Source organism: Pseudohalioglobus sediminis (assembly GCF_008370495.1).
Classification (GTDB): domain Bacteria; phylum Pseudomonadota; class Gammaproteobacteria; order Pseudomonadales; family Halieaceae; genus Halioglobus.
This window is the reverse complement of sequence record NZ_VTUX01000010.1, coordinates 173,015-260,618: the sequence shown is the minus strand read 5'-3', so window position 1 is coordinate 260,618 and position 87,604 is coordinate 173,015. Positions and strand designations below refer to the sequence as shown.

Here is an 87,604-nt window from a genome sequence, read left to right as displayed (position 1 = left end):
TGAGGTGGGTGTGCCGAGGTTGCTGGCGGCGATGAGGTAATACACCCCCTGAGAATCAGGTACCGAAAAGAGAAAAGCCCAGCTGAAATCAGCTGGGCTTTTTAGTTCAAGGCCGCTAGAGCGTGTTTTTACACAGTCTCTGTATAGCGGGCCTTTTGCCAGGTGAAGCCGGTTAGACGCGCTCCACCACCGTGGTGATGCCCTGTCCCAGGCCGATGCACATGGTGGAAACGCCAAGTGTCAGATCACGTTCCTCCATGACATTGAGCAGTGAGCCGGTGATGCGGGTTCCGGAACAGCCAAATGGGTGGCCCAGGGCGATCGCGCCGCCGTGTACGTTGACCTTTTCATCCATTTTGTCGAGCAGGTCCAGGTCCTTCAGCACCGGCAATGCCTGCGCCGCAAAGGCCTCGTTCAGTTCCACCATGTCGATGTCATCGATGCTGAGACCAAGCTGCTTAAGCGCCTTCTTGGTTGAGGGAACCGGCCCATACCCCATAATGGAGGGATCAACACCCGCGAGTGTCATCGCCCTGACCCTGGCGATAGGCTTGAGGCCCAGTGCCTGGGCTTTTTCAGCAGACATCATCAGCATCGCCGAGGCGCCATCAGATATCTGTGAGGACTGGCCCGGGGTGACGGTGCCGCCCTGGGGGTTGAATGACGGCCGCAGTTTGGCCAGGTCTTCCAGGTTGGTTTCCGGCCGAATAGTCTCGTCCACGTCTACTGACACCAGGGCGCCGTTCTCGTCGTGACCATCGATGGGGATGATCTCACGCTTGAACTTGCCTTCGATGGTGGCCTTGTGCGCCAGTTGGTGGGAACGCATGCCGAACTCATCCTGGGCCTCGCGGGTGATGCCGTGCATCATCGCCAGGTACTCCGCCGTCATGCCCATCATGCCCGCGGCCTTGGCCACGGAGCGGCCCATACGCGGATTGGGATCCACGTTGCTGGGATCCATCATCGGCAGGTGACCCAGGTGTTCCACGCCGCCCACGAGGTAGACATCACCCACGCCAGCCATGATGTTCGCCGCCGCGGTTTGCAGGGCGCTCATGGATGAACCACACAGGCGATTCACCGTCTGCGCGGGAATGGAGTGCGGCAGTTCGGCGTTCAGTACGATCATGCGCGCCAGATTCATACCCTGCTCACCGCGCTGGATAACGGCACCCCAGATCATGTCATCGATTTCGGCCGGATCCAGCGCCGTATTGCGTGCCAGCATGCCCTTGATTACGGCGGCGGACAGGTCGTCTGCGCGCACGTTGCGGAAGCAACCGTTCTTGGAGCGCCCCATTGCTGAGCGGGCGTAGTCGACGATCACTGCATCTCTCGGATTCAAACTCACAGTATTTCTCCTTTATTCCTGCCCTGACTCAGTAATAGGTCTCGCCATTGGCGAGCATTTCGTTCATGCGATCGGTCAGCTCATAGGCTTTGCCGAGATGGGCGAACTTCTCTGACGCCGCTTTGATCGCGTCCAGTCCCACGGTGTCCATCCAGCGGAAGATACCGCCGCGGAAGGGTGGGAAGCCCACGCCGTAGAGCAGGGCCAGATCGGCTTCAGCAGGCGTGCCGACGATGTCTTCTTCAACACAGCGGGCCATCTCGATGGCCATGGGCAGCATCATGCGCATGATGATGTCTTCCTTGTCGAACTCAGTGCGCTCGCCGACCACATCCGCAATCATGTTGTAGACGTCTTCGTTAACGGTTTTCTTCGGTTTGCCGCGCTTGTCTTCCACGTACTCGTAGAAGCCCTTGCCGTTCTTCTGGCCGTAGCGGTCCAGCTCGAACATCACTTCGGTGGCGCTCTTGAAATCGGGCTGCATGCGGTCGGGGAAGCCCTCTGCCATCACGTTGGCCGCGTGTACGCCGGTATCAATCCCGACCACATCCATCAGGTACGCCGGACCCATGGGCCAGCCCCAGCGTTCCATTACCTTGTCGATGGCCTGGAAGTCTGCGCCATCGCGGAGCAGCATGTTGAAGCCGCCGAAGTAGGGGAACAGCACCCGGTTGACCAGGAAGCCGGGGCAGTCGTTTACCACCACGGCCTTCTTGCCCATCTTGTTGGCGTAGGCCACGGTGCGCGCGATTGCCGCATCAGAGGTCTTTTCGCCACGGATGACTTCCACCAGAGGCATGGCGTGTACCGGGTTGAAAAAGTGCATGCCGCAGAAGTTTTCCGGACGTTCCAGCGCTTCCGCCAGGTAGGTGATGGAAATCGTGGACGTGTTGGAGGCCAGTACGGCGTCCTTGTCGATGTGTTTCTCGGTTTCCGCCAGCACAGCGTGTTTCACCTTGGGGTTTTCCACCACCGCCTCGACGACGATATCCACGTCCTCGAAGCCGGCGTAGGTGAGGGTCGGGTCGATACTGTTGAGGATGTCGCCCATCTGGTCCGGTGTCATGCGGCCGCGGGCCACACGCTTGGCCAGCAGTTTGTTGGCTTCGGACAGTCCCAGGTCGAGGCCGTCCTGGTTGATATCCTTCATCTTGATTGGCGTGCCTTTCAATGCACTCTGGTAGGCGATGCCGCCGCCCATGATACCGGCGCCAAGTACCGCCGCCTGTTCGATCTTCTTGTCCGCCTGCTTTTCCCAGCCCTTGGCCTTCTTGCCCAGTAACTGGTCGTTCAGGAATACACCGACCAGCGCAGAGGCGACCGGTGTGGTGGCGAGTTCAGCGAAACCGTCCGCTTCTACATCCAGCGCGTCTTCAAGGCTCATGGAGCGGGCCTGTTCGATCACGTCGACCACCTTGATGGGTGCCGGGTAGTTTTTGCCGGCCTGCTGCGCGACCATGGACTTGATGGTAAAGAAGCTCATCATGGCTTCCGTGTCATTCAGGGGCAGTGGGCCATGCTTGCGCGCGCGGCGCTCGGCATAGTCCAGGTTGCCGTCGATGGCATTCTGCAGGGTGGCCAGGGTCACATCGCGGAGCTGGTCCGGCGCTGCCACGGCATCGACCGCGCCCGCTTTCAGGGCGTCATCAGGGCGTTTGTCGGCGCCTGTCGCCATCCACATGACGGCCTCGTCAACGCCGATGATGCGCGGCAGTCGGACTGTGCCGCCCCAGCCGGGGAGAATGCCCAGCTTGGTTTCTGGCAGGCCGATCTTGGCGGCGGTGCTCATTACGCGGAAATCGCAGGCCAGGCACACCTCGAGGCCGCCGCCCATGGCGAAACCATTGATGGCTACAGCGCTGGGGTAGGGCAGGCCCGCTATGCGATTGAAGTTCTTGTTGTTGGTGCCGGTGAAGGGCTTGATGTCATCTTTGGACGCGCCGAACAAACTGGTGAATTCAGTAATATCAGCACCGACGATGAACACCGGCTTACCGGAGGTGACCAGCAGGCCCTTGATACCGTTTTCGGCTTCCAGCGCATCCAGGCCGGCAGTCAGGCTGGTTACGGTGGCGTTATCGAATTTGTTGACGGATTCGCCCTGAAGGTCGAAGTTCAGCTCTGCGATATCGCCTTCCAGGCGTGTGATCGTTAGCTGGGCACTCTCATAGATCATGTCAGTGTCCTGTCTCGGGTTGGTGTGGTGTTTATGGGGCCATGAAGTGTAGTCCAGGCGCATCCTGCTGGCCATAGGTCGGCGCCACGGTCCACGTGCAGGCGCGGTTCGCTCTCGCTCAGCAGGGCAGGAAGTTTACAGCGAATACATTATGTGGTCCAGTGGGGCAGACAGCTGGCAATAGTGCACGGAAATCCGCTTCGGCATTCTGGTATGGTGCGCGCATCCTATCCATCAATCGTTGCGCAGGTCATTCATGCATCCCAAGCCCTATCCCGGTCAAAGCGTTACTGTCGCCATATTCCTGGTTCTGTTGCTTGGCATGGTGGCGTCGGCCACCTGGCTGCTTGGCGTGGACGACCAGGTATACCTAAAGCAACTGATTGAGGATGAGGGTCCGGTGCAGCTGGTGGGGCAGACCGCCATATTTATCGCCTTCGGCCTTGCCTGCCTGTTCGTCTTGGTCGATGGCCAGCGCCGTGTGGCTTATACACAGCTGAGCTACCTGTTGATGTTCTACGCATTGCGCGAGGCGGACTACCATTACAAGGTGTCGGAACACGCCAAGGCCACACAGTTCAAACGCTTCTTCAGCCACGAGCTGATACCGCTCTCGAGCAAGTTGTTTCTTGCCGCGATCGTTATCCTGTTCCTGGTAGTGCTGTACCGCTATCTCAAGACCCAGGCGCCCACGTTCAAGGCCGCCCTGCGCGGTCGCCTGCCCTGGGCTTTGTTTGCACTGGCCTGGGCCGGTGTGTTTTTCCTCTCCCAGGCAGTGGACCAGATACCGGTCTTCCATAACGTCACCGGCCAGGTGTTTGAGGAGATCTTTGAGTCCAGTGCGGAGGTACTGGTGTTGACGGCAATGATCCTGTTTCGCGTGCAGTTGCGCGCACCGGGGGCTAGTCCGGCCCGATCACCAGGGTAGGTAGCCCCAGGCAGTGACTCTTGATCGTGGTGACGCGGGTTCCCGGTTTGCGCCCGGTGCGTATGGGTGAATGCGCAACCCCGCTTGCGTCAAGCACCGCAACCGTCTCGTCAATGTCCCGGCAGAGATAGGTGATGCCCCAGAAAAAGTCCTGCTCGGGTGGTTGCCTGGTACTCTGGATGACTTCCAGGGTCATCTTTCCGTGGCGGAAGAACAGCATGCGACCGCCCCATTCAGGGACCTCCTGGTCCAGTGCCAGGCGCAGGCCGAGGTCCCGGTTGAACAGGCGGATGCAGTCGTCCGCGTCGTTTGACTGCAATACCACGTGGTCGACTGCATAGATGCCAGTTCGAGTGTGGCAGTCGCTGTAACCGGCATCCCTGAAGTGTGTGCGCGCCAGCGCGAGTTTCCTGGTATCCGTGTTCAGTGGCTCGATGCTGCCGGGGGGCAGCGCGTCGTCCCGCAGGTCCAGGCCGCGAATACCGGCCGGCCCCGGATGCCCAGCTGCTTGCAGCTGGATATCAACGTTGGCGAGACGAATTTGGTCAGCATCTGCCAGCGGACCAAGCAACACTTCGTAGTCGCGCCGCGCTGCATGCAGGTCGGGTACGTCCAGTATGATTCTGTCGAATCCGCTAATCATTCGCTGCTCAGTTGGTTCGCCAATTGTCCGGGGTGCTGGCGTCGGCGCACACGGCGTTGCTGCGCGCACAAACTGCCTGAACGCGCTTTAGGGGCAATTCGGTGTGCGCGGCAATGTCGGTAGCGCTGCTGCCAGCCGCGCCATTTTCCGCAGCGTCACGCAGGAACTGGATAATGACGCCTTCATGGATTTTGAATCGGACCCAGCGATACAGGGCAACATGTGCAAGCACTGCAACGATCACGACAGCAGCGACGATAACGGTTTCCATGGCGTCTGCTCAGTAGCGGGCGATTGGGGCGCAAGGGCATGCGGCAGCGTGCCCGTCGCACCGTTGATTCAGTGCAGTACGCGGTCCGTCTGGACCTCTGTCGCATGTTCCTGTGAGCTTTCGGTGGCGGCGACTTCCTGTTGCTGCACATAATTTCGTAACCGATTGACCACACTGGTCATAACGTCGATGGTCTGGCTGATCTGGTCCAGTGCCATGAGGATGGTTTCGGTTTCGCTGGGCTTTTTGTCAGACATTCAATGATCCTCGGCCGTCACCGTTGTTATTGTCGTCGCGTCAATATAGCGTTTGTTCGCGTTAAGCCAGGCGCGATGAGGGGACATCAGTCCCAGCTCAATGCGCCGCCAGTCTGATATTCGATGACCCTGGTTTCGAAGAAATTTTTCTCCTTGCGCAGGTCCATAATCTCGCTCATCCAGGGAAAAGGGTTCTGCGCCCCGGGAAACTGTTCCGGCAGCCCCAGTTGAGACAGCCGCCTGTTGGCGATGAAGTGGAGGTACTCCTCCATAATCGCGGCATTCATACCCAGCACGCCGCGCGGCATGGTGTCTCGCGCGTACTGCACTTCCAGTTCAGTGCCCTCGAGAATCATTTGTACCACCTCCTGCTGGAAGGTGTCTGTCCACAGCTGTGGATTCTCGAGCTTGATCTGGTTGATCACATCGATGCCGAAATTGAGGTGCATGGACTCGTCGCGCAGGATGTACTGGAATTGCTCCGCGACACCGGTCATCTTGTTGCGTCGACCCATGGAGAGTATCTGGGTAAAGCCGCAGTAGAAGAAGATGCCCTCGGTAACTGCGTAAAAGCCGATCAGGTTGCGCAGCAGCTCCTGGTCGGTTTCCGGCGTACCCGTGTTGAACGTGGGATCCGACAGACTATGGGTGTGGCTCAGGCTCCAGGCGGCTTTGGCGGCCACCGAGGGTACCTCGCGGTACATATTGAATACCTCGCCCTCATCCATGCCCAGAGACTCGATACAGTACTGGTAGGCATGGGTGTGGATGGCCTCTTCAAACGCCTGGCGCAGGAGATACTGGCGGCATTCCGGGTTGGTTATCAGTCGGTAAATGGCCAGCACCAGATTATTGGCGACCAGTGAATCTGCCGTGGAAAAATAACCCAGTGAACGCATTATGATGCGACGTTCGTCTTCGCTGAGACCGTCTGCGCTTTTCCAGGTGGCCACGTCTGCGGTCATGTTGATTTCCTGTGGCATCCAGTGATTGGCGCAGCCGTCCAGGTATTTTTGCCACGCCCAGTCGTACTTGAATGGCACCAGCTGGTTCAGGTCGGCGCGGCAGTTGATCATGGCTTTTTCGTCTACAGAGACTCTGGCTGCGCCCATTTCCAGCTCTTCCAGTCCGCGGGCTACATCAATCTCTGCCACTGCAGCGGCTGCGCGCGCCAGTGGGTCAATGGCTGCCTGCGCGTTTGCTGTGGTCGCCTGTGCCACGCTCGCAGCGGGGCTCGGGGCCGCCTCCGGTGATTCGGCATGCATGGGCGCAGCCTGGGTAACCGGCGGTTCTGTGGGTTGCACGGGGCGCCCGGGCTGGGCTTCAACGTGGGCTGGTTTTTGCACCGGCGGCTGCGCGGTAGCTGGCTGCGGCGCAGCCGCTGCCGGGGTGGTGTCTTCCTTGTGGTAATCGTCCCAACTTAACATCTGTTGCTATTCCCTGGTCGTTCGTTTCAGAATCCTGCTGCCTGGCCCGCTCTGCGCCTGCGCTTACTGGCAGGCCTCGCAGTCCGGGTCGTCCAGCGAGCAGGCCGCCGGCACCGGCGCGGGCGTCGCGGTATCGCTGGATACCGCATTGAGTGCGCCGGTCTCGATGGTCGATTTCTCCGTGCCCGTTGCGGCGAGTGAGCGCAGGTAGTAGGTGGTTTTCAGGCCGCTGTACCATGCCATCCGGTAGGTGATATCGAGTTTCTTGCCGTTGGCGTTGTTGATGTAGAGATTCAGCGACTGGGCCTGGTCGATCCACTTCTGCCGTCGGCTTGCGGAGTCGACGAGCCACCGGGGCTCCACTTCGAAGGCAGTCGCGTAGATGGCTTTCAGGTCCGCTGGCACGCGATCTATAGCCTGCACTGAACCGTCGAAGTATTTGAGGTCGTTGACCATCACCCCATCCCACAGTCCGCGGTCTTTCAGGTCTTTGACCAGGTACGGGTTGACCACAGTGAATTCGCCTGACAGGTTCGATTTCACATACAGGTTCTGGTACGTGGGCTCAATCGACTGGGATACTCCTGTGATATTGGCGATGGTGGCGGTGGGTGCGATCGCCATGACATTGGAGTTGCGCATGCCCTGGCGCAGTACTTGTGCGCGCAGGTTTGCCCAGTCCAGTGTCTGCTCCTGGTTGACCTGAATGTAATCGGCCCCGCGCTCTTCAATAAGCTTCTGGATTGAGTCGATGGGGAAAATTCCCTGGCTCCACAACGACCCCTGGTAGCTCGAGTAGGTACCGCGTTCCGCCGCCAGTTCACTGGAAGCCTCGATCGCGTAGTAGCTGATGGCCTCCATCGAGCGATCCGCGAAGGTGACCGCCTGATCGGAGCCGTAGGCAATGTGCTGCCTGTACAGGGCATCCTGGAAGCCCATCAGGCCGAGGCCTACCGGGCGATGTTTGAAGTTGGAATTGCGCGCGCTGTCCACCGAGTAGTAGTTGATGTCGATGACGTTATCGAGCATGCGCACTGCGGTGCGCACGGTGTTGCGCAGTTTTTCCAGGTTGAGGCCATTGTCGTCAATATGTTGCGGCAGGTTCACCGAGCCCAGGTTGCAGACGGCGATTTCGTCGGCATTGGTATTCAGGGTGATCTCCGTGCACAGGTTGGAGGAGTGCACCACGCCTACATGCTGCTGCGGTGACCGCAGGTTGCAGGGATCCTTGAAGGTCATCCACGGATGCCCGGTTTCGAATAACATGCCCAGCATCTTCCGCCACAGGTTCTCCGCCTTGACGGTTTTGAACAGCGTGATTTCACCGCTGCGGGTCATCGCTTCATATTGCTGGTAGCGCTGCTCGAAGGCTCGACCGTAGAGATCATGCAGGTCCGGTACGTCGCTGGGTGAGAACAGCGTCCAGTCCTCGCCATTGAAAACGCGCTTCATGAACAGGTCAGGAATCCAGTTGGCCGTGTTCATATCGTGGGTGCGACGGCGATCGTCGCCCGTGTTTTTACGTAACTCTACGAATTCCTCGATATCGAGGTGCCAGGTTTCCAGGTAGGCGCAGACCGCGCCTTTGCGCTTGCCGCCCTGGTTGACCGCAACCGCCGTGTCGTTCACCACCTTGAGGAAGGGTACGATGCCCTGGCTTTTGCCATTGGTGCCCTTGATATAGGCGCCCAGGGCACGCACTGGCGTCCAGTCATTGCCCAGCCCGCCGGCAAACTTGGATAGCATGGCGTTGTCCTGGATTGCGCCATAGATGCCATGCAGGTCATCCGGTACCGTGGTCAGGTAGCATGAGGACAGCTGCGGTCGCAATGTGCCCGCGTTGAACAGCGTCGGGGTAGAGCTCATATAGTCGAAGGATGACAGGAGCTTGTAGAACTCGATCGCCCGGTCATCGCGCGCGGTTTCTTCCACTGCCAGTCCCATGGCAACGCGCATGAAAAAGATTTGCGGCAATTCAAAGCGTGTCTCTGCGCTGTGAATGAAGTAGCGGTCGTAGAGGGTTTGCAGGCCCAGGTAAGTGAACTGCAGATCCCGCTCTGGCAGCAGTGCGCGGCCGAGTTTTTCCAGGTCAAAGCTGGCCAGCTCTGGCGCCAGTAGTTCCAGCTCAATACCCCGGGCAATGTAGGCGGGCAGGGCGCGGGCGTACAAGTGCTCCATGTCCCCCTGCGTGGCTGTCTCGGCAACGCCGAGGAAGGAGAGCGCTTCGGCGCGCAGGCTGTCCGAAAGCAACCGGGCCGCGACGAAGGAGTAGTTGGGCTCCTGTTCGATCATGGTGCGCGCGGTAATGACGAGAGAAGTGGATAGCTCGTCCGCCGTGACCCCGTCGTACAGGTTTTTTAGCGCCTCATCGAGAATGTCGGCTTCGCTGACATCATCGAGCCCGACGCAGGCCTCGCTGACAATCGTGTGCAGACGGTCCAGGTCAAGGGGAGCGCGGCTGCCATCAGCCTGCACCACATTGATGGCACTGGCAGCGGCTTGTGTTTCCTGGGAGAGACTGGCCTTGGCGGCGCGTTTGCGAGCCTGCTCTTCCCGATAGATCACGTAGTCCCGGGCAATCTTGTGCTCGCCAGCACGCATCAATGACAGTTCCACCTGATCCTGGATGTCCTCGATGTGAATGGTGCCGCCTGAGGGCATACGTCGTCTGAACGTGGCGGCGACCTGGTCGGTCAGTTTCGCCACGGTCTCATGAATGCGGCTGGATGCCGCCGCCGTGCCGCCCTCTACCGCAAGAAATGCCTTGGTTATGGCAACTGAGATCTTGCTTTCCTCGAAGGCGACCACCGTGCCGTTACGTTTGATGACGCGCAGCTGTCCGGGCGCCGTGGCGGCTATACCACCGCTGACCGCGCCGGTTGCCTGGCCGTGGGTGTTGTCCACTGCGCCGGAAATGGCCTGGTTAGTATCTGTCTGCATTGCTACTCCGAACTGATTTGGCCTGCGGCCTTATTGTTGTGCATGGCTCTGCTGTTGCCACGGGACTGGCTTTGGGAGGCCTGGTGGGACATCGCCGCCGGTGCGGCGGGCTGCCCCAGTGCCTGGCCGCATGCCTTGCCCGCTATACCGCCTGCTGCCCGCGTTGCCAGCTCGCATCGGGCTGGCTGTTCCCCTGGCCGCCAGACGTGTGCAAAAGCGTAACAGTGAGGTGACAAAATGAGGCCTATTGGTCATTGTTTGATCACGCCTCACCCCATATATTGGGGTTTATGGGTCAGCGATATACAAGATAGTGCGGCCGGGGCGGATTTGCAAGGCACCAGTCTGGGTTTATTTTGTGGATAACTTGTTGATAGTTCCGAACGTGTCTTATGGCCGGGGAGGGTGGCCGTTCTCGGGCAAGGAATGAGCGTTTCGGTGGCCGGGGTACTGCAGGCAATGCCCCCCCGGCGCAAAGTCGACCCGGGGTTGCCGCCACCCGAGGCGATGTTCGTGCGTGGGCTCTTGGCTCAGCGATTTGCCAATAGCAGGGCTTCCATTACCGCTTTTTGCGCATGCAGGCGATTCTCGGCCTCGTCCCAGATGACCGTGTCGCTCGCGTCCATCAGCTCAGCGCTGATTTCTTCACCGCGATGCGCGGGCAGGCAGTGCATGTACAGCGCATCCGGGGCCGCCCGGCTCATCAGCTCGGCGTTGACCTGGTAGCCCGCAAACGCGGCGGCGCGGGCCTTTTGCTCGGCCTCCTGGCCCATGGAGGCCCAGACATCGGTCACCACCAGGTGGGCGCCCTCCGCTGCAGTCTTCGGGTCGCGCACAATGCTGACGCGATCGCGATTTGCCGCGAGCAGTTCGCTGGAAGGTTCAAAACCCGGGGGACAGGCGATGCGCAATTCAAAATCGAACTGCCGGGCCGCGTTGATGTAGCTCTGGGCCATGTTGTTGCCGTCACCCACCCAGGTCACCACTTTCCCATTGATGCTGCCGCGGTGCTCATGGAAGGTCTGCATATCCGCGAGTAACTGGCAGGGGTGGTAGTCGTCGGTTAGCCCGTTGATGACCGGGACGGAGGAGTGTGCCGCGAAAGTTTCGACAATGTCATGGCCGAAGGTGCGAATCATGACGATATCGACCATCGAGGATATGACCCGTGCGCTGTCCTCGATAGGTTCGCCGCGGCCAAGCTGGGTGTCGTCCGGGGACAGGAACATGGCATGCCCGCCCAGTTGGGTCATCCCGGCTTCAAATGATACCCGGGTACGGGTGGACGATTTGGCAAAGATCATCCCCAGCACGTGGCCGGTGAAACGGCGCTCGTCGGTGCGCGCGTGGTGGTCCTGCTTCATTTTGCTCGCCCGTTGGATGAGCTGCTGCAGTTCGCCCGGGGTGAAGTCCAGTAGTGTCAGGAAATGCCGCGTGTCAGCCATAGTCAGTCTGTCCTGCTTCTTGCTTTGGGGCTAAAGGCCCAGTATGAGTTTGGCCACGCCCTCGGCCAGCTCATTGGCCTCGGTCTCATTGATGATCAGCGGCGGCAGCAGGCGTACGGTGTTGCCGTTGGTCACGTTGATCAACAGGCCCTGTTCCAGTGCCTTCGCCACCAGTTCCGGGCACTCACGGTTGACCTCGAAACCGAGCATCAGGCCCTTTCCGCGGACGCTCCTGAGCTTGCCAGAGGAGGCCGTTGCCGACTCGATGTGTTCTCTTATCAGTGCTCCCATGCGCACCGCATTGTCGAGCAGGCCGGAGCCCAGTATGGTATCTACCACCGTCAGGGCCACCGCGCAGACCAGTGGATTGCCGCCGTAGGTAGAGCCATGCTGGCCCGGTCCGAACACGCTCGCCGCCTTGCCGCGTGCCAGGCAGGCACCGATAGGGACACCGTTGCCCAGCCCCTTTGCTGTGGTGACGACGTCGGGCGTAAAGCCCATGTCCTGGTAGGCGAACCAGGTGCCGGTGCGGCCGTTACCCGTCTGAACTTCATCGAGCATCATCAGCCAGTCGTGTTCATCACAGAGTTCGCGCACGGCCAGCAGGTATTCGGGATCCAGTTCGTAAATGCCGCCCTCACCCTGGATCGGCTCGGCCATAAAGGCCACCACGTCAGGATTGTTGGCGGCTATCTGCCGAATGGCCTCGATGTCATTGCGGGGCGCGCGCACAAAGCCACTGACCAGCGGCTCGAAACCAGCCTGGATTTTACGATTGCCAGTGGCACTCAGGGTCGCCAGGGTGCGGCCGTGAAATGCGCCTTCCAGTACCACGATAGCCGGCTTTTCCACGGCCCGGTCATGCCCGAACAGGCGTGCGAGCTTGATCGCTGCCTCATTGGCCTCGGCGCCGGAGTTGCTGAAAAAGCAGCGCTCCATATCGGTGACTTCACACAGTCGCTCGGCCAGCGCTTCCTGTAGCTCAACGCCGTAAAGGTTGGAGGTGTGCAGCAGTTTGTCTGCCTGTTCTGTCAGTGCTGCGGCAACGCCGGGATGGGCGTGCCCAAGGCCATTGACGGCGATGCCAGCGATACCATCCAGGTAGCGTCGTCCCTCTTTGTCGAAGAGGTACACGCCTTCCCCGTAATCAAAGCTGACCGGTAATCTGGAATACGTTGGCATCAGCGCCGACATTTTTCGTCCTCCATATAAACGCAAAAAGGCAGCTGCGGCTGCCTCGAAGCAGAGCACTATAGACGCCGATGGCCCGCTTGTAAATCACCTGCGAACGCCGTGGGTATTTTGCAGTCAGAATAGGGTAGAATGCGCGGCTTTCAGATGCGTGGCTCCGGGCCGCGGTAAGTAACAAGACGCAGGTTTATCATGGATATTATTAACACCATCAAAGAACAGATTGAGAACAACACTATCCTTCTTTATATGAAGGGGTCTCCCAACCAACCGCAGTGTGGCTTTTCTGCTCGCACGGTGCAGGCACTGATGCAGTGCGGGGAGCGCTTTGCCTACGTGGACATACTTTCCAACCCCGAGATCCGGGCGAACCTGCCCAAGTATGCGAACTGGCCCACGTTCCCGCAGCTCTGGGTGGATGGTGAATTGATTGGCGGCTGCGATATCGTGACCGAGATGTTTGAATCCGGAGAGTTGCAGACCCTTATCAAGGAGGCGGCCGCCAGCAATGCGGCGGATTAGGGCCTGTTCACACTAACTGAGTTAGCCCTGCTGCCACTGGTTTCGTGGCCTGCAAGGCAGGAATTGCGCGGTGTGGTGGCGCCACATAAGCAATTTCTAACGCCGCAGGTTGCGAAACCAGCGGCAGCCCTATGGGTTGTGGCAGAAAAAGCGCCATTCTTCGTTATTCGTCGTTCATTTGGAGCAACCAAACTTCTCTCCTCACGCCTCGACTGGCGCTTTTTCTGTCACAACAGGGCCAACTCAGTTAGTGTGAACAGGCCCTAGTCCTCCGGCTTGACGGTATGCATAGCGGTCTGCAGGTAGTTCTGCAGACCCACTTTTTCTATCAGTCCGAGCTGTGTTTCCAGCCAGTCTATGTGCTCTTCTTCCGCGGCCATAATCTCCTTGAAAATGTCCCGCGAGACATAGTCACCTGCCTTTTCGCAGTACTCAATTGCCTCTCTCAGGTCCGCATGGGCCTTGTGCTCCAGTTTCAGGTCGCATTCGAGCATTTCACGCGTGTTCTCGCCGATCAGCAATTTGCCCAGGTCCTGCAGGTTGGGTAAGCCCTCCAGGAAAAGGATACGCTCAATCAGCGTGTCCGCGTGCTTCATTTCATCGATGGATTCGTGATATTCGTGCTCGCCAAGCTCGCGCAGGCCCCAGTCCTTGTACATACGGGCATGCAGGAAATACTGGTTGATGGCGACCAGTTCGTTGCCCAATACGATATTCAGGTGCTCGATAACTTTAGGGTCGCCCTTCATGTGTACTCTCCTTGGCAGCAGTCGACCGTAGCATGGACCGCACCGGGGCGGCTGTCAAAGATTTGCCCCGCGCTGCGGATCAACAGGTGATGCAGGCGCAGGTGATGGCCCGGGAATTCGCTCAGGTGGCGGCGTAGAACAGCTGCTGCTCCGCTTCTGCATTGCATGACAGGGACTCGCGCACAATGTCTCTCGCGGTGATTCCGCACTTGCCGCACTGGCTGGCGACCCCGAGTGAGGCATGCACGTCGCGCATCGAGCGCGCTCCCTCCTGCACGGCGTCGCGAATCTGGGTGTCGGTAATTCCTTTACAGAGGCAAACGTACATGGTTCGAACTGTGTTGGTTGCTGAAGTGCTTAAAGTAATCGTAATGATAATGATTGTCAATAACATATTGCCCGGGACGGGTTTCCGCCCACGCGCCGACCCGGTCCCGCTGATAGATCAAAACTATCCCCCCAATTCGCACAGACAAATTGGAGCGCTCACGCTGCCTGTGTATCATGTCCGACTGGCGTCGTTAAGGACGCCGCAACAACTGAAACTTAATGTATTCAATAAGGAGTAACAGCACATGGGCGTATTAGTTGGTAAGCCTGCCCCGGATTTTGACGTGGCGGCCGTACTGGGCAATGGTGAAATCGTTGATTCCTACAAGCGTTCAGAGGCGATGGCCGGCAAGTACGGCTTGGTGTTTTTCTACCCGCTGGACTTCACGTTTGTCTGCCCATCAGAGCTTATTGCACTGGATCACCGCATGGACAAGTTCCGTGAGCTGGGTGTGGAAGTCGTGGCGGTATCGATAGACTCTCAGTTCACGCACAACGCGTGGCGGAACACCGATGTGAAGGACGGTGGTATTGGCGCTGTGAGCTATACCATGGCCGCTGACGTGAATCACGACATCTGTCGCTCCTACGATGTGGAAGAGCAGGGTGGCGTCGCCTTCCGGGGTGCGTTCCTGATCGACAAGGAAGGCATGGTGCGTTCACAACTCGTAAACGACCTGCCGCTGGGCCGTAACATTGACGAACTGATTCGCCTTGTTGAAGCGCTGCAATTCCACGAAGAGCACGGTGAAGTATGCCCGGCGGGTTGGAACAAGGGCGACAAGGGCATGGACGCATCACCTGACGGTGTAGCTGCCTACCTGTCCGAAAACGCTGAAGGTCTGTAATTAGACACTCAAGCAACACGACGAAAGCGGGCTTCGGCCCGCTTTTTTCTGCTTCACAGCTCAGGATGGCCCCGTCGCCAGTCAACTGCGGGTAGTCTGCTGGTGGCGTCAATTGGCTCTTGCTAACGCCGGGTAACGCACATCCCCCAGGGTGGTGGGCCCAGCGCGAGCATTGCCCCTCGCTTGATGTATAATTCCCGGCCGTTTATTTGCCAGACAGAACCGTACCAATGGATTTAGATCAGTACATGACGGATGTGGGTCGCGCCGCACGTGCGGCCTCGCGCCATGTGGCGGCCTCCGCAACCAACGCGCGTAATACGGCACTGCTGGCAGCCCGGGATGCACTGGATGCTGCAAGGCCTGCGCTGGCCGCTGCCAACGCCGCGGACATGGAGCGCGGTGCCGCCAATGGTCTTGATCCGGCGCTGATGGATCGGCTGGAGCTGACACCGGCGCGGGTGGATTCCATGCTGGAGGGGCTCACCCAGGTCGCGACCCTGCCCGATCCGGTGGGCAGTATCAGTGACATGAACGCTATGCCCAGCGGTATCAAGGTGGGGAAAATGCGCGTACCCCTGGGGGTCATCGGTATCATCTACGAATCGCGACCGAATGTAACGGTCGAGGCGGCAAGCCTGTGTCTGAAGTCCGGCAATGCCACCATTTTGCGCGGAGGTAGTGAGGCACTGGAGTCCAATATGGCCATAGCCCGCTGTCTCACCCTGGGCCTGCAGCAGGCGGGACTGCCGGAAGCCGCGGTGCAGGTCATAGAGACCCGCGACCGGGCTGCGGTAGGACGGCTGATCAGCATGCCCGAGTATGTGGACGTCATCGTGCCCCGCGGTGGCAAGGGGCTTATAGAACGGATCAGTGCTGAAGCCAGGGTGCCTGTCATCAAGCACCTCGACGGCAACTGCCATGTGTTCATTGACGAGGATGCTGATGAGGACATGGCCGTGGCCATCGCTGTCAACGCCAAGACCCAGCGATATGGCACCTGCAACACCATGGAAACGCTGCTGGTCCATGCATCGATAGCTGGCAGTGTGTTGCCGCGACTGGCTGACGAATACCTCAGCGCAGGAGTTGAACTGCGCGGCTGTGAGCGGACCTGCGCCCTGCTGCCGGCGGCGATAGCGGCTACCGAGGCAGATTGGGAGGAGGAGTATCTCGGCCCTGTGTTGGCGGTGCGGGTCGTCGACAGCCTGCAGGCGGCAATGGATCACATCGAGGCCCATAGTTCCCGGCACACCGAGACCATCGTGACGCGGGATCACGCCCGCGCGATGCGTTTCCTGCGGGAGGTGGATTCCAGCTCGGTAATGGTAAATGCCTCGACGCGCTTCGCCGATGGCTTCGAGTACGGATTGGGCGCCGAAATAGGTATCTCCACGGATAAGCTGCACGCACGCGGCCCGGTGGGTCTTGAGGGGCTGACCTCACAGAAGTATGTGGTCCTGGGCGAGGGGCAGGTGCGCAGTTGAGTGACCAGTTCGCCCCTGTAGGTGTGCTCGGCGGCACCTTCAACCCTGTGCATTACGGGCACTTGCGTTCGGCGCTGGAACTGGTGGAGTGCCTGCAGCTGGATCACCTGAGGCTGATGCCCTGCGCCATACCGCCGCATCGGGCGGCGCCTGATTGCCCTGCCCATGATCGAGCGGCGATGGTTGAACTTGCCGTTGCCGATGAGCCTGGCCTGCATTGCGATGACCGCGAACTGCACCGCAGCGGTCCTTCCTACACCATCGACAGCCTCGAGGCACTGCGCGCAGAGCTGGGCGACCGACACAGCCTGTGCCTGGTAATGGGCTGCGATGCCGTAAGGAAAATCGACACCTGGCATCGATGGGAAGAGTTGCTGTCGGTGGCGCATATCGTATTGCTCGCGCGCCCCGGATGGCAGTTGCCGGACGCTGGCCTGGTCGCGGACTGGCTCGCCGAGAATCGCAGGTCTGATCGCTCCTGGATCCGCAGGCAGCGCCACGGAACTATCCTGGTTGAGGAGTTAAGGCCGCTGGCCATCTCCGCTACTGAGATTCGCCACCTGTTACAGGCAGGCAGGTCTGCTCGCTACCTGCTGCCGGACCGGGTATTGGACTATATTGAACAACAGCAACTTTATCGTTAGAGAGGAATGGCTGGATGATGCTTTGCCAACACAGTAATGCAGGCTGAACAACTCAAGGAACTGGTGGTCGAGGCCCTGGACGACCTGAAAGCGGTCAACACGGTCACGCTGGATGTGACCGGGCTGACGGATGTCATGGACTACCTGGTGATTGCCAGTGGCACCTCCAATCGACATGTTAAATCACTGGCCGACAACGTATGCCTGGAGGCAAAAAAGCAGGGCCAGCGCGCGCTGGGCGTTGAAGGTGAGGACGCCGGCGAGTGGGTCCTGGTGGACTTCGGTGACGTGGTGGTGCACGTGATGCTTCCGGCCACGCGCGATTTTTATGATCTTGAGCGTCTCTGGTCAGAGCCACCCGGATCGCGCGGCGACTGATGCGAATCAGTATTGTCACGGTGGGCACGAAGATGCCTGCCTGGGTCGATGAGGGCGTGCAGGAGTACCACCGGCGCATGCCGCGAGAGCTCAAGGTAGACTGGAAGACACTGCCACTGGCAGCGCGCGGCAAGAACACGCGACCCGCGCAATACCGCGAGCAGGAGGGAGAGCAGATCCTCAAGACCATCCCCGATGGTGACAGGGTTATCGCACTGGATGTGCGCGGCAAGTCACTGTCAACTGAGCAACTGGCGGAGTCGCTCAGGCAGTGGCAGATGTCCGGAGACAACTACAGCCTGCTTATCGGTGGCCCGGACGGGTTGTCAGACGCCTGTCTGCAGCGCGCCGAGCGACGCTGGTCACTGTCCGCACTGACCCTGCCGCACCCGCTGGTGCGAATTTTATTGTCGGAGCAGCTCTACAGGGCTTGGACAATTACCGTCAATCACCCGTATCATCGCGAATAGACGATTCCCTAGAAAGCTATCAGGCCAAGCGGTTCCATGCCCAAGTACATCGCACTGAAGGATCCCCACCGGGAGGCCCGGATATACAGTGCTCGAACCGTCACCGCGATACTGCTTGTTCTCGCCCTGCTTGGCGTCATCCTGGGGCGGTATTACAGCCTGCAAATCACCGAATACGAGATCTATCGCACCCAGTCGGAAAGCAATCGTGTCAAACTGCAGCCACTGCCTCCCAAGCGCGGCCTTATCTTCGACCGCAATGGCGTGCTGCTGGCTGACAATCGCCCCAGCTTTACCCTGTCAGTGATCAAGGAGCGGGTGCCTGATCTCGAGGCCACGCTGGAAGAGTTGCGCCGTCTGGTGCCGATTACAGATAGCGATGTCGAGAAATTCCACGAGCGATTGCCCCGGCGGCGGCCCTATGAACCGGTGCCGCTGCATTTCCGCCTCAATGAAGAGGAGCGGGCGCTGCTGGCCGTGAATCGCTACCGGCTGCCGGGTGTCGTTGTAGAAGCGCAACTGCTGCGCCATTACCCCCACGGCGAGTTGTTTTCCCATGCCCTCGGCTACGTCGGCCGCATCAATGAACGCGAAGCCTTTGAGCTCGATGAGACCGACTACCGGGGGACCTTCCACGTAGGCAAGGTGGGCGTAGAGAAGTACTACGAGGATGTGCTGCATGGTGATGTGGGTTACCAGAACGTTGAAACCAATGCCCACGGACGTGTCTTGCGCGTGCTTGAGAAGTACGCGCCCAGGCCGGGATCCGACCTGACGCTGCACCTGGATATCAATATCCAACGCGCGGCATACGAGGCCCTGGGCGACCGACGGGGTGCGGTGGTAGCCATTGATCCTGCCACCGGTGGCGTGTTGGCCCTGGTGTCAACGCCGGGTTTTGATACCAACCTGTTTGTGAATGGCATCAGTACCGCCGACTACAGTGCGCTGCGCGATTCGCCGGATGTGCCACTGTTCAACCGGGCAATACAGGGCCAGTATCCGCCCGGCTCGACGATCAAGCCCTTCATGGGCATGGCTGGGCTGGAATCAGGGCTGGTGACGCCGGAAAGTACGGTGCCGGACCCCGGCTATTACCGCTTGCCCGGTGATTCGCATCGCTATCGAGACTGGATTCTGCGCATACGTGGCACCGGACATGCTCCGGAAGTCGACCTGAATATGGCGATTGCCGAATCCTGCGATACCTATTTTTACGACCTCGGTCGGCGCCTGACTATCGACCGCATGCATGACTACCTGTCCCCCTACGGACTCGGTGCGCGCACCGGAGTGGATACCACCAACGAGCGCCGGGGTGTGTTGCCTTCCACGCAGTGGAAGCGCGATGCCCTGGGGCAGACCTGGTATCCCGGCGAGACGATCAGTGCCAGCATTGGCCAGGGTTACATGCTCACCACGCCCATGCAGCTCGCGATGGCGACCAGTGTCATGGCGAGCAAGGGGCTGCGGCGCGTTCCACGGCTGTTGATGGCCATGGATGGTGAACCCGTGTCGGCCCCGGAGCTGGAACCGATAGCTGCCAGCGCCGCGAACTGGCAGGCAGTCTATGACGGTATGCTCGAGGTGGTGCACGGCAAACGGGGCACTGCCAAGTACCTTGCCAAGGGAATTCGCTACCAGATGGCGGGCAAGACGGGTACTGCCCAGGTGATCGGTATTGCCCAGAACGCGGTCTACAAGGAAGACGAAGTGGACGAGCGCCATCGTCACCACGGCTTGTTTATCGCCTTTGCGCCGGCTGATGCGCCGACAATCGCCGTGGCCATCATCGTGGAGAACGGCGGCGGCAGCTCTGCCGCCTCGCCAATAGCCAGGCACGTGATCGACACCTGGATATTCGGTAGCAGCGAATTCGAGGACCCGGCCTGATGGGCGATTACGTTCGCCAGATGCCTCACCAGAGCAGCGCGGACCTGGCAAAACCACCTAGCACCGCCGCGCGTATGCACATCGACGTGCCACTGCTGTTACTGCTGCTGGCGCTCACAGTGTATGGTCTGTTCGTGTTGTACAGTGCATCGGGCCAGAGTATGGCAGCGGTGGTGCGCCAGGGACGGTATTTTGCCGTGGCCTATGTGATCATGATCCTGGGCGCGCAGATCAGCTTGCAGCGTTATACGCGCTGGTCGCCGTGGCTGTATCTCGGGGGAGTGGGAACGCTGCTGGCGGTGATGTTTTTCGGGGTCGGCGCCAAGGGCGCGCAACGTTGGCTGGAGATCGGCGGGTTTCGTTTCCAACCATCAGAGATTATGAAACTGGTGGTGCCAATGGCGGTGGCCTGGTACCTGTCGGACCGGATTCTGCCGCCGTCGTTCAGGCATGTCATGGCCGGTCTCGCGCTGGTGGCGGTGCCGGCGGGCTTGATCCTGCAGCAGCCGGACCTGGGCACCTCCTTGCTGATCGCGGCCAGTGGCCTGTTTGTGCTGTTTATGGCGGGCATCGGCTGGCGTTACATCATCGGTGCACTGGTGCTGGCAATCGCGTCGGCCTGGCCTGCCTGGATGTTCGTTCTCAAGGAGTACCAGAAGCAGCGCATTCTCACCATGCTTAATCCGGAGAGCGACAAGCTTGGAGCCGGGTGGAATATCATCCAGTCCAAGACGGCAATTGGCTCCGGGGGCTGGGAGGGTAAAGGCTGGCTCAGTGGCACCCAGTCGCAGCTGGATTTCCTGCCCGAGAGTCACACCGATTTTATAATCGCCGTGTTGGCCGAAGAGTTTGGCCTGCGTGGCGTACTGTTGCTGATGACGCTGTATGCCCTCATTCTATTGCGCGGTTTCTGGATAGGCGTCCAGGCGCAGACCAGTTTCGGGAGAATGATGGCGGGTAGCCTGACACTGACATTTTTCGTCTATATCTTTGTTAACATGGGCATGGTGGCCGGGCTTCTGCCCGTCGTTGGCGTGCCGCTGCCGCTGGTGAGCGCCGGTGGTACCTCTGTGGTGACGCTGATGGCCGGGTTCGGCTTGCTGATGGCTGTCAGCACGGAGAAGCGCATGGTAGGCCAGTAATGGCTGTGCCTATCGCTCTGTTGATGGCTCTACCGATGGCCTCCGGTAATTGAATGAGAGATACCTCATATGACCCGATTTCTTAGAACTGGCCTGCTGGCCTGCTGCCTCTGGCCCACACTGTCCTGTGCCGGGGAGAACAACTACGCTGACAACCCGGCGGCTGGTGTCGTTATCGACCAGCTGGTCGCAGAAGAGGGCTTTGACCCACAGGCCCTGCGGGCGATCTTCGAGTCCGCCAGTCGACAGGATTCCATTATCGAGGCCATGGACCGTCCGGCTGAAAAAACCAAGCCCTGGTACGAGTACCGGGAAATTTTTGTCAACGACAAGCGTGCGCAACAGGGCGTTGAGTTTTACCAGCAGCACCGGGCGGCGCTGTCGCGTGCAGAGAGTAAGTGGGGCGTGCCAGCGGAAATGATTGTCGCCATTATTGGTGTGGAAACCTATTACGGGCGCATCGCCGGCAGCTACCGTGTCATTGACGCGCTGTCGACTCTCGCCTTTGACTATCCGCGGCGTTCGGAGTTCTTTACCAGCGAACTAAAGCACTACCTGATCCTGACGCGAGACCAGAAAGTGGACCCGCTCGAACTCAAAGGCTCCTATGCGGGAGCGATGGGTTACGGGCAATTCATGCCCAGCAGCTATCGCAGCTACGCTGTTGATTTCGACGGCGATGACTTGGCCGATATCTGGAACAACCCGACCGACGCGATAGGCAGTGTTGCCAACTATTTTGCAGCACATGGATGGCGCCCGGGTGAACAGGTGGTGCTGCCGGCGCGGGTCGAGGGTGATGTGCCTGAGGAGATGTTCAGCAGAGGGCGTAAGTTGCAGCCGCGATTCACTGTGGGTGAATTCGCAGCCGCAGGCCTGGTGCCGGCAGGCGACGCGGATGCGAACGCAGAGGCTATCGGCATTGAATTCGAACTCGCGGATGGGTTGGAGTACTGGCTTGGCCTGCACAACTTCTACGTCATCACGCGCTACAACCACAGCGCTATGTACGCAATGAGCGTATACCAGCTCAGCAAGCGCATTGCTGAGGGGGTGCCTGAGGCGTGATCAGGCTGGCATTACTTGCGGCCGGCCTGGCCCTGGTGCTGCTGGGCTGCGGAGCGCCGGCGCCGAAGTCCGGAGACGAATATCAGGCAACGCGCTATTCCCAGCAGCAGGACGCGGCACCGTTGCAATCCATCAGCGCTGCCGACGTGGCGGATGCGGTGCCCCGGGCGGACCCGATCCTGCTCGCTGGTAACAAGAGCCCCTACACCGTCAATGGTGTCACGTATGAGATCCTTGAGGACTATCGCAACTACAAGGAGCAGGGGTTGGCTTCCTGGTATGGCAGCAAGTTTCATGGCCACGAGACGTCAAACGGCGAGATATTCGATTTATACGCCGCATCGGCAGCTCACAAGACTCTGCCCATCCCCTGTTACGCCCGGGTTACTAACCTCGACAACGGCCGCAGCGTGGTAGTGCGCGTCAATGATCGCGGCCCGTTCCACTCTGATCGCCTGATTGACCTGTCCTATGCGGCCGCCGTCAAACTCGGGTTTATGGAAAACGGGACTGCGCCTGTGGAGGTCGCAGTGCTGAATATTGCCGGAGTGGATGACCGCCGCAGTGCCCCCGGAACGCATTACCGGTATCTGCAACTGGGGGCATTTTCCAGGGCCAGCGCCGCAGAGAGCCTGCAGGCTGACCTTCAGGGCTTCCTGCAGGTGCCTGTCTTCGTGAATGAGGTCGATGCACAGGGGCGCTTGCTCTATCGGGTGAGGGTGGGGCCAATGGCCGACACCGAGGAGCTGGAACTGGTTAAACAGCAATTGCACGACGGTGGCTACCCACCCGGGCAGCCGCTACCCTGACGCCCTTTCTATTTCCTGTTTAAGCGCCGGCAAACTTCCGGTTGGTGTGCGCATGCGTTACCATTTCCGTCTTCTCCGGCAATTAGCTTATGGTCTGTATCCTATGATTCGAATTACCCTGGTCCTGCTTCTGGCACTCGCCGCTTCCGGCGTCCGGGCGGCTTCGATCGTGCCATCTCCGCCACAGATTGCTGCCAAGGCCTATCTCCTGGTAGACGCCGACAGCGGTGCCGTCCTGGCAGAGCACAATGCCGATATGCCTTTGCCGCCCGCCAGTCTTACCAAGATGATGACCAGTTACATTCTTGCGACCGAAATACATGAAGGCAGGGTCCAGGAAACGGATATGGTCACCGTTAGTGAAAATGCCTGGTCACAGAATCCCATTTTTGTCGGCTCCTCGCTGATGTGGATTGAGCCGGGTAAGGAAGTTTCCATTGCCGACCTGCAACGGGGGATCATCATTTCCTCTGGCAACGATGCCACGGTAGCGGTCGCGGAACACCTGGCCGGAAGCGAGGCGGTGTTCGCCGAGATGATGAATACCCAGGCAGAGAGGCTGGGCATGGTGGACACCTACTACGTCAATTCGCATGGGCTGCCCGATCCCGACCACATTACCACCGCCCGTGACCTGGCAACCCTTGCCAAAGCCATGATCAATGACCACCCGGAGCAGTATGCGATATACAAGGAGCGGGAATTCACATTCAACGATATCCGCCAGTACAACCGTAATACCCTGCTTGCTGAGGACCCGACCGTCGATGGTCTCAAGACCGGGCATACCGAGGAGGCGGGGTACTGCCTGGTGGCCTCAGCGGAGCGTCGCGGGATGCGCCTGATTTCTGTTGTGATGGGGTCCAGTTCCAAGAGCGCTCGCAAGAACCAGACCCGGAGCCTGCTCAACTACGGTTTCCGCTTCTTCGAGACCAGCACGCTGTTCGATGCGGCCCAGGAACTGGATAAGCCGCGTATCTGGAAAGGGCAGGTGGACTATGTGCCGGTTGGCATCCTCGAGGAGACGGTGTTGACCTTGCCGCGCGGCAAGAAAAAGCATCTGGCCACCAATGTCGAGGTCAACAGCAATATCGAAGCCCCCGTTGCCGTCGGTGATCAATTGGGCACGGTTACCATGACCCTGGATGGAGAGACTGTTTATCGTGGCCCTGTCGTGGCCCTCGAGGCGGTGGAGCCCGGCGGATTCTTTGCCCGGCTGTGGGATATGGTGCTGATGTGGATCGCCAGCCTCTTTGCCGTGTGACCGAGTGCGCATGTCATGACTGATCAGGACCCGCCGAAGATCGAATTTCCCTGTGAGTACCCTATCAAGGTGCTGGGCCGTAGTAGCGAGCAATTCCGGGTGATTGTGCTGGAGGTGTTTGAGCGCCATGCCCCGGGTTTTGATGAGCAGGGCATTACCGTGCGCGACAGCGCCAAGGGCACGTTTACCGCCATGACCGTCACCATAACCGCAACCGGCAAGGACCAATTGCAGGCCCTGCACCAGGATTTGATGGCGACCGGCCACGTACAGATGGTGATCTAGTGACACTGCGCTCACGTTCGCTCGGCCTGGCTGAGTACGAGCCTGTGCTTGCGGACATGCGGTTGTTCACCGACACCCGGGACGCCGATACGCCGGACGAACTGTGGTTGCTGCAACACCCGCGGGTGTTCACCCAGGGTCAGGCCGGCAAGGCCGAGCACGTGCTGGCTCCCGGTGACATTCCTGTCATCCAGGTCGACCGTGGTGGCCAGGTGACCTATCACGGCCCCGGGCAATGGGTGGTGTATTTGCTGATTGACCTGAAGCGGCGCGGCCTTGGCGTGCGTGCGCTGGTCACATTGATTGAACAGTGCCTGGTGAGGCTGCTGGGAGAATACGGCATTGAAGCTGCGGCGGATCCCGAGGCGCCGGGCGTGTACGTTAGTGGCGACAAGATCGCGTCACTGGGGTTGCGCGTCAGGAAGGGATGTTCCTACCATGGTCTGGCGCTCAACGTGGATATGGATCTGGAGCCCTTTGGTCGGATCAATCCCTGTGGTTACAGTGGACTCCGGGTAACATCGATGGCCCGCGTGCTCTCGCAACCGGGCCTGGATATGGATCAGGTGGGATCGCGGCTGCTTGCGGTCCTTGCCGAGGCGCTCGAACAGGCTCCGCGTTAACGGTCAAGAAGCCGTTTAGCGCCGTACCGGCCGCTTCTGCAGCTTTCGCTGTAAAGTGCGCCTGTGCATGCCAAGCGCTCTGGCTGTGGCGGAAATATTGCCCTCATTGTCGTTCAGTACGCGCTGTATATACTCCCACTCGAGGCGCTCAACCGAGATAGGCTCGGCCGGGATCTCAACCTCCTCAGTGCCGGGATCATCGCCAAATGCTGCGAGTACCTCGTCAATGGTCGCGGGTTTGCACAGGTAGTTGGTGGCCCCGGCCTTGGTGGCTTCTACCGCTGTCGCGATGCTGGAATATCCCGTAAGAATGACCAGTCTTGCCGTCGGTGCCACGCGCAGTAGTTCCGGCAACACCACCAGGCCAGAGACTTCAGGCATATTCAGGTCCAGCAATATGTGACTGGGCTGCAGGCGGGCGCAAAGTTCGATGGCATCCGCCCCGTTATCGCAGCAGTGGGCCTCGAATCCACGGCGCTCCAGCCCGCGTTGCATCACGGCGGTAAAGGTGCGGTCGTCGTCCACTAGCACAATGGTTAGGTGGGGGCTGTTCATGTTGTTTCTCTCAGCGGCAGATAGAGCGTCGCGATAGCACCCTGGTCCGGTGCGTTGCGTAACTCAACACGCCCACCATAGCGCTCCACTGTGGCGTGACTCAGCAACAGGCCGATACCCAGGCCGGAGCGACTTGCGCGGATTATGGGCTTGCCGATATCTTCGAGCAACTCGGGGGAGATACCGCTACCCCAGTCGCGAACCTGTATCACGGCCTCGTTGCCGACGCGGTCGCTGGTGATTTCCACCGCTGCCGAGCCGGCATCCACGGCATTGTTCAACAGGTTTTCAAATGCCTGCCCCAGCGTGGAGTCATACTCGATCATGGCACCGGATGCCGCGTCTGCCTGCTCAATCCTGTAGCTTATCCCGGGGCGGCGAACGGCCCATCGCGCTACCGTAGTGGTAACGAAATAACCCAGTTCACCAACCTCACTCTCTCCCGCGGTGTTGAGTTCGGCTGTGTGGGCGAGGTCCTGCAGCGTGCTCTTGCACTGCTGTAACTGCTGTTTCAGGAGCTCGCAATCCTGCCTGGTCTGTGTGTCCAACTCTTCGCTGGCCAGCATTTCATCCAGCAGCACGGTCATGGTCGCCAGTGGCGTTCCCAGTTCGTGGGCTGTGCCTGCTGCCAGGCTCGCTACCGCCATGATCTGATCCGTGCGCAGTCGCTGTTCTCGCTGCGCTACCGAGCGGGCCTCCTGCAGGCGCAACTGGCTGGCCATGCGCACAACGAAGTAGGTTATCAGCCCTGCACTGAAGAGAAAATTGAACCACATCCCGAGTACGTGGACGTTGCTGTTGCCATGCCCCACATGCGCATGTGGCGTGAACAGGGGAAATGGACGAAAGAAATACAGCAGAAGGCTGTATGCCAGCAGCGAGGAGACCGCTACCAGCCAGGTGTGGCGCCAGGGCAGCACTGCTGCGGCGATCACCAGTGGCACGATGTAGTAGGAGATGAAGGGGTTGTTGGCGCCGCCGGTGAAGTACATGAGTACCGTCCAGATCAGCACGTCCATCAGTAATTGCGCCAGGAACTCAGCGTCCGACACCGGCCACGGCTTGCTGCAGCGCCAGAAGCTGGCAACTGTCAGCAGGGCCAGCAGGGAAAGGCCTGCTGTCATCCCCAGCAGGTCCTCGGTGGTCCTGCTCACCATTAACACGTAGCAGAGGACGCACAGTTGGCCCAGCAGGGCGATGCTGCGAATAATAAGCAGGCTGCGCAGGTTTTCCAGTGTGGGAGAGTGCGCAGGGGCTTGCAGGCTTGAGTCGGTCACCCGCGTAGTATAAGTGCAAGCCTGCAGCAGTGGCAGGGACAAGTTGTCGCAGTGCCGTTTCGGGATATCCGTGATGTGCGTATAATCCGCGCTTTTCCAGCGGAAACACCCATGTCTGACCTCGGCAACGCCATCGCTTCCCGTCGTACGTTCGCGATTATATCGCACCCTGACGCGGGCAAGACCACAATTACCGAAAAGCTGCTGCTACTGGGCAGTGCTATCCAGGTGGCGGGCAGCGTAAAGGGGAAGAAGGGGCCGCATGCCACTTCCGACTGGATGAGCATGGAGCAGGAGCGCGGTATCTCGGTGACCTCTTCGGTGATGCAGTTTCCCTATCGGGAACGCACGGTAAACCTGTTGGATACCCCCGGCCACGAGGACTTCTCCGAGGACACCTATCGCACCCTGACGGCGGTTGATTCGGCTCTGATGGTGATTGATGGCGCCAAGGGTGTCGAGGATCGCACCATCAAGCTGATGAATGTCTGCCGTTTGCGTGACACACCTATCTTCAGCTTCGTGAACAAGATGGACCGGGATATTCGCGATCCCATTGAATTGCTTGATGAAATTGAGTCAGTGTTGGATATACAGGGCGCCCCGATCAATTGGCCTATTGGTATGGGGTCATTTTTCAAGGGCGTGTACAACCTGTACTCCGATACGATTCACTGCTACCAGCCAGGAAAGGGCTCTGTCCTGCCTGACGATATTCGCATTGAAGGTCTGGATTCACCCGAGGCACGAGCGTTGCTGGGCGAGGAATATGATGCATTTGTCGAGGAAGTAGAACTGGTGCGCGGTGCCAGCCATGAGTTTGACCTCGAGCAATTCCTGGCGGGCAAGCTGAGCCCGGTGTTTTTCGGTACGGCCCTGGGCAACTTCGGTGTCAGGGAGATGCTGGACGACTTTGTAAAGTGGGCGCCAGCGCCTTTGGACCGGGAAACCACCACGCGCGTGGTGGCGGCGAATGAGGCTGTAATGTCCGGTTTTGTCTTCAAGATCCAGGCGAATATGGATCCCCGTCATCGGGATCGCATTGCTTTCATGCGCATCTGCTCGGGCCGCTACAGTAAAGGCATGAAAATGCAGCATGTGCGTCTTGGCAAGGACGTCAAGATAGCCGATGCGGTGACTTTCAAGGCGGGAGAGCGAGTGCTGGTGGATGCGGCGGTCTCTGGCGATATCATCGGCCTGCACAACCATGGCACGATCCAGATTGGTGATACCTTCACCGAGGGGGAAAGCCTGCAGTTCACCGGCATCCCGCACTTCGCGCCAGAACTGTTCCGGCGTATCCGCCTGGCCGATCCCATGAAATCAAAGCAATTGCAGAAGGGCTTGCAGCAGCTTTCAGAGGAGGGCTCGACACAGGTTTTTGCCCCCATTACCTCCTCGGAACTCATTGTGGGCGCTGTAGGTCAATTGCAGTTCGATGTGGTCGCCTACCGCCTGAAGGATGAATACAAGGTAGAGGCGCTGTACGAACCGGTAAACGTATACACCGCGCGCTGGATCGATTGCGAGGACCCGCGCAAACTGGAGGAGTTTCGTAAAAAAGCAGCGGAGCACCTGTCGGTTGACGGCGGCGGGCATCTGACTTATCTGGCGCCGACCAGGGTGAATCTGGCGCTGATGGAAGAGCGCTGGCCGGAGCTGAATTTCCGGGCCACCAGGGAGCACTGACCGGGAACAGTCCGGTCAGCGCAGGCAGGATCTAGTAGTCCGCATTCACATCGGATAACTGTTCATTCAGGGTCAGAAAGTCCCAGAGAATGCCCAGGCCCAGTAGCCCGGCGCTGAGCATGTAAATGATACCTGTCACCCACTTCCCCATATATAGCCGGTGGATTCCCAGCCAGCCCAGGAACGTGAGCAGAATCCAGGTCAGGTCATAATCCTTGGGTCCCGGGATAAAGCGGCGGTCCGCCTGTCTGGACATTCCCGGAATCAACAGCAGGTCGATAATCCAGCCGATAAAGAACAGGCCGAGGGTGAAAAACCAGATGACGCCGGATATCTGCCTGCCATAGTAAAAGCGGTGTGCACCGATGAAGCCGAATATCCACAACAGGTAACCCATCAGTACAGAGTGCGTGCTCTCTGTCCGTGCCATTTCGTCTCTCCGCGCATTACGTCCTGCTATAGTCAGGTCGCCGGAGACGGATTACAAGTCTGGTTTCCGCCCGGCGGAACTCGCTATACTGATCTGGATCAAGGCCCGGCAGCGACAAGCGGTTAGGCTTTGCACATAAGATTGTTAACCCTATAAGGAAGGATAATGTCCGTAGAACATCACGATTTGCACCACGATTTCCCCGAGCTCAATGACCAGATTCATGAGATGAAGATGAACAACGCGCACTTTCGCCGCCTGTTCGATGAGTACCACGAGCTCACTCGCACCATAGAAAAGATGGAAGATGAAGTGACGCCCGTGTCAACGCGTACGGAAGAAGAAGCCAAATTGCGGCGTGTACACTTGAAAGATGAACTTTATCGCATGCTGACAGCGGCCTGATCATGGCGTTTGAAGAACTGAAAAAGGAACTGGAGGAGCGGCGCTCTCTGATGCACAGCCGCCTGGCCAGTATCAAGCGGGATGTAACCCAGGGGCACTCTGGTGATTCTGCTGAGCAGGCCCAGGAGCGGGAAAACGATGAGGTGGTAGATGCCATCGGCAATGAGACCCGCCAATCCCTGCATGACATTCAGGTTGCGCTCGACAAGATCGCCGAAGGTACCTACGGCGAGTGCGAAAAATGCGGTGGCGAGATAGGTGAAGGTCGGCTCAAGGCCATCCCCGAGGCGGCACTTTGCGTGAATTGCGCTGACGCTTAGCCCGGCTGGGCCTTTTGGGCGGGTGTTTCCTCCCGCCCGGATTTTATTTCTCCCCCCCGATTCCGGGTTGTATTCGGCCATAGATGCGCCAGCGCCTGACCCGCCCCACTGATTTATTGTGAATTTGCCTTGTCGGTCGAATTTTCGCTGGCGAAGGCCGGTCGGTGTGCGTATAGTCGCGCCCCATTCGCGGCAGGGTGTGGGCAACGTTAGGCGTAGCTCAAAAAGCCTCCTCAAGAGCCTTGACAGGCAGTAGGCAGATCACTAGAATTCGCGTTCCTTTTTTCGGGGGGTTCCTGTGCGGATCCCTGGTTTTTTATTTGATTGGAGTTAGGTCAGGTGCAGAATCAACGTATTCGTATACGCCTCAAGGCTTTTGACCACAAGCTGATCGACACGTCGACTCAGGAGATTGTGGAAACTGCGCGCCGTACTGGCGCCCAGGTCAAGGGCCCGATCCCCCTTCCGACCCGGAAGGAAAAGTACACCGTGCTGGTATCCCCGCACGTTAATAAGGACGCACGTGACCAGTACGAAATTCGTACGCACAAGCGTCTGTTGGACATCGTGGAGCCTACAGAGAAGACTGTAGACGCACTGATGAAACTGGACCTGGCAGCAGGTGTAGAAGTACAGATTAGTCTTGGTTAACGACAATTCGTAGCAAGACCTGCTCGGGGTGAGTGCCCCGGGTGTGTAATGCCGGAACACTGGGGTGTTTCGGCGGCCATAGAGGGTATAGAGCCCCGTACACTGAGAGGTTAGCAAAATGGCTATTGGCTTAGTCGGCCGTAAGTCCGGTATGACTCGTGTTTTTACCGAAGACGGCGCATCCATTCCAGTAACCGTAGTGGAGGTTTCTCCAAACCGCGTTACTCAAATCAAAGAGCTCGAGACCGATGGTTATCGAGCAATTCAGGTCACCGCGGGTAACCGCAAGGCCTCAAAAGTGAGTAAATCTGAAGCGGGACACTTCGCCAAGGCGGGTGTCGAAGCGGGTAGCGGTCTGTTGGAATTCCGGCTTGATGAGGCGGAAGAAGCCCCCGAAGTCGGCGCTGAGCTGACTGTCGAGCGTTTCGAGGCAGGGCAGGTTGTTGATGTCACTGGCAAGTCCAAGGGTAAAGGTTTCCAGGGTGGTGTTAAACGCTGGAACTTCTCCATGCAGGATGCCACGCACGGCAACTCCATCTCGCACCGAGCCCCGGGCTCTATCGGCCAGTGTCAAACACCTGGTCGTGTGTTCAAGGGCAAGAAGATGGCGGGTCATATGGGTGCCGAGCAGGTGACTACCCAGGGTCTGGAAATCGTTCGTGTTGATGCTGAGCGCAATTTGCTGCTCATCAAGGGTGCCGTTCCCGGTGCTCCCGGTGGTGACGTTGTCGTACGTCCTACCATCAAGGCATAAGGTTAGGGGGTCTCTAACGTGGAACTGAATGTTGTTAAGCCTGGCAATGCGGACGGCGGAAAAGTTTCCGTCTCTGATGTTGCGTTTGCAAAAGAGTACAACGAAGACCTGGTACACCAGGTCGTTACTGCTTATCTCGCAGGAGCCCGCCAGGGTACCCGGGGCCAGAAGAACCGCGCAGCGGTATCTGGTGGTGGCAAGAAGCCCTGGCGCCAAAAAGGCACTGGCCGTGCCCGTGCGGGCACTATCCGTTCGCCTATCTGGCGCTCCGGTGGTGTGACCTTTGCGGCGCAGCCGCAGGACCACTCGCAGAAAGTGAATCGCAAGATGTATCGCGCGGCCCTGCGCACGATCATGTCGGAGCTCGCTCGTCAGGACCGCCTGATGATCGTGGAAAGCCTTGACTTGGAAGAGCCCAAAACCAAGTTGTTGGTCAAGCAGCTCAGCGAGTACGGCGTGGACAACGCGTTGATCGTTGCTTCGGAAGTGGGTGAAAACCTCTACCTGGCGGCGCGGAATCTGCACAAGGTTGACGTGCGCGACGTAGACGGCGTTGACCCGGTGAGCCTTATCGCTCACGACAAGGTGGTAGTGACTGTCGATGCGGTCAAGAAGATTGAGGAGATGCTGGCATGAACCAGGAGCGCGTATTTCAAGTGCTGGTAGGCCCGCACGTTTCTGAGAAGGCGGCGGTTGTTGCTGATGAGAACAACCAGTTCGTGTTCAAGGTTGCTGTAGACGCAACCAAGGCAGAGATCAAGAAGTCGGTTGAACAGCTGTTCAAGGTGAAGGTTGATAACGTTCGCACCCTCAAGGTCAAGGGTAAGGTGAAGCGCAATCGTTTTGGTTACAGCACCAAGCCGACCTGGAAAAAAGCGTATGTGCGGCTGGAGCAGGGTCAGGATATCGACTTTGCGTCGGTTGACTAAGGAGTTACGTAGCAATGGCAATTTTGAAGAGCAAGCCTACTTCGCCCGGTCGTCGTCACGTCGTCCGTGTTGTTGGCGAGGACCTGCACAAGGGTGCACCGTACAAGCCTTTGCTGGAGAAGCAGAGCCGCAACGGTGGTCGTAACAACAATGGCCGTATCACGACCCGTCACGTGGGTGGTGGGCATAAGCAGCACTACCGCGTCATAGATTTTAAGCGGATTAAAGACAGCATCCCGGCGAAGGTCGAGCGTTTGGAGTACGACCCCAACCGTACAGCCCACATCGCGCTGTTGCTTTTTTCCGATGGTGAGCGCCGCTACATTATCGCTCCCAAGGGTGTGAAGGCCGGGGATGTCCTGCAATCCGGCGCCTCGGCACCGATCAAGACCGGTAATTGCCTGCCGCTGCGCAATATTCCGGTGGGATCTATCGTGCATGCGGTTGAGTTGAAGCCGGGTAAGGGCGCTCAGCTGGCTCGTTCAGCCGGGGCATCAGTTCAGCTGGTGGCACGTGAAGGCCAATACGCCACATTGCGCCTGCGTTCAGGCGAAATGCGCAAGGTGCTGGCTGACTGCCGCGCTACCCTGGGTGAAGTGTCCAACTCGGAGCATAGCCTGCGTAAGCTGGGTAAAGCCGGTGCCGCGCGTTGGCGGGGTGTTCGTCCCACCGTCCGTGGTGTGGCCATGAACCCGGTCGATCACCCCCATGGTGGTGGTGAAGGTCGTACTTCGGGTGGTCGTCACCCGGTCAGCCCATGGGGCACGCCCACGAAGGGTTACAAGACACGCAAGAACAAGCGTACCGATAAGCTGATCGTGCGCCGTCGTGGTAAGAAATAACGGTCGTTTGACTAGAGACTAGAGGAATAGATTGTGCCGCGTTCACTGAAGAAAGGTCCTTTTATCGACCTTCACCTGATGAAGAAAGTCGAAGCCGCGCTTGAAAGCAACGACCGTCGTCCGATCAAGACCTGGTCACGCCGCTCAATGATAGCGCCTGACATGGTTGGTCTGACCATTGCCGTACACAACGGTCGTCAGCACGTGCCAGTACTGATCAACGAAGATATGGTTGGCCACAAGCTGGGCGAGTTCGCTGTAACTCGTACTTTTAAGGGTCATATTGTAGACAAGAAGGCGAAGCGCTAGGCGCTGCGTAAAGAGGTTTAGGAAATGGAAGTTGCAGCAAGACTGAAAGGCGCGCGTATATCTGCGCAGAAAGCCCGTCTGGTCGCAGACCAGGTCCGCGGCAAGCCTGTCGAAGAGGCGCTGAGCCTGCTGGAATTCAGCAACAAGAAGGCCGCTCACATTGTCAAGAAGGTACTCGACTCTGCGATCGCCAACGCTGAAAACAATGAAGGCGCAGATGTGGATGAGCTGAAAGTATCCACCGTTTTCGTTGATGAAGGAATGACCATGAAGCGCCTGCGCCCCCGTGCCAAGGGTCGGGCAGACCGAATTTTCAAGCGCTCCTGCCACATCACTGTGAAAGTGGCAGACGGCGAAGGCTAAGGAATCAGGAGACGACCACATGGGTCAGAAAGTACACCCTATCGGTATCCGCCTCGGTATTGTTAAAGACCATAACTCTATCTGGTATGCGGACAGCAAAAACTATTCCAGGCAGTTGATAACTGATCTGGAAGTGCGCGGGTACATCGAGAAAGCTCTCGAGCATGCGTCGGTAAGTCGCGTTGTGATTGAGCGGCCAGCGCAAACTGCCCGCATTACCATTCACACAGCCCGCCCGGGCATCGTGATCGGTAAGAAAGGTGAAGACGTGGATGCCCTGCGCAAGACCTTGACTGAAAAGATGGGTGTGCCGGTACACATCAATATCGAAGAAATCCGCAAGCCGGACCTGGATGCAAAGCTGGTAGCCCAGAACGTTGCCCAGCAGCTCGAGCGTCGAGTGATGTTCCGTCGCGCCATGAAGCGTGTTGTACAGAACGCCATGCGCCAGGGCGCCGAGGGCATCAAGATTCAGGTAAGTGGTCGTCTGGGCGGAGCCGAGATCGCGCGTACCGAGTGGTATCGCGAAGGCCGTGTGCCGCTGCATACGCTGCGTGCCGATATCGATTACGCCACCTACGAGGCGGCTACGACTTACGGCATCATCGGCGTCAAAGTGTGGATTTTCAAAGGCGAAGTGATTGGCGGAGAAGAATCTGCTGACGGCGCCAAGAAGACAGCAACTAATTAAGGGTTACGCAGATGCTTCAACCAAAGCGTACAAAATTTCGCAAGACCCAGAAGGGTCGTAATCGTGGCCTGGCCCATCGCGGTAGCAAAGTAAGCTTCGGCGAATACGGCTTGAAAGCGACCGGTCGTGGCCGCATTACAGCGCGCCAGATCGAGGCGGCTCGTCGCGCCATGACTCGCCACATCAAGCGTGGCGGCAAGATCTGGATCCGTGTGTTCCCGGACAAGCCTATTACAGGCAAGCCCCTGGAAGTTCGTCAGGGTAAAGGTAAAGGTAACGTTGAATACTGGGTAGCCCAGGTTCAGCCGGGTAAAGTGCTCTATGAAGTTCAGGGCGTATCCGAGGAGCTGGCACGTGAGGCATTTGAACTCGCGGCGGCCAAGATTCCAGTTGCTACAACATTTGTTAAACGGTCGGTGATGTGATGAAAGCTAGCGAATTGCGTGAGAAGTCCGCGGAGGACCTGAACAAGCAGTTGCTCACTCTGCGCGAGGAGCAATTCAAGCTGCGCATGCAAAAGTCTACTGGTCAGCTCGGGCAAACGCATCTGCTCAAGCAGAACCAGCGTGATATCGCACGCGTTAAGACTGTACTTACTGAAAAGGCAGGTAACTAAGCATGTCAGGTGCAGAGAAGCGTACACGTGTGGCAACCGGCAGGGTTGTCAGCAACAAGATGGACAAGACCATTACTGTTCTGGTTGAGCGCAGGGTGAAACATCCCGTCTATGGGAAGTACATAACACGTTCTTCCAAGATACATGCGCACGACGAAAGCAATGAGTGCGGTATCGGTGACACGGTAACAGTTGCTGAGACTCGTCCGATTTCCAAGAGCAAGACCTGGAAGCTGGTTGAAGTCGTAGAGAGCGCCACCCAGGTTTAAGTAGCGAGAGTTATGCGGCTCCTGTCGCAGTTTGGAGTAAGAAATGATTCAGACACAGTCCTATTTGGAAGTCGCAGACAACAGCGGCGCCCGTCGTGTGATGTGCATCAAGGTGCTGGGTGGTTCCAAGCGTCGTTACGCTCGTGTAGGCGACCTCATCAAGGTGACCGTCAAGGAAGCGATTCCTCGTGGCAAGGTCAAGAAAGGCCAGGTCATGACTGCTGTAGTAGTGCGCACCAAGAAAGGCGTTCGCCGTGCTGACGGTTCATTGATCAAGTTCGATGATAACGCAGCGGTATTGCTGAACAACCAGGAAGCGCCTATCGGTACCCGGATTTTCGGCCCGGTAACACGCGAGCTGCGTGGCGAAAAGTTTATGAAGATTATTTCTCTGGCCCCTGAAGTTATCTAAGCGGTCAAGGAGAGGAAAGGAAATGTTGAAGATCAAACGCGACGACGAAGTGATTATCCTTGCCGGCAAGGACAAGGGTAAGCGCGGTAAGGTCCGCAAGGTGCTGGACAACGGGAAGATCATTGTTTCCGGTATTAACATGATTAAGAAGCACACTCGCCCCAACCCGCAAGCTGGCGTGGCCGGTGGTATTGTGGAGAAAGAGGCACCGATACAGGCGTCCAACGTGGCGATCTTCAACCCGGCCACTGGCAAGGGTGATCGTGTGGGCTTCAAGGTAGACGGCGATACCAAGGTTCGTATCTTTAAATCCAGTGGCGAGGCTATCGGCTAGTCCAGTCGGGGTTAACAGGTAATAGAAATGGCAACTTTGAAAGAAAAGTACAAGAGCGAAATCGCTCTCCAGCTGAAAGAAGAGCTGGGTTTGGACAATGTGATGGAAGTTCCTCGCATCACCAAGATCACCCTGAACATGGGTGTGGGTGAAGCGCTCGGCGACAAGAAAGTCCTTGAGGCTGCTGTTGCTGATATGGAGAAGATCGCTGGTCAAAAACCCGTCGTCACCAAAGCGCGCAAGTCCATCGCTGGATTCAAGGTGCGTGAAGGATGGCCGATTGGCTGTAAGGTAACTCTGCGTTCGGACCGTATGTATGAGTTCCTGGAGCGCCTGATCAGTATCGCAATCCCGCGTATTCGCGACTTCCGCGGCATAAGCCCCAAGTCGTTCGATGGCCGTGGCAATTTCGCGATGGGTGTTACCGAGCAGATCATTTTCCCTGAAATCGAGTACGACAAGGTCGACGCACTGCGCGGTATGGATATCACTATTACTACGACTGCCCGTACGGATGATGAAGGACGCGCACTGTTGCGTGCTTTCAACTTCCCCCTGAAAGGTTAAGAGGCTTTATTACATGGCAAAGAAATCTATGATTGCCCGCGAGAAGAAGCGCGCACGTATGGTAGCTAAGTACGCAGAGAAGCGCTCTGCACTGAAGGCTATCCTGGCTGACGTCAATGCTTCGGATGAAGAGAAGTGGGATGCGCAAATCGCACTGCAGAAGCTGCCGCGCGACGCCAGCCCCGTACGCCAGCAGCGCCGCTGCCAGGTGACCGGGCGTCCCCATGCGGTCTATCGTAAATTTGGCCTGTGCCGCAACAAATTGCGCGAAGCCGCCATGCGCGGTGATGTGCCCGGGCTGGTCAAGGCCAGCTGGTAACGGAGAGAAACTGAAATGAGCATGCAAGATCCGCTGTCAGATATGCTGACCCGTATTCGCAACGCCCAGATGGCTGGTAAGACCGAGGTAGAGATGCCCGGTTCCAAGCTCAAGGCGGCTGTTGCCAATGTGTTGAAGGAAGAAGGCTATATCGCCGATTTCAACGCTTCCACCGAAACAGGGAAGCCGCGTTTGGCCATCCAGCTTAAGTACTTCAACGGCAAGCCCGTTATCGCTGAAATAGATCGCATCAGCCGCCCTGGCCTGCGTAACTACTCCGGTAAGGATGAGTTGCCTTCTGTGCGTGGTGGCCTCGGTGTTGCGATTGTCTCAACCTCCAAGGGTGTGATGACAGATCGCGCAGCTCGCGCTGCCGGCGTTGGCGGCGAAGTGCTTTGCACCGTTTTCTAATTATTGTTTTTTAAGAGCATTCACAATGTCTAGAGTCGCAAATAATCCGGTACAGCTGCCAAGTGGCGTAGAGGTCAAGGTCGATGGCCGTGATTTCTCTGTCAAGGGCAGCAAAGGTACCCTGGCGCTTTCTCTGGCGGAAGGCATACAGGTCAACCAGGATGACAACGCGTTGATCATTGCATTTGATGAGCAGTCCAAGGCAATCGCCGGAACGACTCGCGCGTTACTTGCCAACATGGTCAAAGGCGTCAGCGAAGGCTGGGAGAAGAAACTGGTTCTCAACGGCGTTGGCTATCGTGCCAATGTCTCCGGGAAGAAAGTTAATCTGACTGTCGGCCTGTCTCACCCCGTCGAGTATGAACTGCCCGAAGGTGTGTCGGCCGAGACGCCTTCGCAGACCGAGATCGTGGTAAAGGGTATAGATAAGCAGGTTGTTGGGCAGGTTGCTGCCAACATCCGTAGCTTCCGTCCGCCGGAGCCCTACAAAGGTAAAGGTATTCGCTACGCCGACGAGTATGTCCGTCGTAAAGAAGCCAAGAAGAAGTAAGCAGGTATAAGAGATGAGTGCAAAGAATGATTCAAGGCTGCGCCGCGCACGTCGCGCGCGTGCCCGCATGCGGACATTGGGCGTAAACCGCCTTAGCGTGCACCGTACACCTCGGCACATCTATGCCCAGATCATCGCGCCGGAAGGCGACAAGGTGTTGGCGTCTGCTTCCACCCTGGATGCGGATTTGCGCAAGAGTGCGACTGGCAATATCGATGCCGCGGCAGAGGTAGGCAAGCTGGTTGCCAAGCGTGCCAAGGATGCAGGTATCGAGAAAGTGTCTTTCGATCGTGGCGGTTACAAGTATCACGGACGTGTGAAGGCGCTGGCTGAAGCTGCGCGCGAAAGCGGACTGGAATTCTAAAGGTACGAGATATGGCTTTTAACGAGCAGAAAAAACAGCAGCAATCGGAAGGCGATCTCCAGGAGAAGCTGGTCCAGGTCAACCGTGTTGCCAAGGTGGTCAAGGGTGGCCGCATTTTCGGTTTCACCGCGCTGACTGTAGTAGGCGATGGTAACGGCAAGGTCGGTTTTGGCCGCGGCAAGGCCCGCGAAGTGCCAGTCGCCATCCAGAAGGCAATGGAAGCGGCCAGGCGCAACATGATCCAGGTCGAGCTGAATAACGGCACTATCCAGTATCCGGTCAAGGCCAGCCATGGCGCCTCCAAGGTGTACATGCAGCCTGCATCTGAAGGTACCGGTGTCATTGCCGGTGGCGCGATGCGCGCCGTGCTCGAAATTGCTGGTGTGCACAACGTACTGGCCAAGTGCTATGGATCCACCAATCCGGTGAACGTGGTTCGTGCCACCTTCAACGGCCTGCGTGACATGGCTGCACCCGACGACGTCGCCGCCAAGCGTGGCAAGACCGTCGAAGAAATTTTGAACTAAGTATTGGGTTGATTCGTCATGGCAAAAGCAATGATCAAAGTTACCCAGATCAAGAGCACCAACGGTCGCCTCAGGAATCACAAGGCGTGCGTTGCCGGCCTCGGTCTGCGTCGTATTGGTCACACCGTGGAAGTGGAAGATACGCCTTCCGTTCGCGGCATGATCAACAAAGTTAATTTCCTGGTACGGGTTGAGGACTAAACAATGTCTGATGTAATGCGATTGAACAGCCTGAGCCCTGCACCGGGCGCGAGGAAAGATAGCAAGCGCGTTGGCCGTGGAATCGGCTCCGGTCACGGCAAGACAGCCGGGCGTGGCCATAAAGGCCAGAAGTCTCGTTCCGGTGGCAAAGTCCGGCCGGGTTTTGAGGGCGGTCAGATGCCCCTGCAAAAGCGCCTGCCAAAGTATGGCTTTACCTCCCGTATTGCGCGTACTACTGCGCAGATTCGTCTGGCGGAGCTGAACGCGGTAGAGGGTGATGTGATTGACCTGGATGCGCTGAAGAATGCTGACCTGGTGAAGCAGGATGTCACGCGTGCCCGCGTTTTCCTTTCCGGGGAAGTGACCAAGCCAGTTACCTTGAAAGGCTTGAAGGTCACCAAAGGCGCTCGTGAAGCAATCGAGCAGGCCGGCGGGAAAGTCGAGGACTAAATGGCTCAAGGACAGCTTCCTTCGGTAAACAAAGCAGGCCTGGGCGAGCTCTTTGCTCGCCTTCGTTTTGTTTTGCTGGCGATTATTGTTTATCGGATCGGTACACATATACCGGTACCGGGAATAGATCCCAACCAGCTGCAGGCATTGTTTAACCAGAACCAGGGCACGATTCTTGGTCTGGCGAATATGTTTTCGGGCGGTGCGCTGGAGCGTATGAGTATCCTGGCGCTGGGCATCATGCCTTACATCTCTGCATCGATCATCATGCAGTTGATGTCGGCCGTGACGCCGCAGTTGGAGCAGTTGAAGAAGGAGGGCGAATCCGGCCGACGCAAGATCAGTCAGTATACGCGCTACCTGACAGTTGTATTGGCTATCATACAGGCTACGGGCATGACCGTGGGCATGGCGAACCAGGGAATGAGTTACGACACGTCGATACTGTTCTACGTGATCGCCATTACTTCCCTGGTCACCGGCGCCGTATTCATGATGTGGCTGGGTGAGCAGATTACCGAGAAGGGCGTCGGCAACGGTATCTCCCTGCTGATATTTGCAGGTATTGTTGCCGGGCTGCCGGCCGCGGTTGGGCAGTCGCTTGAGCAGGCCAGGCAGGGTGAACTCAACATCCTGTTCCTGTTGGCGATACTTGCCTTTGCGATTGTGATGATTTTTGCCATCGTCTTTATCGAGCGAGGCCAGCGGCGCATTACGGTCAACTATGCCAAGCGACAGCAGGGCAGGAAGATGTATCAGGCGCAGAGCTCGCATCTGCCCTTGAAAGTAAACATGGCGGGTGTAATACCGGCGATTTTCGCCAGCAGCATCCTGCTTTTCCCGGCCTCGATAGCACAGTGGTTCGGAAGCAGTGGCGGCGCTGACTGGTTACAGGATCTTGCGGTGGCGATTGGCCCCGGGCAACCCCTGAACATTTTACTGTTTACCGTGTTTATTGTGTTTTTCTGCTTCTTTTACACGGCGTTGATGTTTAACCCGCAGGAAGTCGCTGACAACCTGAAGCGCTCAGGCGCGTTCGTACCAGGTATTCGCCCTGGCCAGCAAACTGCCAACTATATAGATGGCGTGTTGACCAGGCTTACGGTATTTGGATCGGCATACATCGCCATTGTCTGCCTGATCCCGCAGTTCCTCGTGGTGACTGCGAACGTGCCGTTCTATCTCGGCGGCACATCACTGTTGATCGTGGTTGTTGTGGTGATGGATTTTATGGCCCAGGTGCAAAGCCACCTGATGTCGCACCAGTACGATTCGGTGATGAAGAAGGCCAATTTGAAAAACTATGGTGGTAGCGGCCGCGTTCGATAAGCGGTTTGCAGTAACGGAGAAGTAACGATGAAAGTACGTGCATCAGTAAAGAAGATCTGCCGCAACTGTAAAGTTGTACGCCGTAAGGGCGTTGTGCGGGTGATCTGCAATACAGATCCGCGCCACAAGCAGCGCCAGGGTTAATAGCCAGGGCACGGTTGATTTTTAGTAACGATATCGCTAAAATGCCGCGCCTTTCGCGCCGCCCCTCAGGATTGAATGTGAAATCCTCAGAAAATCAGGGGCTTGCGGAAAGTGGTGCAGAGCGAAGAGATTAATTGGAGAAAGTTGAATGGCTCGTATTGCCGGGGTCAACATACCTGATAACAAGCATGCTGTTATCTCACTGACATACATTTTCGGAGTAGGTCGCACCACAGCCAAACAGCTGTGTGCTGCAACCGGCGTCGCTGAAAACGCCAAGATTGGCGAGTTGTCAGAAGAGCAGATGGACGCTCTGCGTGGAAAAGTGGCTGAGATGGCTGTGGAAGGCGATCTGCGCCGCGAAGTCTCGATGAATATCAAGCGTCTGATGGACCTGGGCTGCAACCGCGGCCTGCGCCACCGTCGTGGCTTGCCTCTGCGCGGCCAGCGGACCAAGACCAATGCGCGTACCCGAAAGGGACCGCGCAAGCCGATTCGCAAGTAAGTACCGGGTCCGGCGGCGACGATTGCCGCCTCGACTGGTTACAGCGAATCCGATTTAGTGTAGCTGCACCGGAGTGCAGTGTTGATATTAAAGTAGGAAGCAAACTATGGCTAAGCCAGGTGCCAAGAGCACTCGTAAGAAAATCTCCAAGACTGTTGTTGATGGCATTGCTCACGTGCATGCGTCTTTTAACAACACCATCATCACGATCACTGACCGTCAGGGCAACACCCTGAGCTGGGCAACAGCTGGTGGATCCGGTTTCCGGGGCTCGCGCAAGAGCACCCCGTTTGCTGCACAGGTTGCGGCTGAGCGTGCCGGTGAAGCGGCCAAGGAATATGGCCTTAAGAATCTTGACGTGCAGGTGAAAGGACCCGGACCGGGTCGTGAATCTGCCGTGCGTGCGCTGAACGCTTGTGGCTACAAGATCAGTAACATTACTGACGTGACGCCGATTCCCCATAACGGTTGTCGCCCGCCCAAGAAACGTCGCGTATAAGGCTGAGAGGAAGAACTAGACATGGCTCGATATATAGGACCCAAGTGCAAACTCTCCCGTCGCGAAGGAACCGACCTCTTTCTCAAGAGCGGTGTACGTGCGCTGGAAAGTAAGTGTAAACCCGAAGCGGCCCCCGGCCAGCATGGCGCCCGCCGCGGTCGTCTCTCCGACTATGGAGTGCAGCTGCGTGAGAAGCAGAAAGTGCGTCGGATTTACGGTGTATTGGAAAAGCAATTCCGCAACTACTACAAGGAAGCTGCTCGCCTGAAGGGCGCTACCGGCGAAAACCTGCTGCAATTGCTGGAATCCCGCCTGGATAACGTGGTTTACCGTATGGGCTTCGGCGCCACACGCTCAGAATCACGCCAGCTGGTATCACACAAGGCAATTCTGGTGAACGGACAGGTTGTAAACATCCCGTCATACCAGGTGAAGGCAGGGGATGTAGTGTCTCTGCGCGAAAAGGCCAAGAAGCAACTGCGTGTGCAGTCTGCCCTTGCACTGGCCGCCCAGCGTGGCGAACCCGAGTGGATTGAAGTGAACGCTGAGAAGATGGAAGGAACGTTCAAGGCTGTTCCCGAGCGTCAGGATCTCTCGTCAGAGATCAACGAGAACCTGATCGTTGAGCTTTACTCCAAGTAATCCACTTTAGGACTAACCTACATAAAGGTGCCCCGAATGCAGAGTGCAGTGAACGAATTTTTGACCCCGCGCGTCATCAATGTTGATGAGAAGAACGCAACGCGCGCCCAGGTTACCCTGGAACCCCTTGAGCGTGGATTTGGCCACACTCTGGGCAACGCCCTGCGTCGTATCCTGCTGTCTTCAATGCCCGGCTGTGCCATCACTGAAGTAGAGATTGATGGCGTGCTGCACGAGTACAGTGCAATAGAGGGTGTGCAGGAAGACGTCATTGAAATATTGTTGAACCTGAAGGGCGTCGCCCTGGTGATGAACGGCAAGGATGAAGCCGAACTGACTCTCACCAAGAAGGGCCCAGGAGCGGTTACGGCTGCGGACATCCAGGTTGACCACGATATCGAGATTCGTAATCCCGAACATGTGATTTGTCATCTGAACGGTGATAGCGAAATCAACATGAAGCTGACGATTGCTCGCGGTCGTGGCTATTCTCCCGCCGATTCACGGGAAAACCCTGAAGAAGAGACCCGTTCCATCGGCCGTTTGCAGCTCGATGCGACCTTCTCTCCGGTACATCGCGTGTCCTATGTGGTTGAAGCAGCCCGTGTTGAGCAGCGCACAGACCTCGACAAGCTGGTTCTGGATCTTGAAACGAACGGCACCATCGACCCGGAAGAGGCGATCCGTCGCGCCGCTACTATTCTGCAGCAGCAGTTGGCAGTATTTGTGGACCTGGAGTCTGAATCCGAATCCGAGTCGGTCGAGGAAGAGGATGAAGTAGATCCGATTCTGCTGCGCCCGGTGGACGATCTGGAACTGACTGTTCGTTCAGCCAACTGCCTGAAGGCGGAGAACATTTACTACATAGGCGACCTTGTGCAACGCACAGAGGTGGAGCTGCTGAAGACTCCAAACCTGGGCAAAAAGTCGCTGACAGAAATCAAGGATGTCCTGGCATCGCGTGGGTTGTCCCTGGGTATGCGCCTGGACAACTGGCCGCCGGCCAGCCTGAAAAACGATGACCGGGTATTGAGCGCTTAAGCACCCCGGGTCGACCAGATAGCAGTGCTGAGATAGCACCCTTAGAATAGGATTGGAAAAATGCGTCATCGTCATAGTGGACGTCAACTGAACCGCAACAGTTCTCACCGTAAGGCCATGTTCCGTAACATGACCATCTCACTGGTTGAGCACGAACTGATCAAGACAACCCTGCCCAAGGCGAAGGAACTGCGCAGCTACGCTGAGCCGCTCATCACCCTGGCGAAGAAAGACAGTGTGGCGAACCGCCGCCTGGCTTTCGATCGTGTGCGCAACAAGGAAGCTGTTGGTAAGCTATTCAATGAGCTGGGCCCTCGCTACCAGGCGCGTCCCGGTGGTTATATCCGCATTCTCAAGTGTGGCTACCGTGCTGGCGACAAAGCGCCCATGGCTTATGTGGAGCTGGTTGATCGTCCGCAGGTAGAGGCCTATGACGACGAGGATTAAGATTCCTCGTATTCAGGTAAGAAAAAGCCGGGCATGCCCCGGCTTTTTTGTGTGTGGCTGAAAATCCGGCGCCTGGTTAGCAGGCTGCCAGCGGCTTCTACTCCTCGAGGGTGGTCAACCAGAAAGCGAAACCACTATCGGAAAAGTTCTCACCCTTTGCGCGTTCAATACACTGAACGACCGACACGGCTTTCTCTGCTCGATTCCTGTTGGTAATGGCCTGCAGGCCGACTACATTTTTCTGCGCGAGCTGTCTTGAGTGGGTTTGTATCGCTACGTGGCCGGCTGCGCCACTTGCGGTCACAACCTGGCATTCAAACTTGTGTTCGGGCCACTCACGCTCGGCCATAGCGCCGCTGGCGCATGCACAGCAGAGTAATGCCAGCACAGGATATCGTAATTTCAACATAAGCGCATCCTCTTGTTGATTCTTCTACCAGCAATTGTCGCTGTCGGATCCAGTCGCGTTTTTGGCGCCGGTGGAATCCAGGGTAAACGTGGTGCAACGTGAATCTTTCGATTGAGCCGAGTTGGACCTTGGTGTGGCCGTTAGAATATAACAGCGATCAAGCCCATCTCCGCAATCCGCTGCAGTGATCGTATAGTGCCCCTCTTCGGATATGAAGGGGACGGGCAGGCCAAGCTCGGCCAGGTTGGCGGTGTAGGTTCCTCGGTCGAGCATGCGCTGCTCCTGCCGGTTGGCGGCATCCAGCAATGCAGCTTTGGCCTCGGCCCTGCGGCCCTTTTGCAGGCTGTTCTGGTAGCCCGGCAAGGCAACCGCCAGCAGGATGCCGACAATCACAACCACGATCATGACTTCCATCAGGGTGAAGCCACGGGCCGAGTAGGCCGTCCCGTAATTACCCCGGTTATTGATTGGTGGTTTCACTTAGTACTCCTCCTGGAACCAGTAGTTGCCGTAGGGGGCTCGCAGGAACTCGTTGACGTCACAGACACCGCCGCTGCAGTCCACCTCGCCGGGTTGGTCAACACTGGTCGCCGGGGTGCCCGGGGGCAACAGCACGCGAATCTGCCCGTCGTCACCGAAGTGCACCGAGGGGGTGTCGGGGATGATGCCGCCCAGGTTAATGGTGCTGCGATCACCCTCGTACAGGTCAATGACGTAGAGTTGCCCCGTGCCAGCCTGTGGCTCGCAGACATTGATGTCGTTGAGCAGGTTTGAGGGGGTAAAGGTCGCTGCGAACACCCGCCCGTTAATGGTCAGGGTCTTGGCCAGGCTCTTCTCACCGGCGCTGACCAGATCGAGACGCCAGCCATTGGCTGCTTTCAGCGCTTCGAGGGCAGTCGCCTTCTCCGTGTCCGTACCGTTGGTCAACACGTTGTCGGTGATGTCATACAGATCGGTCTCCGAGAAAGGTTGGCCACAGCGGAAATCCTCAAAGTCGGGATCTGAACAATCCGTGCTGCTTGGCGCGGCAGTGGAGTAGGGCACCGTTCCCTGGTCGCGAATCATATACAGGCTGTTGTCGACATCAGTGGCATTGGGGTTGGTGCGATCACCGGTACCAATGACCACGGCATCGACGGCCTCGCCTTCAAAGCGGATGCGCACGACATCAGGTGCATTGAAGAAGCGGCGATCCGTTTGCGTGGTGCTGCCATTGAAGTCGCCCAGCTTGCTGATAAACCAGGTGTCCTGGCTTGATGTGGGCAGGGTGTTGCCCGGCATATCAACACGCCAGAGGTTGCCGCCGGTATCGCCGAAGTAGATCCTGTCGACCAGGTCATCCCCATTACTGTCGAGCACCGTTACGTCTCCCGGGACGGAATGCACCAGGTCCGACTCGGACATGTTGGTGGCGCTGTCCGCGGCGGGGGTGATGCTCCACACCAGTGCGCCGGTCTCGGCGTCGACAATAAATACCCCGCGGCCTTCACTGTCGGCAGTGCCGACGCCCGAGGCATCCTTGTTGGTATCGTAACCGGCGCCGAAGATCAGCACAGGTTTGGCAACACCATCGCTGTCCACGTAGCCAGGTATGCGCGTCACCACGGGTTCAGACCAGGTCTGTCCCATCTCCTCGAAACCGCTGACGTCCTTCCCGATGCGCCACATGAAAGAAGGGCTGTCGGGGTTGGAGACATTCAGGGCGTAATAGGAGTGGCCGCCGCGGCGCATGCCGAAGTAGGCCCAGGCCTTGTCGCCCGCAGTGTAGTCAAGTGTGCCATCCGCGTTGGCGTCAAAGGTGTAGGACACCGGAGTCAGGTCCATTCCATAGACGTGGTCGCTGGAGACGGCGTTCCTGCGTCGCTGTGGCAGAATGGTCACCAGCTCTTTCGGGAAGAAGCCCCAGCTTTCCTGTCCGTCGCTGTTGTTGAACATGTGCACCCAGCCCGAATTGCTGCCCACCAGAATGCGGAGGTCCGGATCGTCATAGGTATAGGAACCACGTGCACCGTAGTTCAGCACCAGTGGCTGGCTGTGCAGGATGTCGCCCAGTATCCAGTTGCGCGGTTCGTTGGTGATGCTGTCCCCGTCACGGTCGTAGGCGTCGTAACCCTGTGCCCAGGCAATCTGCTGGTTGAATGCGCCGGCAGTGGACGCGCCGAAGAGGTTGTACAGGGCCGCGTCGCTGATTGCGCCCAGTGCAGCGGCATCGATATTGGTGTTATTGAACGCTTCCAGCGCTCCGTTGGTGCCGGTATCGATATAAAGCGACCGGGTGCTCGGATTGCGGGCGGCCAGCAGTGCGCCAACACCACCTTTTTCAACGGTGCCGCCATCCTCTACGGTATTCCAGAAGGTCACCGCCGTGGACTTGATATCACCGGTATCGGTGTCTACCGCGGCCGCGCCGTTGGCATCTACCAAGGTGGCGTTGCCGTTCTCGACATTCAGGCGCAGTTTCTTGATGTTGCCCACCCAGTCAACACTTTCGCCGGGCTTGAACATGGCGTAGAAGACTTCATCGCGGCTCTGGGTCCGGGTGAAGGTATCCACCGCCACCGCAGGTGAGGTAAATGTGGTGTCTCTGGAGAGAATGCTGACCAGGGCACCCTGGAACGCCTCGGTGAGTTCCGCTGCGTTGTCTGCGGTATAGTATTCGCCCTTGCCCTTGTCTGCGGTATCCTGCAGCAATTGCTGGTCGGTCGCGAAACCAATGGTATAGGTGATGCCGAACTGGTCGCCGTTGGTAGTATCGCCGTCAAGGTCATTGGTGGCCATGTACTCGGCGAGTTCCGGCATGCAGTTTTCGCCGCCATTGGTGCCGCTTCTGGTCACACCCGATGAGTCCACATAAGACCACGAGAGATTGGTGTTGCCGTCATCGTCTGGGTAGATGGAGCATCGCCCTCCGCTACCGGTGGGGGTGACACCGGACAGGTTCTTGATGTCCGTATTGGCGTCTTCGTCTCGGTTGGGCTGGCCATCCGTCATTACGATGATATAGGTATAGGCACAGTCGGTGTTGGGCGATACATAGCTGCCACCACTGATGGCTGTCGTGTCCACTGCCGCTTCATCGTGGTACCAACCGTTGCTGGTAGTGTTCCATGACGCCTGGCTGGAGTACTTGGGCGCCTGGCCGGAAAGGTAAAGATAGGCCTCATAGGTCGACTCACACAACGGTGTCACGCCAGCCGGTTCCAGGTCGTTCACCAGGTCAATGAGGTTGCTGCGGTCGGCCGCGGTCATGTCCTGGATAATGCGCTGGGTGACACGGCCGCCCTGGCTGCGGTTAAACTCCAGCAGGCCGAAATCGATACTGGTATTGGTATCAATGATGGTGCCGATGACGTCGGCCGCGATGTCAATCTTCGATCGCGGCGCCACCAGGGAATCATCGTGCCACCAGTCCATATAGTGTGAGGTATAGAAGGTATAGGCGGTATTACCCCAGTCCAGGCTGCCGTCTATAGATGATCCATATTCGTTGCCGTCGGTTGCATTGGCCTGCGGGAAGCCCGCACCCTGGCCGCTGCCGTTTCCGGTGTTGGAATTGTTTACATCATCCAGGCACTCCACGTGAGGTGGATCCTGCACGGAACTTGTGAGTGACTGCCAGCTGCCGGGTATGGTGGTATCCGGCTCGCAGGTTTCCACGCGCGGCCCGGAATACTGCCACTCGGTAGACTCGGTAAAAACCGGTTCGCTAACCTCTTCAAAACAGGCGTCATAGCGGTTGTTGCCACCGGGGGGGTCTACAACCAGCCTGGTCAGCCCACTGGGGCAGTTGTTGCTGTTATCGTTCTGGCGATACACCCAGCCAGTGACCGGGTCGGAACTGGTTACCCATTCGTAGCATGCATCATTATTGCCCCCGGGCGGGTCGACATACGTGAGACCGTCATAGCAGTTGTTGCCACTCCAGTCGTCGCGGCTGTATACCAGCTTTGCTGCCGGCGCCTGAACAGTGACCTCCTGATAGCACCCTGCATTGTTCGGCCCGGCGGGATTACGATAGGTTGTGCCTGCGGGGCAGGCACTGGTGCACTGCCCTTGTTGAATGGAGGAGTTCACCCAGCGCCGCGCCCTTTCCGGCGTAAAGCGCCCGGCATCGTCAAGGCTGTCATAGGAAGACGCGCAGCGGTTCTGGCTGGCGGTGAAATAATTGTTGCTGTCCGTATCGGGAACCGTGCCGTCCGTGGACCAGTAGATCCGACCGGCGCTCACGCTATTCTGGTAGGTCGCAGAGGGATCGTAGGTCGGACGCTGCTGGTCGATGGTGCCGCGCATACTGCCCGAATCATCGAATACAATCAGCACCTTCGGCCGCGAGCCGGTCGCGGCATTATATTCAGACTGATAGATCTCGGTATCGTCCGCCGAAAGAGGTACAGATGTTGTTGCCAGCAGGCAGAATGCCGCCAGTCCGACACCCGCTACTGATCGAGAAATCCGGTAGAACATGGAACTATCCTCCACAACTTCTTGCCCTGATTGGGCGCTGCGTTGAGTTGTTACTGTTTGTTTAGCCATTGTTGCCAATCACCGTCTTGACCACACCCAGTTCCACCCGGGTGCGGGCCTTACCTGGCAGGTCGTGTTCTGATTCGATGCGATAGTAATCGCAGTCCAGCAGGCCGATGCTGGTGCCACCGCTCGCTGAGGGTGGCCGTGGACAGGCGCGCTCAATTGAAATCAGGAAGACATCCACGTTGATAGGCACGTCGTTCGGATCCGCTGCCATCCTGCGCAGGGGGTGCTGGGTGACACTGGCGAAGGGGTCATCGATCACCGGCTGGCGCAGGAAGGGGTCGTTGGTTGTCCCCGCCAGGCCCAGAGTGGCGTAGATGCCGGCTTCTGCCGCCTGAAACGACTGGTAGGAGTCCTGCATGTTGGCAGACATCTTCAGCCCCAGTGAGCTGTTGTTGGCGGCGGTGATGCTGATAATGGTCACGACCAGCAAAAACAGCAGGCTGGTTACCAGTGCAACCCCGCTTTGCCCCTCTGTTGATGTGCTGATGGTTTGCACTATGCACCTCCTCGCAATACCAGCCGCGGATTGCGCAGCGTGATCTCAGTGTGTAGCAGTACTCTGCGAACGTCGTCCCCCGGGGTGACCGTGACATCGCCCAGGCTGTAGGTTTTTTCATTGGTGTAGGCGGGGTCCGCATTGTCACTGCGCAGCAGGACAAAGGCCTGCATGGATGTGACGCTGTCCCAGCGACCGGCAGTCGTTACCGCCTCGAGATCGTCGATGGTGTCCACATCACCATCCGCATTGCTGTCGAAACCAAACAGGAAGCGCATGTTCTCCACACCCTGTACCAGGTCCTCGTTCTGTACCGTCATTGACGCGGTACCGGTATCCCATGCCAGCACCTTGCGGCTCAGGGTAGGGCCGGTGGGGTTGTTGCGCACGTAAAAAATCTGCATCCGGTAAGGCCAGGCAACACCCAGGGCGAACTCATTGCCCTCGCGCACGTCCGGCGCGGTGTCGGCTCCATCGAGGATGATGCCGCGCTCACTATTGGAGATCACGTAGGCAGTTTCGCTGTCGAGCCCCGTGGGGAAGGAAATGGTGCCGTCGCGGGGTGCGTTGGGATCGTCCGGGTTGGCATCGTACAGAGGGCTGGGGACCACGCCCTTGATCACCAGCACATCTGTATTCGGCATGGCGTCGGTGATGCACCCGAGGACAGTTGGCCCGGTGGCGCGCACTGCGAAAAAGGAGTTATCCGTGTCGTAGGCGTCGGCATTGCCCGTACAGTTCAGGCCAACTGCGCCCAGAGAGCCGTCCAGGCGTATGTCGGCGGGCAGGGCGCTGCCGTAGAAACCAATATGCTTGGCGGCGTAATTCAGCACCTGCAATGCGAAGCGCCCGTTCTCGGAGACGGCCGCGACCTGCTCGACCTCGGTCAGTGAACGTTTGGATGCGAGATATACCGACACGGCGCCGCCAATAATAATCAGGCCCAGCACCATGGCCACCATGAACTCAACCAGGGAAAAGCCGCGACTGGCAGTGGACTGTCGTTGCATGCTCGTCATAGCTCCGTCTCATCGATAAGGTAGGTGTCAATAACCACCTGTCGGCGGGTGGGATCGGTGCCGGCAGCGTCGCCGCCACAGACGTTTCCGGTGGGCACGGCATCCGCCGTATCGCGTAATCCCTGCCACTGCAACACCACGCTGACCACGCCGGTATTGGTTTTGCCGGCATCGGCAGCAAATGCAATGCATCCGCGCAGACCGCGTATGCGAGTGGTGCTGGTGGTGGTCCCGCCATCGGTCACGGTGACCGAGGCACCGTCCAGAAGCCTTTCCCAGGCCCAGCGATCATGGGCCGCCAGCTGTGCCGGGGTGCAGGTGGCTGTGCTGCAGTCCGGGTCCGGTTCATCGGTAATGCTGCCATTGCCTAATGGATTTTCGAAGCCTGTGGTGCCGGTCTGGTAAGCGGTTATGCCGGCCGGGTTGCGTCGAATGCGTTCCAGGATGTCGTCAGCCAGGGAAATCGCCCGCGTACGCTGGATGGTTTCATGCTGGGATACCTTGGACAGTGCCAGCAGGCTGACGACCCCAAGTATACCGATGGCCAGGACAATGCCGGCTATAAGGGCCTCGATTAGCGTGACGCCGCGCTGCCGGGTCATAGGCACCGGTGCGCGTGAGTTAACAGCCGACATTGGTACCTCCAGCATCGTTGACTATGCCATCTTCGGGCGAATCCGTGTCTTCGGCACCGCGCACGGAACCAACCGGATTCAGGATCAGGGCGCGAGCCTCGGTGGCACCCCGGTCATCGCAGAAAGTGAAGGTGCCCTGGGAGCCAAGGGCGGTGCCACGCGGCGTGAACCGGACCAGGTTGGCGGCGTTGTCAAAGAGAATGTCCGACTGCACCTGGCGCGGTTCGAACTGGAATACTTCCTCATCGGGGTCATTGGGGTCGGGTGCGGTGTCGCCATTGGTATCGACAAAGCTCATATACCCGGGCAGCCAGTTGTTGGTGTCCTCGCAGGTTTCCCCGTTCAGGGTTGGGCAAACCACCACGGGGGCGCGCCTGGCCATGGCCTCGGAGCGGGCGTTGCTCAGGGTCGCCCGCAGCGCGTAGACCTCAGTGAGCATACGATTATTGAGGATCAGTGTCTGGTAGGCGGGAACGGCTAGCACCATTATCGCACCCAGCACGGCTATGACCACCATCAACTCCACCATGGTGAAGCCACGGCCGAAAGTCTTTGCGGAGTGTGCTCGCCCCTGCTGGCGTATTTTCATTGTTGATTCCAAGTTTTCGCTCTTTATCTTTTTTCCCCATGCTTAGTGTATGTATGACCGGGCGACGAGCAATGCTCTGGCCGATAAGCGGATCGCAGGTGGGATAAACGGTTGCATGGGGCTACCAAGTGAGAACTATGTCACAGTGTTCCCGCAGGTTAGCTGCGCCGATACCCCCGGCGATCGCGAATTCCCTGTCGCAGTGTGTTGCGGGGTTATTTCTCTGGTCCTGCAACCGGGCAGGGTCGGGGCAAGGATAAAACGTGACGCGGTCCACGTTTCTGGGATAGCGGCGTGCCCACTTGTGTAAAAGGCACTAGAATCCGCCCATGAACTTGTGGCAATGGGCCACCAGTGTAAGTTCGGCGCATGTGTACAGAAGGAAACAGCGAGGCGATGAACGGAAAGCGTTACAGTGACCCAAATCAGCGTACCTGGTTTCGCGCGGATCGTTTTTTCCAGCACGAGGGCAAGTGGTATTTCCATACCCGTGAAGGCACTATGGAAGGCCCTTTCGACGACCGTTTACAGGCTGCGCAACGGGCTGAGTCTTACGTCAAGGCGATGCATTCCGGCCTGCTCGGTGTGATCGAAGAGGGCGAAGCCGATTGGAGCCTGATGCCCAAGGATTGACCCTGTCTGCGTCGCCCGTCCCTGGGCAGCGCTTCATACTTCAGGCAGCGCGTCGGCGCTTTTTGCCGAGCATAGGGCCCAGGAACTTACCGGTAAACGAGCCTTTCTGCCTGGCCACGTCCTCGGGCGTGCCATGGGCGATAATGCGCCCGCCCCCCGAACCCCCTTCCGGGCCAAGGTCCACGATCCAGTCTGCTGTCTTGATCACATCGAGGTTGTGTTCGATGATGACCACGGTATTGCCGTGGTCGCGCAAGCGATGCAATACCTCAAGCAGCTGCTTGATGTCCTCAAAATGCAGACCGGTGGTGGGTTCGTCAAGAATATACAGCGTCTTGCCCGTATCACGCTTGGACAATTCCCGTGACAGTTTCACGCGTTGCGCCTCCCCACCCGACAGGGTGGTGGCGGCCTGACCGAGCCTGATATAGGACAGTCCTACATCCATGAGCGTCTGCAACTTGCGGGCGATGGCCGGCACCGGCTCAAAGAACGCCAGCGCATCCTCTACAGTCATCTCCAGCACTTCATTGATGTTTTTGCCCTTGTAACGTATCTCCAGGGTCTCGCGGTTATAACGCTTGCCCTTGCACACATCACAGGGCACATAGATATCCGGGAGGAAATGCATCTCCACCTTGGTCACGCCATCACCCTGGCAGGCTTCGCACCTGCCACCCTTGACGTTGAAGCTGAAGCGCCCGGGCTTATAGCCGCGCGAGCGCGCCTCCTGGGTCCCGGCAAACAGTTCGCGCACCGGTGTGAAGATGCCGGTATAGGTAGCCGGGTTGGAGCGGGGCGTGCGACCGATGGGGCTCTGGTCGATATCGATGCACTTGTCGATGTGTTCCATGCCGCTTACCCCGTCGTGGGCAGCCGGGGTCAGGGTGGTCGCGCCATTCAGTTCTGTCGCGGCAATAGGGTACAGCGTGCTGTTGATCAGCGTGGACTTACCGGAACCGGAGACCCCGGTTATGCAGGTCAACAGGCCTACCGGAATTTCCAGTGAGACCTTCTGGAGGTTGTTGCCGCGTGCACCGCTGAGCACAATCAGTTTGTCCGGGTTAACGGGCGTGCGCTTGGCCGGTACTTCAATCTTGCGGCGCCCAGAGAGGTAGTCGCCGGTCAGGGATTGTTTGTTCTCCACGATGGCTTGCATCGTGCCCTCGGCGACCACGCGGCCACCGTGTACGCCTGCGCCGGGGCCGATATCGATAATGTGATCGGCGGTGCGGATGGCGTCTTCGTCGTGCTCCACGACGAGTACCGTATTGCCCAGGTCCCGGAGGTGGGTGAGCGTGTTCAGCAGGCGCTCGTTGTCCCGCTGGTGCAGGCCGATAGATGGCTCATCGAGGATATACATCACGCCCACGAGGCCGGCGCCAATCTGCGAGGCCAGGCGGATACGCTGTGCTTCACCGCCGGAAAGTGTCTCCGCGCTGCGATTCAGGGTCAGGTAATTCAGCCCCACATCCACCAGGAAGCGGTAGCGTGCGCGCAATTCCTTGAGAATTTTGTCCGCGATTTCGCCCTTGCGGCCGTCCAGTTTCAGCTTGTTGAAGTAGGACTCAGCATCCCCAACCGACATGTCGGTGACCTGTGGCAGGGTGAGTTCGTCGACGTATACGTGGCGTGCGTCGCGGCGCAGGCGCGTGCCATGGCAATCCGGGCAGGGCTGCGTGGCCAGGAATTTTGCCAGGTCTTCGCGCACGGATTGTGAATCGGTATCGCGATAGCGCCGCTCCATGTTGGGAATGATGCCCTCGAAAGGATGCGTGCGTTTGAATACATCGCCGCGGTCGTTAATGTAGGCGAAAGCTATTTCCTGCTTGCCGCTGCCGTGCAGGATGATCTTCTGGTGCTTCTTGCTCAGTTCCGCGAAGGGGGTATCGATATCAAAGCCGTAGTGGTCGGCGAGCGAGGTCAGCATATGGAAGTAGTAGACGTTGCGACGGTCCCAGCCGCGGATGGCTCCCTCTGCCAGGCTGGCATCGGCGTCGAGCACGATGCGTTCGGCGTCAAAATACTGCTTCACGCCTAGTCCGTCGCAGCTGCCACAGGCGCCGGCGGGATTGTTGAAAGAGAACAGCCGGGGTTCCAGCTCATCGATGCTGTGGCCGCATTCCGGGCAGGCGAAGCGAGCGGAAAAAGCCATGTCTTCACCGTCGCCGTCCATGTAACTGATCGAGGCCAGACCCTCGGTCAAACCCAGTGCCGTCTCAAAGGACTCGGCCAGTCGCAAGCCAAGGTCGTCGCGAACCTTGAACCGATCCACGACCACTTCGATGCGGTGCTTTTTGTTTTTCTCCAACTGGGGGGTGTCGTCGAGGTCAGTCACGATGCCGTTGATGCGCGCCCGCACGAAGCCGGCGGCTCGCAGTTCTTCGAAGACATGCAGGTGCTCGCCCTTGCGGCCCCGGACCACGGGCGCAAGCAGCATCAATTTGCTGCCCTGCGGCAGCGCCAGCACGGTGTCGACCATCTGGCTAACGGTCTGCGCTTGCAGGTTGAGGCCGTGATCCGGGCAGCGTGGTTCGCCCACGCGCGCGAACAGCAGGCGCAGGTAATCGTAGATTTCGGTGATGGTGCCTACCGTGGAGCGCGGGTTGTGTGATGTCGACTTCTGTTCGATGGAAATAGCCGGTGACAGGCCCTCGATGTGGTCCATGTCCGGCTTTTCCATCATCGACAGGAACTGGCGGGCATAGGTGGACAGGGATTCCACATAGCGCCGTTGCCCTTCCGCGTAGAGCGTATCGAAGGCGAGGGAGGACTTGCCTGACCCGGATAGACCGGTAATAACCACCAGCTTGTCGCGGGGAATATCAAGATCGATGTCTTTCAGGTTGTGGGTGCGTGCACCGCGAACTTGGATGGTGTCCATTAACAGTAATTACCGCAAATTTGCCGAAACAGGAAAGTATATGCCTTCACTATTACGCCATGCAAAGAGAAACGGACCTCACCCGTGCACGCGGGACGTCAAAAGCCGTTCCCCGCGGACAGGCTGCGTATCTCAAATGCGGTGAAACTGCTATCATTGCGCCCGAATTCCAGGATCAGAACCCCGTGATAACTGAACACCCCATGACGCCTCTGGAGCGGCGCACTGTCAGCTCCCTTGCACTGCTTTACAGTTTCCGCATGCTCGGCCTGTTCATGGTGCTGCCGCTACTGGCGCTGTATGCCGTCGATTTGCCTGGCGCCGACCCGATGACCATTGGCCTTACCCTGGGTATTTACGGCCTCGGCCAGGCCGTATTGCAAATCCCCCTGGGCTGGCTGTCAGATCGCGTGGGTCGTAAACCGGTGATTATCGGCGGCTTGCTGGTGTTCATACTGGGTAGTGTGCTGGCCGCTACCGCCGAGAGCATTTATGGGGTTTTAGCCGGCAGGGCGCTGCAGGGCATGGGCGCTATCGCCAGCACCATTATGGCGCTGGTGGCGGATCTGACCCGGGAAACGCAGCGCACCAAAGCGATGGCCATGGTGGGAATGAGTATTGGCCTGTCCTTTGCGGTGGCATTGGTTCTTGGCCCCGTGGTTGCCGCGGCGGGTGGGCTGGCGGCGGTATTCTGGTTCACCGCCCTGTTGGCAATCGTGGGCATAGTTATCGTCGCCGCACTCGTGCCAACCCCACCTTCCGGGCAGGTGCATGCAGACGTCGGCGCGCGACAGGGGCTGTTCAAGCGCACACTGCAGGAGCCGGCGCTACTGCGCCTGAACTTTGCGGTTTTCAGCCTTCATTTTATCCTGATGGCCCTGTTCCTGCTGGTGCCCGGCCTGCTGCTCGAGGTGGCCGGCCTTGAGCGCGACCGTCACTGGCTGGCCTATCTGCCGGCGCTGTTGTTGTCGATCGCCGGTATGGTGCCCATGATGATCATGGCGGAACGTAAAGGGCGTCTCCGGGAGATGTTTCTGCTGGCGATCGCTCTACTTATTGTGGCCATGCTGTTGCTGGTCGCTGTTGAGGTGCCGGTCGTGGTGTACCTGGGGCTATTGCTTTTCTTTGTGGGTTTCAATTACCTCGAGGCTACCTTGCCGTCGCTGGTTTCGAAGATGGTGTTTCCCGGTGGCAAAGGCACAGCCCTGGGGGTGTATGCGAGCTGCCAGTTCCTGGGTGCGTTCGCTGGCGGTGCCATCGGCGGTTGGGTGGTGAAAATTGCCGGCGCCCCGGCGATGGTTGCCTGTTGCATGGCGCTGGCGCTGGTATGGCTGCTGATATTCCTGCCGGGGGATGCGGTATCTGCCAGGGCCGGCGCTGCCGCTGAATAAGGGGCTTGCTCAGGCAACGCCCGGGCGGTTTTTGTCAGCGACGCGTTGGACTGCCGGAGTGGGCTTTGTTTGATGGATTTTAGCGCGGTGGCGTTGTCGCAATTGCATGGCGGGATTGCTATAGTCGGCAGTCCAAAAGATTGTGCCTTTGAACCCAGAATGAGGAAGTTTTATGGCTACGCGTGGCGTCAACAAGGTCATCCTGATTGGCAACCTTGGCAATGACCCGGAAACCCGTTTCTTTCCCGATGGTGGCGCAATAACGAATGCCAGTATCGCGACGTCGGAAACCTGGCGTGACAAGCAGAGCGGAGAGCAGAGAGAACGCACCGAGTGGCACCGGGTGGTGTTCAAGGACCGGGGTAATTACCGTTTGGGCCAGATCGCGGGTGAATACCTCAAGAAGGGCTCCAAAGTGTACGTGGAGGGCTCATTGCAAACCCGCAAGTGGCAGGACCAGTCCGGCCAGGACCGGTACACCACCGAAATCGTGGTGAACGAGATGCAAATGCTCGACAGCCGCGGCAGTGGGCAGGGTGGTGGTGCCGGCTATGGCGGTGACAGTGGCTTCAGCCAGTCCGCGCCGGCGGCAGCGCCGGCGGCAGCGCAAAAGGCTCCCGCCAGCAGCGCCCCCGCTGCTGATTTCAACGATTTTGACGACGACATTCCCTTCTAGCCGCGATGACCGGGCGCACTGCCGGATAGGCCTTGGCCCGGTCCGGCGCGCCGGAACCAGAAACTCGGTGTCGAGCGGTCGCCCGGCAGAACAAATATGCTACCTTTCTCCTTTTGACTATCACGTCGGGTGATATTGCGTGCGGGTACTGATTATCGGGTCAGACAGCCCTCTGGGGCGTGCACTGACCGAACACATGGAACATCTGGGACGCCATGAACTGGTATGTCTGACCCGTGCCGCATCACGTTGGAAAAGTGAGCGACAGGCGAAGAAGACGGTGCGTCGGGCCGATGCCGATGCAGTAGTGGACGTGCGCATGGAAGCCGCAGCGGACAGCGGTCGTGAGATGAACGAGCTTGATCTCAAACGCTGCCAGTGGGTGGCCAAGGCCGCGCAGCGTGGCGGGGCCTGTTATCTGTTTGTTTCCAGTGCGCGCGTCTTCTCCGGCGAACTGGATCGCATGTACAACGAGGATGATGTTCCCGATAACACGTCTCCCTCGGGGATGATGCTGGCAGCGTCAGAAGCGGTCGTGCAGCAGTATTGTGACCGTCACCTGATACTGCGCCTGGGGCGGGTTTTCGCCAGTGATGGCGCCAACCTGGTCACGCGTATGCTGGGTGAAATGATTCGCGGTGAACGCCTGGTACTGGACAACAATCTTCGCGGTGGCCCGGTAGCGTCTGTGGATGGGGCACGAGTGGTCGCGGCGCTGCTGGACCAGATAAGTGCCGGGGCAGAGCTCTGGGGCATTTATCACTATTGCAGTTCGGAGACTGCGACCTATTACGAGTTTGCGGAGGCGATTCTTGCGTCCGCCTCGCAGTTTTCCGAGTTCAGCGCCGCGCCCATGGCGTTGCAGCCACTGGAGCCCGGTGCGGCTCGCCTCAATCGCTCCCTGGAGTGCAGCAAGATTCGCAATACCTTCGCGATCAAGCAGCAACCCTGGCGCGGTGCGATAGCTGACCAGGTGAAGCAGTATTTCCAACAACAAGACTGAGGTTTAAGAGATGGCCAAGGCCACAGATGATGTGTCCCGTTCGCTGTCAGTAGCCGTACTCACGGTTTCGGATACGCGCACGGAACAGGATGACAGTTCCGGACATTACCTGGTGGAGTCCCTGCAGGCAGCGGGTCACCGGCTGGCTGAAAAAGTTATTGTGATGGATGATATCTACGCGATCAGGGCCGTCGTGTCGCGCTGGATAGCCGATGCCGGTGTACAAGCAGTGCTGGTGACGGGTGGCACCGGTTTTTCTGGCCGCGACTCGACACCCGAAGCCGTGAGCCCCCTGTTTGACAAGGTAGTTGAGGGTTTTGGCGAGATGTTTCGGACAATTTCCTTCCAGGAAATTGGCTCGTCAACCATTCAGTCACGGGCGCTGGCGGGTTTTGCCAACAACACGGTGATCTTTTGCATGCCAGGTTCAACCGGCGCCTGTCGCACAGCCTGGTCCGGATTGATCCGGGAGCAGCTGGATAGCACCCACAGGCCCTGCAACTTTGTCGGCGTTATCGATGTTCGGGAGCAGTATACTTGAGCGGCCTGGCTTCACTGGAAGACGCTCTCGCACACATCCTTGGCAGTGTTCGCTCAACCCCTGACGCAGACCACGTGCCCGTCTTGCAGGCCCTCGGCTCGGTGCTGGCGGAAGACGTCATTTCCCGTGTCGATGTGCCAGCCGCTGACAACAGCGCAATGGATGGCTATGCCGTTCGGTACAACGACTTGCCCGGTCCGCTCCCGGTGACCCAGCGCATCCCCGCGGGCACAGTTGGCGAGGCACTGACGGGCGGCACGGCAGCGAGAATCTTTACTGGCGCGAGCATTCCCCCGGGTGCCGACACGGTGATCATGCAGGAGAATTGCGAGCTGCGCGACGGCTTGCTCAGCGTAACCACTCCAGTGCAGGCAGGGCAGAATATTCGCCCGCTTGGGCAGGATATCGCCGCGGGCGACGTGGTGCTGTCGGCCGGCCGTCAGCTGCGTCCCCAGGACCTGGGTCTGTTGGCGTCTATTGGCATGGAGACGGCGCCTGTTTATCGGCCACTCCGGGTCGCGGTGTTGTCCACAGGGGACGAACTGGTGGAACCGGGGCAAGGGCCGTTGACAGCGGGCCAGATCTATAATTCCAACCGCTTTACGCTCGCCGGTTTTATTGCCGCGCTGGGTATGGAAATGATCGATTGCGGGATCGTTGCCGATAGCGCGAAAGCAACGGCTGCGGCACTGGAACAGGCAGCCGAGGAGGGCGACTGCGTGCTCACCACGGGCGGTGTTTCCGTTGGTGATGAAGATCATGTCAAGCGGCAGGTTGAGCGCCTCGGCAAGCTCGAACTCTGGAAGCTTGCCATCAAGCCGGGTAAACCCCTGGCCTTCGGCCATGTTGCCGGTACGCCTTTTATTGGCTTGCCCGGGAATCCCGCATCGGTTTTCGTTACTTTCGCCCTGGTTGCGAGACCTTTCCTGAAGCGTTTACAGGGTTGCACGGATACTGATCTGCCCGCCCTGACCGCACGCGCTGACTTCAGTACGCGTCGCGCCGGCCTGCGTCAAGACTATGTCAGGGTGTCGCTGCAGCGACGTGACGATGGCTTGTGGGCCCGGCGTTTCGCCAACCAGAGCTCGGGGGTTTTACGCTCGGTCAGTGACAGCCAGGCATTGGCAGTGGTGCCCGCAGGCAAGGTAGTGCAGGAGGGTGATGAACTGGAAGTGCTCTTGCTCGACCTGTTGACCGCGTAAGTGCAACAGTAAAACCAGGCTGTCACCTGCAAAGCGGGGCGGGATGAAAACCTCGTTTTCAGCCGACCGCCGCCGTGCTACTCAATCGGTATATTTCTGGAATACCAGCGACGCATTGGTGCCGCCAAAGCCGAAGCTGTTGGACATGACACGTTGCAGGTCCACGTCGTCCCGGCGCTCTATGGCTATGGGCAGCCCTTCTGCCTCCGGGTCCAGGTTGTCGATATTTGCCGAGGCCGCGATGAACCCTTGCTGCTGCATGAGCAGTGAATAGATGGCTTCCTGTACGCCTGCTGCGCCCAGTGAGTGCCCGGAGAGTGACTTGGTCGAACCGATCACGGGAATCGCATCGCGATCAGCATAGGCCTCTCTTACCGCCTTGAGTTCCTGTATGTCACCTGCCGGTGTGGATGTGCCATGTGCATTGATATAGTCAACCGGGCCGTCCACAGTTGCCAGTGCCTGCTGCATGCAACGCACCGCGCCCTCACCCGAGGGAGCGACCATGTCATAGCCATCTGAGGTGGCGCCATAGCCGACCAGCTCGGCGTATATCCTGGCACCGCGTGCGTGCGCGTGCTCCAGTTCTTCCAGCACCAGCATACCGCCGCCGCCGGCGATGACAAAGCCATCGCGGTCGGCGTCGTACGCGCGGGATGCGCGCTCCGGGGAGTCGTTGTACTTGGTCGAAAGGGCACCCATTGCGTCGAAAAGGCTGGACAGGGTCCAGTGGAGTTCCTCACCGCCACCGGCAAAAACAATATCCTGTTTGCCCAGCTGTATCTGTTCCATGGCGTTGCCGATGCAGTGCGCACTGGTGGAACAGGCTGAAGAGATCGAGTAGTTGACGCCTTTTATCTTGAAGGGCGTGGCCAGGCAGGCAGATACCGTGCTGCCCATGGTCTGTGTTACCCGGTAGGGTCCAACGCGCCGGATACCGCGCTCGCGCAGAATGTCTGCGGCCTCAGTCTGGCTGGCCGACGAGGCGCCGCCAGAGCCGGCAATAATCCCTGTGCGCACGTTGGATACCGCCGTGTCATCCAGCCCTGAATCAGCAATTGCCTGTTGCATGGAAATATACGCGTAGGCGGCGGCATCACCCATGAATCGGAGTTGCTTGCGGTCGATGTGTTCGCGGATATCGATATCGGGAGCGCCGGCGATGTGCGACCGCATGCCCATGTCGATTTGTTCCTGGCGCGTGGCTATCCCGGACCGGCCATCGCGAAGCGAGCGCGTAACGCTCTCCGCGTCGTTGCCGAGGCAGGAGACAATACCCAGTCCGGTGATGACAACTCGTCTGCTCATGACTTCAGAATGACTCCGTTGACGTGAACAGCCCGACCCTGAGGTCCTTGGCTGTGTAGATTTCACGACCGTCTACCGAGACGCTGCCGTCGGCTATGCCCATGACCAGTTTGCGCTCGATGACCCGCTTGATATTGATGTTATAGACAACTTTTTTTGCCGTGGGCAGTATCTGTCCGGTAAATTTTACCTCGCCTGAACCCAGTGCGCGCCCTTTCCCGGGGTTACCCCGCCAGCCAAGGAAAAAGCCGAGCAATTGCCACATGGCATCGAGACCGAGGCAGCCAGGCATAACCGGGTCCGATGGGAAGTGGCACGCGAAAAACCACAGGTCCGGATGTATATCCAGCTCAGCGATGATCTCGCCTTTGCCAAATTCACCGCCCTCGGAGCTGATCCGCGAGATACGGTCCAGCATCAGCATGTTGTCCACGGGGAGTCTGGCGTTGCCTTCGCCGAACAATTCCCCGTGGCCGCATGCAATCAGCTCTTCCTTCGAGTAGGCGCTTTTTCCTGTCATATATTTTCCGTAATGTCGGCTGCGATGGAGAGGCTGCTCTGAGCGAGACCATTCTAATGCCTGCGGCCTACAAGTCCAGTTGAATCAACGGTTTGTGATGGGCGTCACTGGCCAACCATGGGCCCGTTCGCTAATATGAATGGACCAGCGGCAACTGCATGTGCGAGACCAGCGCGCTGCCACAGGTGAGCCCACCAGAAACCCTAGGAATCAGATGTTAGTACCTGTTTTATTATCCGGCGGTGTAGGCAGCCGCCTGTGGCCGGTATCTCGAGAGGCACATCCCAAGCAGTTCCAGCCGCTGGCGGGTGAGTTGTCGATGCTGCAGGAGACCCTGCAGCGCACTGCCGGGCTCGACGAGGCTGCGCCTGTAGTGGTCTGCAATGAAGAGCATCGCTTTATGGTGGCCGAGCAACTGCGCCAGGTCGGAATCAATGCCGGCGCACTGATTCTTGAGCCGGCCGGGCGCAACACGGCGCCGGCGGTGGCGCTCGCGGCCTTGCAGGCGATCGCCAGTGACCCGGAGGCCCTGCTGCTGGTGTTACCGGCGGATCACGTCATCCAGGACACGGCCGCATTTGTCGCGGCTGTCAGCAAGGCCGTAGCGCTGGCGAAGGAGGGGCGGTTGATGACATTTGGTGTCGTGCCCACTCATCCTGAGACGGGCTACGGCTATATCAAATGCGGCTCCGGGATGGGTGAAGACCTGTATGATCTAGAACGCTTCGTGGAGAAACCTGACTCTGCTACCGCGTCCGCCTATCTGGAAAGCGGTAATTACCTTTGGAATAGCGGCATGTTCCTGTTCAGCGCCGCGGCATATCTCGAGGAACTGTCACGTCACGCGCCGGAGATGCTCGCAGCCTGTGAACTGGCCATGGCCAGCGCCCGCCAGGACATGGATTTCGTGCGCCCGGATGCCGAGGCGTTTATCGCTTGTCCGGCCGACAGTATTGACTATGCGGTGATGGAGAAAACCCGCCTCGGGGCGGTGGTGTCGCTGGATTGCGGCTGGAGCGATGTTGGCGCCTGGTCCGCACTGTGGGACGTGGCCGAGCGCGACGACGGCGGTAATGCCTGCCGTGGCGATGTTATTCTCGATAACTGCCAGGACAGTTACTTCTTCAGTGATTCACGCCTGGTGGCGGCGACCGGAGTCGCCGATGTGGTCGTCGTGGAAACCGCGGATGCCGTGCTGGTGGCGAGCAAGGACAAGGTGCAGGACGTGAAACGCATCGTCAATGCCCTGAAAGAACAGCAGCGGCCCGAAGCATCCCTGCATCGGCGCGTATATCGCCCCTGGGGGTCCTATGAATCCCTGGTCTCGTCCGACCGTTTCCAGGTCAAGCGCATTGTTGTCAATCCAGGGCAGAGACTGTCGCTGCAGATGCACCACCACCGCGCCGAACACTGGATAGTGGTGCAGGGTACCGCGGAGGTGACCTGTGATGACAGAACCTTCATGCTCGGTGAGGACGAGTCCACCTATATCCCGCTGGGCACACGGCATCGCCTGGCCAACCCGGGAAAAATTCACCTGGAAGTCATTGAAGTGCAGTCCGGCACATACCTTGGCGAGGACGATATCGTCCGTTTCGACGATCAATATGGGCGCGACAGTTAGCGCGCCTGCAACGAGGAGTCTGCTTGATGATCAAAACATGTCTGTTCCCGGTAGCGGGGTATGGCACGCGTTTTCTGCCTGCCACGAAAAGCATGCCCAAGGAAATGCTGCCGGTGGTGAATAAGCCGCTGGTGCAATATGGCGTAGAAGAGGCTATCGAGGCGGGCATGACCACCTGTGCCTTTGTCACGGGGCGCGGCAAGCGCTCCATTGCCGACCACTTTGACATCAGCTACGAGCTCGAGCACCAGATATCCGGTACCGGCAAGGAAGCCTACCTGGAGAGTATCCGCAATGTGCTTGACAAGGGCATTTTCACCATGGTGCGCCAGCGCGAGATGAAGGGACTCGGGCACGCCATCCTCACCGGTCGGTCACTGGTTGGAAACGAGCCCTTCGGCGTGCTGCTCTCAGACGACCTTTGCCTCAACAGTGAAGGCGCCGGGGTGCTCGCGCAGATGGCGGAACTGTACAACCAGTTCCGCTGCTCCATCGTGGCTATTCAGGAAGTCCCGATGGAGGAAGTGCATAAGTATGGGGTCATTTCAGGAGAGAGCCTGAAGGACGGTATTTACCGGGTAGACGACATGGTGGAGAAACCCGACCAGAAGGACGCTCCATCCAACCTGGCCATTATTGGCCGCTATATCCTCACCCCTGACATCTTCGACATACTCGAAGAAACGGAGCCGGGGGCCAATGGCGAGATCCAGCTTACCGACGCCCTGCAAACCCAGGCCCGCAGGGGTTGTGTAATGGCCTACAAGTTCCAGGGACGGCGCTTCGATTGTGGTTCGGTACCCGGTTTTGTGGAGGCGACCAACCACGTCTACGAACACTATTACATGAAAAATGAGGGCTGACAGGGTGCCTGAGATTACATGCTTCAAGGCCTATGATGTGCGCGGTCGCGTGCCCGATCAGCTCAATGAGGATATCGCCCGGCGCATAGGCAGGGCGTACGCAGAGGTGATAAAGCCAGACAAGGTGGTGGTCGGTCATGACATCCGCCTGTCCAGTGAATCAATCAAGGCTGCCGTAAGCGAAGGCCTGATGGAGCAGGGCGTCGATGTCTACGATATTGGCTTGAGTGGTACGGAGGAAATCTATTTCGCGACCTCACATGCACAGATGGGCGGTGGCATTGCCATCACCGCCAGCCACAACCCCAAGGACTACAACGGCATCAAGTTCGTTCGCGAAGAGTCCCGGCCGATTTCCGCTGACAGCGGTTTGAAAGAAATCCAGGCCATGGCCGAGCGCGACGAGTTCGTCGCCGCAGCGAAACGCGGCACGCTGCGTGCGCTGGATACCGATGTGGCCTACGTCGAGCACCTGCTGTCTTACGTCGACCCCACGCAACTCAAGCCGCTGAAAATAGTGGTCGATGCGGGCAATGGCGGAGCCGGGCGCGTGGTGGACCTGCTCGAGCCACACCTGCCTTTTGAATTTATTAAACTGCACCACCACCCCGACGGGAACTTTCCCAATGGTGTGCCCAATCCGCTGTTGCCGGAAAACCGGGCCGCCACGATCGCCGCCGTGCGTGAACAGGGTGCGGATATGGGTATCGCCTGGGATGGCGATTTCGACCGCTGTTTCTTCTTTGACGAGAACGGTGAGTTTATCGAGGGCTATTACCTCGTTGGCCTGCTCGGTGAAGCGTTCCTGCAGCGTGAGCCCGGCGCCAAAATCGTGCATGACCCGCGCCTGACCTGGAACACGATAGAGCAGGTAACACAGGCGGGTGGTGAGCCTGTGCTGACCAAGTGTGGACATGCCTTTATCAAGGAGCGCATGCGTATAGAGAATGCCGCCTACGGCGGCGAGATGAGTGCGCATCATTATTTCCGGGATTTTGCCTACTGTGACAGCGGCATGATCCCCTGGCTGCTGGTGGCCGGACTTGTGTGTTCCACAGGCAGGCCTTTATCGACCCTGGTGGCGGAGCGTATGGCGGCGTTTCCCTGTTCCGGTGAGATCAACCGCAGCGTGGAAGATGCGGCCGCAGTCCTGGCCAGGGCCGAGGCCGCCTATGGCGACCAGGGTGAGGTCGACCACACGGATGGGGTCAGCGTTGACTGCGGCGACTGGCGCTTCAACCTGCGCATGTCCAACACTGAGCCAGTCGTGCGCCTTAACGTGGAGTCGCGTGGCGACAAGGCGTTAATGGAAGCGCGCACCGCAGACTTGCTGGCGCTGATTGAGCAGTAACCGTCTACTGCGCCGCTCGCCAGCGGGCAATGAGTTGTTCGGTGGCCGGGTCCATGTCAGCAGTAGTGGACTCGCCCGACATCACGCCCAGAATCTGTGTACCGATTTCCTTGCCCAGCTCGACACCCCACTGATCAAAGGAATTGATGCCCCAGAGCACCCCGCTGCAGTAGGTGCGGTGCTCGTAGAGCGCCAATAGTGCGCCCAGCGTTTGTGGCGTCAGGGCGGGCATGGTGATCACCGAGTTGGGCCTGTTCCCGGGCATGGCCAGGTGCGGTGCCAGTTCCTGGGCTCGTGTCGCATCCACTCCCCGTGCGGTCAATGATTCCCGTGCCTGGGCTTCACTGCGACCCACCATAAGCGTCCGGCTTTGCGCCAGGCCGTTGGCGACCAGTCGGCTGTGCTGCTGCGTCATGCCGGTATGGGTGGTCAGAGGAATAATGAAGTCGGCGGGGCATAATTCGCTTCCCTGGTGCAGCAGTTGGTGAAAAGAGTGCTGCCCCATGGTGCCTGCCGAACCCCAGAGCACTGGACCGGTAGCGTAGTCCAGCCCGGTACCTGCTTTGCTGACGCGCTTGCCGTTGCTCTCCATGGTCAGTTGCTGCAGGAAGTCCGGTAATTTCTGCAGGCTGTTGTCGTAGGGCAGCACCACGTGATTCCCGGCGGCAAAAAAGTTCACGTACCAGACCTCCAGCAGGCTTAGCAGCACCGGCATGTTTGCCTCCAGGGGCGCTTCGGCGAAATGCTGATCCATCATGGCAGCACCATCCAGGAAGGCCTCAAACTGTGGCCAGCCAACGGCGATGGCACAGGACAGCCCTATTGCCGACCACACCGAATAGCGCCCGCCCACCCAGTCCCACATGGGCAGGCAGTTGTCCGGGGAAATGCCGAATTCCGCGGCGGCCTCAAGGTTGCTGGTAATGGCCAGGAAGTGTTTGTCGAGATCGTTATCGCTGGCACCGGCACGACGCAGCCATTCCCGCGCCATCAGGCTGTTGGCCAGGGTTTCCTCCGTGCGGAAGGATTTGGAGCAGATGATGAACAGGGTGCTCTCGGGGGCCAGATTCAGCAGGGTTCCCTGCAGGTCCGCGGGATCAACATTGGCTGCATAATGCACCGCCACGTCGGTGTGAAACGGGCACAGGGCCTCGGTGACCAGGCGCGGTCCAAGGTCTGAGCCGCCGATGCCAATGTTCACCACGTCGGTAATGACGGCCCCGGAAAAACCCTGCTGCTGGCCGCCGTTAATGCGCTCGGCCCAGGCCTGCATGGCCCTGCGTGCATGCTCCACCTCCTCGAGGCGCTGTGCCTGGTGGGGGGCGGACCGGGCGCGCAACAGTGTATGCAATGCCGGTCGTTGCTCGGTATTGTTGACCTCTTCTCCCGCCAGCAGTGCAGCAATGGCTGCCGGCAGTTGCGCCTCCCGCGCCAGCTGCAGCAGTGACTGCATCGCCTCATCGTCGAGCAGCTGTTTGCTGTAATCAAGGTGCAGGCCCGCTGCCTCCAGCGTGAAACGGGTGGCGCGTTGCTGATCGCTGGCCAGCATTTCGGCTATCGATTGATCCGCGAGGGCCCTGGCGCTGAGCTGTAAGCCGGCATAAGACGGGAGTTGGGAAAGTAACTGGGCGGAGTGCATCGCCGGATTCCTTGTTGTTCACTGCGGTGAGACATTTAGGTAGCGGCGCTGTAGTTGTATTGTATTGCGCCCCTGGTTCGAGGTGCCTCGCTGGCCCTGCTGAGTATAGGGACGCCGCCGAACCTGCGCAAACCCGGGCGACCGGGAGCTCAGTGGTCGCGATGTATGGAGAGTGCAGTGACCTGTTGCAGTGCATCCCTGGCAGGGGTCTGCGGCAGGCGCATCAATTCTTCAAGCGCCAGATCATGGTAGTGCCTGGCACGATCACGCGTGTACTCAAGGGCGCCAGTACGCTGCACAGCCGCCAGCACCTGTGCTATGTTCTCGGCGGATTTCTCGGTGATAGCATGGGTGACCAGCGCTTTTTCTGCGTCAGTACCGTGTTGCAAAGCATGGATAAGCGGCAGGGTCGGCTTGCCCTCGGTGAGATCGTCACCGACATTCTTGCCCATGGTTTCCGGGTCGCCCTCGTAATCGAGCACGTCATCAATCATCTGGAAGGCGATGCCGAGATTCAGCCCGAAACGGCGCATCGCCTGACGCACGGTATCTTCCTGCCCGCCAAGCGTCGCCGCGCCATAGCAGCCAGCAGCGAACAGGATTGCGGTCTTGCGGGTAATCACGTCGAGGTATTGTTCCTCTGTAGTGTCGGCATTTCCCGCCCGCACCAGTTGCAGTACCTCTCCCTCGGCGATGGTGTTGGTGGTATCCGCCATGTGGCGCAGGATGTCCATATCGGCCAGCTGCACCATCAGTTGGAAAGCGCGCGTGTAGAGAAAGTCTCCCACCAGTACCGAGGGCGCGTTACCGAACTCAGCGTTGGCGGTGGGCCTGCCGCGCCGCAGGCTGGAAATGTCTACCACGTCATCGTGCAGCAGGGTGGCTGTGTGGATAAATTCGATAACGGCGGCAAACTTGATTGCCGGCGCCTCACATTTTCCCAGTGCAGCCGCGGTCAGCAGCACCAGCAGCGGGCGCAGTCGCTTGCCTCCCGCATCAACGATGTAGTGCCCGATATTCTCTACCATATCCACATCGGAATGGAGCTGTTCAATAATAAGCTGGTTGACGCGGTCGAATTCGACGGCGACTGGCGAACGCATATCTTGCATAGTGGTAACTAGGGCCTGTTGACACTAACCGGTGAGTGCTCGCGCATGCTATGGCCGCTCGCTGCATACTGTCAAGCATACGGGCGGGGCGCAGCGAAACTCTCGCAGCGCGCGCAAGTTATTGTTTTTCGGAAAAATAAAGGCTTGCTGCGGGCAGGCTATTTGAGTAAAATCGCCGCCCTCTGGCCGCTGCTACAGCCGTAGCCGACGGTAAGAATCAACAACTGAACTGTTTGTGCCTGGCTCTGCCCCCTTGATTTACAAGGGTTTTCCCAAATGCGAGCAGGCTAATTGAACGGAGTGAGAGATGTACGCAGTAATAGAAGCGGGCGGTAAGCAGCACCGCGTAGTTGAGGGTGAGACCCTCAAGCTGGAAAAAATTGAAGCCGCTACCGGCGAGACCGTAGAGTTCGACAGGGTGCTCCTGGTTGGCGCAGGCGAGGAAGTCAAGATCGGCAAGCCGGTCGTGGATGGCTCCAAGGTGACGGCTGAAGTGGTCGCCCACGGTCGCCACAAGAAGGTCAAAATTGTTAAGTTCAACCGCCGTAAGCACCACAGGAAAGAGACTGGCCACCGCCAGTGGTTCACTGAGGTCAAGATTACCGGTATCTCGGCGTAAAAGGAGGGTTTAGAGTATGGCTCATAAGAAAGCTGGTGGTAGTACCCGTAACGGTCGCGATTCGGAAAGCAAGCGCCTGGGCGTGAAACGTTTCGGCGGCCAGGAAGTCCTTGCAGGCAATATTCTGGTGCGTCAGCGCGGCACCAGGTTCCATGCCGGCGAAAATGTAGGCATGGGCAAAGACCACACGCTATTCGCACTGGCGGATGGCAAGGTAGAATTTGTGACCCGCGGACCGAAGAGCCGCAAGTTCGTTCAGGTGGTGAGCGCCTGATCGTACGGACACGACAAGAACCCGAAAGCCTCGTCAATTGACGGGGCTTTTTTTTATCCATCTGGAAGTAAAATAGGTTGAGGGCCAATGCAGCAGATTGGCCCGTCGCTTGCCATTAAGGGCTATACGTTTACCCAGCACAGAAAATCCAGAGGCAAAGCCCCCGGGGGCATGAGAAGATGAAATTTGTAGATGAAGCAAGCATCACCGTATACGCCGGTAAGGGCGGCAACGGCTGCCTGAGTTTCCGGCGGGAAAAGTATGTCGCCAAGGGCGGTCCCGACGGCGGCGACGGCGGCGATGGCGGCAGCGTGCTGCTGGAGGGTGATGACAACCTCAATACCATGGTCGACTATCGCTTTGTGCGCAGCTATCGCGCCGAGAGCGGTGAGTCAGGAAAAGGGCGCAATTGCACCGGCAAGAGCGGTGAAGACCTGATCCTCAGAGTCCCGGTTGGTACCACCATTATCGATGAGGACACCGGCGAAATTCTCGGCGATATCCAGGCCAGTGGGCAGCAGTTGAAGGTGGCCCAGGGCGGCTTTCACGGGTTGGGCAATACCCGGTTCAAATCCAGTACCAATCGTGCGCCGCGGCAGACTACCCCGGGCAGTGAAGGCGAGGTCCGCTCGCTTAAGCTGGAACTCAAAGTGCTCGCCGACGTGGGCCTGCTGGGCCTGCCCAATGCCGGCAAATCCACGTTCATTCGCGCGGTGTCGGCGGCCAGGCCAAAAGTGGCCGACTATCCCTTTACCACCCTTGTGCCCAACCTGGGTGTGGTCAAGGTGGAGGCGCATCGCAGTTTCGTGGTGGCAGATATTCCCGGTTTGATCGAGGGTGCCTCCGAGGGAGCCGGCCTTGGCGTGCGCTTTCTCAAGCATCTCACCCGCAATCGCATACTACTGCACATTGTTGATATGGCGCCGTACGATGGCGTAGAGCCTGCCGACGCCGCCCTGGCGATCGCCAACGAATTGGCGCGCTTCAGCCCGACCCTCGCGCAGCGTGAGCGCTGGTTGGTGTTAAACAAGATCGATATGGTGGATGCCGAGACACTGGCTGTGCGCGGACAGGCCGTGATTGAGGCGCTGGGCTGGGAAGGCCCGGTGTACGAGATATCGGCCATCAGGAGTGAGGGCACGGATGCGCTGTGCGGTGACCTCATGTCCTACCTCGAAGAGTTGCGCGAGCGCGAGGCGGCCGACCCTGAACTGGCTGCCGCGGAGCTGTCCACGCAGCAGCGTATGCAGGAAGAAGCCCGTGAGCGCATCGCCGAGTTGCGTGCGCAGCGCCATCGCAGCCGCGAACAGCCGGCTGACGATGACGACTGGGACGAAGATGACTATGACGTGGACGTAGAGTACGTGCCCTGATATGACAGAGCGAAAGGAAATCGCCGCGAGCCGGCGCTGGGTGGTAAAAGTGGGCAGCGCGCTGCTGACCGACGACGGCCGCGGGCTGGACGCCGGCATGATCGCCGGCCTGGTGCAGCAATTGGCGCAGCTGCGTGATCGCGGTTGTGAGGTGGTGCTGGTATCCAGTGGTGCGGTCGCCGCAGGCATTGTGCGCCTGGGCATGGCCACGCGCCCGCATGTATTGCACGACCTGCAGGCTGCCGCGGCTGTGGGGCAGTCGGTGCTGGTGCAAAGCTACGAGAATGCCTTTAAACAGCACGGGATCATTTCCGCGCAGGTGCTGTTGGGCCACGACGACGTTATTGCTCGCGATCGCTACCTCAACGCCCGCGGCACGCTGAATACGCTGCTGCGGCTCGGGGTGGTGCCGGTGGTCAATGAAAACGACACCGTGGTTACCGATGAGATCCGTTTCGGCGACAACGATACCCTGGGCGCGCTGGTAGCGAACCTGATCGATGCCGATGCCCTGTTATTGCTGACCGATCAGCAGGGGCTGTATCGGGAAGATCCGCGGCAGAACCCGGCAGCTGAGCTGGTACAGAGCGCGGACGTACACGCACCCGAGCTGGATGCCATGGCGGGTGAGGGCGGAGCCCTTGGACGTGGCGGCATGGTCACTAAACTGCGTGCCGCGCGCCTGGCGGCGCGATCCGGTACCGAAACGATTATTGCCAGCGGCCGGGTTGCAGATGTAGTGGGTAAAGTGGCCCTGGGAGCCGTCGTTGGTACCTGGTTGCGCACCGGTAAGCAGCCACAGAATGCGCGGAAGCAGTGGCTGGCCAGCATGATCCAGATACAGGGCAGCGTGGATCTGGACGCCGGCGCGGTGCGCGTATTGCGCGAGTCAGGTCGCAGCCTGTTGCCGGTGGGCGTGCGCGGTGTGCACGGCAATTTTGCCAGGGGTGACATGATCTCCTGCCGCGATGCCGACGGCAGGGAGGTGGCTCGCGGCCTGGTCAATTACAATGCCGATGAGACCCGTCGTATCATGGGCTCGGCCTCGGCCGACATCGAAGCGGTCCTGGGTTACGGCGGCGATGAAGAACTCATACACCGGGACAACCTGGTGCTGGTATAGCCTGCCTTAACGTTCGCTTTCACAGTCAAAAGAACGCTTTTGCCGCGCTTACCCGCGGCCAATTGGCATGGTTTCGGAATAGGGCCCCGGATCCGTCGGGCAGTCGATGGCGACCCGCCTTAACAAGCTTAGCTCAGCCACCGCCCCAGCGGTGTTTTCACCCACAGGAAGTCCATCAGCTTACGCATACCCTCGGCGCTCTTGGCGCTGTAGGGGTAGCCGTTCTGCATCTTGCCGCCAAAACGGTCAATCACGATGGGCATTTCATGACAGTAGCCGCGCAGCCCCTTTTTGCCATTCACCTGCCCGACGCCGGAATTTTTCTTGCCACCGAAGGGAGCCGCCGGTATGCCGTAGCTCACCGCCATGTCATTGACGGAACATGAACCTGTATCGATCGCGGCGGCCAAGCGGTAGCCCTTGTCCTTGTCCTGCGTCCAGACGTTGCCGTTGAGACCGAACTCGGAATCGTTCGCCAGGCGCAGGGCTTCTTCTTCCGATGCCACTTTCTGGATGCAGAGGACCGGACCAAAGGTCTCCAGCACCATGATATCCATGGTGTTGTCTACCTCGGTGATCACCGTGGGCTCGTAGTAGAGGCCTTCGAGATTCGGGTTGCGGCGCCCACCCATGAGGATATTGGCGCCCTTGGCGCGGGCGTCCTCCACGTGTGCCTCGATGATGCTCATCTGCCGGTCCCAGAACACGGCGCCCACGTCTTCGTCCCAGCCGTGCTGGCTGCCCTGGCGTAATGCCTTGCCTTTCTCCAGCACCAGTTTGAGGAACTCGTCGTAGACCTGCTCAACCACGTAGATGCGCTCTGTGCCGCAACAGTAGTGGCCGGTGTTCATGCAAGAGCCCACCCAGGCGCCATCCGCAGCGCGATCCAGGTCCGCGTCGGCGCAAACGATCATGGCGTCGTTGCCGCCCAGTTCCAGGGTGCAGGGAATCAGCTGCTCGGCACAGGCCACGGCGACCTTTCTTCCCGTGGCAACACTGCCGGTGAAAGAAACCTTGTCGACGCCGCCGCGAACAATCGCGGCGCCCGTTTCGCCGTCTCCCAGCAGGACCTGCAGCACGCCCTCAGGCAGGCCCGCCTCGGTGAAGATGGTTTCTGCCAGCCTGGCGGACCAGGGTGTCACTTCCGAACCCTTGGCAACCACCGTGTTGCCCGCGAGGATAGCCTGGCAGGCCTGGTTCATCACCAGGACAAAGGGGCCGTTCCAGGGCGTAATGAGGCCAATCACCCCCAGTGGCTTGTACACAATGCGCAACTGTTTCATCAGGCCCAGCAGGCCATGGACCTTGCGCTTGCGCGGTTGCAGGAATTTTTCGGCGTTCTTGGCGTAGTAGCAGAGCTGGTCCGCCACTGAAAACACTTCCATGCTCATGGCATCGGTGCGGGCCTTGCCGGTCTCGCGCACCACGGTGTCGATGATTTCATCCTGCTTCTGCAGCACGATTTTCAGGGCCCGCTCCACAATGGCGGAGCGCTCACCCATGCTGGTGGCTGCCCATGCCGGCTGTGCCGCGCGTGCGCGCTGAATGGCGCTGGCGACATCCTCCTCATTGGCGCAGATCAGTTCGCCCGTGGGCTCGAGGGTGACCGGGCTGCGCAATTGCAGGTGCCGGCGTGAATCGGTTGATTCGATGGGTTCATACAATGACATGTGCCTGCTCCGGGGTGGTGATCTTCCCATCAAACTAATGTCGATGTGCCCGGGCGTCAATGACGGCTCCCGTCAAGCTGCACTGACGAATGCGCTCAGTCAGTCGATGTCGCTATGCGCGGGGCCCCCTGGTGTGAAATAATTGCCGGTTGTTTCTCCTTGGCCATCCACCTCTATGTCGGCGTCACCCACGTTAACGCTCTTCGTGTACTGCATCGCTATCGCCTGCTTTTCGCTGGTGGGCGGCCTGTTGCCCAACTGGGTCAAGATGACCCACACGCGCACGCAGATGGTGATGAGCCTGGTGTCGGGGCTGATGCTGGGTGTCGCCTTCTACCATCTGCTGCCGCACAGCATGGTAATGCGAGGTGGGCAGTCGGGGATCGACGCAGCCGTCTGGTGGTTGATGGCCGGCCTGATCACAATGTTTCTGCTGTTGCGTATGTTTCATTTTCACCAGCACGATTTCAGCAGTGACGAAGACGCCCACCACGATCACAGCCACGCGCACTTGCACGATGCGGGGGTGCATCGGCTCAGCTGGCTGGGTATTGCTTTTGGCCTGGCATTGCATACCCTGATAGATGGGGTGGCACTGGGTGCGGTAATGCTGGGTGAGTCCCACGGACACAGCGGTGTGAGCATGGCCGGATTCGGCGTATTCCTTGCCATACTGCTGCACAAACCCCTCGATGCACTGTCGATCACCTCGATTATGGAGGCTGGCGGTTGGAACCGCACCGCGCGGGCAACGACCAATCTGGTGTTTGCCCTGATGTGTCCCCTCGGCGCGCTGCTGTTCTACTTCGGTGTGGATGCGTTTGCGGTGACCCGGGAGAGTATCGTTGCAGGGGCGCTCGCGTTTTCGGCCGGGGCTTTCATCTGTATTGCCCTCAGTGACCTGCTGCCGGAAGTGCATTTTCACAGTCACGACAGGGGCAAATTGACCCTGGCATTCCTGCTGGGTATTGTCGTGGCTTATGGAATCGGGCTGGTAGAGCCAGCCGGCATGCACAGCGGGTAAAGGAGACAGGCTATGGCCGGGGTTAAGCGCGTGATTTATCCGCCGATGTGGCTGGCCCTGGGTATCATCGCCCAGTTCGTCTGCAATGAGTATTTCCCTGGGTTCCGCTTTACCTCGCTGGAGGGGCAATTGGCTGGCAGTGGTATTCTCTTGCTGGGGCTGTTGTTGCTGGTGCTGGCGGGCGGTTTGTTCAAGCAGGCAGATACGGATATGGTCCCCTTCAAGAACGTGAGTGCGTTAGTGACCACCGGGGTATACCGCTACACCCGCAATCCCATGTACCTGGGGATGGCGCTCATCCTGCTTGCGTGTGCGGTGATCGTGGGCGCCGGCACTGCGTTTCTGGTGCCACTAGCCTTTGTGGTGATTATCCACCATCGCTTCATCCTTCCCGAGGAGGAAATGCTGCGGGAGCTGTTTCCGCAGGAGTTTCCTGCCTACTGCAGCCGGGTGCGTCGCTGGATTTAGCGCAGAGCAGCATCTGCTCCTGCATGTTTTGCGCATTCTCCAGTGTTTCGAGGTTGATCACCCGGGAGTAACCAAGCTCACGCAATACCTCCGCGGCGAGACCGGCGCGGCGGCCGCTGCGGCAGTAAAGATACAGCGGCGTGTCCAATGCCGGTTGCAGGCGGGCGATGCCGGCCGCGATCTCTTCGTGGGGGATCAATTCCGCACCGGCAACATGCCCTTCCTGGAACTCTTCTGTACTGCGCACGTCGATGAATATCGGTGATTGCGCCAGGCTGCCGGCTGAAAACAGCAGCATTGCGGCCAGGAAAAGGGTCTTCAGGGCTTTATCCATAATGCGTTCGTCTCCGGGTTTGGTATTCATGCTTCTGCACTGGTCACCCCTCCAGTTGCTGTACTATAGTTACCCGCGGATCATTATTTGAGGAAGTAGTATGAAAAACGTTCACAAGATTATGGCAATCGCCGCAATGATGGCCCTGCCCCTGGCGGCGTCCGCCGGTGACGAGGAGCTGTGCCTGGATTGTCACGAGCCAGCGGAGGACTGGGAGGGCATGACCGCGGATGAAATTCTGGCTTCTGCGTCCGACCTTTCCATCAAGCGCCACGCCGACAATGCGGACTTCACTGAAGAGCAGCTGCGCGCGATTATCGCCACCCTGATATCAGAGTAGACCGCGTTCACTCCAGGCGCTTCAATACCCAGCCCTGGAGTTCCTCTTCCGCTATCTGCGCCAGTACGGCGATATGCTCCGGTTCACTGTTAAGGCAGGGAATGTACTGGTAGCTCTCGCCGCCCGCCTCCATAAAGTATTCCCGATTTTCCTCACCAATTTCCTCGATAGTTTCCAGGCAATCGGCACTGAAGCCCGGGCATACTATCTGTACAGATTTCACGCCCTTGCCCGGCAGGCTTTTCAGTGTTTCGTCGGTGTAGGGTTGCAGCCACGCCTCGCGCCCGAAGCGTGACTGGAACGTCGTCATGTAGCTGTCCTCGGGCAGGTCCAGCAGCTCAGCAATCAGTTGCGAGGTATGGATGCATTCGCAGTAGTAGGGGTCGCCCTGATCGCAATAGCGCTGTGGTGTGCCGTGATAGGAGAACACCAGTTTGTCCGCTGTGCCGTGTTCGCGCTGGAACGCCCTGATACTCAGCGCCATGGCGCCAATGTAATCGGCATGGTCGTAGTAGCGGGAAACGAAACGCAATGACGGGACACTGCGGCGTCGAGTAAATTCTTCCGCTACCGCGTCGAAGGTAGAGCCGGTGGTGGCGCAACTGTACTGGGGATACAGCGGCAGAACCAGCAGGCGCGTGACCCCCTCGGCCATCATTCGGTCAATGACGTCTGCGAAAGATGGCGAGCCATAGCGCATTGCGAAATCCACGATCACCTGGTCACCAAAGCGTTCACCCAGGGCCTGCCGCAGATGTTCCGCCTGGTCCCTGGTGTGAAACATCAACGGTGAACCACGCTCCGTCCACACTGTTTTGTAGGCAGCGGCTGATCGGGAAGGGCGAATATTCAGGATTACCAGGTTGAGGATAAACCACCATAGCAAACGCGGGATCTCCACCACGCGTGGGTCAGAGAGGAACTGCTTGAGGTAGCGGCGCAGTGATTTTTTTTCCGGTGCGTCCGGCGTGCCCAGATTGGTAATCAGGACACCGACACGGTCCGGGCCGCCTGGCTCATTACGGTCTGTATTGATGTATTTCATGGAGCGCTAATATACGTGTGGATGAGAGGGCGGCCAAGAGCTGGGTGCTGAAAACTACGTATTCCATGTCCTGGAGGAGGCGGCGTGGAGAGCGTGCCAATAGGTCCTCCGGAGCTGTTTCCAGCCAGGCACAATAAACGCTGCTCGCTGCACCGATAAGGGCGCCCTGTGTCTCGGTCTCGTTGCAAGTTGATACGCTGCCGACGGGTACCCGGATTGGCTGGCTGGTGAGGTCTCGTGAGCCGCGTTGCCGCTGCTGGCGCTGACAGCCTCACCCGGCCCTTCGGGCTGGCGATGAGAGAGCATGCCGGCGCGTGGCAGGGGGTCGCAGCGGCCCCGGCAAGCCAGGGCGCTGCGGCTGGATCCCCGGGCTATCGCGGGTTGTGCACCGCCGATACATCTGCGCTACGGCCCTCGCCGTGACAAACCGAGCACTCTTCAACCACTTCGCCGGCGTCGATTGCAGCCTGCGTTGTGGCGAAGTTGCCGCCATTGGAGCTCATGTGTGACAGTGCAACCTGGTCGTCGTGGCAGCTCGAGCATACTGCCGAGACCGGCGTGACCACGGTGTCGTCGCCGGGATCAGCACGGTCATCCCCGGTGTCGATGGTGGTGCCCAGTACCCCGTCAGCGAGCGGCAGTGTGTAACCGGAGTCGGTGTGGCAGGCCGTACAGTTGGTCAGGTCCCCAGGGTAGTGCACCTGCTCCTCGGTGTAGCGATGGGTGCTGAAGCCGCGGAAACCAACGACTTCCAGCGCATTTTCACGCATGCCGGCGGCATGGATGGCGTGCACCATGGTCTTGAAGTCGATGGACTCTTCATCCTTGCCATCTGTGGGCGGGTCCATGGCGATTTCCCGCACGCGCTTGTCGGTATTGCGCGGGTTGTGACAGGTGACACAGCCATCTATATCGTCGGTGCGGTTGCTGCCATGGAATACCAGCGAACTGTGGCAGCTGTTGCAACTGGCCAGTTCTACAGACTGGCGGCGCGCCACAGGGTTGCCATCGGCTTCATCGATAGAGAAGAAGGCGTGCACATTGGTAAGCGGGATGTTGTCTGCCTCACCGTCTCCGTCCACATCGGCCACCGGGTGACCCTCGATGGTCGCGGCACCACTGCCACTGGCGGCAATGCCGGGTGCCAGGCTGCCATCGGGTATGGCCACTGGCATGGTCACGGTGTAAGTGCCGTCGCCGTTGTCGGTGGAGGCCAGTATGGCGTCAGACTGGGCGTTACTGGCGTTGTCGCCGCCATTGCCGGTGTTGGTGTAGTCGGTGGTGTTCCAGGCGATGCCAACGCGTACACCAAACGGCTCGAACACCGGATCGTTCTTGATGTCGTAGTCCTCATCGGTAAGCGGGTTGCTGATGCGGAAAGTCACCTGGGGGTTTTCGCCGGGCATGGTATTGCGCACGTCGGTGATCTCGGCAGCGAAGGACTTTGCCGCCTCGGTCACGAGGTTGACGTGACTCTGGGCAATACTGCCCGCCGGGCCGCCCTGGGAGTGGCAGCTGCTGCAGTTGGCCTCTTCCTGGCCGCTGATGTGGCGCTGGGCGCCCTCGCCGTCGTGACAGCTGCCGCAGGCAGCGCCGGATGCAACCTCCGCCCAGTTATCACCCTGGGCGGTCAGCACCAGGTCATCGCGGCCGGCGCCCGTGCCGGTGCCGGCGTGGCAGTTAACGCAGTTACGGATATCCTGGGGGTAATGCAGCATCGAATAGTCGTGTTTGCTGTCGCGGAAGCCCCAGATGGCGTACTCACCGCCGGCCTGCACGCTGGGCAGGTTGGCGCCCATGTGCAGTTTGTGGATCATTACTTTCATGTCCACGCTGTTGCCACTGTTGGCGTCGGTGGAGCCTGCGTTATGGCAGGTGACGCAGTACTGCATCTCCTGACGGTTGCCCCCATGGATCGCCAGCGGGTCGTGGCAGTTGTTGCAATTGGCGGTGGCGGCGATGTCCATTTTGAAGATGCCATCGGTGGCGCCTGTCGCCGGCACCCAGTCATAAACCGGGTTGGCGGTGGTGTTGGGATTGCCGTCGAATTGCATGGCTACACGGTGGGTGCGATCAGCCTCGTAGCTCAGGTCCAGGCCCTCGGTTTCAGCCTGCGCGAGAATGTCAGCGGGCAGGTTGCTGATGTCGGTGGCAAAGGTGTACTGGTAGGTGCCGTCGCCGTTGTTGACGAAATTGGCTTCCTCACGTTCGTAAGTGGCCTGCAGCTTGTCTTCCGTGCCCGGGCCGACGCTGCCGGCGGTCTCGATGCGATTGACATAAGACTGCCAACTGCCGGTGAGATTGCCGAGAGGGCTGCCCTGCAGCTTGGATACCACGAAACGCACGTTGCCCGCTTCAAGGTCAACAATGGCCGCGCCCTGTTCATTGGTCAGCTGAAACTGCACCACGGGCTGGTTACTGCCATTGAGGCTTACCTCGGTAATCGTGGCCAGTAGCACTTCCTGTTCGGCGTAGGGTGCTTCACCGGGTTCGGGTACCACAGGCGGGGGTATGGGGGGATTGCCACCACCGGGAGGTGGTCCGGGTTCGACGCCTGACGCCCGATCGCCGCCGCCACCGCCGCCACAAGCGACCAGCAGGCCCAGCATTGCCGCCGTTATCCAGTTGCGCGTAAGTGTTCCCATGTTTCCTCTCTCCCGCCCTCCGGGGGCATGGTTGGTGCTAGTTCCAGCGATAAATCGCCGATACACCCACGTAGTGAATCTTTTCATTGGGGTTACGTGCCCCGAATGTCAGTACTTTGTCGATAGTGTCGGCAGCAACGCCCTGCAAAGCCCAGTCATCGTCCTGATAGCGGTAGTACTGGTAATCAAGGCGCAGCGACAGGTCCTTGCGCATATGCCAGTTGCCGCTGGCACGGAAGTGATGCAGTGTCGTTGACACCGTCGGCAGGTCCTGCGGGTTCACGTCCGCCGCACCGTAACTGCGGTAGGCCTGGTCGCTCTCGGTATCGACGTAACTGTAGTCTGCTTCCAGATCAATACTCTCGCTCAGCTGCCACATCACGTTGGCACCCAGGGTGATGCTGGTGTCGGTGGCATCCATGCGCCAGTCACGGTCGGGGTCGCTGGCCTGGGGCAGGGGTGGATAGATCTCAAAGGCGTTCTTCTCGGCGCCACCGCGGAAGCTGCGGCCCATCTGTTCAGATTCGAAGCGGTCATAGCCACCGTAAAGCGAGGCTGATAGTTTCGCACCGGGGCTGTAACTGGCGCTGAGGTGATAGCGTTCCCAGTAGGCATAGCGCAGGCCGGTGTAGGTCTTGTCGTAGTCGTCGTTGCGCACCAGCAGGTTGAAGTTCAGGTTCCAGTTTTCTGCCGGCATCCAGGCCAGGTCGAGCTTGCCCTGTTCCTGCTCGCGGTTGGCCATGTAGTACTGGCTGAGCTCGGGGTGGTTGATATAGCGCTGGTTGTCGGGGGTGGCATTGATCAGCGCCACGTCCAGAAGGGCGTAATAGCGCTGGTCCCAGTTGTAGGTATCCGCGCTGCGGTTGCCGTAGAGCAACTCGAGGCGGGCGGTGAAGCTGTCCAGCGGCTGTATGCGGTAGCCCAGGGTGAACTGGTCTTCCTCTGTTTCTTCAACCGCTGCATTTTCCCGTTCCACGCGTTCGAATGCGTAGCCGAATTGCAGGCGGCTGCGCATTGGCAGGCGGTAAGTGCCCTCCAGGCCTGTGGTCTGGGACAGGAAGTGGTGTGATGTGTTGTATACCGTCAATGCTGCATCAGGCTGGCTGCTGCCGTCGCCGCGAATGTAGCGGTAACCGTCCCGGGGGTTGTCGTAGTCCCGTTCCCGGGCCTTGTAGAAGACTTCCACATCCATCTGGCGCAGTGGGCGCAGCCACAATTTGCCATTCAGGGTCCCCGTCTGCGCCTCGCCGTCAAAGCTGTCACGGGGCAGGGGTTCGACTACAACAGCCGCTGGATTGGCGCTGTAATCGAGGTAGGACTGGTCCTGATTGGACACGGCATAGCTGCCATCGAATTGCAGGCGCACCTTCGGGCTGAACAGGTACTGGCCGGTGAAACGCCCTTGCAACTGGTCATTGTCGGGGGCCAGGCCCAGCCCACCCACGCTCTCTGGAGAGCGCGAGCGGTAGGGGTTCTGCCAGACAAGGATATCGTCCTTGTTGTCGAAGTCCGAGTAATTGACACGGCCCTCAAGGTTCAGTTTGCCACCGCTGTAGGTGACGCCGGCATCGAACTCGGTGGTCCGGTAATCAACGGGCAGTGGCAGCAGGGCCGCGTCGCCCGTAGAGGCGTCGGAATAGATGGCGCCTGCCGTGCTGTCGGTGCCCTGGCGTTCCTCGTAGGACAGGTTGCCGTCGATATGCCAGGCATCACTGAGGCGCATGGCCAGGGCCGCGCTCAGTTTGTCGCGTTCCAGTTCCTGGTCAAATTGCTGCAGGCTGGCCTGCAACTGGCTGAAGTCGCCCGTGGTTGAACCCGTTACCCAGTCCTGAGGCAGGCGCAGGGGGCTGTCACCGCCGCGAAACGGTGTTGCCCCCGTGTTATTGCCAGCCTTGATCTGCGAATCAAAGCCGAAAGACAGACGCAGTTGATCACTTTTTCCCCAGGCGATTTCTCCCTGGCGCGTATCCAGCCCCAGGTCATCGACCGACGCGCGCCAGTAGCTGTCCCCCGGGGAAATGTCCTGCCAGCGCAGGTTGCCGATAATCTTGATGTCTTCCTCATACAGGCCGTTGTACTGGCCAAACATGAAGTTGTCGTCCGAGGTGTAACCCAGGCCCAGCTGTATGCCGCCCGTGTAGTCGCCCTGCCAGCGGGTATCCAGGTAGCGCCCGGTGATCAACAGGGGGGTGTAAATAGCTTGTGCGGCGGTATCTTCTTCCGTTTCAGTCTGGGCAACAGCACCACTAATTGCCAGCACGGCAGCGCCGAGGGCGGTCAACTGGAACGGTATCTGCGTGCGCTTGGTCATCGTGTCAGCCGCGCTCCCGACGGGTGGTTGGATCCGTGTACCTGGCTGTGGCAGTTCATGCAGTTTTGCCCCAGCAGATTGCGGTTGCTGCTGCCTGCCGGCAGGCCCTCGGCCCCGTAGGCTACGCTGGGGTGGAAGGCCGCCGAATGACATTGCTGGCAGAGTGCCGGCCCACGAGCGGTCAACAGCCCCGGGTGTACAGAGCCATGCGGCTTGTGACACAGGGCGCAGTCTTCCGTAACCGGTTCGTGCTCCCAGAGCATGGGCCCGCGTTTTTCCTGGTGGCAGCTGTAGCAGTTCTCGTTCAGCGTGACCTGGTGCAGGGCCGCGTCGCTGGCGCTGCCGTGTGGATTGTGGCAGTCGGTACAGGCGGTTTTGCCCTCCGCTATGGGGTGGCGCGAGGGCAGGTGCAACTGCGCCTTCACCTGGGTGTGGCAGTTAGTGCATTGGTTTTGTGCGCTGAGCTCGTCGAGTGCGGGATCACGCAATTGATGGGAGTCGTGGCAATCGGTGCAGGCCATGTTCTCCTGCTCGTGTTCACTGCCCGCCCAGAGCAACTGGCTGCCGTTGTCGTGGCAACTCTGGCAGGCGCCGTTGCGGTCTTCCAGCGGCGACAGCCACTTGGGGCCAAAACTGATATCGGGTGCTTCGCGCCGACCGCGCCGATCGTGTGCTGCAGAAGTGCCGTGACAGGCAGTACAGGCAGACGCTCCGCCACCATCCAGGTTGCCATGCAGCGTCTTGTAGACGTTGTGCACGACCGACCCGGCTTCGTCCTCATGGCAATCGAGGCAGCCCGGTTCGTCAGCAGACAACGCGATGTGGCTCGCTGACAGCCAGCAAGCGACCAGCAGCGTTCGCACGAGTCCATTTATCATTTTTACGTTACTCGGCTCGTTTTTGTGGCGCCTGTGCACTGGTTCGGGGCGCTTTGCGGCCCAGCCCTCAGCACTGCCCGAAACTGATCCCCTCAGAGAATGGGCGGCACCAATTAATACACGGCTTGTGGCTAGTATTGTACAGAAAAGGGCGGCGCGCCAATCCTGAGTGCCGGGAATTGGATCTTTTTTGATCTGGGTTAACGTTTTTCGCAACCCCCGGGCCAGCGCAGCGCTGGAGATCTCGCCCGGCAACGATCGTCGGCACCGGGGGCCTCAGGCGCAGGTCCGGGCAGAGCGGGGTCGGTCCGCCGGGCGGTTCACTCGACTATAAAGTCAGTGCTCTGTCCTGACAGGCTCAGGGTCATCGGTAGCGACACCCAGTGTTCGCGTCCGGGATTGTCGCGCCCGTGCATGGCGACGCCGAAGGTGTAGCGCTGGTCTCCCGCCAGTGGCATGGGAGCGTTGGGGTCGGAGGGGCTTACCAGGAGACGCACCGACCACTCGCCGCCAGCTTTATTCACACTGGCTGTCACCGTGCGCCCGGAGGCGTCACCGGCAGCGGGCCCCAGGCGCGACACGGCGACTTCGGCGCTGGCGAGGTCGATAGTCCAGAGTGTTGCCCCGGGTCTCGTCCCCCCCATGGCCGCATCGGTGCCTGTGCTCGAGCTATGGCTGAGAATCGTGCTGGCCTTGCCCTGCTTGTTGTCGTGGCAGGCGGCAAAACAGCCGCCGCGACGAAATGCGGTGTTGTCGTCATCGCCCCACATCATTGCCAGTTGTTGGTCGGCAGAGTCGCCGCGCCAGGTGAGGTCAATCTGCAGGCCGTCCCCGGTGCGTGAGAAGGCCATGCCAACCTGGCGCCAGGGGCGTTCCAGGTCCGGCGCCAGACTTGCGCCCATGGCTGCCTCGTCGCCGCGATGACACAGGGCACATTCGGTGCCCTGGCGCAGCGGTTGTGAGCCCGGGTGGCCGCTGGTCAGCCACTCGCGTGTGGCATTGCCCGGATAGAACAGGGTGACCTGGCGGCCGCGCACGGGCGCCGGGTGCAGTAGCGGCGCGCTGTCCTCGGGAGCATGTGATATCCCCTGGTGACAGTCGAGGCATGCGCGTTTGCCACTCTCCACGGCCTGGTGGAAGTTCCCCGCTCGTGGGTTCAGTGCCGCCAGTGAAGACATCTGCCCCGCATCGTGGCAGAAGGTGCAGCCGGCTGAGGCATTCTCCGCCATGCGCGGCCCGGCTTCCTGGTGGTCATGGGGGTTGTGACACAGGCTGCAGGGAGGATTCTCCGGCCCCCCGGCGCCGAGATCGTGGATACCTGATTTTTGTGCCTTGTGGCAGGTGGTGCACACCTGGCCCTGCGTCGAGGCTACCAGCACCCGGTCCTGCTCGGTATGGATGTCGTGGCAGGTGATGCAGGTCATGTTGTTGACCATGTGCAAGGCGTTCTGCCAGTCGCTGGCGCTGTCCTGGAGGTGGCAGTCGAGGCAGGGCCTGTCCTGGGCGCTGCCGCTGGCGGTCCAGCGGGGTCCGAAACTGAGGTCGGGCCCGTGCCGGCGCGGGTCGTCTATGTGGGCGGCGCTTTCTCCGTGACAGTCCAGGCAGCCGCGGCGAGCGCCGATGTCTGCCGGGTCACCGTCGATGCCGTGTGAACCGAGTAAGACCTGGTGGGCGGGGGCGTTCTCGCCGTAGTCGTGGCAGTCGAGGCAGGGCTGAATCGCCTCGGCGGCGTCAGTGGCTGCCAGTGCGGGGCCCCACAGCAGACACAACAACAGTGCGCAGGCGGCTTTGGCAGATCGTAGAAAGAACCTGGTCATGCGAGCACGGTATCGACGATCACGCCCAGCAGGAACAGGGATGTAAACCTGCGCGTGTGTTGGAAGGCAAAGGCGGAGAACCAGAGCGGCCAGACGCCGCTGGGATAATCTGCCGGTGGCTCCGCCGGTTTGGGCTTGCCGTAAACGGAGAACAGCTGCGGCAGCACGGGCAGACTGACCAGGACCAGTAACAGGGGCCAGCTGAAGCTGCCCGACCAGACCAGGGCCAAACAGAGCAGGTATTGTGCGGCAATCATCGCCAGCACGCTGTAACGGGAGGCGGCTTCGCCGAGGATCACCGGCAGCGTATTCACGCCCTTGCTGCGGTCGGCCTCCAGTTTATCGGTGTGCTTGCCGAACAATACAGTGGTGGGGCCCAGTGCGAACACCAGGCTCAACCAGGTCACGTCCCAACTCCAGCTCCCGGCGAGCACGTAGTAGCTGCCGCCAACCATAAGCGGCCCCCAGACCAGGAGCACGGCGGGCTCGCCCATGCCGTAGTACTTTAACGGCCAGGTGTAGAACAGTACGAAGAACGCACCTGCCAACATGAGATCCAGGGTCAGGCCGCTGCGCTGGTAGATCAGCCAGCCGCCCAGGACCAGGGCCAAGCCTGCAGTAACGCCCACATAGCGCCAGAACTGGCTCTCGCTCATCAGGCCGTCTTCCAGCACGTGCACACCGTACTGGTTGCGGTAGTAATTGTCCTTGTCGATACCCCGGCGCGAGTCAGTGTAATCATTGAGCAGGTTGTTGGTGGCGTGGGCGAACATCAGGCCGAGCACCGTGGCCAGCCAGAGATCCCACTGGAAGGCACCCGCACGCCATGCCAGCAGCCCACCGAGGGCGGCGGCGGTGAAGGTCATAAACAACACCGAGGCGCGACAGGCGATGAGCCACTTGGCGACAGGGTCCAGAGCCTGCCACTCATGCGGCGAAAGCTTTGGCATCTGGTTGAGGGCCTTGCCCCACATTGTGAAATCGATCATTTACTGCGTGAGCCTGTGGTGAACAATAACCGGCGGTTGGCCCGCTTGAGCGTTGGCTCACAAGGTTACCCCGTAAGGGGAATATCTGCGAGTCCAACGCGATATTTTTGAACCGGGAACAACGATGTGGAGCTCACGACACCAGTTTCTCCCCGCCATAGGGTGAAAGGCAGATTAGTGATTGCCAGATTGCGGTGCTCTGCTATGATTTCCTGAAAGTTTGTGCGTGATTGGCAGGGGAGTAAGGTCGAGCCTGCCAGCACTGGACAACAATAAAACGAGAATTAGAAACCAGGGATCAATGCTCGGTGAATCTATTCAATAATCGGATAGTCAAGGCCCTTGTAGTGCTGTCTGTCGTGGGCATCGGTGCGATTGCCAGCTGGGCTGTCTTCGATACCGCGTTCCACGCAACCGGGGACTACGAATTCTGCACCAGTTGTCATGGCTATGAGCCGATTGCTGCTGCCTATCGTGAAGATGTGCACGGGGGGAATAACCAGTACGGTTTCCGCGCTGCGTGCAACGATTGCCATTTACCGCACGACAACTCGTTGCACTACTTCGTGGTCAAGGCAAAACACGGCATTGTCGACCCGACCATGTCGCTGCTCAAGGAGCCTCACGAGATCGACTGGCACGGCATTCGCGAGCGTCGCGAAAAATTCGTTTACGACTCATCCTGCCTGAATTGCCACAAGTACCTGCAGGAGGCCACCGAGAGCAATCGCAAGGCCTTCCGCGGGCATCGCCGTTATTTCAATGATCCAGACGACTACAGCTGCGTAGAGTGCCACGAGCATGTCGGCCACAATCGGCTGGGCTATCATCTCGAGGCCATGGGCTGGCCCAAACCAGAGGGCGAAAAATAATGAAAGCACTAATGCAGATTGGCCTGTCCATCGTCATGCTGGGCGTTGTCGCGCTGACCCAGGCCGATACGTCCATGAGCATTGCGCCGGTGAAGACCCTCAAGATCAATCGCGACCTGAGCGCAGAAGGTAAGGCCTGTATCACCTGCCACCAGCAAATTTCCCCGGGGCAGGTATCCGACTGGGCCGACAGCCGCCACGCACATGCGGGTATCTCCTGTATCGACTGCCACCAGGTGCCCGAGGACGCGCCGCATGCAACGCGGCACGCCAACGTCGAGGACACCCCGGTGTTCGTATCGGCGCTGGTATCTCCCGCCGTGTGTGGACGCTGCCACGTGGATGCGAAGGAACAGTTCGACGCCTCCGGCCACTTCCGCGCCTATCGCCAGATTATTCCCAAGGACAGCCTGCACGCATTGCAAATCGTGCATGAGGGCCAGAATCACCCGGAACTCTCGGGTGCCCCCGGGGAAACCGGCTGTATGCAGTGCCACGGTACCGAAATCAAGCTGGATGAAAACAACCGCCCCACACCGGAAACCTGGCCCAACAACGGCATGGGCAATATCTATCCCGATGGCAGCACCGGCAGCTGTACCGCCTGTCACAGCCGGCACAAGTTCTCTATTGCCGAGGCCCGGCACCCGCACGCCTGCGCCTCCTGCCACCTGGGGCCGGACCACCCCAACATCGAAATCTTCAACAATTCCAAGCATGGCCACATCTACAACACCGAGGGTGATGAGTGGAAAATGGACTCCGCGCCCGATGCCTGGGAGCCGGGTGATTACCGCGGTCCGACCTGCGCCACCTGTCACATGAGCGGCATCGGTGAACTGGCTGTCACCCACAATATCAGCGAGCGCCTGTACTGGAACCTGTGGGCCAAGAAATCCAATGTGCGCGGCTCGGATGATGTGCTCAGCCCGCTGCTGGGTGATGGCCCCGCCGGCCGTGAAAAGATGAAAATGGTCTGTAACAACTGCCACACGCAGTCGCATACCGAGGGTTTCTTCAAGCAGGGTGACAAGGCCGTACGGCTCTACAACGAGGCCTATTACGAGCCGGCCACCGCGATGCTCAACGAGCTCAAGGAGAAGGGGCTGGTGCGCGACAATCCCTGGACGGATGAATTCCAGATCGTGTACTACTACCTCTGGCACCACCAGGGCCGTCGGGCGCGGCAGGGCGCCATGATGGGCGCACCGGATTACGCTCACTGGCACGGTTTCTTCGAACTGCAGCAGGACCTGTACAAGCTCAAGGCGATCTACAACAAGCGCCTGGAGACCGGCGAGATCGAGGACTGAGCCCAGCCTCCGGCTCCGGGTTCTTCCCGGGGCCTGCTCGACCTTTGAACTGTCACACAGTTACCGTGCCGGGGTGTTGCCCCCGGCATTGGTAG

At 59.1% G+C, this 87,604-nt stretch carries 96 protein-coding genes; 63 read left to right on the top strand and 33 right to left on the bottom strand.

Annotation, left to right across the window (positions count from 1 at the left end):
- Positions 1-172: 172 nt before the first annotated feature.
- Both fadA and fadB read right to left on the bottom strand, forming a co-directional pair.
- Entirely contained in the window at positions 173-1,354 is a 1,182-nt protein-coding gene (fadA, locus tag F0M18_RS18840; protein ID WP_149613005.1) for an acetyl-CoA C-acyltransferase FadA, read from the bottom strand.
- A gap of 28 nt (positions 1,355-1,382) precedes the next feature.
- Entirely contained in the window at positions 1,383-3,530 is a 2,148-nt protein-coding gene (gene fadB, locus F0M18_RS18835; protein ID WP_149613004.1) for a fatty acid oxidation complex subunit alpha FadB, read from the bottom strand.
- 256 nt (positions 3,531-3,786) lie between these two features.
- Here fadB and F0M18_RS18830 point away from each other — a divergent pair, with 256 nt between their 5' ends.
- Complete coding sequence (locus F0M18_RS18830) at positions 3,787-4,458, top strand: hypothetical protein (RefSeq protein WP_149613003.1); 672 nt, start codon at positions 3,787-3,789, stop codon at positions 4,456-4,458.
- Here F0M18_RS18830 and F0M18_RS18825 read toward each other — a convergent pair.
- The 7 genes from F0M18_RS18825 to F0M18_RS18795 all read right to left on the bottom strand — a co-directional run bounded on the left by F0M18_RS18825 (position 4,433) and on the right by F0M18_RS18795 (position 12,635).
- Positions 4,433-5,101, bottom strand: coding sequence for a VOC family protein (locus tag F0M18_RS18825; RefSeq protein WP_149613002.1), 669 nt, complete (start codon positions 5,099-5,101; stop codon positions 4,433-4,435). The genes F0M18_RS18830 and F0M18_RS18825 overlap by 26 nt on opposite strands.
- Positions 5,102-5,108: 7 nt before the next feature.
- Positions 5,109-5,372, bottom strand: a complete 264-nt coding sequence (locus tag F0M18_RS18820; RefSeq protein ID WP_149613001.1) for a hypothetical protein — start codon at positions 5,370-5,372, stop codon at positions 5,109-5,111.
- Positions 5,373-5,440: 68 nt separating this feature from the next.
- Positions 5,441-5,629 carry a hypothetical protein gene (locus tag F0M18_RS18815; RefSeq protein WP_149613000.1) on the bottom strand — a complete coding sequence of 63 codons (189 nt, stop codon included), beginning with the start codon at positions 5,627-5,629 and terminating at the stop codon, positions 5,441-5,443.
- Positions 5,630-5,715: 86 nt separating this feature from the next.
- Complete coding sequence (locus F0M18_RS18810; RefSeq protein ID WP_149612999.1) at positions 5,716-7,056, bottom strand: ribonucleotide-diphosphate reductase subunit beta; 1,341 nt, start codon at positions 7,054-7,056, stop codon at positions 5,716-5,718.
- A gap of 63 nt (positions 7,057-7,119) precedes the next feature.
- On the bottom strand, positions 7,120-9,996 hold the full coding sequence (locus F0M18_RS18805; RefSeq protein WP_149612998.1) for a ribonucleoside-diphosphate reductase subunit alpha: 2,877 nt from the start codon (positions 9,994-9,996) through the stop codon (positions 7,120-7,122).
- 530 nt (positions 9,997-10,526) lie between these two features.
- Complete coding sequence (argF, locus tag F0M18_RS18800; RefSeq protein ID WP_149612997.1) at positions 10,527-11,441, bottom strand: ornithine carbamoyltransferase; 915 nt, start codon at positions 11,439-11,441, stop codon at positions 10,527-10,529.
- Positions 11,442-11,471: 30 nt separating this feature from the next.
- A complete protein-coding gene (locus tag F0M18_RS18795) occupies positions 11,472-12,635 on the bottom strand; it encodes an aspartate aminotransferase family protein (RefSeq protein ID WP_223178012.1) in 1,164 nt (387 codons plus the stop codon).
- Between the two features lie 189 nt (positions 12,636-12,824).
- On the opposite strand from F0M18_RS18795, the gene grxD reads away from it, so the two are divergent.
- Positions 12,825-13,154: a Grx4 family monothiol glutaredoxin gene (grxD, locus tag F0M18_RS18790; RefSeq protein ID WP_149612996.1), complete on the top strand. Its 330-nt coding sequence runs from the start codon at positions 12,825-12,827 to the stop codon at positions 13,152-13,154.
- A 263-nt stretch (positions 13,155-13,417) separates the two neighbouring features.
- Here the strand turns inward: grxD and bfr are convergent, their stop codons facing one another.
- Positions 13,418-13,903, bottom strand: coding sequence for a bacterioferritin (gene bfr, locus F0M18_RS18785; RefSeq protein WP_149612995.1), 486 nt, complete (start codon positions 13,901-13,903; stop codon positions 13,418-13,420).
- Between the two features lie 121 nt (positions 13,904-14,024).
- Positions 14,025-14,231, bottom strand: coding sequence for a bacterioferritin-associated ferredoxin (locus tag F0M18_RS18780; RefSeq protein WP_149612994.1), 207 nt, complete (start codon positions 14,229-14,231; stop codon positions 14,025-14,027).
- Between the two features lie 247 nt (positions 14,232-14,478).
- Here F0M18_RS18780 and F0M18_RS18775 point away from each other — a divergent pair, with 247 nt between their 5' ends.
- From F0M18_RS18775 to lipB, 12 genes are all read left to right on the top strand, one after another.
- Complete coding sequence (locus tag F0M18_RS18775; protein ID WP_149612993.1) at positions 14,479-15,081, top strand: peroxiredoxin; 603 nt, start codon at positions 14,479-14,481, stop codon at positions 15,079-15,081.
- 230 nt (positions 15,082-15,311) lie between these two features.
- On the top strand, positions 15,312-16,568 hold the full coding sequence (locus F0M18_RS18770) for a glutamate-5-semialdehyde dehydrogenase (protein WP_149612992.1): 1,257 nt from the start codon (positions 15,312-15,314) through the stop codon (positions 16,566-16,568).
- On the top strand, positions 16,565-17,212 hold the full coding sequence (gene nadD, locus F0M18_RS18765; RefSeq protein WP_149612991.1) for a nicotinate-nucleotide adenylyltransferase: 648 nt from the start codon (positions 16,565-16,567) through the stop codon (positions 17,210-17,212). The genes F0M18_RS18770 and nadD overlap by 4 nt, the downstream gene beginning before the upstream one ends.
- Positions 17,213-17,248: 36 nt before the next feature.
- Positions 17,249-17,590 carry a ribosome silencing factor gene (rsfS, locus tag F0M18_RS18760; protein WP_149612990.1) on the top strand — a complete coding sequence of 114 codons (342 nt, stop codon included), beginning with the start codon at positions 17,249-17,251 and terminating at the stop codon, positions 17,588-17,590.
- The gene (gene rlmH, locus F0M18_RS18755; protein WP_149612989.1) at positions 17,590-18,060 is read left to right on the top strand and encodes a 23S rRNA (pseudouridine(1915)-N(3))-methyltransferase RlmH; all 471 of its coding nucleotides are present in this window, start codon (positions 17,590-17,592) and stop codon (positions 18,058-18,060) included. The genes rsfS and rlmH overlap by 1 nt, the downstream gene beginning before the upstream one ends.
- Before the next feature lie 36 nt (positions 18,061-18,096).
- Positions 18,097-19,953, top strand: a complete 1,857-nt coding sequence (mrdA, locus tag F0M18_RS18750; RefSeq protein WP_149612988.1) for a penicillin-binding protein 2 — start codon at positions 18,097-18,099, stop codon at positions 19,951-19,953.
- The gene (gene rodA / locus F0M18_RS18745; RefSeq protein WP_149612987.1) at positions 19,953-21,095 is read left to right on the top strand and encodes a rod shape-determining protein RodA; all 1,143 of its coding nucleotides are present in this window, start codon (positions 19,953-19,955) and stop codon (positions 21,093-21,095) included. Before mrdA ends, rodA begins: the two co-directional genes overlap by 1 nt.
- A gap of 69 nt (positions 21,096-21,164) precedes the next feature.
- Positions 21,165-22,163, top strand: coding sequence for a lytic murein transglycosylase B (gene mltB / locus F0M18_RS18740; RefSeq protein ID WP_149612986.1), 999 nt, complete (start codon positions 21,165-21,167; stop codon positions 22,161-22,163).
- On the top strand, positions 22,160-22,972 hold the full coding sequence (locus F0M18_RS18735) for a septal ring lytic transglycosylase RlpA family protein (RefSeq protein WP_149612985.1): 813 nt from the start codon (positions 22,160-22,162) through the stop codon (positions 22,970-22,972). The genes mltB and F0M18_RS18735 overlap by 4 nt, the downstream gene beginning before the upstream one ends.
- Before the next feature lie 103 nt (positions 22,973-23,075).
- Complete coding sequence (locus F0M18_RS18730; protein WP_149612984.1) at positions 23,076-24,236, top strand: D-alanyl-D-alanine carboxypeptidase family protein; 1,161 nt, start codon at positions 23,076-23,078, stop codon at positions 24,234-24,236.
- A gap of 15 nt (positions 24,237-24,251) precedes the next feature.
- Positions 24,252-24,521, top strand: coding sequence for a YbeD family protein (locus tag F0M18_RS18725; RefSeq protein WP_149612983.1), 270 nt, complete (start codon positions 24,252-24,254; stop codon positions 24,519-24,521).
- A gap of 56 nt (positions 24,522-24,577) precedes the next feature.
- Positions 24,578-25,144 (top strand): lipoyl(octanoyl) transferase LipB, encoded by a 567-nt coding sequence (gene lipB, locus F0M18_RS18720; RefSeq protein WP_394349416.1) that lies wholly within the window; start codon positions 24,578-24,580, stop codon positions 25,142-25,144.
- Between the two features lie 15 nt (positions 25,145-25,159).
- On the opposite strand, the gene F0M18_RS18715 is transcribed toward lipB, so the two are convergent.
- Positions 25,160-25,699 carry a response regulator transcription factor gene (locus F0M18_RS18715; protein WP_149612982.1) on the bottom strand — a complete coding sequence of 180 codons (540 nt, stop codon included), beginning with the start codon at positions 25,697-25,699 and terminating at the stop codon, positions 25,160-25,162.
- Positions 25,696-26,976, bottom strand: coding sequence for an ATP-binding protein (locus F0M18_RS18710; RefSeq protein WP_188109813.1), 1,281 nt, complete (start codon positions 26,974-26,976; stop codon positions 25,696-25,698). The genes F0M18_RS18715 and F0M18_RS18710 overlap by 4 nt, the downstream gene beginning before the upstream one ends.
- A 111-nt stretch (positions 26,977-27,087) precedes the next feature.
- On the opposite strand from F0M18_RS18710, the gene F0M18_RS18705 reads away from it, so the two are divergent.
- Positions 27,088-28,665 carry a peptide chain release factor 3 gene (locus F0M18_RS18705; RefSeq protein WP_149612980.1) on the top strand — a complete coding sequence of 526 codons (1,578 nt, stop codon included), beginning with the start codon at positions 27,088-27,090 and terminating at the stop codon, positions 28,663-28,665.
- Between the two features lie 31 nt (positions 28,666-28,696).
- Here the strand turns inward: F0M18_RS18705 and F0M18_RS18700 are convergent, their stop codons facing one another.
- Positions 28,697-29,095 carry an NINE protein gene (locus F0M18_RS18700; protein ID WP_149612979.1) on the bottom strand — a complete coding sequence of 133 codons (399 nt, stop codon included), beginning with the start codon at positions 29,093-29,095 and terminating at the stop codon, positions 28,697-28,699.
- Positions 29,096-29,260: 165 nt separating this feature from the next.
- On the opposite strand from F0M18_RS18700, the gene F0M18_RS18695 reads away from it, so the two are divergent.
- The 30 genes from F0M18_RS18695 to rplQ all read left to right on the top strand — a co-directional run bounded on the left by F0M18_RS18695 (position 29,261) and on the right by rplQ (position 43,986).
- Positions 29,261-29,500 carry a YdcH family protein gene (locus F0M18_RS18695; protein WP_149612978.1) on the top strand — a complete coding sequence of 80 codons (240 nt, stop codon included), beginning with the start codon at positions 29,261-29,263 and terminating at the stop codon, positions 29,498-29,500.
- A gap of 2 nt (positions 29,501-29,502) precedes the next feature.
- Positions 29,503-29,820: a TraR/DksA family transcriptional regulator gene (locus F0M18_RS18690; protein ID WP_149612977.1), complete on the top strand. Its 318-nt coding sequence runs from the start codon at positions 29,503-29,505 to the stop codon at positions 29,818-29,820.
- A gap of 339 nt (positions 29,821-30,159) precedes the next feature.
- Positions 30,160-30,471: a 30S ribosomal protein S10 gene (gene rpsJ / locus F0M18_RS18685; protein WP_066055391.1), complete on the top strand. Its 312-nt coding sequence runs from the start codon at positions 30,160-30,162 to the stop codon at positions 30,469-30,471.
- 118 nt (positions 30,472-30,589) lie between these two features.
- Complete coding sequence (gene rplC / locus F0M18_RS18680) at positions 30,590-31,225, top strand: 50S ribosomal protein L3 (RefSeq protein WP_149612976.1); 636 nt, start codon at positions 30,590-30,592, stop codon at positions 31,223-31,225.
- A gap of 18 nt (positions 31,226-31,243) precedes the next feature.
- Positions 31,244-31,861, top strand: coding sequence for a 50S ribosomal protein L4 (gene rplD, locus F0M18_RS18675; protein WP_149612975.1), 618 nt, complete (start codon positions 31,244-31,246; stop codon positions 31,859-31,861).
- The gene (gene rplW, locus F0M18_RS18670) at positions 31,858-32,154 is read left to right on the top strand and encodes a 50S ribosomal protein L23 (RefSeq protein WP_149612974.1); all 297 of its coding nucleotides are present in this window, start codon (positions 31,858-31,860) and stop codon (positions 32,152-32,154) included. The genes rplD and rplW overlap by 4 nt, the downstream gene beginning before the upstream one ends.
- Positions 32,155-32,168: 14 nt before the next feature.
- Entirely contained in the window at positions 32,169-32,996 is an 828-nt protein-coding gene (gene rplB, locus F0M18_RS18665; protein WP_149612973.1) for a 50S ribosomal protein L2, read from the top strand.
- 33 nt (positions 32,997-33,029) lie between these two features.
- On the top strand, positions 33,030-33,305 hold the full coding sequence (gene rpsS / locus F0M18_RS18660; RefSeq protein ID WP_116366768.1) for a 30S ribosomal protein S19: 276 nt from the start codon (positions 33,030-33,032) through the stop codon (positions 33,303-33,305).
- 24 nt (positions 33,306-33,329) lie between these two features.
- Positions 33,330-33,668, top strand: a complete 339-nt coding sequence (rplV, locus tag F0M18_RS18655; RefSeq protein ID WP_149612972.1) for a 50S ribosomal protein L22 — start codon at positions 33,330-33,332, stop codon at positions 33,666-33,668.
- Positions 33,669-33,687: 19 nt separating this feature from the next.
- The gene (gene rpsC / locus F0M18_RS18650; protein ID WP_149612971.1) at positions 33,688-34,359 is read left to right on the top strand and encodes a 30S ribosomal protein S3; all 672 of its coding nucleotides are present in this window, start codon (positions 33,688-33,690) and stop codon (positions 34,357-34,359) included.
- An 11-nt stretch (positions 34,360-34,370) separates the two neighbouring features.
- A complete protein-coding gene (rplP, locus tag F0M18_RS18645; RefSeq protein WP_066055370.1) occupies positions 34,371-34,784 on the top strand; it encodes a 50S ribosomal protein L16 in 414 nt (137 codons plus the stop codon).
- Positions 34,784-34,975, top strand: a complete 192-nt coding sequence (rpmC, locus tag F0M18_RS18640) for a 50S ribosomal protein L29 (RefSeq protein WP_149612970.1) — start codon at positions 34,784-34,786, stop codon at positions 34,973-34,975. Before rplP ends, rpmC begins: the two co-directional genes overlap by 1 nt.
- 2 nt (positions 34,976-34,977) lie before the next feature.
- Complete coding sequence (gene rpsQ, locus F0M18_RS18635; RefSeq protein WP_149612969.1) at positions 34,978-35,244, top strand: 30S ribosomal protein S17; 267 nt, start codon at positions 34,978-34,980, stop codon at positions 35,242-35,244.
- Positions 35,245-35,287: 43 nt separating this feature from the next.
- A complete protein-coding gene (gene rplN / locus F0M18_RS18630) occupies positions 35,288-35,656 on the top strand; it encodes a 50S ribosomal protein L14 (protein ID WP_116366756.1) in 369 nt (122 codons plus the stop codon).
- 22 nt (positions 35,657-35,678) lie between these two features.
- Entirely contained in the window at positions 35,679-35,990 is a 312-nt protein-coding gene (rplX, locus tag F0M18_RS18625) for a 50S ribosomal protein L24 (protein ID WP_149612968.1), read from the top strand.
- 27 nt (positions 35,991-36,017) lie between these two features.
- Entirely contained in the window at positions 36,018-36,557 is a 540-nt protein-coding gene (rplE, locus tag F0M18_RS18620) for a 50S ribosomal protein L5 (RefSeq protein WP_149612967.1), read from the top strand.
- 13 nt (positions 36,558-36,570) lie between these two features.
- Positions 36,571-36,876 carry a 30S ribosomal protein S14 gene (rpsN, locus tag F0M18_RS18615; RefSeq protein WP_149612966.1) on the top strand — a complete coding sequence of 102 codons (306 nt, stop codon included), beginning with the start codon at positions 36,571-36,573 and terminating at the stop codon, positions 36,874-36,876.
- 15 nt (positions 36,877-36,891) lie between these two features.
- Positions 36,892-37,287: a 30S ribosomal protein S8 gene (gene rpsH / locus F0M18_RS18610; RefSeq protein WP_149612965.1), complete on the top strand. Its 396-nt coding sequence runs from the start codon at positions 36,892-36,894 to the stop codon at positions 37,285-37,287.
- A gap of 25 nt (positions 37,288-37,312) precedes the next feature.
- Positions 37,313-37,837 carry a 50S ribosomal protein L6 gene (rplF, locus tag F0M18_RS18605; RefSeq protein ID WP_149612964.1) on the top strand — a complete coding sequence of 175 codons (525 nt, stop codon included), beginning with the start codon at positions 37,313-37,315 and terminating at the stop codon, positions 37,835-37,837.
- Between the two features lie 13 nt (positions 37,838-37,850).
- Positions 37,851-38,201: a 50S ribosomal protein L18 gene (rplR, locus tag F0M18_RS18600; protein ID WP_149612963.1), complete on the top strand. Its 351-nt coding sequence runs from the start codon at positions 37,851-37,853 to the stop codon at positions 38,199-38,201.
- A gap of 11 nt (positions 38,202-38,212) precedes the next feature.
- Positions 38,213-38,728, top strand: coding sequence for a 30S ribosomal protein S5 (gene rpsE / locus F0M18_RS18595; protein WP_149612962.1), 516 nt, complete (start codon positions 38,213-38,215; stop codon positions 38,726-38,728).
- Positions 38,729-38,746: 18 nt separating this feature from the next.
- A complete protein-coding gene (gene rpmD / locus F0M18_RS18590) occupies positions 38,747-38,929 on the top strand; it encodes a 50S ribosomal protein L30 (RefSeq protein ID WP_149612961.1) in 183 nt (60 codons plus the stop codon).
- A 15-nt stretch (positions 38,930-38,944) separates the two neighbouring features.
- A complete protein-coding gene (rplO, locus tag F0M18_RS18585; protein ID WP_149613021.1) occupies positions 38,945-39,379 on the top strand; it encodes a 50S ribosomal protein L15 in 435 nt (144 codons plus the stop codon).
- Entirely contained in the window at positions 39,380-40,708 is a 1,329-nt protein-coding gene (secY, locus tag F0M18_RS18580; protein ID WP_149612960.1) for a preprotein translocase subunit SecY, read from the top strand.
- A 27-nt stretch (positions 40,709-40,735) separates the two neighbouring features.
- Positions 40,736-40,852: a 50S ribosomal protein L36 gene (gene rpmJ / locus F0M18_RS18575; RefSeq protein ID WP_075998814.1), complete on the top strand. Its 117-nt coding sequence runs from the start codon at positions 40,736-40,738 to the stop codon at positions 40,850-40,852.
- Positions 40,853-41,000: 148 nt separating this feature from the next.
- Positions 41,001-41,357, top strand: a complete 357-nt coding sequence (rpsM, locus tag F0M18_RS18570) for a 30S ribosomal protein S13 (protein WP_149612959.1) — start codon at positions 41,001-41,003, stop codon at positions 41,355-41,357.
- Between the two features lie 106 nt (positions 41,358-41,463).
- Positions 41,464-41,856, top strand: coding sequence for a 30S ribosomal protein S11 (gene rpsK, locus F0M18_RS18565; protein WP_149612958.1), 393 nt, complete (start codon positions 41,464-41,466; stop codon positions 41,854-41,856).
- A gap of 21 nt (positions 41,857-41,877) precedes the next feature.
- Positions 41,878-42,498, top strand: coding sequence for a 30S ribosomal protein S4 (gene rpsD / locus F0M18_RS18560; protein ID WP_149612957.1), 621 nt, complete (start codon positions 41,878-41,880; stop codon positions 42,496-42,498).
- A gap of 36 nt (positions 42,499-42,534) precedes the next feature.
- Positions 42,535-43,539, top strand: coding sequence for a DNA-directed RNA polymerase subunit alpha (locus tag F0M18_RS18555; RefSeq protein ID WP_149612956.1), 1,005 nt, complete (start codon positions 42,535-42,537; stop codon positions 43,537-43,539).
- A gap of 60 nt (positions 43,540-43,599) precedes the next feature.
- Positions 43,600-43,986, top strand: a complete 387-nt coding sequence (gene rplQ, locus F0M18_RS18550; protein ID WP_149612955.1) for a 50S ribosomal protein L17 — start codon at positions 43,600-43,602, stop codon at positions 43,984-43,986.
- A gap of 433 nt (positions 43,987-44,419) precedes the next feature.
- Here the strand turns inward: rplQ and F0M18_RS18540 are convergent, their stop codons facing one another.
- The 6 genes from F0M18_RS18540 to F0M18_RS18515 all read right to left on the bottom strand — a co-directional run bounded on the left by F0M18_RS18540 (position 44,420) and on the right by F0M18_RS18515 (position 51,667).
- Positions 44,420-44,875 carry a type IV pilin protein gene (locus tag F0M18_RS18540; RefSeq protein WP_149612953.1) on the bottom strand — a complete coding sequence of 152 codons (456 nt, stop codon included), beginning with the start codon at positions 44,873-44,875 and terminating at the stop codon, positions 44,420-44,422.
- Positions 44,876-48,859, bottom strand: coding sequence for a pilus assembly protein (locus F0M18_RS18535; protein WP_149612952.1), 3,984 nt, complete (start codon positions 48,857-48,859; stop codon positions 44,876-44,878).
- Between the two features lie 61 nt (positions 48,860-48,920).
- Complete coding sequence (locus F0M18_RS18530) at positions 48,921-49,424, bottom strand: pilus assembly PilX family protein (RefSeq protein WP_188109812.1); 504 nt, start codon at positions 49,422-49,424, stop codon at positions 48,921-48,923.
- Positions 49,424-50,434, bottom strand: a complete 1,011-nt coding sequence (locus tag F0M18_RS18525; protein ID WP_188109811.1) for a PilW family protein — start codon at positions 50,432-50,434, stop codon at positions 49,424-49,426. Before F0M18_RS18525 ends, F0M18_RS18530 begins: the two co-directional genes overlap by 1 nt.
- Before the next feature lie 5 nt (positions 50,435-50,439).
- On the bottom strand, positions 50,440-51,078 hold the full coding sequence (gene pilV, locus F0M18_RS18520; RefSeq protein ID WP_188109810.1) for a type IV pilus modification protein PilV: 639 nt from the start codon (positions 51,076-51,078) through the stop codon (positions 50,440-50,442).
- Positions 51,065-51,667 carry a GspH/FimT family pseudopilin gene (locus F0M18_RS18515; protein ID WP_149613019.1) on the bottom strand — a complete coding sequence of 201 codons (603 nt, stop codon included), beginning with the start codon at positions 51,665-51,667 and terminating at the stop codon, positions 51,065-51,067. Before F0M18_RS18515 ends, pilV begins: the two co-directional genes overlap by 14 nt.
- A gap of 396 nt (positions 51,668-52,063) precedes the next feature.
- On the opposite strand from F0M18_RS18515, the gene F0M18_RS18510 reads away from it, so the two are divergent.
- The gene (locus F0M18_RS18510; RefSeq protein ID WP_149612949.1) at positions 52,064-52,300 is read left to right on the top strand and encodes a DUF6316 family protein; all 237 of its coding nucleotides are present in this window, start codon (positions 52,064-52,066) and stop codon (positions 52,298-52,300) included.
- Between the two features lie 40 nt (positions 52,301-52,340).
- Here F0M18_RS18510 and uvrA read toward each other — a convergent pair whose 3' ends face one another.
- On the bottom strand, positions 52,341-55,184 hold the full coding sequence (gene uvrA, locus F0M18_RS18505; RefSeq protein WP_149612948.1) for an excinuclease ABC subunit UvrA: 2,844 nt from the start codon (positions 55,182-55,184) through the stop codon (positions 52,341-52,343).
- A 185-nt stretch (positions 55,185-55,369) separates the two neighbouring features.
- On the opposite strand from uvrA, the gene F0M18_RS18500 reads away from it, so the two are divergent.
- The 5 genes from F0M18_RS18500 (at position 55,370) to F0M18_RS18480 (ending at position 59,997) form a co-directional block, all read left to right on the top strand.
- On the top strand, positions 55,370-56,575 hold the full coding sequence (locus tag F0M18_RS18500) for an MFS transporter (RefSeq protein WP_262500994.1): 1,206 nt from the start codon (positions 55,370-55,372) through the stop codon (positions 56,573-56,575).
- Positions 56,576-56,747: 172 nt separating this feature from the next.
- A complete protein-coding gene (gene ssb, locus F0M18_RS18495; protein ID WP_149612947.1) occupies positions 56,748-57,251 on the top strand; it encodes a single-stranded DNA-binding protein in 504 nt (167 codons plus the stop codon).
- 139 nt (positions 57,252-57,390) lie between these two features.
- Positions 57,391-58,254: an SDR family oxidoreductase gene (locus F0M18_RS18490; protein ID WP_149612946.1), complete on the top strand. Its 864-nt coding sequence runs from the start codon at positions 57,391-57,393 to the stop codon at positions 58,252-58,254.
- A gap of 10 nt (positions 58,255-58,264) precedes the next feature.
- On the top strand, positions 58,265-58,795 hold the full coding sequence (moaB, locus tag F0M18_RS18485; protein WP_149612945.1) for a molybdenum cofactor biosynthesis protein B: 531 nt from the start codon (positions 58,265-58,267) through the stop codon (positions 58,793-58,795).
- Positions 58,792-59,997 carry a molybdopterin molybdotransferase MoeA gene (locus F0M18_RS18480; RefSeq protein WP_149612944.1) on the top strand — a complete coding sequence of 402 codons (1,206 nt, stop codon included), beginning with the start codon at positions 58,792-58,794 and terminating at the stop codon, positions 59,995-59,997. The genes moaB and F0M18_RS18480 overlap by 4 nt, the downstream gene beginning before the upstream one ends.
- 81 nt (positions 59,998-60,078) lie before the next feature.
- Here the strand turns inward: F0M18_RS18480 and fabB are convergent, their stop codons facing one another.
- Entirely contained in the window at positions 60,079-61,305 is a 1,227-nt protein-coding gene (gene fabB / locus F0M18_RS18475; protein WP_149612943.1) for a beta-ketoacyl-ACP synthase I, read from the bottom strand.
- 4 nt (positions 61,306-61,309) lie between these two features.
- Positions 61,310-61,825, bottom strand: a complete 516-nt coding sequence (gene fabA / locus F0M18_RS18470; RefSeq protein WP_149612942.1) for a 3-hydroxyacyl-[acyl-carrier-protein] dehydratase FabA — start codon at positions 61,823-61,825, stop codon at positions 61,310-61,312.
- Positions 61,826-62,039: 214 nt separating this feature from the next.
- Here fabA and F0M18_RS18465 point away from each other — a divergent pair, with 214 nt between their 5' ends.
- The 3 genes from F0M18_RS18465 to F0M18_RS18455 are packed head-to-tail and all read left to right on the top strand — an operon-like array spanning position 62,040 to position 65,663.
- The gene (locus F0M18_RS18465; RefSeq protein WP_149612941.1) at positions 62,040-63,449 is read left to right on the top strand and encodes a mannose-1-phosphate guanylyltransferase/mannose-6-phosphate isomerase; all 1,410 of its coding nucleotides are present in this window, start codon (positions 62,040-62,042) and stop codon (positions 63,447-63,449) included.
- Between the two features lie 26 nt (positions 63,450-63,475).
- Positions 63,476-64,312: a UTP--glucose-1-phosphate uridylyltransferase GalU gene (gene galU / locus F0M18_RS18460; protein ID WP_149612940.1), complete on the top strand. Its 837-nt coding sequence runs from the start codon at positions 63,476-63,478 to the stop codon at positions 64,310-64,312.
- A 4-nt stretch (positions 64,313-64,316) separates the two neighbouring features.
- Positions 64,317-65,663, top strand: coding sequence for a phosphohexomutase domain-containing protein (locus tag F0M18_RS18455; protein WP_149612939.1), 1,347 nt, complete (start codon positions 64,317-64,319; stop codon positions 65,661-65,663).
- A gap of 4 nt (positions 65,664-65,667) precedes the next feature.
- Here F0M18_RS18455 and pgi read toward each other — a convergent pair whose 3' ends face one another.
- Both pgi and F0M18_RS18445 read right to left on the bottom strand, forming a co-directional pair.
- The gene (gene pgi, locus F0M18_RS18450) at positions 65,668-67,302 is read right to left on the bottom strand and encodes a glucose-6-phosphate isomerase (protein WP_149612938.1); all 1,635 of its coding nucleotides are present in this window, start codon (positions 67,300-67,302) and stop codon (positions 65,668-65,670) included.
- Positions 67,303-67,451: 149 nt separating this feature from the next.
- A complete protein-coding gene (locus F0M18_RS18445; protein WP_149612937.1) occupies positions 67,452-68,414 on the bottom strand; it encodes a polyprenyl synthetase family protein in 963 nt (320 codons plus the stop codon).
- A gap of 307 nt (positions 68,415-68,721) precedes the next feature.
- On the opposite strand from F0M18_RS18445, the gene rplU reads away from it, so the two are divergent.
- The 4 genes from rplU to proB all read left to right on the top strand — a co-directional run bounded on the left by rplU (position 68,722) and on the right by proB (position 71,803).
- Positions 68,722-69,033, top strand: a complete 312-nt coding sequence (gene rplU, locus F0M18_RS18440) for a 50S ribosomal protein L21 (protein WP_149612936.1) — start codon at positions 68,722-68,724, stop codon at positions 69,031-69,033.
- Between the two features lie 16 nt (positions 69,034-69,049).
- On the top strand, positions 69,050-69,307 hold the full coding sequence (gene rpmA, locus F0M18_RS18435; protein WP_149612935.1) for a 50S ribosomal protein L27: 258 nt from the start codon (positions 69,050-69,052) through the stop codon (positions 69,305-69,307).
- Between the two features lie 179 nt (positions 69,308-69,486).
- Complete coding sequence (gene cgtA, locus F0M18_RS18430) at positions 69,487-70,680, top strand: Obg family GTPase CgtA (protein ID WP_149612934.1); 1,194 nt, start codon at positions 69,487-69,489, stop codon at positions 70,678-70,680.
- Between the two features lies 1 nt (position 70,681).
- Positions 70,682-71,803 carry a glutamate 5-kinase gene (proB, locus tag F0M18_RS18425; RefSeq protein ID WP_149612933.1) on the top strand — a complete coding sequence of 374 codons (1,122 nt, stop codon included), beginning with the start codon at positions 70,682-70,684 and terminating at the stop codon, positions 71,801-71,803.
- 128 nt (positions 71,804-71,931) lie between these two features.
- Here the strand turns inward: proB and F0M18_RS18420 are convergent, their stop codons facing one another.
- Complete coding sequence (locus tag F0M18_RS18420) at positions 71,932-73,473, bottom strand: aldehyde dehydrogenase family protein (RefSeq protein ID WP_149612932.1); 1,542 nt, start codon at positions 73,471-73,473, stop codon at positions 71,932-71,934.
- 175 nt (positions 73,474-73,648) lie between these two features.
- On the opposite strand from F0M18_RS18420, the gene F0M18_RS18415 reads away from it, so the two are divergent.
- On the top strand, positions 73,649-74,497 hold the full coding sequence (locus F0M18_RS18415; RefSeq protein WP_149612931.1) for a ZIP family metal transporter: 849 nt from the start codon (positions 73,649-73,651) through the stop codon (positions 74,495-74,497).
- A gap of 12 nt (positions 74,498-74,509) precedes the next feature.
- A complete protein-coding gene (locus F0M18_RS18410) occupies positions 74,510-74,965 on the top strand; it encodes a methyltransferase family protein (protein ID WP_149612930.1) in 456 nt (151 codons plus the stop codon).
- On the opposite strand, the gene F0M18_RS18405 is transcribed toward F0M18_RS18410, so the two are convergent.
- Positions 74,880-75,329: a rhodanese-like domain-containing protein gene (locus F0M18_RS18405; protein WP_223178011.1), complete on the bottom strand. Its 450-nt coding sequence runs from the start codon at positions 75,327-75,329 to the stop codon at positions 74,880-74,882. The two genes, F0M18_RS18410 and F0M18_RS18405, sit on opposite strands and share 86 nt — an antisense overlap.
- Before the next feature lie 70 nt (positions 75,330-75,399).
- Here F0M18_RS18405 and F0M18_RS18400 point away from each other — a divergent pair, with 70 nt between their 5' ends.
- A complete protein-coding gene (locus F0M18_RS18400) occupies positions 75,400-75,639 on the top strand; it encodes a hypothetical protein (RefSeq protein ID WP_149612929.1) in 240 nt (79 codons plus the stop codon).
- A 7-nt stretch (positions 75,640-75,646) separates the two neighbouring features.
- Here the strand turns inward: F0M18_RS18400 and hemH are convergent, their stop codons facing one another.
- The 6 genes from hemH to F0M18_RS18370 all read right to left on the bottom strand — a co-directional run bounded on the left by hemH (position 75,647) and on the right by F0M18_RS18370 (position 85,324).
- Positions 75,647-76,684, bottom strand: coding sequence for a ferrochelatase (gene hemH, locus F0M18_RS18395; RefSeq protein WP_149612928.1), 1,038 nt, complete (start codon positions 76,682-76,684; stop codon positions 75,647-75,649).
- Positions 76,685-77,055: 371 nt separating this feature from the next.
- On the bottom strand, positions 77,056-79,329 hold the full coding sequence (locus tag F0M18_RS18390; RefSeq protein WP_149612927.1) for an OmcA/MtrC family decaheme c-type cytochrome: 2,274 nt from the start codon (positions 79,327-79,329) through the stop codon (positions 77,056-77,058).
- Positions 79,330-79,366: 37 nt separating this feature from the next.
- Positions 79,367-81,640 (bottom strand): MtrB/PioB family decaheme-associated outer membrane protein, encoded by a 2,274-nt coding sequence (locus tag F0M18_RS18385; protein WP_149612926.1) that lies wholly within the window; start codon positions 81,638-81,640, stop codon positions 79,367-79,369.
- On the bottom strand, positions 81,637-82,518 hold the full coding sequence (locus F0M18_RS18380) for a DmsE family decaheme c-type cytochrome (RefSeq protein WP_149612925.1): 882 nt from the start codon (positions 82,516-82,518) through the stop codon (positions 81,637-81,639). The genes F0M18_RS18385 and F0M18_RS18380 overlap by 4 nt, the downstream gene beginning before the upstream one ends.
- Positions 82,519-82,838: 320 nt before the next feature.
- Positions 82,839-84,335, bottom strand: a complete 1,497-nt coding sequence (locus F0M18_RS18375; protein ID WP_149612924.1) for a cytochrome c3 family protein — start codon at positions 84,333-84,335, stop codon at positions 82,839-82,841.
- Complete coding sequence (locus F0M18_RS18370) at positions 84,332-85,324, bottom strand: prenyltransferase (protein WP_188109809.1); 993 nt, start codon at positions 85,322-85,324, stop codon at positions 84,332-84,334. The genes F0M18_RS18375 and F0M18_RS18370 overlap by 4 nt, the downstream gene beginning before the upstream one ends.
- 308 nt (positions 85,325-85,632) lie before the next feature.
- On the opposite strand from F0M18_RS18370, the gene F0M18_RS18365 reads away from it, so the two are divergent.
- On the top strand, positions 85,633-86,196 hold the full coding sequence (locus F0M18_RS18365; protein WP_188109808.1) for a cytochrome c3 family protein: 564 nt from the start codon (positions 85,633-85,635) through the stop codon (positions 86,194-86,196).
- Entirely contained in the window at positions 86,196-87,509 is a 1,314-nt protein-coding gene (locus tag F0M18_RS18360; RefSeq protein WP_188109807.1) for a multiheme c-type cytochrome, read from the top strand. Before F0M18_RS18365 ends, F0M18_RS18360 begins: the two co-directional genes overlap by 1 nt.
- Positions 87,510-87,604: the final 95 nt, after the last annotated feature.

Coding starts and splice junctions, on each gene's coding strand:
- mltB (WP_149612986.1), top strand. CDS start 21,165: ATGACCCGATTTCTTAGAACTGGCCTGCTGGCCTGCTGCCTCTGGCCC.
- rpmD (WP_149612961.1), top strand. CDS start 38,747: ATGGCAAAAGCAATGATCAAAGTTACCCAGATCAAGAGCACCAACGGT.
- F0M18_RS18795 (WP_223178012.1), bottom strand. CDS start 12,635: ATGTCGGCGCTGATGCCAACGTATTCCAGATTACCGGTCAGCTTTGAT.
- F0M18_RS18415 (WP_149612931.1), top strand. CDS start 73,649: ATGTCGGCGTCACCCACGTTAACGCTCTTCGTGTACTGCATCGCTATC.
- rpsH (WP_149612965.1), top strand. CDS start 36,892: ATGAGCATGCAAGATCCGCTGTCAGATATGCTGACCCGTATTCGCAAC.
- moaB (WP_149612945.1), top strand. CDS start 58,265: ATGGCCAAGGCCACAGATGATGTGTCCCGTTCGCTGTCAGTAGCCGTA.
- F0M18_RS18420 (WP_149612932.1), bottom strand. CDS start 73,473: ATGTCATTGTATGAACCCATCGAATCAACCGATTCACGCCGGCACCTG.
- F0M18_RS18715 (WP_149612982.1), bottom strand. CDS start 25,699: ATGAACAGCCCCCACCTAACCATTGTGCTAGTGGACGACGACCGCACC.
- F0M18_RS18390 (WP_149612927.1), bottom strand. CDS start 79,329: ATGGGAACACTTACGCGCAACTGGATAACGGCGGCAATGCTGGGCCTG.
- F0M18_RS18515 (WP_149613019.1), bottom strand. CDS start 51,667: ATGAAAATACGCCAGCAGGGGCGAGCACACTCCGCAAAGACTTTCGGC.
- rpmJ (WP_075998814.1), top strand. CDS start 40,736: ATGAAAGTACGTGCATCAGTAAAGAAGATCTGCCGCAACTGTAAAGTT.
- rplN (WP_116366756.1), top strand. CDS start 35,288: ATGATTCAGACACAGTCCTATTTGGAAGTCGCAGACAACAGCGGCGCC.
- rpsM (WP_149612959.1), top strand. CDS start 41,001: ATGGCTCGTATTGCCGGGGTCAACATACCTGATAACAAGCATGCTGTT.
- rsfS (WP_149612990.1), top strand. CDS start 17,249: ATGCAGGCTGAACAACTCAAGGAACTGGTGGTCGAGGCCCTGGACGAC.
- rplB (WP_149612973.1), top strand. CDS start 32,169: ATGGCAATTTTGAAGAGCAAGCCTACTTCGCCCGGTCGTCGTCACGTC.
- F0M18_RS18375 (WP_149612924.1), bottom strand. CDS start 84,335: ATGACCAGGTTCTTTCTACGATCTGCCAAAGCCGCCTGCGCACTGTTG.
- F0M18_RS18385 (WP_149612926.1), bottom strand. CDS start 81,640: ATGACCAAGCGCACGCAGATACCGTTCCAGTTGACCGCCCTCGGCGCT.
- F0M18_RS18695 (WP_149612978.1), top strand. CDS start 29,261: ATGTCCGTAGAACATCACGATTTGCACCACGATTTCCCCGAGCTCAAT.
- F0M18_RS18810 (WP_149612999.1), bottom strand. CDS start 7,056: ATGTTAAGTTGGGACGATTACCACAAGGAAGACACCACCCCGGCAGCG.
- F0M18_RS18820 (WP_149613001.1), bottom strand. CDS start 5,372: ATGGAAACCGTTATCGTCGCTGCTGTCGTGATCGTTGCAGTGCTTGCA.
- F0M18_RS18705 (WP_149612980.1), top strand. CDS start 27,088: ATGTCTGACCTCGGCAACGCCATCGCTTCCCGTCGTACGTTCGCGATT.
- F0M18_RS18510 (WP_149612949.1), top strand. CDS start 52,064: ATGAACGGAAAGCGTTACAGTGACCCAAATCAGCGTACCTGGTTTCGC.
- fadB (WP_149613004.1), bottom strand. CDS start 3,530: ATGATCTATGAGAGTGCCCAGCTAACGATCACACGCCTGGAAGGCGAT.
- pilV (WP_188109810.1), bottom strand. CDS start 51,078: ATGTCGGCTGTTAACTCACGCGCACCGGTGCCTATGACCCGGCAGCGC.
- F0M18_RS18535 (WP_149612952.1), bottom strand. CDS start 48,859: ATGTTCTACCGGATTTCTCGATCAGTAGCGGGTGTCGGACTGGCGGCA.
- pgi (WP_149612938.1), bottom strand. CDS start 67,302: ATGCACTCCGCCCAGTTACTTTCCCAACTCCCGTCTTATGCCGGCTTA.
- ssb (WP_149612947.1), top strand. CDS start 56,748: ATGGCTACGCGTGGCGTCAACAAGGTCATCCTGATTGGCAACCTTGGC.
- rplW (WP_149612974.1), top strand. CDS start 31,858: ATGAACCAGGAGCGCGTATTTCAAGTGCTGGTAGGCCCGCACGTTTCT.
- F0M18_RS18465 (WP_149612941.1), top strand. CDS start 62,040: ATGTTAGTACCTGTTTTATTATCCGGCGGTGTAGGCAGCCGCCTGTGG.
- rplO (WP_149613021.1), top strand. CDS start 38,945: ATGCGATTGAACAGCCTGAGCCCTGCACCGGGCGCGAGGAAAGATAGC.
- F0M18_RS18775 (WP_149612993.1), top strand. CDS start 14,479: ATGGGCGTATTAGTTGGTAAGCCTGCCCCGGATTTTGACGTGGCGGCC.
- mrdA (WP_149612988.1), top strand. CDS start 18,097: ATGCCCAAGTACATCGCACTGAAGGATCCCCACCGGGAGGCCCGGATA.
- rpsE (WP_149612962.1), top strand. CDS start 38,213: ATGGCTTTTAACGAGCAGAAAAAACAGCAGCAATCGGAAGGCGATCTC.
- rodA (WP_149612987.1), top strand. CDS start 19,953: ATGGGCGATTACGTTCGCCAGATGCCTCACCAGAGCAGCGCGGACCTG.
- rplV (WP_149612972.1), top strand. CDS start 33,330: ATGGAAGTTGCAGCAAGACTGAAAGGCGCGCGTATATCTGCGCAGAAA.
- grxD (WP_149612996.1), top strand. CDS start 12,825: ATGGATATTATTAACACCATCAAAGAACAGATTGAGAACAACACTATC.
- rpsN (WP_149612966.1), top strand. CDS start 36,571: ATGGCAAAGAAATCTATGATTGCCCGCGAGAAGAAGCGCGCACGTATG.
- F0M18_RS18525 (WP_188109811.1), bottom strand. CDS start 50,434: ATGCAACGACAGTCCACTGCCAGTCGCGGCTTTTCCCTGGTTGAGTTC.
- rpsC (WP_149612971.1), top strand. CDS start 33,688: ATGGGTCAGAAAGTACACCCTATCGGTATCCGCCTCGGTATTGTTAAA.
- F0M18_RS18805 (WP_149612998.1), bottom strand. CDS start 9,996: ATGCAGACAGATACTAACCAGGCCATTTCCGGCGCAGTGGACAACACC.
- rplQ (WP_149612955.1), top strand. CDS start 43,600: ATGCGTCATCGTCATAGTGGACGTCAACTGAACCGCAACAGTTCTCAC.
- cgtA (WP_149612934.1), top strand. CDS start 69,487: ATGAAATTTGTAGATGAAGCAAGCATCACCGTATACGCCGGTAAGGGC.
- F0M18_RS18730 (WP_149612984.1), top strand. CDS start 23,076: ATGATTCGAATTACCCTGGTCCTGCTTCTGGCACTCGCCGCTTCCGGC.
- proB (WP_149612933.1), top strand. CDS start 70,682: ATGACAGAGCGAAAGGAAATCGCCGCGAGCCGGCGCTGGGTGGTAAAA.
- lipB (WP_394349416.1), top strand. CDS start 24,578: ATGCGGTTGTTCACCGACACCCGGGACGCCGATACGCCGGACGAACTG.
- rpsD (WP_149612957.1), top strand. CDS start 41,878: ATGGCTCGATATATAGGACCCAAGTGCAAACTCTCCCGTCGCGAAGGA.
- F0M18_RS18725 (WP_149612983.1), top strand. CDS start 24,252: ATGACTGATCAGGACCCGCCGAAGATCGAATTTCCCTGTGAGTACCCT.
- rplX (WP_149612968.1), top strand. CDS start 35,679: ATGTTGAAGATCAAACGCGACGACGAAGTGATTATCCTTGCCGGCAAG.
- F0M18_RS18815 (WP_149613000.1), bottom strand. CDS start 5,629: ATGTCTGACAAAAAGCCCAGCGAAACCGAAACCATCCTCATGGCACTG.
- F0M18_RS18380 (WP_149612925.1), bottom strand. CDS start 82,518: ATGATAAATGGACTCGTGCGAACGCTGCTGGTCGCTTGCTGGCTGTCA.
- rplE (WP_149612967.1), top strand. CDS start 36,018: ATGGCAACTTTGAAAGAAAAGTACAAGAGCGAAATCGCTCTCCAGCTG.
- F0M18_RS18770 (WP_149612992.1), top strand. CDS start 15,312: ATGGATTTAGATCAGTACATGACGGATGTGGGTCGCGCCGCACGTGCG.
- rpsQ (WP_149612969.1), top strand. CDS start 34,978: ATGTCAGGTGCAGAGAAGCGTACACGTGTGGCAACCGGCAGGGTTGTC.
- rplC (WP_149612976.1), top strand. CDS start 30,590: ATGGCTATTGGCTTAGTCGGCCGTAAGTCCGGTATGACTCGTGTTTTT.
- bfr (WP_149612995.1), bottom strand. CDS start 13,903: ATGAAGGGCGACCCTAAAGTTATCGAGCACCTGAATATCGTATTGGGC.
- uvrA (WP_149612948.1), bottom strand. CDS start 55,184: ATGGACACCATCCAAGTTCGCGGTGCACGCACCCACAACCTGAAAGAC.
- secY (WP_149612960.1), top strand. CDS start 39,380: ATGGCTCAAGGACAGCTTCCTTCGGTAAACAAAGCAGGCCTGGGCGAG.
- F0M18_RS18830 (WP_149613003.1), top strand. CDS start 3,787: ATGCATCCCAAGCCCTATCCCGGTCAAAGCGTTACTGTCGCCATATTC.
- hemH (WP_149612928.1), bottom strand. CDS start 76,684: ATGAAATACATCAATACAGACCGTAATGAGCCAGGCGGCCCGGACCGT.
- galU (WP_149612940.1), top strand. CDS start 63,476: ATGATCAAAACATGTCTGTTCCCGGTAGCGGGGTATGGCACGCGTTTT.
- F0M18_RS18700 (WP_149612979.1), bottom strand. CDS start 29,095: ATGGCACGGACAGAGAGCACGCACTCTGTACTGATGGGTTACCTGTTG.
- F0M18_RS18410 (WP_149612930.1), top strand. CDS start 74,510: ATGGCCGGGGTTAAGCGCGTGATTTATCCGCCGATGTGGCTGGCCCTG.
- fabB (WP_149612943.1), bottom strand. CDS start 61,305: ATGAGCAGACGAGTTGTCATCACCGGACTGGGTATTGTCTCCTGCCTC.
- rpmC (WP_149612970.1), top strand. CDS start 34,784: ATGAAAGCTAGCGAATTGCGTGAGAAGTCCGCGGAGGACCTGAACAAG.
- F0M18_RS18400 (WP_149612929.1), top strand. CDS start 75,400: ATGAAAAACGTTCACAAGATTATGGCAATCGCCGCAATGATGGCCCTG.
- argF (WP_149612997.1), bottom strand. CDS start 11,441: ATGGCTGACACGCGGCATTTCCTGACACTACTGGACTTCACCCCGGGC.
- F0M18_RS18360 (WP_188109807.1), top strand. CDS start 86,196: ATGAAAGCACTAATGCAGATTGGCCTGTCCATCGTCATGCTGGGCGTT.
- rplU (WP_149612936.1), top strand. CDS start 68,722: ATGTACGCAGTAATAGAAGCGGGCGGTAAGCAGCACCGCGTAGTTGAG.
- fabA (WP_149612942.1), bottom strand. CDS start 61,825: ATGACAGGAAAAAGCGCCTACTCGAAGGAAGAGCTGATTGCATGCGGC.
- rpmA (WP_149612935.1), top strand. CDS start 69,050: ATGGCTCATAAGAAAGCTGGTGGTAGTACCCGTAACGGTCGCGATTCG.
- F0M18_RS18690 (WP_149612977.1), top strand. CDS start 29,503: ATGGCGTTTGAAGAACTGAAAAAGGAACTGGAGGAGCGGCGCTCTCTG.
- rlmH (WP_149612989.1), top strand. CDS start 17,590: ATGCGAATCAGTATTGTCACGGTGGGCACGAAGATGCCTGCCTGGGTC.
- rplR (WP_149612963.1), top strand. CDS start 37,851: ATGAGTGCAAAGAATGATTCAAGGCTGCGCCGCGCACGTCGCGCGCGT.
- F0M18_RS18555 (WP_149612956.1), top strand. CDS start 42,535: ATGCAGAGTGCAGTGAACGAATTTTTGACCCCGCGCGTCATCAATGTT.
- F0M18_RS18825 (WP_149613002.1), bottom strand. CDS start 5,101: ATGATTAGCGGATTCGACAGAATCATACTGGACGTACCCGACCTGCAT.
- F0M18_RS18445 (WP_149612937.1), bottom strand. CDS start 68,414: ATGCAAGATATGCGTTCGCCAGTCGCCGTCGAATTCGACCGCGTCAAC.
- F0M18_RS18780 (WP_149612994.1), bottom strand. CDS start 14,231: ATGTACGTTTGCCTCTGTAAAGGAATTACCGACACCCAGATTCGCGAC.
- rplF (WP_149612964.1), top strand. CDS start 37,313: ATGTCTAGAGTCGCAAATAATCCGGTACAGCTGCCAAGTGGCGTAGAG.
- rplP (WP_066055370.1), top strand. CDS start 34,371: ATGCTTCAACCAAAGCGTACAAAATTTCGCAAGACCCAGAAGGGTCGT.
- F0M18_RS18370 (WP_188109809.1), bottom strand. CDS start 85,324: ATGATCGATTTCACAATGTGGGGCAAGGCCCTCAACCAGATGCCAAAG.
- rpsK (WP_149612958.1), top strand. CDS start 41,464: ATGGCTAAGCCAGGTGCCAAGAGCACTCGTAAGAAAATCTCCAAGACT.
- F0M18_RS18405 (WP_223178011.1), bottom strand. CDS start 75,329: ATGAATACCAAACCCGGAGACGAACGCATTATGGATAAAGCCCTGAAG.